The 111766-nt window shown below is 59.5% G+C and carries 108 protein-coding genes, 5 pseudogenes and 3 riboswitches (2 of these 116 only partly in view); of the genes and pseudogenes, 46 read left to right on the top strand and 67 right to left on the bottom strand.

All coding sequences use genetic code 11. The features are described from left to right. From HU725_RS11665 to HU725_RS11635, 7 genes are all read right to left on the bottom strand, one after another. On the bottom strand, nucleotides 1–3230 hold the 5' portion of the coding sequence (locus HU725_RS11665) for a transporter substrate-binding domain-containing protein (protein WP_186477387.1). It extends 58 nt beyond the left edge of the window; the window shows 3230 of its 3288 coding nt (coding positions 1–3230); the start codon lies at nucleotides 3228–3230; the stop codon falls past the left edge of the window. Between the two features lie 13 nt (nucleotides 3231–3243). Beyond that, nucleotides 3244–3858 (bottom strand): response regulator transcription factor, encoded by a 615-nt coding sequence (locus HU725_RS11660; protein WP_060477296.1) that lies wholly within the window; start codon nucleotides 3856–3858, stop codon nucleotides 3244–3246. A 218-nt stretch (nucleotides 3859–4076) separates the two neighbouring features. Further along, a complete protein-coding gene (locus tag HU725_RS11655; RefSeq protein WP_186477330.1) occupies nucleotides 4077–4319 on the bottom strand; it encodes a DUF1272 domain-containing protein in 243 nt (80 codons plus the stop codon). A 61-nt stretch (nucleotides 4320–4380) separates the two neighbouring features. After that, nucleotides 4381–5133 carry a precorrin-4 C(11)-methyltransferase gene (gene cobM / locus HU725_RS11650; RefSeq protein ID WP_186477329.1) on the bottom strand — a complete coding sequence of 251 codons (753 nt, stop codon included), beginning with the start codon at nucleotides 5131–5133 and terminating at the stop codon, nucleotides 4381–4383. Nucleotides 5134–5162: 29 nt separating this feature from the next. After that, nucleotides 5163–5555, bottom strand: a complete 393-nt coding sequence (locus HU725_RS11645) for a cobalamin biosynthesis protein (RefSeq protein ID WP_186477386.1) — start codon at nucleotides 5553–5555, stop codon at nucleotides 5163–5165. Between the two features lie 17 nt (nucleotides 5556–5572). After that, complete coding sequence (locus tag HU725_RS11640; RefSeq protein ID WP_186477328.1) at nucleotides 5573–6265, bottom strand: CbtA family protein; 693 nt, start codon at nucleotides 6263–6265, stop codon at nucleotides 5573–5575. Between the two features lie 7 nt (nucleotides 6266–6272). Beyond that, a complete protein-coding gene (locus HU725_RS11635) occupies nucleotides 6273–6458 on the bottom strand; it encodes a CbtB domain-containing protein (protein ID WP_186477327.1) in 186 nt (61 codons plus the stop codon). 102 nt (nucleotides 6459–6560) lie between these two features. Continuing rightward, nucleotides 6561–6782: riboswitch (cobalamin riboswitch) on the bottom strand. 335 nt (nucleotides 6783–7117) lie between these two features. Next, a riboswitch (cobalamin riboswitch) is annotated at nucleotides 7118–7328 on the top strand. Between the two features lie 101 nt (nucleotides 7329–7429). On the opposite strand from HU725_RS11635, the gene cobW reads away from it, so the two are divergent. Genes cobW through HU725_RS11615 form a run of 4 tightly spaced genes read left to right on the top strand, consistent with a single transcriptional unit; the run spans nucleotide 7430 to nucleotide 13939 of the window. Next, a complete protein-coding gene (gene cobW / locus HU725_RS11630) occupies nucleotides 7430–8497 on the top strand; it encodes a cobalamin biosynthesis protein CobW (RefSeq protein WP_186477326.1) in 1068 nt (355 codons plus the stop codon). Nucleotides 8498–8500: 3 nt separating this feature from the next. Further along, complete coding sequence (gene cobN / locus HU725_RS11625) at nucleotides 8501–12262, top strand: cobaltochelatase subunit CobN (RefSeq protein ID WP_186477325.1); 3762 nt, start codon at nucleotides 8501–8503, stop codon at nucleotides 12260–12262. Between the two features lies 1 nt (nucleotide 12263). Next, a complete protein-coding gene (locus HU725_RS11620) occupies nucleotides 12264–13262 on the top strand; it encodes a magnesium chelatase ATPase subunit I (RefSeq protein ID WP_186477324.1) in 999 nt (332 codons plus the stop codon). Nucleotides 13263–13297: 35 nt separating this feature from the next. Beyond that, nucleotides 13298–13939 carry a vWA domain-containing protein gene (locus tag HU725_RS11615; RefSeq protein ID WP_186477385.1) on the top strand — a complete coding sequence of 214 codons (642 nt, stop codon included), beginning with the start codon at nucleotides 13298–13300 and terminating at the stop codon, nucleotides 13937–13939. 105 nt (nucleotides 13940–14044) lie between these two features. Here HU725_RS11615 and HU725_RS11610 read toward each other — a convergent pair whose 3' ends face one another. Next, nucleotides 14045–14311, bottom strand: coding sequence for a hypothetical protein (locus tag HU725_RS11610; protein WP_060477304.1), 267 nt, complete (start codon nucleotides 14309–14311; stop codon nucleotides 14045–14047). Nucleotides 14312–14651: 340 nt separating this feature from the next. Here HU725_RS11610 and HU725_RS11605 point away from each other — a divergent pair, with 340 nt between their 5' ends. Further along, nucleotides 14652–15977: a sigma-54 dependent transcriptional regulator gene (locus HU725_RS11605; RefSeq protein WP_186477323.1), complete on the top strand. Its 1326-nt coding sequence runs from the start codon at nucleotides 14652–14654 to the stop codon at nucleotides 15975–15977. On the opposite strand, the gene HU725_RS11600 is transcribed toward HU725_RS11605, so the two are convergent. The 11 genes and pseudogenes from HU725_RS11600 to HU725_RS23135 all read right to left on the bottom strand — a co-directional run. After that, nucleotides 15978–18179 carry an LTA synthase family protein gene (locus tag HU725_RS11600; RefSeq protein ID WP_186477322.1) on the bottom strand — a complete coding sequence of 734 codons (2202 nt, stop codon included), beginning with the start codon at nucleotides 18177–18179 and terminating at the stop codon, nucleotides 15978–15980. A 121-nt stretch (nucleotides 18180–18300) separates the two neighbouring features. Continuing rightward, the gene (gene fapF, locus HU725_RS11595) at nucleotides 18301–19581 is read right to left on the bottom strand and encodes a fibril amyloid transporter FapF (protein WP_060477306.1); all 1281 of its coding nucleotides are present in this window, start codon (nucleotides 19579–19581) and stop codon (nucleotides 18301–18303) included. A 48-nt stretch (nucleotides 19582–19629) separates the two neighbouring features. Continuing rightward, on the bottom strand, nucleotides 19630–20370 hold the full coding sequence (fapE, locus tag HU725_RS11590) for a fibril amyloid subunit FapE (RefSeq protein WP_186477321.1): 741 nt from the start codon (nucleotides 20368–20370) through the stop codon (nucleotides 19630–19632). A 45-nt stretch (nucleotides 20371–20415) separates the two neighbouring features. After that, nucleotides 20416–21096: a fibril amyloid maturation endopeptidase FapD gene (gene fapD / locus HU725_RS11585; RefSeq protein ID WP_060477308.1), complete on the bottom strand. Its 681-nt coding sequence runs from the start codon at nucleotides 21094–21096 to the stop codon at nucleotides 20416–20418. A 66-nt stretch (nucleotides 21097–21162) separates the two neighbouring features. Continuing rightward, nucleotides 21163–22650 (bottom strand): amyloid-like fimbrin subunit FapC, encoded by a 1488-nt coding sequence (fapC, locus tag HU725_RS11580; RefSeq protein ID WP_186477320.1) that lies wholly within the window; start codon nucleotides 22648–22650, stop codon nucleotides 21163–21165. A 52-nt stretch (nucleotides 22651–22702) separates the two neighbouring features. Next, the gene (gene fapB, locus HU725_RS11575; RefSeq protein ID WP_060477310.1) at nucleotides 22703–23281 is read right to left on the bottom strand and encodes a fibril amyloid subunit FapB; all 579 of its coding nucleotides are present in this window, start codon (nucleotides 23279–23281) and stop codon (nucleotides 22703–22705) included. Between the two features lies 1 nt (nucleotide 23282). After that, on the bottom strand, nucleotides 23283–23714 hold the full coding sequence (gene fapA, locus HU725_RS11570; protein ID WP_186477319.1) for a functional amyloid chaperone FapA: 432 nt from the start codon (nucleotides 23712–23714) through the stop codon (nucleotides 23283–23285). A 296-nt stretch (nucleotides 23715–24010) separates the two neighbouring features. Next, nucleotides 24011–24562 carry an AAA family ATPase gene (locus tag HU725_RS11565; RefSeq protein WP_186477318.1) on the bottom strand — a complete coding sequence of 184 codons (552 nt, stop codon included), beginning with the start codon at nucleotides 24560–24562 and terminating at the stop codon, nucleotides 24011–24013. Continuing rightward, nucleotides 24559–25125: a nicotinamide riboside transporter PnuC gene (pnuC, locus tag HU725_RS11560; RefSeq protein ID WP_186477317.1), complete on the bottom strand. Its 567-nt coding sequence runs from the start codon at nucleotides 25123–25125 to the stop codon at nucleotides 24559–24561. The genes HU725_RS11565 and pnuC overlap by 4 nt, the downstream gene beginning before the upstream one ends. Nucleotides 25126–25231: 106 nt before the next feature. Continuing rightward, nucleotides 25232–25966, bottom strand: coding sequence for a methyl-accepting chemotaxis protein (locus tag HU725_RS23140; RefSeq protein ID WP_409489200.1), 735 nt, complete (start codon nucleotides 25964–25966; stop codon nucleotides 25232–25234). A gap of 138 nt (nucleotides 25967–26104) precedes the next feature. Beyond that, a pseudogene (locus tag HU725_RS23135) lies at nucleotides 26105–26776 on the bottom strand (cache domain-containing protein); the annotation flags it as partial. 384 nt (nucleotides 26777–27160) lie between these two features. Here HU725_RS23135 and HU725_RS11550 point away from each other — a divergent pair. Both HU725_RS11550 and HU725_RS11545 read left to right on the top strand, forming a co-directional pair. Continuing rightward, complete coding sequence (locus HU725_RS11550) at nucleotides 27161–27991, top strand: undecaprenyl-diphosphate phosphatase (protein WP_060477315.1); 831 nt, start codon at nucleotides 27161–27163, stop codon at nucleotides 27989–27991. A gap of 1 nt (nucleotide 27992) precedes the next feature. Next, nucleotides 27993–28421, top strand: a complete 429-nt coding sequence (locus HU725_RS11545; RefSeq protein WP_186477315.1) for a DUF1294 domain-containing protein — start codon at nucleotides 27993–27995, stop codon at nucleotides 28419–28421. On the opposite strand, the gene HU725_RS11540 is transcribed toward HU725_RS11545, so the two are convergent. Both HU725_RS11540 and HU725_RS11535 read right to left on the bottom strand, forming a co-directional pair. Then, nucleotides 28422–28781 (bottom strand): MmcQ/YjbR family DNA-binding protein, encoded by a 360-nt coding sequence (locus HU725_RS11540; protein WP_186477314.1) that lies wholly within the window; start codon nucleotides 28779–28781, stop codon nucleotides 28422–28424. It abuts the gene before it with no gap. Then, on the bottom strand, nucleotides 28774–29676 hold the full coding sequence (locus HU725_RS11535; RefSeq protein WP_186477313.1) for a LysR substrate-binding domain-containing protein: 903 nt from the start codon (nucleotides 29674–29676) through the stop codon (nucleotides 28774–28776). The genes HU725_RS11540 and HU725_RS11535 overlap by 8 nt, the downstream gene beginning before the upstream one ends. 131 nt (nucleotides 29677–29807) lie before the next feature. Between HU725_RS11535 and HU725_RS11530 the strand changes: the two genes are divergently transcribed. Further along, nucleotides 29808–30419 carry an FMN-dependent NADH-azoreductase gene (locus HU725_RS11530; protein ID WP_186477312.1) on the top strand — a complete coding sequence of 204 codons (612 nt, stop codon included), beginning with the start codon at nucleotides 29808–29810 and terminating at the stop codon, nucleotides 30417–30419. Between the two features lie 130 nt (nucleotides 30420–30549). Further along, nucleotides 30550–31584 carry an alpha/beta hydrolase family protein gene (locus HU725_RS11525; protein ID WP_186477311.1) on the top strand — a complete coding sequence of 345 codons (1035 nt, stop codon included), beginning with the start codon at nucleotides 30550–30552 and terminating at the stop codon, nucleotides 31582–31584. On the opposite strand, the gene HU725_RS11520 is transcribed toward HU725_RS11525, so the two are convergent. From HU725_RS11520 to HU725_RS22900, 4 genes are all read right to left on the bottom strand, one after another. After that, nucleotides 31555–32748, bottom strand: coding sequence for an MFS transporter (locus tag HU725_RS11520; protein WP_186477310.1), 1194 nt, complete (start codon nucleotides 32746–32748; stop codon nucleotides 31555–31557). The genes HU725_RS11525 and HU725_RS11520 overlap by 30 nt on opposite strands. Nucleotides 32749–32904: 156 nt before the next feature. Further along, nucleotides 32905–34491, bottom strand: a complete 1587-nt coding sequence (locus HU725_RS11515; RefSeq protein ID WP_060477322.1) for an ABC-F family ATPase — start codon at nucleotides 34489–34491, stop codon at nucleotides 32905–32907. 32 nt (nucleotides 34492–34523) lie between these two features. After that, entirely contained in the window at nucleotides 34524–34838 is a 315-nt protein-coding gene (locus HU725_RS22905; RefSeq protein WP_225915542.1) for a site-specific integrase, read from the bottom strand. Next, nucleotides 34754–35248 carry an Arm DNA-binding domain-containing protein gene (locus HU725_RS22900; RefSeq protein WP_225915541.1) on the bottom strand — a complete coding sequence of 165 codons (495 nt, stop codon included), beginning with the start codon at nucleotides 35246–35248 and terminating at the stop codon, nucleotides 34754–34756. Before HU725_RS22900 ends, HU725_RS22905 begins: the two co-directional genes overlap by 85 nt. Before the next feature lie 588 nt (nucleotides 35249–35836). Between HU725_RS22900 and HU725_RS11505 the strand changes: the two genes are divergently transcribed. The 3 genes and pseudogenes from HU725_RS11505 (at nucleotide 35837) to HU725_RS11495 (ending at nucleotide 37384) form a co-directional block, all read left to right on the top strand. After that, nucleotides 35837–36760 (top strand): hypothetical protein, encoded by a 924-nt coding sequence (locus HU725_RS11505; protein ID WP_186477309.1) that lies wholly within the window; start codon nucleotides 35837–35839, stop codon nucleotides 36758–36760. A 168-nt stretch (nucleotides 36761–36928) separates the two neighbouring features. Then, nucleotides 36929–37155: pseudogene (locus HU725_RS11500) on the top strand (IS66 family transposase); the annotation flags it as partial. A gap of 100 nt (nucleotides 37156–37255) precedes the next feature. Continuing rightward, the gene (locus HU725_RS11495) at nucleotides 37256–37384 is read left to right on the top strand and encodes a transposase (protein WP_186477308.1); all 129 of its coding nucleotides are present in this window, start codon (nucleotides 37256–37258) and stop codon (nucleotides 37382–37384) included. 66 nt (nucleotides 37385–37450) lie between these two features. Here HU725_RS11495 and HU725_RS11490 read toward each other — a convergent pair whose 3' ends face one another. From HU725_RS11490 to HU725_RS11475, 4 genes and pseudogenes are all read right to left on the bottom strand, one after another. Beyond that, nucleotides 37451–37753, bottom strand: coding sequence for a hypothetical protein (locus tag HU725_RS11490; RefSeq protein WP_186477307.1), 303 nt, complete (start codon nucleotides 37751–37753; stop codon nucleotides 37451–37453). A gap of 348 nt (nucleotides 37754–38101) precedes the next feature. Continuing rightward, a pseudogene (locus HU725_RS11485) lies at nucleotides 38102–38610 on the bottom strand (GrpB family protein). A gap of 83 nt (nucleotides 38611–38693) precedes the next feature. Beyond that, nucleotides 38694–39017, bottom strand: coding sequence for a YceK/YidQ family lipoprotein (locus HU725_RS11480; protein ID WP_186477306.1), 324 nt, complete (start codon nucleotides 39015–39017; stop codon nucleotides 38694–38696). A 123-nt stretch (nucleotides 39018–39140) separates the two neighbouring features. Beyond that, nucleotides 39141–39377, bottom strand: coding sequence for a hypothetical protein (locus HU725_RS11475; protein WP_186477305.1), 237 nt, complete (start codon nucleotides 39375–39377; stop codon nucleotides 39141–39143). Between the two features lie 191 nt (nucleotides 39378–39568). Between HU725_RS11475 and HU725_RS11470 the strand changes: the two genes are divergently transcribed. After that, on the top strand, nucleotides 39569–39727 hold the full coding sequence (locus HU725_RS11470; RefSeq protein ID WP_186477304.1) for a hypothetical protein: 159 nt from the start codon (nucleotides 39569–39571) through the stop codon (nucleotides 39725–39727). Between the two features lie 36 nt (nucleotides 39728–39763). Here HU725_RS11470 and HU725_RS11465 read toward each other — a convergent pair whose 3' ends face one another. Continuing rightward, nucleotides 39764–40102 (bottom strand): hypothetical protein, encoded by a 339-nt coding sequence (locus HU725_RS11465; protein WP_060477332.1) that lies wholly within the window; start codon nucleotides 40100–40102, stop codon nucleotides 39764–39766. 238 nt (nucleotides 40103–40340) lie between these two features. On the opposite strand from HU725_RS11465, the gene HU725_RS11460 reads away from it, so the two are divergent. From HU725_RS11460 to HU725_RS11450, 3 genes are all read left to right on the top strand, one after another. After that, nucleotides 40341–40709: a hypothetical protein gene (locus tag HU725_RS11460; RefSeq protein WP_186477303.1), complete on the top strand. Its 369-nt coding sequence runs from the start codon at nucleotides 40341–40343 to the stop codon at nucleotides 40707–40709. A gap of 191 nt (nucleotides 40710–40900) precedes the next feature. Further along, nucleotides 40901–41227, top strand: coding sequence for a hypothetical protein (locus HU725_RS11455; RefSeq protein ID WP_186477384.1), 327 nt, complete (start codon nucleotides 40901–40903; stop codon nucleotides 41225–41227). 24 nt (nucleotides 41228–41251) lie between these two features. Continuing rightward, nucleotides 41252–41752, top strand: a complete 501-nt coding sequence (locus HU725_RS11450) for a methylated-DNA--[protein]-cysteine S-methyltransferase (RefSeq protein WP_186477302.1) — start codon at nucleotides 41252–41254, stop codon at nucleotides 41750–41752. A gap of 13 nt (nucleotides 41753–41765) precedes the next feature. On the opposite strand, the gene HU725_RS11445 is transcribed toward HU725_RS11450, so the two are convergent. Next, the gene (locus tag HU725_RS11445) at nucleotides 41766–42500 is read right to left on the bottom strand and encodes a carbon-nitrogen hydrolase family protein (protein WP_186477301.1); all 735 of its coding nucleotides are present in this window, start codon (nucleotides 42498–42500) and stop codon (nucleotides 41766–41768) included. A gap of 245 nt (nucleotides 42501–42745) precedes the next feature. Here HU725_RS11445 and HU725_RS11440 point away from each other — a divergent pair, with 245 nt between their 5' ends. Next, nucleotides 42746–43465, top strand: a complete 720-nt coding sequence (locus HU725_RS11440; protein WP_186477300.1) for a metallophosphoesterase — start codon at nucleotides 42746–42748, stop codon at nucleotides 43463–43465. Here the strand turns inward: HU725_RS11440 and HU725_RS11435 are convergent. Together HU725_RS11435 and HU725_RS11430 are read right to left on the bottom strand one after the other, a co-directional pair. After that, entirely contained in the window at nucleotides 43419–44033 is a 615-nt protein-coding gene (locus tag HU725_RS11435) for a LysE family translocator (RefSeq protein WP_186477299.1), read from the bottom strand. The two genes, HU725_RS11440 and HU725_RS11435, sit on opposite strands and share 47 nt — an antisense overlap. A 60-nt stretch (nucleotides 44034–44093) precedes the next feature. Next, nucleotides 44094–44912 carry an AraC family transcriptional regulator gene (locus HU725_RS11430; RefSeq protein WP_186477298.1) on the bottom strand — a complete coding sequence of 273 codons (819 nt, stop codon included), beginning with the start codon at nucleotides 44910–44912 and terminating at the stop codon, nucleotides 44094–44096. 130 nt (nucleotides 44913–45042) lie between these two features. Between HU725_RS11430 and HU725_RS11425 the strand changes: the two genes are divergently transcribed. Then, on the top strand, nucleotides 45043–45666 hold the full coding sequence (locus tag HU725_RS11425) for a LysE family translocator (RefSeq protein ID WP_186477297.1): 624 nt from the start codon (nucleotides 45043–45045) through the stop codon (nucleotides 45664–45666). Here the strand turns inward: HU725_RS11425 and HU725_RS11420 are convergent. The 7 genes from HU725_RS11420 to HU725_RS11390 form a co-directional block, all read right to left on the bottom strand. After that, nucleotides 45663–48005, bottom strand: a complete 2343-nt coding sequence (locus HU725_RS11420) for an autotransporter family protein (RefSeq protein WP_186477296.1) — start codon at nucleotides 48003–48005, stop codon at nucleotides 45663–45665. The two genes, HU725_RS11425 and HU725_RS11420, sit on opposite strands and share 4 nt — an antisense overlap. Before the next feature lie 133 nt (nucleotides 48006–48138). Further along, on the bottom strand, nucleotides 48139–48414 hold the full coding sequence (locus tag HU725_RS11415) for a peptidylprolyl isomerase (RefSeq protein WP_186477295.1): 276 nt from the start codon (nucleotides 48412–48414) through the stop codon (nucleotides 48139–48141). Nucleotides 48415–48572: 158 nt separating this feature from the next. Further along, on the bottom strand, nucleotides 48573–49343 hold the full coding sequence (hbdH, locus tag HU725_RS11410) for a 3-hydroxybutyrate dehydrogenase (RefSeq protein WP_186477294.1): 771 nt from the start codon (nucleotides 49341–49343) through the stop codon (nucleotides 48573–48575). Nucleotides 49344–49439: 96 nt separating this feature from the next. Further along, nucleotides 49440–50456 (bottom strand): ABC transporter permease, encoded by a 1017-nt coding sequence (locus HU725_RS11405; RefSeq protein ID WP_186477293.1) that lies wholly within the window; start codon nucleotides 50454–50456, stop codon nucleotides 49440–49442. Beyond that, nucleotides 50456–51514, bottom strand: a complete 1059-nt coding sequence (locus tag HU725_RS11400; RefSeq protein ID WP_186477292.1) for a microcin C ABC transporter permease YejB — start codon at nucleotides 51512–51514, stop codon at nucleotides 50456–50458. The genes HU725_RS11405 and HU725_RS11400 overlap by 1 nt, the downstream gene beginning before the upstream one ends. Further along, nucleotides 51511–53439: an extracellular solute-binding protein gene (locus HU725_RS11395; RefSeq protein ID WP_225915540.1), complete on the bottom strand. Its 1929-nt coding sequence runs from the start codon at nucleotides 53437–53439 to the stop codon at nucleotides 51511–51513. The genes HU725_RS11400 and HU725_RS11395 overlap by 4 nt, the downstream gene beginning before the upstream one ends. A 7-nt stretch (nucleotides 53440–53446) precedes the next feature. Next, a complete protein-coding gene (locus tag HU725_RS11390; protein ID WP_060477345.1) occupies nucleotides 53447–53728 on the bottom strand; it encodes a peptidylprolyl isomerase in 282 nt (93 codons plus the stop codon). A 199-nt stretch (nucleotides 53729–53927) separates the two neighbouring features. Here HU725_RS11390 and HU725_RS11385 point away from each other — a divergent pair, with 199 nt between their 5' ends. Then, nucleotides 53928–56627, top strand: a complete 2700-nt coding sequence (locus HU725_RS11385) for a hypothetical protein (RefSeq protein WP_186477290.1) — start codon at nucleotides 53928–53930, stop codon at nucleotides 56625–56627. Nucleotides 56628–56737: 110 nt separating this feature from the next. On the opposite strand, the gene HU725_RS11380 is transcribed toward HU725_RS11385, so the two are convergent. Then, nucleotides 56738–57820, bottom strand: a complete 1083-nt coding sequence (locus HU725_RS11380; RefSeq protein ID WP_186477289.1) for a 3-deoxy-7-phosphoheptulonate synthase — start codon at nucleotides 57818–57820, stop codon at nucleotides 56738–56740. Nucleotides 57821–58425: 605 nt separating this feature from the next. Between HU725_RS11380 and HU725_RS11375 the strand changes: the two genes are divergently transcribed. Together HU725_RS11375 and HU725_RS11370 are read left to right on the top strand one after the other, a co-directional pair. Next, complete coding sequence (locus tag HU725_RS11375; protein WP_186477288.1) at nucleotides 58426–59511, top strand: metal-dependent hydrolase; 1086 nt, start codon at nucleotides 58426–58428, stop codon at nucleotides 59509–59511. Nucleotide 59512: 1 nt separating this feature from the next. Then, a complete protein-coding gene (locus HU725_RS11370) occupies nucleotides 59513–60208 on the top strand; it encodes a TraX family protein (protein WP_186477287.1) in 696 nt (231 codons plus the stop codon). Here the strand turns inward: HU725_RS11370 and HU725_RS11365 are convergent. Continuing rightward, complete coding sequence (locus tag HU725_RS11365; protein WP_186477286.1) at nucleotides 60205–61725, bottom strand: FAD-dependent oxidoreductase; 1521 nt, start codon at nucleotides 61723–61725, stop codon at nucleotides 60205–60207. The two genes, HU725_RS11370 and HU725_RS11365, sit on opposite strands and share 4 nt — an antisense overlap. Before the next feature lie 128 nt (nucleotides 61726–61853). Further along, complete coding sequence (locus HU725_RS11360; protein ID WP_186477285.1) at nucleotides 61854–63182, bottom strand: MFS transporter; 1329 nt, start codon at nucleotides 63180–63182, stop codon at nucleotides 61854–61856. 163 nt (nucleotides 63183–63345) lie between these two features. Between HU725_RS11360 and HU725_RS11355 the strand changes: the two genes are divergently transcribed. Beyond that, nucleotides 63346–64443, top strand: a complete 1098-nt coding sequence (locus HU725_RS11355; RefSeq protein WP_186477284.1) for a sugar diacid recognition domain-containing protein — start codon at nucleotides 63346–63348, stop codon at nucleotides 64441–64443. 112 nt (nucleotides 64444–64555) lie between these two features. Then, on the top strand, nucleotides 64556–65695 hold the full coding sequence (locus HU725_RS11350; protein WP_186477283.1) for a glycerate kinase: 1140 nt from the start codon (nucleotides 64556–64558) through the stop codon (nucleotides 65693–65695). A gap of 81 nt (nucleotides 65696–65776) precedes the next feature. On the opposite strand, the gene HU725_RS11345 is transcribed toward HU725_RS11350, so the two are convergent. Beyond that, nucleotides 65777–65956 carry a CsbD family protein gene (locus HU725_RS11345; RefSeq protein ID WP_060477354.1) on the bottom strand — a complete coding sequence of 60 codons (180 nt, stop codon included), beginning with the start codon at nucleotides 65954–65956 and terminating at the stop codon, nucleotides 65777–65779. Nucleotides 65957–66030: 74 nt separating this feature from the next. Beyond that, complete coding sequence (locus HU725_RS11340; RefSeq protein ID WP_186477282.1) at nucleotides 66031–67017, bottom strand: hypothetical protein; 987 nt, start codon at nucleotides 67015–67017, stop codon at nucleotides 66031–66033. 197 nt (nucleotides 67018–67214) lie between these two features. Between HU725_RS11340 and HU725_RS11335 the strand changes: the two genes are divergently transcribed. Then, on the top strand, nucleotides 67215–68690 hold the full coding sequence (locus tag HU725_RS11335; RefSeq protein WP_186477281.1) for a PAS domain S-box protein: 1476 nt from the start codon (nucleotides 67215–67217) through the stop codon (nucleotides 68688–68690). Nucleotides 68691–68715: 25 nt separating this feature from the next. Here the strand turns inward: HU725_RS11335 and HU725_RS11330 are convergent, their stop codons facing one another. Then, nucleotides 68716–69669, bottom strand: a complete 954-nt coding sequence (locus HU725_RS11330) for a site-specific integrase (RefSeq protein WP_186477280.1) — start codon at nucleotides 69667–69669, stop codon at nucleotides 68716–68718. A gap of 65 nt (nucleotides 69670–69734) precedes the next feature. Continuing rightward, the gene (locus tag HU725_RS11325) at nucleotides 69735–72050 is read right to left on the bottom strand and encodes a putative bifunctional diguanylate cyclase/phosphodiesterase (RefSeq protein WP_186477279.1); all 2316 of its coding nucleotides are present in this window, start codon (nucleotides 72048–72050) and stop codon (nucleotides 69735–69737) included. Between the two features lie 171 nt (nucleotides 72051–72221). Further along, nucleotides 72222–72335: riboswitch (TPP riboswitch) on the top strand. 79 nt (nucleotides 72336–72414) lie between these two features. Here HU725_RS11325 and HU725_RS11320 point away from each other — a divergent pair. From HU725_RS11320 to HU725_RS11310, 3 genes are all read left to right on the top strand, one after another. Further along, complete coding sequence (locus HU725_RS11320; RefSeq protein ID WP_186477278.1) at nucleotides 72415–73062, top strand: TenA family protein; 648 nt, start codon at nucleotides 72415–72417, stop codon at nucleotides 73060–73062. Continuing rightward, nucleotides 73059–73724: a thiaminase II gene (gene tenA, locus HU725_RS11315; protein WP_186477383.1), complete on the top strand. Its 666-nt coding sequence runs from the start codon at nucleotides 73059–73061 to the stop codon at nucleotides 73722–73724. The genes HU725_RS11320 and tenA overlap by 4 nt, the downstream gene beginning before the upstream one ends. Nucleotides 73725–74265: 541 nt before the next feature. After that, entirely contained in the window at nucleotides 74266–75249 is a 984-nt protein-coding gene (locus HU725_RS11310) for a DNA-binding protein (protein WP_186477277.1), read from the top strand. On the opposite strand, the gene HU725_RS11305 is transcribed toward HU725_RS11310, so the two are convergent. Further along, entirely contained in the window at nucleotides 75228–75755 is a 528-nt protein-coding gene (locus HU725_RS11305; RefSeq protein WP_186477276.1) for a GNAT family N-acetyltransferase, read from the bottom strand. The two genes, HU725_RS11310 and HU725_RS11305, sit on opposite strands and share 22 nt — an antisense overlap. A gap of 110 nt (nucleotides 75756–75865) precedes the next feature. On the opposite strand from HU725_RS11305, the gene dksA reads away from it, so the two are divergent. Continuing rightward, nucleotides 75866–76273: an RNA polymerase-binding protein DksA gene (dksA, locus tag HU725_RS11300; protein ID WP_186477275.1), complete on the top strand. Its 408-nt coding sequence runs from the start codon at nucleotides 75866–75868 to the stop codon at nucleotides 76271–76273. Here dksA and HU725_RS11295 read toward each other — a convergent pair. After that, on the bottom strand, nucleotides 76270–76983 hold the full coding sequence (locus tag HU725_RS11295) for an MgtC/SapB family protein (protein WP_186477274.1): 714 nt from the start codon (nucleotides 76981–76983) through the stop codon (nucleotides 76270–76272). The genes dksA and HU725_RS11295 overlap by 4 nt on opposite strands. 385 nt (nucleotides 76984–77368) lie before the next feature. Between HU725_RS11295 and HU725_RS11290 the strand changes: the two genes are divergently transcribed. Then, the gene (locus HU725_RS11290; RefSeq protein WP_186477273.1) at nucleotides 77369–77842 is read left to right on the top strand and encodes a sterol desaturase family protein; all 474 of its coding nucleotides are present in this window, start codon (nucleotides 77369–77371) and stop codon (nucleotides 77840–77842) included. Here the strand turns inward: HU725_RS11290 and HU725_RS11285 are convergent. Continuing rightward, nucleotides 77799–78686, bottom strand: a complete 888-nt coding sequence (locus tag HU725_RS11285) for a bile acid:sodium symporter family protein (RefSeq protein ID WP_186477272.1) — start codon at nucleotides 78684–78686, stop codon at nucleotides 77799–77801. The two genes, HU725_RS11290 and HU725_RS11285, sit on opposite strands and share 44 nt — an antisense overlap. A gap of 193 nt (nucleotides 78687–78879) precedes the next feature. Here HU725_RS11285 and HU725_RS11280 point away from each other — a divergent pair, with 193 nt between their 5' ends. From HU725_RS11280 to ku, 6 genes are all read left to right on the top strand, one after another. Next, nucleotides 78880–79761, top strand: coding sequence for a Dyp-type peroxidase (locus tag HU725_RS11280; protein WP_186477271.1), 882 nt, complete (start codon nucleotides 78880–78882; stop codon nucleotides 79759–79761). 88 nt (nucleotides 79762–79849) lie between these two features. Then, complete coding sequence (locus HU725_RS11275) at nucleotides 79850–80758, top strand: aldo/keto reductase (protein WP_186477270.1); 909 nt, start codon at nucleotides 79850–79852, stop codon at nucleotides 80756–80758. A 4-nt stretch (nucleotides 80759–80762) separates the two neighbouring features. Continuing rightward, nucleotides 80763–82046: an NTP/NDP exchange transporter gene (locus HU725_RS11270; protein WP_186477269.1), complete on the top strand. Its 1284-nt coding sequence runs from the start codon at nucleotides 80763–80765 to the stop codon at nucleotides 82044–82046. Nucleotides 82047–82206: 160 nt separating this feature from the next. Then, a complete protein-coding gene (locus HU725_RS11265; RefSeq protein WP_060477369.1) occupies nucleotides 82207–82377 on the top strand; it encodes a con-10 family general stress protein in 171 nt (56 codons plus the stop codon). Between the two features lie 129 nt (nucleotides 82378–82506). Beyond that, the gene (locus HU725_RS11260) at nucleotides 82507–83109 is read left to right on the top strand and encodes a phosphorylase family protein (RefSeq protein WP_186477268.1); all 603 of its coding nucleotides are present in this window, start codon (nucleotides 82507–82509) and stop codon (nucleotides 83107–83109) included. Nucleotides 83110–83176: 67 nt separating this feature from the next. Further along, nucleotides 83177–84016, top strand: coding sequence for a non-homologous end joining protein Ku (gene ku / locus HU725_RS11255; RefSeq protein WP_186477267.1), 840 nt, complete (start codon nucleotides 83177–83179; stop codon nucleotides 84014–84016). Nucleotides 84017–84033: 17 nt separating this feature from the next. Here the strand turns inward: ku and HU725_RS11250 are convergent, their stop codons facing one another. The 5 genes from HU725_RS11250 to ligD are packed head-to-tail and all read right to left on the bottom strand — an operon-like array spanning nucleotide 84034 to nucleotide 89561. Beyond that, nucleotides 84034–84681 carry a glycosyltransferase family 2 protein gene (locus tag HU725_RS11250; protein ID WP_060477372.1) on the bottom strand — a complete coding sequence of 216 codons (648 nt, stop codon included), beginning with the start codon at nucleotides 84679–84681 and terminating at the stop codon, nucleotides 84034–84036. Next, a complete protein-coding gene (locus HU725_RS11245) occupies nucleotides 84678–85277 on the bottom strand; it encodes a class I SAM-dependent methyltransferase (RefSeq protein ID WP_060477373.1) in 600 nt (199 codons plus the stop codon). Before HU725_RS11245 ends, HU725_RS11250 begins: the two co-directional genes overlap by 4 nt. 11 nt (nucleotides 85278–85288) lie before the next feature. Continuing rightward, entirely contained in the window at nucleotides 85289–86044 is a 756-nt protein-coding gene (locus HU725_RS11240; RefSeq protein WP_186477266.1) for a PIG-L deacetylase family protein, read from the bottom strand. After that, the gene (locus tag HU725_RS11235) at nucleotides 86041–87084 is read right to left on the bottom strand and encodes an acyl-CoA dehydrogenase family protein (protein WP_186477265.1); all 1044 of its coding nucleotides are present in this window, start codon (nucleotides 87082–87084) and stop codon (nucleotides 86041–86043) included. Before HU725_RS11235 ends, HU725_RS11240 begins: the two co-directional genes overlap by 4 nt. Further along, complete coding sequence (gene ligD, locus HU725_RS11230; RefSeq protein ID WP_186477264.1) at nucleotides 87081–89561, bottom strand: DNA ligase D; 2481 nt, start codon at nucleotides 89559–89561, stop codon at nucleotides 87081–87083. Before ligD ends, HU725_RS11235 begins: the two co-directional genes overlap by 4 nt. A gap of 124 nt (nucleotides 89562–89685) precedes the next feature. Here ligD and HU725_RS11225 point away from each other — a divergent pair, with 124 nt between their 5' ends. Then, on the top strand, nucleotides 89686–90153 hold the full coding sequence (locus tag HU725_RS11225) for a phosphotransferase system, HPr-related protein (RefSeq protein ID WP_186477263.1): 468 nt from the start codon (nucleotides 89686–89688) through the stop codon (nucleotides 90151–90153). 59 nt (nucleotides 90154–90212) lie between these two features. Here the strand turns inward: HU725_RS11225 and HU725_RS11220 are convergent, their stop codons facing one another. From HU725_RS11220 to HU725_RS11205, 4 genes are read right to left on the bottom strand one after another with little or no spacing between them, the layout of a single operon-like run. Continuing rightward, nucleotides 90213–91157 carry a lysylphosphatidylglycerol synthase domain-containing protein gene (locus HU725_RS11220; protein ID WP_186477262.1) on the bottom strand — a complete coding sequence of 315 codons (945 nt, stop codon included), beginning with the start codon at nucleotides 91155–91157 and terminating at the stop codon, nucleotides 90213–90215. Next, nucleotides 91157–92359, bottom strand: coding sequence for a cardiolipin synthase ClsB (clsB, locus tag HU725_RS11215; protein ID WP_186477261.1), 1203 nt, complete (start codon nucleotides 92357–92359; stop codon nucleotides 91157–91159). Before clsB ends, HU725_RS11220 begins: the two co-directional genes overlap by 1 nt. After that, entirely contained in the window at nucleotides 92356–93141 is a 786-nt protein-coding gene (locus HU725_RS11210) for an endonuclease/exonuclease/phosphatase family protein (RefSeq protein WP_186477260.1), read from the bottom strand. The genes clsB and HU725_RS11210 overlap by 4 nt, the downstream gene beginning before the upstream one ends. Then, nucleotides 93138–94055, bottom strand: coding sequence for a DUF72 domain-containing protein (locus HU725_RS11205; RefSeq protein WP_225915533.1), 918 nt, complete (start codon nucleotides 94053–94055; stop codon nucleotides 93138–93140). Before HU725_RS11205 ends, HU725_RS11210 begins: the two co-directional genes overlap by 4 nt. Nucleotides 94056–94266: 211 nt before the next feature. Here HU725_RS11205 and HU725_RS11200 point away from each other — a divergent pair, with 211 nt between their 5' ends. After that, nucleotides 94267–94818 (top strand): ATP-dependent Clp protease proteolytic subunit, encoded by a 552-nt coding sequence (locus tag HU725_RS11200; protein ID WP_186477258.1) that lies wholly within the window; start codon nucleotides 94267–94269, stop codon nucleotides 94816–94818. 12 nt (nucleotides 94819–94830) lie between these two features. On the opposite strand, the gene HU725_RS11195 is transcribed toward HU725_RS11200, so the two are convergent. Both HU725_RS11195 and HU725_RS11190 read right to left on the bottom strand, forming a co-directional pair. After that, nucleotides 94831–95229: an NUDIX hydrolase gene (locus tag HU725_RS11195; RefSeq protein ID WP_186477257.1), complete on the bottom strand. Its 399-nt coding sequence runs from the start codon at nucleotides 95227–95229 to the stop codon at nucleotides 94831–94833. 81 nt (nucleotides 95230–95310) lie between these two features. Next, nucleotides 95311–99075, bottom strand: coding sequence for a CheR family methyltransferase (locus HU725_RS11190; protein ID WP_186477256.1), 3765 nt, complete (start codon nucleotides 99073–99075; stop codon nucleotides 95311–95313). 357 nt (nucleotides 99076–99432) lie between these two features. On the opposite strand from HU725_RS11190, the pseudogene HU725_RS11185 reads away from it, so the two are divergent. Further along, nucleotides 99433–99593, top strand: a pseudogene (locus tag HU725_RS11185) (con-10 family general stress protein); the annotation flags it as partial. A 166-nt stretch (nucleotides 99594–99759) separates the two neighbouring features. Further along, nucleotides 99760–100029 (top strand): DUF6555 family protein, encoded by a 270-nt coding sequence (locus tag HU725_RS11180; RefSeq protein ID WP_186477255.1) that lies wholly within the window; start codon nucleotides 99760–99762, stop codon nucleotides 100027–100029. Between the two features lie 3 nt (nucleotides 100030–100032). Here the strand turns inward: HU725_RS11180 and HU725_RS11175 are convergent, their stop codons facing one another. Both HU725_RS11175 and HU725_RS11170 read right to left on the bottom strand, forming a co-directional pair. Then, nucleotides 100033–100203 (bottom strand): hypothetical protein, encoded by a 171-nt coding sequence (locus HU725_RS11175; RefSeq protein WP_186477388.1) that lies wholly within the window; start codon nucleotides 100201–100203, stop codon nucleotides 100033–100035. Between the two features lie 304 nt (nucleotides 100204–100507). Then, nucleotides 100508–101119: a class I SAM-dependent methyltransferase gene (locus HU725_RS11170; protein WP_186477254.1), complete on the bottom strand. Its 612-nt coding sequence runs from the start codon at nucleotides 101117–101119 to the stop codon at nucleotides 100508–100510. Between the two features lie 465 nt (nucleotides 101120–101584). Here HU725_RS11170 and HU725_RS11165 point away from each other — a divergent pair, with 465 nt between their 5' ends. The 3 genes and pseudogenes from HU725_RS11165 (at nucleotide 101585) to HU725_RS11155 (ending at nucleotide 104538) form a co-directional block, all read left to right on the top strand. Beyond that, a complete protein-coding gene (locus tag HU725_RS11165) occupies nucleotides 101585–101911 on the top strand; it encodes a helix-turn-helix domain-containing protein (protein ID WP_437180334.1) in 327 nt (108 codons plus the stop codon). Next, nucleotides 101850–102182, top strand: a pseudogene (locus tag HU725_RS11160) (SDR family NAD(P)-dependent oxidoreductase); the annotation flags it as partial. The gene HU725_RS11165 and the pseudogene HU725_RS11160, both read left to right, overlap by 62 nt. Nucleotides 102183–102444: 262 nt before the next feature. Continuing rightward, on the top strand, nucleotides 102445–104538 hold the full coding sequence (locus tag HU725_RS11155) for an acyltransferase family protein (RefSeq protein WP_186477252.1): 2094 nt from the start codon (nucleotides 102445–102447) through the stop codon (nucleotides 104536–104538). Nucleotides 104539–104622: 84 nt separating this feature from the next. Here the strand turns inward: HU725_RS11155 and HU725_RS11150 are convergent, their stop codons facing one another. Continuing rightward, nucleotides 104623–105552, bottom strand: a complete 930-nt coding sequence (locus HU725_RS11150; RefSeq protein WP_186477251.1) for a LysR family transcriptional regulator — start codon at nucleotides 105550–105552, stop codon at nucleotides 104623–104625. Nucleotides 105553–105674: 122 nt separating this feature from the next. On the opposite strand from HU725_RS11150, the gene HU725_RS11145 reads away from it, so the two are divergent. Further along, nucleotides 105675–106100 carry a DMT family transporter gene (locus HU725_RS11145; protein WP_186477250.1) on the top strand — a complete coding sequence of 142 codons (426 nt, stop codon included), beginning with the start codon at nucleotides 105675–105677 and terminating at the stop codon, nucleotides 106098–106100. Between the two features lie 11 nt (nucleotides 106101–106111). Further along, nucleotides 106112–106594, top strand: a complete 483-nt coding sequence (locus HU725_RS11140; protein WP_186477249.1) for a DMT family transporter — start codon at nucleotides 106112–106114, stop codon at nucleotides 106592–106594. 25 nt (nucleotides 106595–106619) lie between these two features. On the opposite strand, the gene HU725_RS11135 is transcribed toward HU725_RS11140, so the two are convergent. Together HU725_RS11135 and HU725_RS11130 are read right to left on the bottom strand one after the other, a co-directional pair. Then, entirely contained in the window at nucleotides 106620–107075 is a 456-nt protein-coding gene (locus HU725_RS11135) for a DUF3429 domain-containing protein (RefSeq protein ID WP_186477248.1), read from the bottom strand. A gap of 56 nt (nucleotides 107076–107131) precedes the next feature. Then, a complete protein-coding gene (locus HU725_RS11130) occupies nucleotides 107132–107545 on the bottom strand; it encodes a thiol-disulfide oxidoreductase DCC family protein (RefSeq protein ID WP_186477382.1) in 414 nt (137 codons plus the stop codon). A 305-nt stretch (nucleotides 107546–107850) separates the two neighbouring features. Between HU725_RS11130 and HU725_RS11125 the strand changes: the two genes are divergently transcribed. Further along, nucleotides 107851–108858: a zinc-binding alcohol dehydrogenase family protein gene (locus HU725_RS11125; RefSeq protein ID WP_186477247.1), complete on the top strand. Its 1008-nt coding sequence runs from the start codon at nucleotides 107851–107853 to the stop codon at nucleotides 108856–108858. Here the strand turns inward: HU725_RS11125 and HU725_RS11120 are convergent, their stop codons facing one another. Beyond that, the gene (locus tag HU725_RS11120; protein ID WP_186477246.1) at nucleotides 108859–109491 is read right to left on the bottom strand and encodes a dTMP kinase; all 633 of its coding nucleotides are present in this window, start codon (nucleotides 109489–109491) and stop codon (nucleotides 108859–108861) included. It abuts the gene before it with no gap. Between the two features lie 209 nt (nucleotides 109492–109700). Here HU725_RS11120 and HU725_RS11115 point away from each other — a divergent pair, with 209 nt between their 5' ends. After that, a protein-coding gene (locus tag HU725_RS11115; protein ID WP_186477245.1) for an HWE histidine kinase domain-containing protein crosses the window boundary here: on the top strand, nucleotides 109701–111766 show its 5' portion. The gene runs 475 nt beyond the window's last position; the window shows 2066 of its 2541 coding nt (coding positions 1–2066); its start codon is at nucleotides 109701–109703; the stop codon falls past the right edge of the window.

Raw genomic sequence — 111766 nt, 5'->3', positions numbered from 1 at the left:
AGGCTTAGTTCGAGCTGCCGCCCCAACGCTTGGGTCGGCAGCCCGTGATTGTGCGCTTGCTCGATTGCCTCGCACGCCATGACCACCCCGCGTACCCGCAGCATTTTGGCGCCCCCTTTTATCCGGTGGGCGAGGGCGCGCAACGCATGGCCGTCGCCCTCGCCCTCGCCGTCGCAAGCAAGCGCCTGAAGGGCTGCAAGGTCTTGCTGGGCGCTGTGGGTCAGTTGCTCGAGCAGGCGCTTGGTCAGCTGCTGGTCACCTTGGGTCAGATGGCGCAGTTCGTCGAGGTTGAAGCCGCTTGTCGGGGCTGGAACGCCTGCTTCGCCAGGGCGCAGGTGCGCCAAACGAGCCTTCAGGGTCTGCAGCCCGATGGGCTTGAACAGGCAGTCATCCATGCCGCTGTCCAGGCAGCGCTGCCGCTCCTCGGCCTGGGCATTGGCGGTCACCCCGAGAATGCTGCAGGCAGGCTGCCCACTTACTTGCTCCAGTTGGCGTACCTTTCGAGTGAATTCATGGCCGTCCATCACCGGCATGCTGCAATCAGTGATGACCAGATCAAATGTATGCGCTTGCCACAACGCCAGCCCTGTTTCGCCGTTTTCTGCGAGCGTCACCTGATGACCGAGGCTATTGAGCTGCTTTTCCAACAGCATCAGGTTGGCCGGGTAATCATCGACCACAAGCACGTTCAATGGCCCCCCTTGGTACTGCTCGGTGGCCTGGTCCTGTTCGGTTGGCACAGGTGGTGCAATGAGCGCGAGCGGCAACTGGACCTCCACACGGGTGCCCACGCTTTCCACGCTTTGCAGCTGCAAACTGCCGCCCATCAGCTCGGCCAAGGTGCGGCTGATCACCAAGCCCAAGCCTGCCCCCTGGCTTGCCCGCGGCCCCGAAGCTTGAGTGAACGTGTTGAACAACCGCGCCTGATCCTGGGCAGCTATACCGATGCCGGTGTCGCTCACCATTAGCGCTACCTGCGCGGTGTCGCCATCTGTCGGCACGCTGAAGGTCAGACGGGCCAGTACATCACCACGGTCGGTGAACTTGATGGCATTGCTCAGCAGGTTGGAGAGGATCTGTTTTATCCGTAAAGGGTCCGCCAGCACCCACAGCGGCGCAGCTGGCAGTTCGCTTTGCAAGTGCAAGCCTTTCATTCGCGCATTGCCTTCGAACACCCGCACGGTGCTGCGCACCAGGTCGGCCAGATCGGTTGCCACTGGCTGCAGGGTCATGTGCCCGGTTTCGATGCGTGAAATGTCCAGAATGTCGCCGATCAGCGCGAGCAAGCCAACGGCAGAGTCATGGGCCGTCTTGAGGATCTGGGGATCGCAGTGCCCTGAGCGGTTGTCTTCCAGCGCAAGTTCCAGCAGCCCGATTACCGCATTCATGGGGGTGCGAATTTCGTGGCTCATGGTGGCCACGAATGCACTTTTGGTTCGGCTAGCCTGTTCGGCGGCGTCCTTGGCTTGGCGTAGTTGCTCCAGCAGGCCGCTGCTAAAGGCCAATTGAGTCTGCAAAGCGCGTTGCGCCTCGGTACGCTGGTTGATCAGTTTGCGCAGATAGCTGTTCCAGAACACCACACCGGCCAGCAACAGGGCGGAGAGCACCAATACCTGCAGCGCCAGTGTCCGGTAGTTGCGCCACGGGCTATCGCTGACCAGCGTGCCGGTTCGCCAGCGGTTGATCAGTTGATCCAGCTCCTCGGGCGGAATGCTCAACAGCGCCTTGTCGAGAATGGCCTGAAGTTGCGGTTGGTCAGGGGCTACGGCGAAGGCAGCGACGGCGGGCTCGTCGCTTACCACTCCAGCGATGCGCAACTGGTCCTTGAAGACATGGCTGATGTAGTACGAGGCGTTGATATTACTGCTGTAGGCAACATCTGCATCGCCTTTGGCCACCGCTTCCATCAGGCTCAATGAATTATCGACCATGACCAATTTTGCTTTGGGAAAGCGCTGCATCACCTCGCTGCGCAGATGCGAGCCATGCAACAGAGCGATGCGCCTGCCGTCGAGGTTGTTGGCCGGCGGTTTAGCAGGCGACGAATTGCGCGTTACCAGTACGCGAGGGCTCACCAGGTAGGGGCGGGTGTAGCGCAGCTGTGTCGCGCGCTCTGCGCCGTAACCCAAAGCGCCTATCATCTGCGCCTTGCCCGTTGCCACTTCTTCGACCATTTGCTGCACTGTGCTGCGCTCATGGAATTGGAACTGCAAGCCGGTTCGCAATGAGATCTGCTTGAGTAGGTCGACGGTAATGCCGTTTACCTTTTGCCCAGCATCGTTGAAGGTCAAAGGGGCAAGGGCGGTGTCGACCAGTACACTAACGGTCGGATGACCCGCTATCCAGGCCAGTTCTTCTTCCGTCAGTGCTGAAATGCGACGCTCCAGCAATAAGCTGGTGTTGCCGCTGCTCCAGCGGTGCAGAATGTTCAGTCGTTCGCTCTCGGTGATCCTGGCCATGGCGCTGTCGACCAATCGGCGCAAACGCAGGTTTTCGTTAGCGAACGCGAAGGCGAAGGTACCCGGCGGTACCTGGGGAAAGTGATCGATCTTCACCAGGCCCTGGTAACTCTTGCCAATCAGGTAGTCGGTACTGATGGCATCGCCCAGGTAGGCGTCTGCCTCACCGAGTTCGACTGCTGCCAGGCCGGCCAGGGTCGAGCGGTAGAGGCTCAACTGCGCTTTTGGATACAACTGGCGAACCTTCTGCGCCGGAAGGTAGTGATCGACCATCGCCAAGCGCAGGCCTGCCAGGTCCTTGTCGTGCATCATGGGCGCTTCATGGCGCGTTACGATTACCGGCAGATCATCGGCATAGGGCAGGCTGAGCCCAAGCTTTGCATCTGCCGCCTCGAACTCGTTGGAACTACCAAGCAGATCAATCTTACCTTCGCGTAACGCGGCGATAGCTTCGTGGCGGCTGGCGTAGCGCGTGACCCGCACGGATACGCCGAGTTGTTCGGCGATCAGCCCGGCGTAGTCTGCGCTCAAGCCTTCATAGTCATTCAGGCTGACATTGATTTCGAAGGGCGGGTAATCCGGCCGTGAACTCCCCAGCAACAGCTCGCCGCGCTCCTGCAACCACTGGCGGTCGGCTGCATCGAGCTGTAGGGGAGGTGCGGCGCTGGTGGCGCGTGCCAGCAGGTGGCGTGATTCGCCTTCGGCGAGTGTCAAAAGTGGGCAGCAGGCCAAGGTGATGACGAGGGCCAGGTGGCCCAAAGCCCGTTTCATGCTGCCCGGGTAGTCAGCTGACATGATTGCGTTTGGCCAGATCAACCATTTCTACCAATGACTCGGTCTTGAGTTTTTCCATGATCCGGCCACGGTAAGTGCTGATGGTCTTGGCGCTAAGGTTCATGCTGGCGCCGATGTTCTTGTTGTTTTCACCACGGCTCAGACGCCGCAGCACTTCCATTTCACGGTTGGACAGGCTGCTCAGCCGCTCGGGTTCACTTTCAAGGGTGTTACTGTTGACCGCCATCTGCGGGAAGGTCGAGTAACCCTTTATCAACGCCTTCAGGGCGAAGACTACAGCCTCTAGGTCTTCGCCTTTAGTGACGAATGCGCCAATGCCGGCATCCAGGCAACGGCGCACATAAAGGTCGGTGGCTTGCCCGGTCAGTACCATGATTTTCGGTGCCGGCTCCTGTTGTTGCAGGCGCTTGATCACTTCCATGCCATCCAGGCCAGGCAAGCCGATGTCCAGTACCACGACGTCCGGCCGCAACTCGCGTACCTTTTGCGCGACCTCACTGCCATTGTCGACCTCACCCACGATACGAAAGCGCTCCCGTTCGAGCAGTATGCGCAACGAAAAACGGACGATGGCATGATCATCAACGATGAGCACGGTAGTCATATCACTAACTCCTGTCGGAATATGGTCGGCTGCCTGAAGCAATCAGGAAGTCTTCTGCAGGCTTTTTCTGCTGCGCAGCACGATACGACCATTCCGGATCGCTGGTAATGGCGAGTATAGATGTGTTGAGCAAGCGGGCCGGTATTGTGGAAAATTCCTACAAAGAGACCGTCCCAGGCACCACCAGCAGCGGTGATGCCTGAGATGACAGGGGCAGATCAGACGCAGTTTGGGTGGGGCTTCAGAACACGCTGTGTCGAGGCGGGGTTATTGTTCAGTGCAGCCCCAACCCTGGTCGGGCGGGGCAGCAACTGGCCGCCGCAGTTCGGGCAGCGTCCCTGCAAACGATGGGTTGCGCAGGGGAGGCAGAACGTACATTCGAACGAGCAGATCAGCGCGTCGGGGCTATCGCCTGGCAGATCGGCATCACAGCACTCGCAGTTGGGGCGTAGCTCCAGCATGGTTATCCTCCGGGTGGGGTGCACCAGGCAGTCTGCGCCGACCGACTTTGCCCTTGCAACGCTATTCGCCAGCTCTGTACAGGTGGGCGTGGCTGGCACGGTATAGCGCCGATTCGCTAAATGGCGCGTCTCCCAGTACGTGGCCGACGAGGATCAGTGCAGTGCGACGGAATCCTTTTCTGGCGACCTGTTCTGCAATGTCCGTCAGGGTGCCCTGTACCCAGTCCTGGTCAGGCCAGGTGGCTCGATGGACCACTGCCACAGGGCAGTCAGGCCCGTAGTGGGGCAGCAGTTCATCGACGATGCGTGGCAGGTTCTTGACCCCAAGGTGGATGACCAGGGTGCTGCCGTGTCTAGCCAGGTCTGCTAGTTGTTCGCCTTCGGGCATGGGCGAGCTGTCGCCGTAACGGGTCAGGATGACCGTCTGCGAAACCTCAGGCAGGGTAAGTTCACAGCCAAGCAGCGCTGCGCTTGCCGCGGTGGCCGTGACGCCCGGTATGATCTGGTAGTCGATGCCCAGCTCGCGTAGGCGGCGGATCTGTTCGCCGATGGCTCCATACAAGCTGGGGTCGCCACTGTGCACACGGGCTACATCCAGGCCTTTGGCATGGGCGGCACGGATGACATCGATGATCTGCTCCAAATGCAGTTCGGCACTATTGATGACTGTTTCAGCCTGGTGGCCCTGCAGCACGGCGGCAGGCACCAACGAGCCGGCGTAGATGATTACCGGGCATTGACGAATCAGACGCTGGCCTTTGACCGTGATCAGTTCCGGGTCGCCGGGGCCAGCACCAATGAAGTAGACCGTCATGGCAAATCCTTGATGGGTGAAAGATACAATTATTCCCCGCAGGCCAGCGCCAGGGTAGCTGGGCCAAGTACCTGGCGGGTAACACGCAGGTTCGCGTGTGCGTGCCCGAGGCTAGCCAAGGCCAGCGCGGCACTTTCGGCCACGCCCCAGCAACCTGTTTGGGCGAAGGCGACCGCAGACCGGTGACTGAGTTGTGCTTGAAATGCGTGCAGCTGGTCGGCCTCGAAAAGTACCAGTGGCAGGTGGTAACGCGTGGCGAGTTGTTGCAGGCCAGGCTCGTCGGCTTTACTGGCGATGCTGGCAATGCCGCGCAGCGCTTTGGGCTGCAGCCCATGAAGGGCTAGCACTTCATGCAACAGTTGATCGAGCGCTTGCACTGGGCAGCCTCGGCGGCAACCAATGCCGGCATAAAGTGCCGGCATTAGTAAGTGCGTGCTCATCAAGCGTGGCTGGCGCGGCGATAGAGCCAGGCACTGAGTAAACCCAGCGCTATCCAGAACGCTGCGTTGGTCAGCCAGGAGGCGATCTTGAACTGGGTTTCCAGGGCTTGCGGCGCCAGGCTCTCGTGAACGTCGGGCTGTGGCGCCCCGATCACATGGGGCACTACCAGCAAGACGGCACCTAGCGCCTTGAGCAGGCCATGGCGGGCGAATACCAGCAGTGCCAGGCCGGTGGCGGTGGCGGCGGCCGTGCCGATCCACCAGCTCTGGCGCTGACCCAGATCCGCAGCGGCGGTGCCGGGTAATTCTGGCGGCAAGCCCAGGGTGGGGGCCAGGCAGAACACGGCAAAACCGGCCAACCCCCAGAGCGCCCCAGTGCTGGTGCGGCCTGGTTCGCGCAGGCTGTAAAGGGCGGCGAGGATCAGTGCGAAGCCGACCGCAACCACCAGGTTGCCGCCCGTCGTGGAGAGGATGCGCTGCCAACCATCTTCTGGCGACCAGGCTTCTTCACTGTGGCTGTGCCCGGCGTTCGCCTCTGCGTCATGGCTATGGTGCTCGGCGCTAGGGGCGGCAGTTTCATAGGTTTCCGCTTGGAGGATCAGTGGTGCGACCCAGAAGCTTTGCAGCACTGTCAGCAGCAAGGCTGCGAGCAGGCCGCTGAACCCGGCGGTGCTGGCGATACGCTTGATCATGATGGCCTCAGTGGCAAGGGAAGGCGGCGCTGTGGCGGGTGTCGTGTGCGGCGTTGTGCACGGCCTCTATGTGCGAGAAGCCGGCAAAATACACTAGGCACAGACCTAGAAGGCTGGCGCCTATAGCGATGGCCATGCGTTGGCTGAGGGAAACCTGTGTAGCGATGCTGTGATTGGCGCTGGTGACTGGCATGATGCGATCCTCTGCTTTGCTTTTGTCAGTGCAATGGGCACGAGCGCGGCAGCCCCGGTTGCCAGACAACCAGGGGGATGCGACAGCGCCCGCCCACCGCGGGGTGTTCATGAGCGCCAGGCCGGTCTCCGGGCTTGCGAGGAGGAGCATGGCTCCTTGAAAAGCATCACCTTCCCATGCACTACGCACTGGCACAGTGGTCTTGATGCTTCGCTCGCTTACCGTTGCGGGGGCAGCATCGGGTTTGCCTGGCCCTGGCGAGGGCCTGAGACGCACCGATTTCCCGTTTCACCCCAAGGGGGCACCTGACGCAAGGCATAAGGAGAGCACGGGGCGGTGGTGGCGTCAAATCCAATAAACCGGCTCGCGCTTGCGCTCGCTTCAACACCTGCAATTCTTGCTCTTGCTCTTGCTCTTGCTCTTGCTCTTGCTCTTGCTCTTGGCTTTTGCTTCTAAGCGCACGGTAGTTCAGGCGACACAGATTGCGACTTCAGGAGGCCGGAGTGAGGCCTCCTGAAGTCGCATTCGGCGCTTGCTGAACTACCGCGCGCTTAAAAGCAAAAGCAGAGGAGGGCAAAAGCAATGCAACAGCAGGGCAAAACAAGGCCAAATGCCTATGCAGGAGCGTGGACGATAGTTGACCACCTGCCACCCCCCGCGTAGCCTTGCTGCTTCGAGGTTCTTCGGCCAGGCCGAAGCTAAGACGGGAACGCGGTTGAAGCCGCGGCTGCCCCCGCAACTGTAGGCACCGACAATGGATCGACACAGCCACTGCGCCAACGCGCGGGAAGGCGTCCATCCGCCACTAAGCCGTTCGCACGGCAATGGTACGGTGCAAGCCAGGAGACCTGCCTCGTTCACGATTTCGACTTTCAACCGGGCGGGGTGATCCGGTGGCGAACGAGCCCGGCCAGCTTGGCCTGCGGCTATCGTCCCGTGTGCCCGCGCTAACCTGCCAAGGGCAACACGACATGAAAACATTGGCCAAGCTCCCCGTCACTATCGTTACAGGCTTCCTCGGCTCAGGCAAAACCACGCTGCTGCGCCACATGCTCGATAACGCCCAAGGCCGCCGCATCGCGGTCATCGTCAACGAGTTCGGTGAGCTGGGCATCGACGGCGAAATCCTCAAACAGTGCAGTATCGGTTGCACCGAAGAAGAAGCCAGCGGCCGCGTTTATGAGCTTGCCAACGGCTGCCTGTGCTGCACGGTCCAAGAAGAATTCTTCCCCGTCATGCGTGAACTCGTGGCGCGTCGCGGCGACCTTGATCACATCCTCATCGAAACCAGCGGCCTGGCCCTGCCAAAGCCGTTGGTACAAGCCTTCCAGTGGCCAGAAATTCGCAATGCCTGCACCGTCGACGCGGTCATCACTGTGGTCGATAGCCCAGCCGTGGCCGCTGGCACCTTCGCTGCCTACCCAGAACAAGTCGATGCGCAACGCAAGCTCGACCCCAACCTCGATCATGAGTCGCCCCTGCACGAATTGTTCGCCGACCAGCTGGCCAGCGCTGATCTGGTGGTGCTCAACAAAGCCGACCTGATCGATGCCCAAGGCCTGGCCAAGGTCCGTGCCGAAGTGGCCGAGGAGCTGCCGCCAGCGGTCAAGGTCATCGAGGCCAGCAGCGGCCGCCTGCCGCTGGACGTGTTGCTGGGCATCGGTGCGCAGTCAGAAGTGCATATCGATGGCCGCCGCACGCATCACGATTCGCACCATGACGGCGACGACCATGATAACCACGATCACGACGCTTTCGATTCGATCTCCATCGACCTGCCCGAGGCGGACGAAAGCTTGCTTCTCGATGCCTTGACCCAACTGGTGGTCGAGTTCGGCATCCTGCGTGCCAAAGGCTTCGCGGCCATCCCTGGCAAGCCAATGCGCCTGCTGGTGCAAGGGGTCGGTACACGCTTCGACAAACATTTCGACCGTGCCTGGCGCGCCGACGAGCCCCGCATCACGCGTTTGGTATTGATCGGTCAGGACCTGGACCCTGGGCAGCTTGAAGCTCGCCTGCGCAAGGCGCTGGGCGCCTGACCCATGCACCTGCTGCGGACCCAGCCCGGTGGTTTCGTACCGGACGACAGCATAGCCGATCTCGGCCAGACGCCCGCTGAGCTGGTGATTCTCTGTAGCGGTGATTCGCACTTGGCATTGCTTGCCGAAACCGCTGAGCAGCTCCCTGACGATTTCCCCAGCATGCGTCTGGCCAATCCGATGCAGGTGCAGAACCATGCTTCGGTCGACCTGTATGTGGATCGGGTGCTGCGCCATGCCAAGCTGATTCTGGTATCGCTGCACGGAGGCGTCGGTTACTGGCGCTATGGTGTAGAGCAGTTGGTGGAACTTGCCTCGCGCGGCGTGCAATTGATTCTGGTGCCTGGCGATGATCGCCCGGACCCAGAGTTGACTGGCCTGGGTACGGTCACCGGCGAGGCGGCAGAGCGCCTGTGGCACTACTTGCGTCAAGGCGGCAAAAGCAATGCGGTGAACTTGTTCCACTGCTTGGCCAGCCAGTGGCTGGGGCGCGATTATTCATGGGACGAACCCCAGCCTTTGCCGCGCACTTCGGTGTATCACCCAGGCAAACCAAATGCCCGGCTGGAAGACTGGTACAGCCACTGGGCCACGGACTACCCGGTGGCCCCATTGTTGTTCTATCGCTCGCACCTGCAAGCAGCCAATACCGCATTCATCGACGTGTTCTGCGAACGTTTGCAGGCGGCAGGCCTGAATCCGTTGCCCATCGCGGTGGCCAGCCTGAAGGACAGTGCCTGCCTGGAGCAGGTCGAAGCCTGGCTGGACGAAGTGGGCGCCGAGGTGTTGATCAACACCACAGGTTTTGCGCTGTCCAGCCCGGAGCACCCCAACTTGCGCCCGTTACGTCGAGATATTCCGGTGCTGCAAGCCATCTGCGCCCAGGACAACCAGCCTGGCTGGGAAGCCAGCGAGCAAGGGCTGGGTGCCCGCGACCTGGCCATGCACATTGCTTTGCCGGAACTGGACGGGCGCATCATCACGCGCCCTGTGAGTTTCAAGGACATGGCCTGGCGCAGTGAGCGCAGTCAATCCGATGTGGTCTGTTACCGTGCCCACCCCGAGCGCATGGACTTCGTTGCCGAACTGGCGCGCCGCTGGGTAGAACTGGCGCGCTTGCCCAACGGGCAGAAGCGGGTGGCCCTGGTGTTGGCCAATTACCCTACACGTGATGGCCGCATTGGCAACGGCGTCGGCCTGGACACCCCGGCAGCCGCCCTGAACATCCTTAAAGCACTGCAAGCCGAGGGTTACCCTGTCGCAGCGCTGCCCGACAGCGGTACGCAACTGATTCATCAGTTGCTCGGCGGGGTAACCAATGATCTCGAGCATATCGACCAGCGCCCGTGCGCCCAGAGCCTGAGCCTGGCGGACTACCAGGCGGCGTTCGCGCGCCTGCCCGAGGCCAACCGCCAAGCAGTGCTGCAGCGTTGGGGAACACCCGAGCAGGACCCCATGTACCGTGGCGGACGCCTGATGGTGGCCGGCTTGCGCTTCGGGCTGACGTTCGTGGGCATTCAGCCTGCTCGCGGCTACCAGGTCGACCCCAGCGCCGTTTACCACGACCCGGACCTGGTGCCACCGCACGGTTACCTGGCGTTTCACTTCTGGTTGCGCCATGCCTTCGCCGCCGATGCGGTCATCCATGTCGGCAAGCATGGCAACCTGGAATGGCTACCAGGCAAGGGCGTCGGCCTGTCCGCCCAATGTTGGCCAGACGCCTTGCTCGGGCCGCTGCCGAACATTTATCCGTTCATCGTCAACGATCCGGGCGAGGGTGCGCAGGCCAAGCGTCGAACGCAGGCGGTGATCATCGATCACCTGATGCCGCCGCTGACCCGTGCTGAAACCTATGGCCCACTTCGGCATCTGGAACAGCTCGCGGACGAGTTCTACGAAGCGCAATTGCTTGACCCGCGTCGGGCGCGTGAACTGCAGCGGGACATTCTTGAATTGGTCAAAGCCAACCATATTGACCGCGAGTTGCAGCTCGAAGGCCAATTGGATGATGCCGCGCTGTGGCTACCGCGCCTGGATACCTACCTGTGCGACCTGAAGGAGTCGCAGATTCGCGATGGCCTGCATATCTTCGGGCAGTCGCCCCAGGCGCGTCTGCGCATCGATACCTTGCTGGCCCTGTTGCGCGTCGAGCGTGGCGATGGCCGGGGCGGCAATGCCAGTCTGTTACGTGCGCTAGCCAAAGCTTTTGAGTTGGGCTTCGACCCTCTGGACAGCGACCTGGGTCAAGCCTGGTCCGGCCCACGCCCGGCATCGCTGCAGGCTTTGCTCCAGGGCGTGTGGCGCACCTGCGGCGACACCCGTGAGCGCCTTGAGCTGTTCGCCCTGCAGATCATCGAGCAGGCACTGCACGGCAGCGTTGCACTGCCCGCTGGGGACCAGTGGCAGAGCGTGAAGCAGGTGATTGCAACCCTGCAGGCGCAGGTCGCACCGCAACTCGATGGGTGTGGCGCGGCCGAGATGAACGGCCTGCTGGCTGCACTTAGCGGGCGCTTTGTCCCTGCAGGCCCCAGCGGCGCGCCAAGCCGCGGCCGCTTGGACGTGTTGCCCACCGGCCGCAATTTTTACACGGTCGACGTGCGCAACCTGCCAACCGCGACAGCTTGGCGCCTGGGGTTCGCCTCGGCCAATCTGATCCTGGAGCGGCACCTGCAGGACCATGGCGATCATCTGCGCCAGTTGGGGTTATCGGTGTGGGGTACGGCGACCATGCGAACAGGCGGTGACGACATTGCCCAGGCCATGGCCTTGATGGGCGTGCGCCCGGTCTGGGCGTCGGGCAGTCAACGCGTGGACGACTTCGAAATTTTGCCGATAAGCCTACTGGACCGGCCACGAGTGGACGTTACCCTGCGGGTTTCAGGCTTTTTCCGCGATGCCTTTGGCAACCTCATACGGCTCTTCGATGCAGCAGTGCAAGCAGTGGCGGCATTGGACGAACCCGATGATCTGAACCCGTTGGCCGCCCGCGTACGTCTCGAGCGCGCCAGCTTGCAGGCCCAGGGGCTAGATGCCGAGCAGGCAGCGCGCCAGGCGGGTTGGCGCGTGTTCGGGGCCAAACCAGGCGCCTATGGTGCCGGTGTACAGAACGCCATCGATGGCCGCCTGTGGCACGGCCGTGAGGACCTCGCCGAGGTTTACCTCAATCACGGTGGCTACGCATACGGGGGCAGTGACGAGGGCACACCGGCGCGTGCCGAGTTCGCCCGTCGCCTGAGCCAGGTTCAGGCGGTATTGCAGAACCAGGACAACCACGAACACGATCTGCTTGACTCCAACGATTACTATCAATTCCAAGGTGGCATGCTGGCTGCTTCGGAAACCCTCGCTGGGTCAACAGTCGCAAGCTACCACGGTGATCACAGCCAGGTTGATCGCCCTCGCATTCGCACCCTCAAGGAAGAACTCAACCGCGTGATCCGTGCCCGTGCACTGAACCCGAAATGGATCGACGGGGCCAAACGTCATGGTTACAAAGGGGCATTCGAAATGGCCGCGACCGTTGACAATCTGTTCGCCTTCGATGCCACCACCCACCTGATCGACGACCATCATTACCAGTCGCTGGCCGATGCTTACGTGCTGGACCCAGCGACCCGCGATTTCATGCGTGAGCACAACCCTGAGGCGCTGCGCGACCTCACCGAGCGTTTGCTCGAAGCCCAGCAGCGCGGGCTTTGGCAAGACCCAGGTGAGTATCGCGAGACCCTTGAGGAGCAATTGCTCGACGGCGAGGAACAAGCTTGAAATGAGTGACCCCCAACAATTTCCATTGGCAGCCGTAGTTGGTGCCGACGCGCTCAAGCTGGCCCTGTGCCTGACTGCTATCGACCCCAAGATTGGCGGCGTGCTTATCGAGGGGCCGCGCGGTATGGCCAAAAGCACGCTTGCCCGCGGCCTGGCCGACCTGCTGGATGAAGGGCCGTTTGTCACCTTGCCCCTTGGGGCGACGGAAGAACGTCTGGTCGGTACCCTGGACCTCAACGCTGCGCTTGGCCAAGGCCAGGCGCAGTTCTCGCCCGGCGTGCTGGCACATGCCGATGGTGGTGTGCTGTATGTCGATGAGGTCAACCTACTGCCCGATAACCTGGTGGACCTGTTGCTGGATGTGGCTGCCAGTGGCACCAACCGCGTCGAGCGCGACGGGATCTCTCACCGGCACAGTGCCCGTTTCGTGCTGATCGGGACCATGAACCCAGAGGAAGGGGAGTTGCGCCCGCAATTGCTCGATCGCTTCGGGCTGAATGTGGCGCTGCAAGGCCTGCCAGCGCCGCAAGAGCGTCAACAGATCATTCGTCGGCGGCTGGCCTTCGACAATGACCCGCAGGCGTTTTGCGAGCAATGGGCTAGCGCCCAAGGTCAATTGCGCAGTCGCTGCCAGGTGGCGCGCCAGGCCCTGGCAGCGATCGCATTGGATGATCAGGCATTGGCCTGGATCACCGAGCGCTGCTTTGCAGCTGGCGTGGATGGCCTGCGTGCCGACCTGGTCTGGCTGCGTGCAGCCCGAGCCCATTGCGCCTGGCGCGGTGGGCAGGTGATCGAGCAAGCCGATATTGACGCTGTGGCCGAGTTCGCTCTGCGTCATCGGCGCCGCACGCCGCCTGATGCGCCGGCGGCCTCAGGCGCGGCGCAGCCGGGCGGTGACAGTGCCGGCGAGGGTGGTCAAGGGGACTGGGGGGCGATGCCTGCGCAACCTGTGAGCAGTGGAGCGCGGCGAGAGGTACCTAATTGGGCAAAAAAGCCCTAAGCATCCGCCAACCTGCTGTGGCAGTGGCGGATGCCATGCCAGGCACCGGTAAACTTTCAGGCGCTAGAGGCGAACGAACGCGACAGGCCGTGTCAGGTCGGGTGGCTTGGTTACCAACATTGCTTAGGGGGCGCCCCACCTCACGCCAGGACATTGTCTGGCAACAGCGCCTGGGCCGCACCAATGAGTTGTGGTTAGTGATCGTCGACGCCTCGGCATCGACCCGGCGTCATCAGGCCCTGGCGCAGGGCAAAGGCCTACTGGCCGAACTGTTCGACCAGGCTTACCGTCAACGTGCCCGTCTGGCTCTACTGACTGTCAGTGGGGGGGCTGCGCAATGGCAGCGTCACGGCCTCAAGGCGTCAGCGAGCCTGCAGCCATGGTTGCAGGCCCTCGGCGCCGGAGGCGGCACGCCTTTGATCGCAGCCTTGGAGACAGGTCGGCTCTGGCTGCAGGCCCGGCAAAAAGCCCATAGCCATGAACTGCAGCGTTGCATCATCCTTACCGATGGCCGGCTCAAGCGCTGGAATACCTTGCAACCCATGCCGTGCGCGACTGTGTTGGTGGACATGGAATTGGCGCCTGTGCGGGTGGGCCGCGGGCGGCAGATGGCCACGGAGCTTCACGCCGACTATCAGCACATCGAGCAATTCAAGGTGCTGGTAAGTGTTAAGTGATCGACGCGTGTGTGGCACTTTGTCGCAATAAGGAAGTTGCCAGAACGGCAGTTGGGAAGTTAGACAAGTGCGTGCAGGGCACACACTTGTGCTCAAACCGCGAAATTACTTCGGCATCGACCAAGGCTGCAGGTCGTAACCTTTTTGTGACAGCTCTGCACGCACTTCCTCAATCAAGCTGGCCCATTGTGCAGGGTCAGAATAGATACGCGATGGAACTTGCTTACTGCCAATTCGGGTGCTGGTGCGGTCGATGACCGCCAAGCTCAGCTCACCGGTTCCGTTGGGCGCATCCCAGGCTACACAGTGGAAGGGCTCGAAAGCATGGTCGGCAATCAGCAGTGCTTCGTTGACACGGAGCGGGGCATTCATGGTTCGGTCTCTCTATGGTCCCAAACATCTAAATAGGGCCGCGTGACTGCTACGTCGCTACCGGTTTATCGCGATCCGCAGTGCGGGGTTATTTGTACTGATGCTCCAAGTTGGGGGTGGAGTCACACAGGGGGTGTAAATTTTTTTGAGTCTTGCGCAATTTCTTGCCTGCGCCGCCTGTGACGCTGATGAATTTGAAAAATTCCCGAACGCACCCGGTGTGGTGCAAATCTGCAGACAGACGGTCGTTGGCACTGTCAGGTTCGTTGCTACTGTTAAATCGGCGCCGCAACTTGCTGTTTTCACATATAAAACCAACAATTGGCGCCAAGGAACGGTCATGCACGAGACTGCCGCTCTTCGTCGCCTGCTCATCGTCGACCCCTGTGACGACTGCCACCGTTTGCTACCAGCCCTGGAAAGTGCCGGTTGGGTAGTGCACACCTGCAGCCTGGACCAGGCGCTCGAGCACCGATGCGATATCGGCCTGCTGCGCCTTCAGGGCTCGCACCTGCAGCATCCGGACGCAGTCAAGGACATGATCAAACGCAGCAACACCGAGTGGATCGCCGTGCTCGATGCCCAGCAGCTGCGCATGCCAAACGTTGGGGATTTCGTCTGCGAATGGTTCTTCGATTTTCATACTTTGCCTTTTGACTTCTCCCGCGTGCTGGTAACGCTCGGCCGGGCGTTCGGCATGGCGCGTCTGCGCGGCCAAGGCACTTCAAGGGTGGATGCGTTGGAGCATGAACTGCTCGGTGACAGCCGCCCGATTCTGGAATTGCGCAAGTTGCTCGGCAAACTGGCACCAACCGAATCGCCGGTGCTTATCCGTGGCGAGAGCGGCACAGGCAAAGAATTGGTTGCGCGGACACTGCACCGGCAATCCCAGCGTAGCGAAAAGCCGTTCATCGCCATCAACTGCGGCGCGATCCCTGAGCATTTGATCCAGTCCGAGCTGTTCGGGCATGAAAAAGGTGCTTTCACAGGTGCACACCAGCGCAAGGTGGGGCGTATCGAGGCGGCGCACGGGGGTACGTTGTTCCTCGACGAAATTGGCGACCTTCCCTTGGAATTACAGGCCAATTTGCTGCGTTTTCTCCAGGAAAAGAACATTGAGCGTGTGGGCGGCAGTCAGCCAATACCGGTCGATGTTCGCGTGTTGGCAGCAACCCATGTGGACCTGGAAAAGGCCATTGAGCAGGGGCGTTTTCGTGAAGACCTCTATTACCGGCTCAATGTCTTGCAGGTGGTGACTGCTCCGTTGCGTGATCGGCATGGTGACTTGCCCATGCTGGCCAACCATTTCTCGCATTTCTACAGTTTGGAAACAGGCCGCAGGCCACGGACGTTCAGCGATCACGCCCTGGCAGCGATGGGGCGGCACACCTGGCCGGGGAACGTTCGCGAGCTCGCCAACCGGGTCAGGCGCGGGCTGGTGCTGGCTGAAGGGCGCCAGATAGAGGCTCAGGACCTGGGGCTGGAGGGCCTGACGCATGACGACCAGCCTCTGGGTACCTTGGAGGATTACAAGCACCGGGCCGAGCGCCAGGCGCTGTGCGACGTCTTGGACCGGCACAGCAACAACATGAGCATCGCTGCCAAGGTGCTTGGAGTATCAAGGCCAACGTTCTATCGGCTGCTGCACAAGCACCAGATTCGGTGATCAGCTCGATTGCGCAACCTGCCCGTCGTTCAGTTCCTCCAGGGCTGCTTCCTCACCAGGTAACGCGGTGATCACGCTGAAATCACTCACCTCGACTTTGCCGTCACCATAACCCAGCAAATGGAAGGAAAACGCGTTGCGTTTGATTGGGTTGTCAAAGCCAAATTCGATCTCCAGCGGCTTGTCGGCCGTGACCTCGATTGCCTCAGGCAAACCCAGCTGCACATCCCGTTCCCGTTCCTTGGCTTTGAGTTGGATGTACGCCGCGTGCTGCCGGTCCAATGCGCGTACCTTGACCTTTACTCGGGTATGCGAGCCCTCGGGCATTTCCAGGTATTGAGCGCCGATCAGGTTATCTGCCCAGTCGTTGGGAATGTGCGCCTGTAGTTGGATGGCAGTGGGGCTACCGAATTGATAGCTAAGGTTCTGCGGCGTCTGCAACAACGAGTGGTCGAGCACGTCGGCCAGCGCACTTACCTGTGCACCGAGGGCGCTGTCGCCGAGCCCAAGGTATTTGGCCTGATCAGCGATGAAGCCCGAGCTTTGGTAACGACGGCAGCGCTGCTGAAAATCGCACTCGGTCAACACACCCTTGCCATCGTGATAGCGCAGCATGGCATTGGTGTAGGCAATCATCTCTCGACCGCTGTCGTAGTCGCGGAACAACGAGCGCCCGCCAAGGGCGACGGGGATTGGCAGAGCAAAATAATCGAGCAATGAAGTGGCCAAGTCGATGTGGCCATAGGTCCCGCGCTTGATAGGTGGCAAGAGCGACTGCTCTGGGGCCAGGGTCAGGTTGAAGCCCCACGAAGAAGCCAGGCGCACGCCATCGATCCCATGGGATTCATCTGAGGTCACTACCACCAGCGTGTCCTTGAGTACGCCCTGCTGCTCGAGCTTGTCGAGAAAGGCCCCCACCGCGTCATCCAGGTAAGCGACAGCAGCTTGTTTAGGGTCAGGGTAGCGCTGCAGGTAGTGATCAGGGGCTGAATAGGGCTGGTGAGTACCCACCGTCAGCAGGGTGAGCATCCAGGGGCGGGCCTGTTGACGCAGCTGGCCCACATAATCCAGGGCGCCTTCGAAGAAGGCTCGGTCATCCTTGCCCCAGAGGAATTTCAGGTAATTCTTGTTGCTGAACCACTCCACCCCATGCACCGCATCGAAGCCGATATGCGGCATGATGCGGTCCTTGGCCATGAAGCGCAGGCCTGCGCCCTGCAAGTAGTGGGTAGTGAAACCGGCCTGACGCAGCTGCGCAGGCAGGCAGGCCTGGTTGCGCTGATGCAGGGTAAGCAGCTCGACACCTTTGGGTGTGCCATTGGCCAGTTTGTCGTAGTCGCCGCATAACATTGCATACAGGCCGCGAATGGTCTGGTGCGAGTGCAGCACGTAATCTGGGGTGTTCATGCCGCGTTCGGCCCACTGGCTGAGCTTGGGCATCAAGTCGTGGTCGAACCGACTGTGCAGCGCCTGGCGGTTGGGACGCACATACGCGCCGGGGATGCCTTCGAGCGTGATGACTAAAAGGTTGCGGGCCTGCCCAGGCGTTGCCAGCAGTTTCTGCCCACTCAAGTCGTGTTCGGTTAGCCCGGCGCTGGGTAGCGGTGTAACGCTTGGGGCGTTGCCTGCCCAGCGCTCGGCATGTCGCTGCAGGTTGCCGGCGGCGGCCGATAGCAGTTGATGAGGCAGGTTGTATTGGCGCCACTGGTCGGCATCGCTGGGCACCATGCGTTCGCCAGCCCAATGAATGGCGAACAGCAGTGCAGGGATGGCCCAAGCCCGTCGCGGCAGGTTGCTGCTCGGTTGCCCACGGCTGTGCCAGACACTCGCCAGCCAGAGCAGCAGGCCACCGGCCAGTAACACGGCAACCCAGGAATGGGCCAGACCGCTACCCGTGGAGTTTTCCATGAACTGCGGATCGAACAGATAACCCAAGTCAGCAGTGGTCGGCAGCCTGCCAACAGCGCTGACCAGCTCGGAAGAAGCCACCCACAGTGCGCACCATGCCAACAGAACCGGCAGCGCTAGCCACCATCGGCGGCGATGCAATAGCAACACCAGCGCACTGCCCAGGGCCAAGTCCGAGAGGAAGCCATACACGCTCGACCAGCCCAGCAGAGCGCGTATCAGCAATGGGATCACCAGCACCAGTGTGGCCAGGGCGACGAGCCGAGTGCGTGGTGGGCCTTGCAGGTTTTTCACGAAAACTTTCCTTATTGACATGAAATCGTCACGTATTTGTGCGTGATGATAACAGGCCGATAACGGCAAAGCCGTGGGCTACAAGGTTGGTAACCATTTGGGGCGCGATGCGCCCCAGTTCTCAGAAGTAATACGGGAATTTCAGGCTGAAGGAAAAGTCCGGGGCGTCATCGGTCAGGCCAATCGACAAGTTCGGCACGATCGTGAGGTTATTGGACGCAGCAAAGGTCAGGCCGACGTTGAAGTTGGCCGCGTTGTAGTCGCTGTTGGTGATCGATTGCCAGTCCCCACCATCGGGTTTGATCTTGCTCTTGCGGGCGAATTGATCGGTCACCGAGAACGACATGCTCATCTTCTCGTTGAGGGCAAAGGCGATACCGCCGCCGATTTGCCATGAATCGCCCAGTTTCACATCACCTGGCACCTTGGTATTGACCTGTGGGCTTATATCGCTGAACGAGTCCTGCATGTTGTAGGTGTACGAAAGGCTACCGAAAAGCACGGCCGGATCGAACGTCTTGATCAGCGAGATACCCGGGGTAATGGCCCACACACCGTTACCGGTAGGCAGGTCATCAGGTACCGACAAGTTGTCGTTGCCCGGCACCGGCTTGAGTTTGATGCCATAAGGGTCTTTGCCGGTTGGCGCCTTCACCCGCAACGTGGCAACGGCGTCTGGCCAGCTCTCAGACTCGTCGATGAATTTGTAGGCGATACCAAAGTTCACATCGCCGATGGTCGGATCACGCGTGACCGAAGCATCGGACGTAACTCCGGCCGCCCCACCCGCGCCACCGGAGGAGTAAGTGGAGTCGCGGTAGACGACCGGCACGTTTATATCGAACTGCCAGCGCTGGTCGACGTTGTACCGCGCGGTCAGGTCCAGGGTCCAGTTGTCAGCCTTGATGCGGTCGATGTTGATATTGCCGAGAAAAATGGAATCCAGTGCCAAGAAGCCGTTGAGCACCAGCGCGCGGGTGTCGTAATGGGTGTAGGTGAGCCCGGTTTCGACACTGAACTTTCCACCGCCGAAGAAGCCACTGGCCTCGTCATACAGGTTGGACACGCTTTGAGCCGGTTCGGAATTGTCTTGCAGCGACTGCCCATAGGAGCTCCCGCTGTTGCCAGGGGTGCCGGTGGCCACGGTCTGGCCGCCCTTGACGCCCTCGGCAGGAGACTTGGTCAGGCGCCTAGGTGCTGGCTGGGCGGGAGCTTCTTCGACCTGTTTGAGCCGCTGCTCCAGCACCATCAGTGCATTCTGCTGCGCTTCGTAGCGCTGTTTGAGCGCGATGAGTTCCTGTTTGAGTGCTTCGACCTGAGGGTCGGTTGCCGCCTGTAGCAGAGTGGCCGGAGCCAATGTTGTCAAACAAACGATAACTCTGAACTTCGACATGCGGTGCATGGATTAGCCGTCCCTTATGACTACATAACGATGAGACTTGAGCGTAGTTCAGTATCCGAGATTGCGAAGGCCTTTGAGTTGATCCAAGTTGGTATTTATCGAACCTGCCACTGGCGCATTGTCACGTAACACGACGTTGAGTGAAGTCAAGTTGCTGACACGGTTGCTCACGCCCAGCAGCGTGGTGTTCTGCATCAACCCCCCTTGGCCAAGGCTTTGCATAGAGCTGCCTTGGTTGCCGTTGGCAACGATGTTCATCTGCACGCCAGAGCCGCTGGACGACACGCTCAATGAGCCGGCGCCGTTGCTGCCTGTCAGTGTCGAACCCGCTGTCAGCGCTTGGCCCTGGGGCTGCACGGCGGGCGCTTCATTGCCTTTGGTGACGTTGATATCGACATTATTGCTGGCTGCGTTGAAATCACCTGCAGCGCGCACCACCTGGGTCACCCCTTGGGTCGTACTCAGGCCGTTACCACCCGTTACGGTGCCGGTGCCGATGCTCGAGGCGTTGCCGTTGCCTTTTTCATCGATCATCGAGACATAGAACTGCGGTTTTATGGTCGTCTGCTGAATTTGCATCGCCGACGTCGCCCCAATCACCTCGCCATTGGCGTTCTGCCAGGTGCTGGTCATGACGATGCCAAAACTCACGATTCGCCCTGGCATCACGTAACGGCCACGCAGGCTGGCCAGTTCCTGGTCTTTCAATTCGACTGGCTTGAACGTTTCGCCATGGGTAGGCAGGCTGGCGGCCAGGCAAACCATTGCCAGCCACAGTGAAGTCTTCATGAGGTTCTCCCGGAGCATGCGCCCTGTTGAGGTGCAACAAGGTCATTAGAAGAAGTCGCTTTGAATGAAACCGAAGTCCATCAATTCTGCGTCCTGAACCGGGGTGAAGTTGCTGATGCGGTGTTTCGCGCTCAGCGGCAGTGGCGGGTCGAGCAGAATATTGTTCTTGTCATAACCTTGGCCAATCACCGCGAAGATGATGCCATTCCAACCTTTTACGAAGTCGTCGATCCTGAAGCGTTTATGGCCCAGCACCGGGTCACCGATGTATACCCAGCCTCTGTCGACCTTCTGCATGACCACGAAATGCTTGTAGCCGCGGATGTCCATCAACACGACCACTGGAATGCGGATGCTGTTGAGGGTTTCGGGCGCCACTTTGTAACCACGGGCACGCATGCCCAGGCTCTCCACGTATTTTTTCATGTCGAGCATGGAGAACCCTTGGGTACGAACCAGGTCTTCGTTGGCATGGGCGAGCATGCCCTCGATCACCTGATGCTCATCCACGTCCAGCCAATAGGCCTGACGCAGGATGGTAGCCAAGGATGCCGCGCCACAACTGAAGTCGGTTTTCTGCGGTACCAGGTCGGCGAATTTACGTTCGCGCACGCTCTGGATCGGTTTGTAGACCACTGCACCACCTGGCAGTACGGATAACGGCATCTGCGAAGCTTCGCTGACACTGGCGATGCACAGCAGAAATGCCAAGGCGATAATGCGCATGTTCGACGCCCCCTGCCTTTTTCTTGTTAGAGGGAGGCCCCCGCAGGGGCCTCCTGAGCACAGTTGTCACATCGAGGTGTTGGAGATGGCCAGCGAGTTGCTTTGCTGGTTGCCCACACCCGCTGCCACGTTCACGCCCAAGTTGCCGCTGCCACCGTTCACCGAGCCACTGAGGGTAGCGGTGTTGGTCACAGGGTTGGCCCAACCGGTCGGAGTCAGCACTTGGAACGACACGGTGTTGCTCAGGGCATACTCGCTAGACTCGCTGAAGCTCTTCGAAATGCTGTCCGAAGACTGCGAGGCTTTTTCGCCAGCTTTTTCGTAGGCCGAAGCACTGGCTTTTTCCCAGGCCGATTGGTTGGCCTTCTCATAAGACGTATCGCGAGACTTGTCATAAGACGAGTCATGGCTGCGGTCATAGGAGGAGTCATAGGCTCTGTCGAATGAGCTGCTGAGCGACTTGTCGAACGACGAGTTGCTAGCCGACTCATGGGACTTGTCAACCGATGCGTCCAGCGAGGCGCTGAGCGATGCGTCGAAGTCCGAGCTGCGCGAACGCGTGAAGTTGCCGAAGGTTTGCGACGACGATGCGCTGCCATTGGCGCTGGCATCGAGCGAGGCGCTTACCGTGGTGTTGGACGACGAACTATGATTGTTGCTGGCACTGCCATTGGCAGCGTAGTTGTTCGACCCGCTGGCGCTCATGCTGTTGCTGCCACTGGCGCTGCTGCTGTTGGAGCCGCTGGCGGTCATGCTGGTCGAACCGCTGGAGCTGTTGCTATGGCTGCCGCTGGCACTGGCGCTTTGGCTGCCCGAGGCGCTGTAGCTGGAGCTGGAGCTCTTGTCGACGCTGGCATCGAACGAACCACTACGCGAAGCCGAACCACTCGAAGACGTGGTGAGGGTCAGCGTATCTACCCGATAAGTGCGATCGGCAGCGTTGTTCACCTGCAGGCCAGGGCCGTATTGGTTGGCGGTGGCAGTGGCAGAGGAGTTGCCGATAGGTGCCGAGTTGTTGGCGATCGCCATGCTGTTTTTCTGCTGGTTGAGATCGCCGCCGGCCACGTTGATGCCGATATTGCCACTGCTGCCTTCAGCCGAGCCGCTCATGACGGCGGAGCTTTGAGTCGACCAGTTGTTCACCGTGTTGTTGTTGCTGCGCTGGGTGATCTCGGCAGTAGCGGTTGAGGTGCCAAAGACGAAGCTGTTGTCGATCGCCGCATTGTCCGACGAGGTGTTGGCGATAGCCGACGCGTTGGCCTGCTGGTTGCCGTTACCGGCCGCCACGTTGACACCGACGTTGCCACTGGCGCCAGCACCGGAGCTGCTCATCTCGGCTTCGTTGATGGTGCCTTGGTTGTTGATGGTGTTACCGTTGCTTCTCTGACCGTCATTGGCGTTGGCAGTCGCATCGGTCAGCACGGCACGTGCAGGTGGGGTGTAGTTGTTGTGGTTGTTGTAACCACGGCGATTGTTCTGATCCGCTTGTGCAGCAACAGCCATGACCGCAGCAATTGCGAAAACCAGAGGCTTGATTGCCATCGAAGGTTTCATGGTGTTTCTCCGTCTTTAGGTTAAGTGTTGTTCTTACCTGTTTCCCTTTGGGTCAATTCGCGACCCTTACGCTCAGGGTGTTAGCCGTCTGGTTGCCCACCCCGGCGCTCTGATTCAGCTGGATGACCCCGCGGCTGCCGGTGAATGCCTGGTCACCAGTGGTGACTTGGCGATAGCCAGGTGAGGTATCAGATGGATCGGAGCTGTTGATCAGCGCCACGTTTTGTTGCAGCAGGACGCTGTCATCGATGCTTTGCGGTTGTGTACTGATGCTGATGCGCAGGGCATTGGCCTGCTGGGTCGCGGCGCCAGCGCTTTGGTTTACCCCCAGTGCGCCACTGCCATGACTGAACGCGTTGCCCTGGATACTGGCGCTGGCGCCCATGTTTGGGTCGACGATGGAGAGCTGGCGTTGGCGAATTTGCGTGGTCGCCGTGGCTTGGTGACCTGTGGCGATGGCTCTGGCGTTGGCTTGTTGCTGGCCATCACCTGCGGCTTGGTTGACGCCGAAGTTGCCTTGGTACTGAGCCCCGGAACTGTCGATATTGGCGTCGTTGAGCACGGGCACCGGCGATTGCGCCAGCGCCGATGCGCTAGCGGCAAAAGCCAAGATGAACAGGGTCTGCCTCATTTCATTTGCCTCCAGTGAGGATCTGCAAGGGCGCAAGACCGCGCTGGACGCTCGAATTGACCATGTTGGATATGCCGTTGCCCGAGCCTGTACCACGGCCGGCAGCCTGGTTTGCCAGTTGGGTCTGGTTGCCTATAGGGCCGCCGAGGTTGTCGGTTTGTTGGGTGACCAGCGAGGAGATTCCCGTGCCGCTTGTGATGCTGGCAAAATCCCCATCACTGAGCTCATTGGTCTGCCTAAGCACGTAAGCAGAGGGGTTGGCATTGGCAGTGGTGGGGTAGGGGTCAGGTGCCAGAGGCGCGCGGGTGGCGATGCGCGGTTGCACGTCGCGGGTGATGACGATGATCCCGTTGTCGGCTTGTGCAGGCAACGCCGAAGCCATTGCACAAGTAATCAGCAGCAGGTCATAAACGCGTCTATCCAGTTTCCCCATGACGGCTACTCCTTCTTCGAACGCTGGTCTTGTTCAGCGATGCGAGGGAGGAGAGCGAAAGCCGTGCCGCTTTTTGCTAACGCTTATGAATCAAATACTTGAGTGAATAGCCTGAAGCACTCATCGATGTTGTGTATCACCCTTGAGACAGACATTGAGGGTAAACGCCTGGGCGCGTAGATCAGATCTGTTCAGGCACCGCACCGGCGGAATGTCTCATAACCTTGACACTGCCCAGGCTCAAGGCTGGCAGCCTACAGATACAGCGACTTGCGTGACTTGAGTGTGTCATGGGCTTAACACTCAGTGGGGCAGGTTGGCATTTTATCTTCGAGCAGACGCTCAACCGCCCGCAAGGCATTGGCGCTGCGCTGCGGCCAGTCGCCGTCGATAATTTCCAAGGTTTGCCTATGGTGCAGCAGCCAGCGGTGGCTGTCCTCGAAAAAAACCTGTCGGTCGGCAAGGTCTGGCTGACTGCGCTGACCATCAGCGACCCAGCTCACCCCTTGAGGACTGAGCAGCAGATGCAAATCGTAATGCCTGTCTAGCAAGGCATGTTCCAACCAAGGCGGGCATGCGCCGAACAGCGCGCGGCTCCAGAGCATGTTGCTGAGCAGGTGGGTATCGAGAATCAGCAGCTCAGGCGCCAGCATTCGGGCCCGGTCTTCCCAGTCCAGTTGACCGCGGGCAATGGTCGGCACGTCGGCATAGCAGGTGTCCCGGCACTGCTGGTCGATGAAGTGACGGACGTATTCGGCTACCACAACGCCGCCGAAATGCGCTTGGATCTCGCCGCTCAGCCAGCTCTTACCGGTCGATTCGGGGCCGCACAGGACCAGGACTTTCATGCCGGCACCAATGCTGGATCGCGGCGCCATTGCAGCCAACCGCGTACTGCGATCAAGGTCAGCACGCTGAAGAACCCGGCCGTGAAATACAGCTGTTGCTGCAGATACAGGCCTACGTAAACGATATCGACCACGATCCATAGCGGCCAGCACTGCACGCGTTTGTGTGCCATCCACAATTGCGCGACCAGGCTGAAACCGGTCAGTGTCGCATCCAACCAGGGGGCGGCAGCATCGGTCCAGCCAGCCATTGCAGCGCCCAGTACGCAGCTCAGTCCCAGGCCAGCCATCAGGCCCCACAACAGCTTGCGCAGCGGCAGGTGCGAGACCCGCCGGGCCTGCTCGACCCGGTCGGGGCGTTTCCACTGCCACCAGCCGTAAAGCTGAAGTACAGCGTAGGCCAACTGAAGTAGCATGCCTGAATAGAGTTTGACCTCGTAGAACAGCCAGCCGTAGATCAGCACCATGATCAGGCCGATTGGCCAGCACCAAGCGTTCTGCTTGACGGTGAGCCACACGGCGGTAACGCCGAGCACGGCGGCGATGAGTTCGAGGCCGGACATCGGCGATCCTTGGTTGGCAAAGGGCGGCGATTGTAGCCTGTGGCGTGCGTGAGTTGTAGCGTGTAACGAGCACCGGCCGTGTCACCGGCTGGTGCCCAAGTGTGGTTCAGAGGCGGAACTGACGCAGCAGTTGCTGCAGCTGCTCGCTCAACTGCCCCAGGGCGACACCCGCGTCGCTGGACTGACGCGCCGCCTCGGCAGTCTGTTGGGATAAGCCTGCGGTATCCAGCACATTGCGGTTGATTTCCTCGACCACGTGGGATTGCTGCAAAGTGGCGCTGGCAATCGAGGCGTTGAGGGCAGTGAGGCTGTGCAGCGCCTGGCTGATCGCGTCCAGGCTGGTGCCGGCCTGCTGAGCTTGTTGCACGGTCTGGCGCGAGGCCTCGCTACTGGTGTCGATGGCTTTGACCGCCGCGTCTGACTGGCTTTGCAGGTGCTCGATCATGGTGTTGATTTCGGCGGTCGACTGCGCCGTGCGTTGGGCAAGCAGGCGCACTTCGTCAGCGACCACGGCAAAACCCCGGCCCTGCTCGCCAGCCCGAGCGGCTTCGATCGCAGCGTTGAGCGCGAGAAGGTTCGTTTGCTCGGCAATGGCGCGGATAACCTCCAGTACACCGCCGATTTTAGTGCTGTGCGAAGCCAGGTCGCGAATAACCTGCACCGCCTGGTCGATGGTCGCCGACAGGCGCTCGATCTGCTGCAAGCTGCCGTGAATGGCCTGCTGGCCATGTTCCACTTGCTGCTGGGCCGCGCGCATCTCCCCAGCGGCCTGCTCGGCAGTCTTGGCCACGTCTTGCACGGCGTAAGTCACCTCATTGACCGCTGTAGCCACTTGATCCATCTGCATCGACTGCTGAGCGCTATGGTGTTGCGCAGCACCAGCACTGTCGCCGACGTGCCCGGCGGACTGTGCCAAAGCCTGTGCGGCGCCCTGAAGCTGACCGACTACCCCCTGCAGCTTGCCGTTGAATTGGTTGAAGTGCTGGCCCAGGTAAGTGATTTCATCCCGGCCATGGGTGTCCAGGCGCCGAGTCAGGTCGCTTTCGCCGCTGGCGATGTTGCCCATGGCCTGCACGGCTTCTTGCAGCGGGCGAGCGATGCTGCGGGCGATCATCAATACCACCAGTGCCATGAGCACTGCGATGGCCAGCCCGAGCAACGAAGCGTCGCGTAACTGGCGGGCGAATTCGGCCTGAACGTCGTCGACATACACGCCAGAGCCGATGATCCAGCCCCACGGTTCGAACAACTGTATATAGGAGGTCTTGGCCACCGGCTCGCTGGCACCCGGCTTGGGCCAACGGTAGTCGACCGGGCCGGCACCGTGACTGCGGGCCAGCGCCACCATTTCATTGAAGACGGCAAAACCGTCCGGGTCGCGGATCGCGGAGAGGTCTTGGCCATCGAGCTTGGGGTTAGCCGGATGCATGATCATCTTTGGCGACAGATCATTAATCCAGAAATAGTCGTTGTGGTCGTACCGCAGTGCCTTGACCACTTGCAGCGCCTGCTGCTGAGCCGCCTCGCGGGTCAGCGTGCCAGTCGTTTCGAGGGCTTGGTAATAGGCCAGCACCCCAGCGGCAGTCTGCACCACGTGACGTGTCTTCTCCGCCTTGGCCTGGTACAGATCGCCGTGGATCTGGCGCAGCATCAACAGGCCGAGCAACACCAGCATGCCGACTGCAACCACCAAGATCAGCCACAAACGGCTGCTGATCGACATCGATCGCAATGCCTTCATCGAACCCACTCCTGTTGTTCTTGTTATTCAGGTGCATCCAAACATGCTTTCCAGGTGACAGGCACCCGACTAATGGCTAAGTGCTAGTTATTGACTACTCTGCCACAGGCTCACGCGAGTTTGTCATGCCCCTTAGCTAGGATTTCGGCCCGGCGAGATGAAACCTTTAATTCTGTAGAACTTTTCCGCTGGCGTTTGTCCCACATGTGCCTGTAAAAAGGCCGCGCCGCGTGCGGTGACAAGCAAATCAAGAAAAAACAGGCCTGCTGCCAGCAGTGCCTCATCGGGGGATCGATGGATTTTTGGACTGCCTTTCAGGCAATCATTCTAGGTGTGGTCGAGGGGCTGACAGAGTTCCTGCCGATTTCAAGTACAGGTCACCAAATCATCGTCGCCGACCTGATAGGTTTTGGCGGGGAACGAGCCATGGCATTCAATATCATCATCCAGCTGGCGGCGATCCTGGCAGTGATGTGGGAGTTGCGCCGCAAGATCCTGGATGTGGTGATCGGCCTTGGCAATCAGCCGAAGGCGCGCCGCTTCACGGCAAACTTGATGTTGGCATTTTTCCCTGCTGTGGTGCTGGGAGTATTGTTCGCCGACCTGATCCACGAGTACCTGTTTAACCCAATCACTGTTGCCGCGGCATTGGTGATCGGAGGCGTAATCATGCTTTGGGCCGAACGCCGTCAGCACAGCGTGGCGGTCGATCATGTCGATGACATGCGCTGGACGCATGCACTGAAAATTGGCTTCGTGCAGTGCCTGGCGATGATACCTGGCACCTCGCGCTCCGGTTCGACCATCATCGGTGGCCTGCTGTTTGGCCTGTCGCGCAAGGCCGCCACAGAGTTCTCGTTTTTTCTGGCCATGCCAACCATGGTTGGTGCGGCGGTGTACTCAGGCTACAAATACCGTCACCTGTTCGAACCCAGTGATCTGCCGGTGTTTGCCCTTGGCTTCGTGACCTCGTTCATTTTTGCCATGATTGCTGTGCGGGCGTTGCTGAAATTCATCGCCAACCACAGCTACGCGGTATTCGCCTGGTATCGGATTGTCTTCGGGTTGCTAATTCTGGCCACGTGGCAGTTCGGCTGGGTCGACTGGTCAACGGTGCATAGCTGACATGGCGCGGGTTCAGAACACCGCACCACGCCGTGGTGAGCAGGCAACGGGCGTGAGCCATGCTCGGCTGAAATGGTTGCTTTGGGGCTTACTGTGCCTGTTACCCGGCCTTGGCGCGGCCTCGATGGCCTTCGATGGCCATGGCTGGGTGCCCTTGGCGTTGTATCCACTGGTCAGCCTGATCAGCCTGCTGCTTTACTGGCATGACAAACGTCAGGCCCGAGGCAATGCTTGGCGCACGCCGGAAAAAGTGTTGCATGCCAGCGAGCTGCTGGGGGGGTGGCCTGGTGCACTGATAGCTCAACAGTTGTTGCGCCACAAAACGCGTAAAGTGTCTTACCAACTGGTGTTCTGGATCATCGTGCTGCTTCATCAAGTATTCTGGCTGGACTATCTGTTCCTTGGCAGCCGTTTCCTGCCCTTTAACTAGTCAACCTAGCAGGGCCGCCTGCTGACGCTTGGGCAGCCGGCGTACCACCAGCTGGTGCGAGCGCTGCAGCAAGTCGCACAGCTCCTCACAGCCCATGGGGTAGGGCGGTTGCATGCTGATCCACCTGGCGCGTGCGAGGTAAGGGGCTGGGCGCACGCCAGGGCGGTCGCAATAGCCCAGAAACAACTCGTCGGCCACCTTGAACGACAACCCTGCTCCGGCCAGGTCGAGCACTGCGAACATCTTGTTGCCGGCCACGGAAAACACCCGGATGCCGCCCCATTTGTAGTCCTCTCGAGCACCTGGCAGGCCCAGGCAGAAGGCTGCCACCTGTTGCGGGCTCATTTGCGGCTTAGACATAACGCTCCCCGCAGGCTTCGAAGGATAAAGCCAAGTGGTCGATCCATGCCCGTACGGCAGGTAACAGTCCACGACGATGAGGGTAGACTGCCTGCAGATAGCCGCCAGGTAGGGACCAGTCAGGTAACAGCCTCACTAGCTCACCGCGTTCCAGTTCCGCTTCGCAGAACATGCTGGGCAGTGCCGTGAAACCTAGCCCGGCGCGCACTGCGGCATTGCGCACGACAAAGTCATCGATGGCCAGCCGCGGCTCCAGCGCGATGTCCTGACGCTGACCGTTTGGCCCAAGTAACTGCATGTGCACCAAGCGATCAGCTTCGGCTGCACCAAGCACAGGCAAACTGGCAAGGTCGGCGGGGTGGCGTACGTGATCGGCGAAGCCCGGCGCTGCCACCAGCTGCATCTGTGCCTGGCGCAGGCGACGGGTGACCAGTGCTGGGTCTTCGTCGCCAAGGTCGCGTACACGCAAGGCGACGTCGATACCTTCGGATATCAGATCGACACGCCTGTTCAGTAGCACCATGTCCAGTTGCACCTGCGGGTAAAGCTTCAGAAACCCCGCGATCACATCCGGCAGAAACGCGTGGGCCAGTGCCACTGGGCACGACACGCGCAAACGCCCACGCGGCTCGCTGCTCATGCTCGCGACCACTTCGTCGGCGGCTTGGGCCTCCAACAGCATGGCTTGGCAATGACGCAGATAGCGCTCACCTACAGAGGTAAGCTTGAGCTGGCGGGTTGTGCGCTGTAGCAACCGGATGCCCAGGCGTTCTTCCAGTTCTGCGATACGCCGTGACAGGCGCGACTTGGGTATACCCAGCTGGCGCCCGGCGGCAGCGAAACCGCCGGCTTCGACTACCTGGGTAAAATAGAAGAGGTCGTTAAGGTCTTGCATGGCCGATCCACTGTTCCATTGATGGGACAAACTAGCGTATTTTTCGCTACTTTTCAGCCATTGAACCTCCCGGTAGGATTCTCCTCATCGTGATCGCCCACTGCTGCGGTCTTCAATCACAGGAGAGTCCCATGAAACTGTTGCATATCGATTCGAGCATCCTGGGCGACAATTCCGCCTCTCGCCAACTGAGCCGTGAAGTGGTGCAGGCTTGGAAAGCCACCGACCCAACCATCGAAGTGGTGTACCGGGACCTGGCAGCCGATGCCATTGCTCACTTCTCTTCCGCCACACTGATGGCTGCCGGCACCCCCGAAGAAGCCCGTGATGCGGCGCAGGCCTTCGAAGCCAAGCTCAGCGCCGAGACGCTGGAAGAATTTCTCGCCGCCGACGCCGTGGTGATTGGCGCACCCATGTACAACTTCAGCGTACCGACCCAGCTCAAAGCATGGATCGACCGCGTTGCCGTGGCCGGCAAAACGTTCCGCTACACCGAAGCAGGCCCCGAAGGCCTGTGCGGTAACAAAAAAGTCGTGCTTGTTTCCACCGCTGGTGGCTTGCATGCCGGCCAACCTACCGGGGTTGGGCATGAGGACTTCCTCAAGGTGTTCCTCGGCTTCATCGGCATCACCGACGTTGAAGTGGTCCGTGCACACGGCCTGGCCTATGGCCCGGAGCAGCGTACCCAGGCTATCGATGCCGCGCAAACGCAGATCGCCTCCGAGCTGTTTGCTGCGGCCTGATCATCCTGTGACAAGAGCCGGCAGGCGCGACTTGCGCCTGCCGGTTTTTTTCATTCATGTTTCATCTGCCAGCCGCCTGGCTGATCCTATGCTCAAGCTATCCTGATGCCTGTTGCGCGATAGCTGACCGATGAACACTTCTCGTTACTTGCTGGCATTTCTGCTCAGTGGCTTATTGGGCCATGCCAACGCTGCGTCTTGGGTTGCCGGCCTGCACCATATGACGCTGGACGACCCGGTCGACGCAAGGCCCATGCAGGCGCTGGCGTTCTATCCCTCCAATGGCACGCCCCGCGCTATTCGCATCGATGGTTACCCGATCGAGGTTGCCGAAGAAGCGCCGGTAGCGCTCGGCCAGTTTCCGTTGCTGGTGTTGTCCCATGGCAATGCTGGCAGCCCGCTGGCCCTGCATTACTTGGCTACCGCCTTGGCCCGGCGGGGCTTTGTCGTGGTGGCTGTGGTGCACCCTGGCGACAATGCTCGAGACCACAGCCGCCTTGGGACCCTGAGCAACCTTTACGGCCGCCCTCTACAGGTCAGCGAGGCGATCACCGCCACCCGCGAAGATACCTTGCTCGGCCCTTATCTGAATGACGGCAAGGTCGGTGTGATTGGTTATTCGGCCGGTGGCGAAACCGCGTTGATCCTGTCTGGGGCTCAACCAGACCTCGAACGGCTGCGCCGCTATTGCCTGGAGCGCCCAACTGACGCCGACGCCTGCAAGACGCATGGGGTGCTCATTGCCGACCGCAGCGAGCTGCAACCTAAGGCTGATGCGAGGGTAGGTGCGGTGATGCTGATGGCGCCGCTAAGCCTGATGTTCGGCCGCCACGCCCTGGCAGGGGTGAAGGTGCCAGCGCTGATCTATAGCGGCGACAGCGACCAGCTGGTGGCTGTGGACCGTAATGCCGAGCAATTGGCGCAAAAGTTACCGATTGCACCGGACTACCGTTTGCTGGCAGGTGCCGGGCACTTCGTGTTCATGGCCCGTTGTGACCAACAGCAGTGGCTACGCATGCCAGCGTTGTGCAAGGACGCCGAGGGCGTAGATCGGCGGCACATTCACCACTCCCTGCAGCGCGATACCGCAAACTTCTTTACCCAGGCCCTGGGCGCTCCAGAGCCCGCCGAGCGTTCAGCTGCGACGGCTGCGGCGCGCCAGTAACATCGTCAGGCTAACTCCAGCCAAGGCCAGCAGGGCAGCCACGCAGAAGATCGAGGCATAGCCAAGGTGCACAGCTACAGCGCCCATCACTGGGCCGGCTATGGCCAGTGCCATGTCGAAGAACACCGCGTAAGCGCCTAGTCCGGCGCCGCGGCTGCTGCTCGGTACCTGTTTTATCGCTTCGACCCCAAGGGCCGGATATACCAGCGACAGACCAAAGCCGGTCAGCCCGGCACCGACCAGCGCCCAGGCCGGTGAGGGCGCCAACCACAGCAGGCTCAGGCCCAGCACCTCCGTGGCCATGCAGGCCATGGCCACGTTGAAGCCGCCAAAGCGGTTGACCGCATTGACGAACAGTAGGCGCGAAATGATGAAGCACAGCCCGAAAGCGCTAAGGCACCAGGCTGCGCCAACCCAGCCACGTTCCAAGTAGTAGAGCGTCACAAACGTAGTCAGGGTGCCGTAGCCGATCGACGCCAGCGTAAGGCCGAGCCCACAGGGGGCAACGCGCAGGAATGCCGACCAGAACGCCAGCCGCTCCCCCCGTGAAACCACTGCGTCCGGGCGTGTGCGTAGCACTAGCAAAGCCAGCAATGCCAGCATCAGCAGAGCCGGGCCCAGCACGCTGAAATTCAAATCGGCCACCGCCAGCACGCCCAGAGGCGCGCCGATGGCTATCGCCCCGTAGGAAGCGATACCGTTCCACGAGATTACCCGCGCCGTGTGCTCGGGGCCAACCTGGCTGATACCCCAGCTCAGGGTGGCAACCCCGATGAGCCCTTGCGCCAGCCCAAGCAAAACGCGGCCACCGAGCAGCAGCCCCAGGCTCAGCAGCGGTAGCTGAAGCGACCAAGCCGAAAGCAGTGTCAACACACCACAAGCGCCGATGGAGAGCAGGCCATAGCGAATCGCCCGTTTACCACCCAAGGTATCGGCCACCCGCCCCGCAAATGGGCGGCTGAGCAAGGTGGTCAGGTATTGTAGGCCAATGGTCACCCCGGCAATGATCGCGCCAAAGCCCAGTTGGTCATGCACATAGCTGGGCAGTACCGCAATCGGCAGGCCGATGCACAGGAAGGCAATGAAGGTGTAGAACACGATCGACAGAATCTGCACAGTGACGGTGAACGTGCTACTGGCGGGGGCGGGCTGTTGCGCGGTCATGGGTTCATTCGCGGACGGGCGGGCGTGGGCTAATCATGGCCGTTGGGCGAAGGAAATGAAAGCAGGCTAACTAATTAATCGACCGGATGTTCGATCCTAGGCCGTTCGGCCCTGAGAGGAACGGCCGGGGTGGTTGCCCCGGCCGGCCCAGGTGACTTAGACCACCACGCCCTGGCTGCGCAGGTAGTCGTCGTAGGTCCCGCTGAAGTCCACCACACCGTCGGCGCTCAGTTCGATGATACGGGTCGCCAGTGAGGAAACGAACTCGCGGTCGTGGCTGACGAACAGCAGAGTACCGGGGTAGTTCTCCAGCGCCAAGTTCAGGGCTTCGATCGACTCCATGTCCAAGTGGTTGGTCGGCTCGTCCATCACCAGCACATTCGGCTTTTGCAGAATGAGCTTGCCGAACAGCATACGGCCTTGCTCACCACCGGAAATCACCTTCACTGACTTGAGAATCTCGTCGTTGGAGAACAGCATGCGCCCAAGGGTGCCCCGGATCACTTGTTCGCCGCTGGTCCACTGGCCCATCCAGTCGAACAAGGTCATGTCGTCTTCGAAGTCATGGGCATGGTCCTGGGCGTAGTAGCCTACCTCGGCGCTGTCGGTCCACTTCACTTCGCCTTTGTCCGGGGTCATTTCACCGACCAGCGTGCGCAGCAGGGTCGTTTTGCCGATGCCGTTGGGGCCAATGATCGCCACGCGCTCGCCGGCTTCGATGGTGAAGCCCAGGTCTTTGAACAACACCTTGTCGTCAAAGGCTTTGGCCATCTTCTCGACGGTGACTGCCTGGCGGTGCAGCTTCTTAGTCTGTTCGAAGCGGATGAATGGGCTCACCCGGCTCGACGGCTTGACTTCGGCCAATTGGATCTTGTCGATCTGCTTGGCGCGCGAGGTTGCCTGCTTGGCCTTCGAGGCGTTGGCCGAGAAGCGGCTGACGAAGGTCTGCAGCTCGGCGATCTGGGCTTTCTTCTTGGCGTTGTCCGACAGCAGTTGCTCCCGCGCCTGGGTAGCAGCGGTCATGTATTCGTCGTAGTTGCCTGGGAATACCCGCAGCTCGCCGTAGTCCAAATCGGCCATGTGCGTGCACACGCTGTTGAGGAAGTGCCGGTCGTGGGAAATGATCACCATGGTGCTGTTGCGCGCGGTGAGAATGCTTTCCAGCCAGCGGATAGTGTTGATGTCCAGGTGGTTGGTGGGTTCGTCCAGCAACAGTACATCCGGGTCAGAGAACAGCGCCTGGGCCAGCAGCACACGCAGCTTCCAGCCAGGCGCCACTTCGCTCATCGGGCCAAAGTGCTGCTCCAGGGGGATTCCCAAGCCCAGCAAAAGCTCACCGGCACGGGATTCGGCGGTATAGCCGTCCATTTCGGCGAACTCGGTTTCCAGCTCGGCGACGGCCATGCCGTCTTCTTCGGTCATTTCTGGCAGCGAATAGATACGATCACGCTCAGCCTTGACCTTCCACAACTGACCATGGCCCATGATCACGGTATCGATCACAGTGAAATCTTCGTAGGCGAACTGGTCCTGGCGCAGCTTACCCAGGCGGGTGTTCGGCTCGAGCATGACCTGGCCTGCGGACGGCTCAAGATCGCCGCCGAGGATCTTCATGAAGGTCGACTTGCCGCAACCGTTGGCGCCGATCAGGCCATAGCGGTTGCCGTTGTTGAATTTGACTGAAACGTTTTCGAACAGTGGCTTGGAGCCGAACTGCATGGTGATGTTGGCGGTAGAGATCAAGTGCTTGTCCTGCGGGGGTTCCAGAGGTGTATTTAGGCCCTCTCGTCATTTTTGGGCCAATTTTGGGCCAATTCGACTCGGAGCGGCAGCTTCTCCAGCTCCCTCCAATCCGAGGAGGAGCTGATCCATTTCGCGTAGGTAGAAAGCAACATCTCGACGCAATGGCCAAGCTGGTTCGCGATGAACGCAGGGTTCATCCCAGGCATGAGGCGCATGGTTGCGTAGGTGTGGCGGGTGTCGTACTGACGGCGTTCACGGATGTTCAGCGCCTTGAGCGCCGATTTAAAGTGGCCGATTGTAACACTTGGCTCGTTGATCCACAGCCCACCTTTGCTCGGTTGGAACACAAAAGGGCTAATTGGGTGGGCTGATTTGGATGCCATGGGTCGAAGAGTCGCCATCTGCTGGGCCTGGGTGTTGGTGTTGAGCGCGCGCTCGTGAGCAGCATCTCTAGCCGGCGCAGCTCAACGTATGGCATCCAGTAAATGTTGAAGATGCTCTTGTAATTATTCCGGCTACCTTGAACGATGTCCCGCCTATCCAACCACATCTGGGTGTAGGCGCCTAGGCTGGGAATGGCGTCTGCAGCTTGCCGCGCCGCCTCCGAGCCCGGGAAGAGCTCGGCATACTTCTCGTCATCGAGCAGGTTGTGGTTGGCTATTTGATCATGTAAACGGCCTGCAGCTTTGATGCCCTGCTCTGTCGGGGGATGTGCGACGGCTTCCCCGCGACGCTCACCGTTGCGAGTGAAACGAATCGAAGCGAGTCTCCACGGATTTCAATACCAAGGGCAGACCAACAGGCTTTCGAGCTATTGCAACCAGCATTGATGTGAACGGCTGCGCCGCGAGCAAGCGAATGGTGGTTCGGGACGCGATGGTGGTCTTGGTTGGTGAAAACCCAAGTACTCATCCCGGTACATCATGGACTGGGACTAGTTCGAGCTGTGGGGCGTGGTTACGCACAGAATTCAAGATCATGATCGTTGAGCGAGAGTAACTAGATAAAGTAAACCTATAAGGCGGCAGAAAGCAGGGGCGGTTCAGCTTTAAGAATCATCTTATTCTAGAATCGCAGGAGAACCACTATGCTATCTTTAGAAGAGATGGGTGCACTTAGCTCTGCGTTTTTGGATTAGGCGGCGGGCATTTATTATGCCTTCAAAGCGCACTTCGAAGTCGTCAATTAATTGTCGGTCGTTTGTTATGATTGACCTGACTGCTAGTAAATGTTAGCACTCATCATAGTGTCGGTGCGGTTCTCGGTTGGCCCGAGCTTGGCTTGATTTGAAGTTGTAACATTAATTCGTGGATTTTACTTCAATTGCTAGTTTAAGGCTATTAGTATGCGTAATTTATTTCGAATGGCCGTAGCGCTTGCGCGTTATTCTCTGCGCGCGGGCACTCTGGCGGCTTTGATATATTCGAGTTTCGGTGTGTCTTATGGGGCAATTGATAAAAACGTATCCTGCTCATCTGTTTCTGCTACCTACGTGGATTTGGGAACAGTGGCGCCAGGTGAGAAATTTGTCGTCGATAGTAGCGTTAGCTGTAAGATGCTTAGGCGTTTTTCGGGTGGGGCAGGTATTAGCTTTACAGATCGTTACTCAACAGGGGCTGTCACCGGGGTTTCATACCTGCAGAGAGGTACCAATATGATTGTTCCCCGTGGTGGGGTTAGTACAGCAAGCTATACATGTGTGTTCGGGCAGTGTGTAGACATGCCTGTAGGCACGAACTTTCTCATCAATTTAACAGGGCAGGGCGCGGCTAACAATGTGCCTGGAACATATTGGTATATGGTGAATTTTTTCATCACCTCTTTGGCTAATGCTAATTATTCAGAAGTTTATATGTCTTTGTTGTACACATATAAGGTAGCGCTACCGGCTTGTAAGGTCACATCCGCGGCTGCCATGAATCTGTATTTTGGCAATCTTTCCAGGGATGAGCTTTCGACGGCAGGCCAGATTGCCAATATAAGTCTCTCCTGTCAGTCGGCTTTGACTGCAAAAGTCACACTCGCGCCTGCTCAATCCATCATCAATGGTGCGTCAGGGATTTCAGCAACAACCTTAACAGGGTTGTCAATGATCAGCAGTTGGGCGGATAGCGGCGCGCGCGTGTCGCTCGGAGTTCCTCGTGATGTGTATTTGCACTCAGGCAGTAATAGTCTGAACCTGAAATTTGAGCCTCGGTTGGCCGATGCCGGTAATGTGCCTAGTGGTAATTTTTCCAGTCAATATACCCTCAACATTGTCTACCCGTAGGCGAGCACATGCATGTGCAGGATTTGGTTGCGATCGAGACAACCTTGTACCTCAAGTCAGTAAGGATCCAGAAAAACGCGTCAGCGCCCCGTGCCTTTTCAGGTCCTACCGGATACGCTCGATCACCTCGCCCATGTCTTGGTTCGACATGATCGTCACCCCAAGTTGAAAGTGCCGCTAAAAGATAAAACCGGGCGTGCAGACATCGCCCTGAATTCGATCACCAAGCTTCATGGCATTGCGCGCGACCTTAGCGACGGCAATGATGAAGGTCGCAAGGCTGCCCGCCTAGAGCGCAGCCTGCCACTGCTGGCTCAGCTGAAAGCAGGGTAGAGAAAACACAACCTCAGGTCATGAGGCAGAATGCATTGGGCAAGGCCATCTGCTACTTGGCTGTAAGTGTCCGGCGAAGTCACCTATCGAGCTCCAGCATTAAGGGCGGTGGTGTCCGCGTTGTTTGAAGCGAACGCGATCGCCCTTATCACAAGGATTTGCATGCACCAAAGAAGCTCTTACCCGACACTATTCAAAGTCCAGATCGTACAGGAATGCCTACAACCCGAAGCGACAATCTCCAGCGTAGCCATCCCTTACGGCATCAGTGCCAACCTGATCCGCAAGTGACCACCAACTTGCCGGGACCAATCGCTTGCAACCTTGCCGGCTTTCGTTTCGGATGGCTGATCGTTATCACCCAGGGAATTGATTGACATCTATTCCAAGGCGGTTTGCTTCCATTTTCAAAATAATTTTCCCGATATCTTTATCGCCGTTGTGCAGGCGATCAAAAAGTTTGGCAAAAACAAACAGCATCAAGTATTGGGCATTGGCTGGCGAGTGCTCTTCGAAAGATATACTTTCCGCTTTGAATTTTTTGTTTGCGGTTGCCTCTGCGTCGTTGATGAGGGACAAGACCTTGAGAATCAGGTCCCGCTCTACGCAGCGAAGCGTTTGAACAATGACTTTTCTACTTTTCCTGGAGATGTGCGACACGTTCAGCTCCTCTAAGGTTGGAAATGATTTGGGTGAACGCATTGCAATGCAGATGGCTATTGATGAATCGGCCGGATGATCTTGCGCTGGCGTGCCACCCAAAATCGCTAAATTCACCTGTTCGATAACTACAATCTGAACGTTAGGGGCGCGGCTACGTTTGACACAATAAGATACATCTTAAACGTACTGCAAGGGTTGGGAGCTTGTGCCTCAGCCTATGAGGCATTAAGCATAATTTATATCCGGACGCACTTAGGGGCGGCTAGAAATCGGCCTTTGCGAAATACTGCACTCGACCATGGCGGACATCGAATGTCGGATGAGCCCTCGCGGGCCAACGATCATTCAAGGATGCATACCGGCGTCAATCAGCGCGGCGGTAATGAATGGTCCTTTTTTCTCCAAATATTCAGCCATACCACCAGTATTGCTCGACTCCAACTCAAGCTTAAGCGCTTCATACCGCCGGCGGATCGTGGCATCGCGCCTGAGCAAATCTCTGAACCCAATCATCTGTGTGATCGCAATATGTCCCCGGACACAAGCATGGAGCTTGTGCGTGCGAATCTCGCCCACGTTGCGTCGGTAGAAACAATCCCGTCAGACAGGTCACTTCCTCGAACGTATCCCAAATCTCTCAACACCTCGTCTCGCGCCGAGGCATTGCAATGATCGCAGACCTCGATGAGCACATCGATTTCCGGTTTCGCCGCGAGACCTGGAACAGAGGTGCTTCCAACGTGGTGTATCGAAATCAGCGCCTCGCCAAAGGCTGAAGCGATAAGTGTCTTGTCTGCCAGAAATCGAAGCGGCCATGCAGGGTCATAGGGAGTAATCTTGCTGGTCAGTACCATGTCCGTTCCTTGGCGGGAAATACTCGAAGTCGAGAACTATCTTAGAGCTTGCCCTATTCAGCATGACTGATGAGCACCTTCGATCAATACTCCAGACGACGGATCGGCACGCTACCGCGTTTGTACTGCTGGTAGGCGGTGAACGGCAAGATAATCGTATCGGCAACTCCAGAGGCTGCCATGTCAATCAGGATAGGAAACGGCGCCCAGTGTGCTCCCGTTCGTTGCGGCCCATTTAAGTTGCAATACTGATAAGCGACGCCACTGTATGCTCGACTAAGGGTATGACAATTGGTCTGCCATTTCGCCAAGTCGTCTACGGCTTTTGATTCGTCCGATACCGTGTGCACCGTGGCACAGCCACTCAGCAATATCGTTAGCGCCACGCCACTCCATAGCTTGCTCATTCGAAAACTCCATTTGAGGTAGCCAGATCATAGCACCTCGATGTCCGACGGTGCTCGCGGTGCCGCTCGTTCCCCAACGCGAAAAATAGCTACAGAAGCCGAGAGCCGGGCGCGTTACCTGAGTTAGCCTTCTGGGGCAGTAACGCCACAGATAAATTCATCGGACCCAAGCCGGTGCGACCCAAACTCGACGACATAGTCGGTACCACGTCGCTGTGCCTCGGCCCTGGCGGTTTGCTGGTCGGCATAGATGTCGACGAAATGCCAAGGATGAGTCGCTCGTAGCACACCCCATCCGAGGACCCAGCCTGGATTATCAGGATCAGCAGGAAGGTTTTTTGCAAGGCTTCGGATACTCATGCCTTTCTCCTTCAAAACTATCACCGCTACTGATGGTCGGTACCCGTTGGCTTTTGCGGGCATGCATGGGCTTAACAACTGTAAAGAAATGGCAAAATTTGCCCAGGCTTGCTGTTTGGAAATTACGCTCTGCGGCACAGCCCTGCCGTGCACTAACCGGGGCTGTGATTCGTAACTTTTGCAGTCGTGTAATGAGGTTCAAGCATGTCGTGCGTGCGATCATGGCCGTAGCAGTGGTATCGATCCTTACAGGTTGCTGGATGTTCATGCCGCCAGGCGGCGGTGGGCACGGTGGCGGTCATGGGGGGCCGGGTATGATGGGCGAGGGGCCTGGCGGCGGCCACCGCTGATCCTCAAATGTTCAATTGACTCATCAGTGATCAAGCTTATGGCGATTCGCTGGTCTGGCAATCAGCATCATCAAGCAGCCTTTCTGGATTGAAGAAGAACGATGCAATGATCACCGCGCTGACAACGCCCATTGCATCGGCGAGCAGCAGCAGAAATTCGCGCCCCTCTCCCAAAATCATTGTATGACTGAGCGCCAGGCTCGCGCCATGCGGGAAGGCGGCAATGCTGAGCAAGGCGACCGCCAACGCGGTTGACAATAGCCGCGTGTAGGTCCTGCCGAATGCTGACATGTAAGCCCAGAATATAAAGATGCTGCACACCGCCAAGGCGGTAGATGTCAAGAACTGGGTGAGTATTTCCAGCCACCACACCATGGCGTTCTCCTGAGGTCATGCGGGGTTCTTATGCATGAGAATCATGGAGCGAAACAAACGTTCCGCTGGCGGAAAAAATTACCTCAAGCCCGTGCACAGGCCTGAACACGCTCGCTGGCGTTATAGCCAAAAAACCTATAGCGCCCGCTTCTTTGCGCAGTAACATAGGCCGATAAGAGCTCAAAAAAGGGTTGTGGCTTGGCAACGCATTCTTGAGGGGGTAATTGGAGCGTGTCGCGTGAAAAGCTCAAGCGTATTTGCAGGCGCAATACTGTCGACCACCCTCACTGCGTTGTCCTTGGTTGGATGCGCCCAGAACCCTGATGTACGGGCAGGGCATGATTTCACCTCTGGTTACACGCAGCGAAGCCCACAGGCCTATCTGGGGTGCGTCAAAGGTGAACTCCCGAGTAACGTGAAAACTTACCAAGTCGCTACCGGCGATTCGCTCAAGCTTTATGTTCAAAGCATTGACCCCGATAAGGCCGACGGCTTGATCGAACTTCGAGAAACAGGGAACCAGCACGCGTTTACTGCCTACCAGCGTGACGCCTGGTATGACCATGGCCGGCTACTCGATGCAGCCTTGATGTGCAAAAGAGTCTGAGGCAGCACCTGCATACACCAAAAGCCCGCATCAGTAAGCGGGCTGTTTGCATTCAGACTGCTTCAGCCCCGGCTGGGTCTAAAGTAGACTTCGGATTCTGCGTGAGATTGTGCAGCCCGCGACTTTAGTGGATTACGTCGCAGCACCTATCCCGGATACAATGACCCACGTTCAAGACGGGTTAAATGAAAATGCCAATTTTTCGCATCTTTGTTCTTTCGGCTCTCACAGCTGGCCTTGCTGCCTGTGCCAATCCTGGCAAGCCCACCGCAAGCAAACTCACGGCAAAATCTCCGCAAGATTACGCTGCTTGTGTCCTGCCGAAGTGGCAAGCCGTCTCTGCGCAAACTACGCAGAAGTCGATCAGCCACGGTTATCGACTGACGGCGCCCAGCGCCGTAGCCTCGGACGAGGTGTTGGAAGTAGTGGAAAGCCGTGAAGGCAGCCGAGCAACTTTCTACAAAGGGAGCTTCCTGTCCACTGACAAGCTGCGCTTGGCTGCCAGAGAGTGCTTGTAGTAACCGGCTGCATGGGAAATGCCGATGTCCAACGCCTTCACGTTCATGTCGTCGCCAGTCGGCACCCTTACGTTGGTGGCACGGGGTGAGCGGCTTGGCGCCGTGCTTTGGGAGGCCGAGCGGGAGAACCGCGTCAGGCTGGGCCAACTGCACCGCGATGACCAACACCCCATGCTCAGGGAAGCGGCCCGGCAGTTAGACGAGTACTTCGCCGGCATGCGCCAGCGCTTCGACCTGGCACTGGAGTTCGCCGGTACCGATTTCCAGCGTCGAGTGTGGACGGCTTTGCTTACCATTCCTTTCGGCCAGACGCGCAGCTACAGTGACATCGCCCGGCAGATCGGCGCTCCCCAGGCAGTGCGCGCGGTGGGGGCGGCCAACGGGCGTAATCCGATCTCGATCATCGCCCCTTGTCACAGGGTGATCGGTGCGTCCGGTAACCTGACCGGGTTCGCCGGAGGGTTGCCGGCCAAACAGTACCTCTTGGCATTGGAAGGGCGACAGACCTTTGCGCTGGATCTGTAGTGCACAGTTTTACCTAGATTCCCAGCGGCACCGCGCGTGCTGTATTACTTGCGACGTCCAGCAGGATCATGCCCTCTGCTTTGTCAGTCAGTGCCGCCAGCAAATTGCCGTGGCGGTCCCATGCCGCAGAGCCTCCCGCACCGACGAATGAGTCGCAGGGGCCAACACAGTTGGCCATCAAAACCGGCATGCTAAAGGCTCGGGCCACTTGCGGATAATGCTCGTGGCCCTCGCGGATTCCTTTTGCGGTCTTGGCAGCACTGACCAAGTACAGCTCGGCGCCCAAGCGATGGGCGTGGGCAGCATGGTCGATGAACATCGACTCGTAACAGATCGCCGGGGCAATGGTCAGTGGCCCCGCATCGAACACCAGGGGATGATCCCCCGGCGCGAAAAACGGCCGCTCATCCTCGTGCAGGCGCTGCTTGACGTAGGCCAGGGCGGGCATGCCTGGGCGCAGGATCGGCATGCCGATGCGGATACCCTCTGCGCTGGGCAACGGTAGCCCCACCGCGGCACTGATTGCCAGCTTGTCACACAGTGCCTGCAAGGGTTCCAGGCTGGCGCAAGTCAGCGGCAGTGCGACCTGGCGCGCCAGGGTCGGCTCGTAGCCGGTCAATGACAACTCTGGGAAAACCACAAGCTCGATGCCAAGTGACGCCGCTTGCTCTATACAACGCATATGGCGGAGCAGATTGCTCGCCAGGTCGCCCTTGCGCGACGCCAGTTGTACGGCGCAGAGTTTCATGGTGCGTGCCTTCCAGGGTGCCAGAATGGCCGAGCATACCCCCCGCGGGCTGAGCTGCACCAGTAGAGCCTCGCGCCAGTGGTCGTACCCAATCGTAGCTGCCGTGGCCAGTGCCATGAGCATGCAGGCCGAGCATCGAATCGCACCTGGACCTGCGCAGGCAAGCGAGCCTGTGCCATGCTGTTGGCAAATGCGCGCGTGCCGATGGCCACGCCGGACAACCCAGGCAGTAGAGGAGCAGGGCGATGAGCCGGTTTCGGCGGGTAGCCGCCAACAGTGCAGGACGGGATTTGGCCGTGGGCGATATCCATGGGCATTTCCCAAGGCTTGAGCAGTGCCTGCAGGCCGTGGGCTTTGACATCAAAGTGGACCGCCTATTCAGCGTCGGCGACCTGGTCGACCGTGGACCGGACAGCGAAGCGTGCCTCTGGTGGCTGTCTCAGCCTTGGTTTCACGCGGTTCAGGGGAACCATGAGGCACTGGCGATCAGTTACCTGCACGGTGGGCGCCTGGACCTGGACATGTACCGTGCAGCGGGTGGGGGTTGGTTCATGGATATGCCTACCGAGCAGCAGGCGGTGTTCGTTGAACGTTTCATGCAACTGCCGCTCGCGATGGAAGTCCAGACCGAAAGCGGCCTGATCGGCTTGTTGCATGCAGACACCCCGTTCAATCAGTGGCAAGCGCTACGCGATAGCCTGCTATTCGACGACGACCCGACGGTTCGCCAAGTGTGTCAGTGGTCGCGTCAGCGCCTCAAAGATGGCAGCGATGAGGTCGTACACGGGGTGCGGGCTTTGTTGGTGGGCCATACACCCGTGCTGCAAGCCAAGCAACTTGGCAACGTCTGGCACTTGGATACCGGCGGTTGGGCAACCGGGCATTTCAGCCTGATGGACTTGGCCAGCCTGCAGCTGATCAGCGCCACAGCAGATGAATCAAAAGCCCCAGGGCCAGCAGGATGAGCACGCACCCGGCCACTCGCTCCAGCCATGGCAGAGCACCGGCGAAGCGCTTGAGCAGCCGCTGGTTGCCAATGGCGCCGGCCACCAGCAGGTCCCACAACAGCACGATAGCGAACATCCACGCGCCGTAAAGCCACTTCCAACCTGTGCTGGTGCTCGCGACCATGCCCGCCAGGCTGGCGTAGAACAGCGCGTTCTTTGGGTTGAGTGCGCCACAGACGAAGCCCATGCCCAGCGCGCGTCCCCAACCAGGGATTGCCCCCTGAGTAGTCACGGCTGTCAGCTCGCTGCTGCCCGCATGGCGCAAAAACAGCAGACCGATATAGAGCAGGTAGCCGGCCCCGGCCAGTTGTACGGCGGCGAACAGCGCACTGCCTTCGCGCAGGATTGCCAGCCCGGCAAACGCCATGGCGATGAACAACCCATTGGCCAATGCAATACCGAGGCAGGTGCCACTGGCCACCCGCCAACCTGCCGATATCGAAGTGCGCGCCACTAGGAAAAAGTCAGGCCCCGGTGACAGGAGGGCGAGGAAGTGGGCGAGGGCGACTATCAAGAACTGTTCCATCAGAGCTTACTCATGGCTAAAGCCGTAGTCTGAGTGGTAGCCCTGAAGCGGTATTGAAGATTATTGCGCTTGACGATATTGCCCCGGCGTCACACCAACGTGGTGTTTGAACACGCGCTGGAAATGGCTCTGATCGGCAAAACCCAAACGGTAGGCAACCTCCGCCAACCCCAGCCCTTCACGCAGCAATAACCGGCCATGGTTGATCCGCGCGTTCAGCAGATAAGCGTGGGGCGTCAAGCCGGTCGCTGCCCGGAACGCGCGAATCAATTGATAGCGGCCCATGCCCACTTGGTTGGCCAGATGCTCAAGGCTAAGTTGCGCCAGATCCTGCACTTCGATGTACTTGATCAGGCCGTGTACGGCGGGCTTCGTCAACTCAGGAACCGGCGCCGCCGGGCACGCTGGCTGCGCGGCAAAATCGTGATCGCCCAGGAATGCCACCAGCGCCGCCCCTTTCTCGGCAACGCTGGCTGCAGAGAACAGCAGCGCATTGAGTTCGCAAAAGTCACGATACAGCGCAGGCTTGCGGCTTACCCGTGCTGGGGCGCCGGGCTGCGCGGCTGCCAAACCTGACTCCAGGCGCATCTGCGCCAGCCAGGTAGCGTCGATGTGAAGCATCTGGTAGCTCCAGGCTTGGCCCGGTTGCGGGTTGCAGGCATGGACCCGCTGTGCCGGCACCAGGACCAGAGTCCCAGGGCTCAGGCGCTCTTCCCCCTCGCCAGCGCCAGTGAAGCAACTGCTGCCGGCATCCACCGCGCCAATGGAGAAAGTCGGGTGGCTATGGGCTTTGTAACAGGCGCGGCTATGGCAGGCACGCCGGGCTTCTACCCACGGCAATGCCGGGTCGCGCCATAGCACAGAGCGGGCAGCGGGCATGGCAAGCTCCTTGATCGGCAGCGCAGCTTAGCAGCGCAGAGCCTTTGGCCGTACAGTTTTTGTCGGTGGCTGTACCTTGACCCAACACCACCGTGCATCGACAGTAACGGCGCCTTGTCTGGAGAACAAAATGGACCTGCCAAGCCTGTTGCTATTCATCCCGGCCTGTTTTGCCCTGAACATGGCGCCGGGGCCGAACAACCTGCTGTCACTGCACAATGCCAGCCGCTTTGGCCTGCGCACCGCTTGTGTGGCCGGGGCCGGGCGCATCATCGCTTTCAGCGGCATGATCGCGTTAGCGGCAATGGGCCTTGCCGCGGTGCTGCACACCAGCGAATACCTGTTTCTGGCAATCAAAGTAGTGGGCGCGGCCTATCTGTTCTATATCGCCTGGCAACTCTGGCGCGCCCCAATTGGCGAGGCTGTTACGCCCGGCGATCAACCGCGTGGTACGTGGCGCCTTGCGCGTCAGGAATTCTGGGTAGCGGCGGGCAACCCGAAGGCCATTCTGATTTTCACCGCCTTCCTGCCGCAGTTCGTCTCGGTCGGCAGCGCCACTTCGGTGAGTGAACAGTTCCTTTGGCTCGGCGTGCTGTTTCTGCTGCTGGAATGGGCGGCGATTGCCATCTACTCGGGGCTCGGTGCCTACCTGCAGCGCTGGTTTTGCCAGCCGAGCTCACGCCGGCTGTTCAACCGGGTAAGCGCTTCGCTGCTCGGCTGTGCCGGCCTCGGTTTGCTGGCGGCGCGTCGCTAGAACTCCCAACGCACCCCCAGGTTCACGCCGCTGGCCTGCTGCTGGCGGCTGTCGAGGTTGCTTGCATAGTGCACCCCCGCGTGCATGCTCAGCGCACTGCTTATCTGCGCTACGAGCCCGCTTTCAACGCGCAGCGAGCTGGACCGATAGTCGGTCTTGATGCTGTCGACGTTATCGAAGGTGAGGGCGTCGCGCCCACCGTCGCTTTGCCACACGTCAAACTGCACATAGGGTTGCAACAAGCGCCCATTCGCTGTGTGATAGGCCCCTTCTAGGCGCACGCCAAGCCGACCGGTGATCTCCACCTGGGCGTCGTGGCTGACCCGCGAGACACTGTCGCTGGCACTGTCGAGCAAGACTTTCTGACCGATCAGTTGGGCTTGAGGCTCCAGCGTCCAGCGTTCAGATACGCTAAGCGGGTAACCGGCTTCCACAGACGCGCTCCAGGCGTGGCCGTCGATGTTCAAACGGTCGCCTCGGTTGGAACGGGCGCGGCCTTCGAGGTGGGTATACTGCAGCACCGCATCGATGTAAGCCCCGCGTGGGTCGATGAGCGTCCAGTAGGCGCCGACACTGTCCCCGGTCAGGCGCAAGTCGCCGACACTGCGGCCATCCTCGGCCAGGGCGAAACCTTTGACATCGGCATCCAGCCGGCTGTGACCGACGTAAAGCCCCAGATGCTGGCGATAACCACTGTCGCTGGCCTTGCCATAAAGGTCCTGGCCCACCTTGAAACCATACAGGTCCCCATCCAGGCTCGGGCTCACCGTGCCGCTCCACCCTTGACGTAACCCTTGAGCGTAGGCTTGACCCCAGCTGGCAGGCAGCGCGCCCTGACCGTTCATAAGCCGCTGGTCACCTTGACGCTGATGGAAGGTGCCAAGTGCCTGGCGGGCGATGACCGCCGCTCCCCGTGGTGCAGCGGCATACACCGGCACCTCGGGGCGATACAGGGGCAGGCTGGTACTGGCAATGGCAGCGGGCAGTTCAGCCTGGCCAGGCGCAGGGGCAGCCACTGGAGGTGTTACTGCTGGCTCGACCTCGGGCTCGGTAGGAAAGGAAGGCTCCGAGGGCTCAGAGGGCTGTGAAGGCTCGACAGGGTCCTGAGCCGGCACTGTGACCAAGGTCGAACGCAGGTACCAGCTGTTTTCGCTGCCTGCGGTCACGCCGCCTTTGAACAGCCTGTAGTCATAGGCGCCCGCTGACAACGTTTGGGTCTGGACAAAGGCCGTCGCGCTGCTGGTGGCGCCGTCACGGGCCTCGACGACCAGTATGCCGTTTTGCTGGGTAGCGGCACCTGTACCAGCCAGGTTATTGACCTGCAGTAGGGTACTCCCTGTGATGCTGCCACGGCTGACCACCAAGCGGTCGGACGCTGCGTCGTCGCCAGCGAGCACACTGTTGACCCGCAACAGGCCATTTTCACCTTGATAATTGCCGATGATATTCAACCGCCCTTGTGCATCCTGGCCTGCGCTCAAATCGATGGTGCCTGCATTGCGGACATTGGCCTGCTGTTCGGAGATCAAAGGCGCGACGGTGCCCAGGCGCGAAACCAGCGCACTCGTGTCATCGACTACCAGGGTGCCAGTGCCGCTGTCCGCGTCGCCCAGAACCAGGGTGTCATCCAGCGTCAGACGGCTGCCCTGCTGCAGCTCGATCGCTTCGAAGTTGAGGTAGCGTGCGCCACCTTCGAAGGTGCTGTTGATGAAGTCCAGCCGGTCGTTGCCAGCATTGCCATCGAGCGTGATGTTCAAGGTTTGCGAAGTCAGGTTGCTGATGCTTACCTGATCGTCGCCCAGGCCCATGTCGACACGCCCGCCGATGGTGCCGCCTGACCAATTGAGTGTGTCGTTGCCCGCGCTGGCGAGCACGTTGCCATTGAGCATGCCCCCACTGATGGTGATGCTATCTCGCCCGCCACTGGTGCTGATGTTGCCGCCGATGGTGCCACCACGCAGAATGATGGTGTCGTTACCGAACCCGCTGACCAAGTTGCCATCAATCAGGGTTTCGACCCCTGCATCCTGAGACATCTCGAAGTAGTTGTCGGCTAGCTTTAGGTCGACCCTGCCAATCCGCCCGCCTGCAAAGATGGCGTAATCGCCATCTTCGAATGCGCCAACGATTCGCCCTCCGGACATGTAAAACGTGTCGTAACCTTCCCCTTGATTGAGCGACTGCACGGTACCGCCGAGCATCTTGAAATCATCGATCGCGGCGCTTTGGGCGATAGCGCCTAAGTTGTCCCCTGGCCCGACCTCCAGCGATTGAGCAGCTACCGCAAGAGGCAAGGTGAGCAGGCTAAAGGCGACAGGCAGCAGGTCATGGCAACGCATCGGCAGGTCTCCTTAGTCTGCGAAGAAGCCACTACCTGAAGCGGCACTTTTGTACCGTTTCGGCCCTGCCTGTGTTTTTAGGTAAAAGGTCGTAACAAGACAACTGGCAAAAATGTCAGGGGGCACATAGCCATCAGTCGCGGTAGAAGGTTTGAACCAGGTGGTAACCAAACTTGCTTTTGATCGGCCCGTGGACCACCCGCAGCGCCTTTTTGAAGATGACCTGGTCGATCGAGCCAACCAACTGACCAGGTCGCACTTCGCCCAAGTCGCCGCCGCGCTTGCCTGAAGGGCAGATGGAAAACTTCTTCGCCAGCACGTCGAACGCCTCACCGTTGGCAATGCGCTGCTTGAGCTTCTCAGCTTCTTCAGCAGTCTTGACCAAGATGTGACGGGCTTGAGCTTTCATGGGGCACCTGTGCTTGCGGGGCAAAAAGGGCGACATTATGCCTGATCGAGCAGCGCCGTGCGGTCACGCAAGCGCCCCAACGCTTGCGGGTTGGTCAGGGCATCGGGGTTTTCGCAGCGATTGCCCGTTAACGGCGTTACGGATGGCCAGTTTGCCTTTCACTGGGCCAACCAGCCTCCATCGACGTTCCAGGCGGCACCGCGTACTTGGCTACCGGCCTCGCTGCATAGGAACAGTACCAGCTCACCAAGGTGCTCGGGTGTGACGAAGGCGAGCGAGGGCTGCTTCTCAGCCAGCAGGTCGTGCTGGGCTTGCTGCGGGTCCACGCCATCGGCGGCGCGGTCGTCGATCTGCTTTTGCACCAGCGGCGTCAGCACCCAGCCTGGGCAGATGGCGTTACAGGTGACGTTGCTGGTAGCGGTTTCCAACCCCACCACCTTGGTCAGGCCGACAACGCCGTGCTTGGCGGCGACATACGCTGCCTTACCCGCAGAGCCAACCAGCCCATGCACCGAGGCAATGTTGATGATCCGTCCCCAGTTACGGGCGCGCATACCTGGCAGCGCAAGGCGAATACCATGAAAGACTGCCGAAAGGTTCAGGGCGATGATCTTGTCCCAGCTTGCCACTGGGAACTGCTCCACCGCAGCCACATGCTGTATGCCAGCATTGTTGACCAGGATATCGACCCCGCCAAACTCACGCTCGGCCTGGTCGAACAGCGCCTCTATCTGTTCAACTTGCGAAAGATCCGCAGGATGGTGGATGACTTTAACGCCGTGGGGGGCGATCTGAGCCGTGGCCCAAGCAGGGTCGCCAAAGCCGTTGAGCACGATATTGGCGCCGGCGCGGGCCAGCACTTGGGCGATGCCAAGGCCGATACCACTGGTGGAACCTGTGACCAGTGCAGTCTTGCCTTTCAAACTCATGGAGAAACTCCTCAGACGATACCGGTGGCGTAGAAAATGGCGATGACGATGATGACCGCCAGCGTCCTGATCAGGGTAATACCGAAATGTCCTTAACTAGCTACGGGGGTCGAACGCTTCGCGCAGGGCATCGCCAATGAAAACCAGTAGCGAAAGCATCACCGCCAACGCAAAGAACGCGGTAAAGCCCAGCCAGGGCGCCTCCAGGTGCTGTTTGCCTTGGGTAACCAACTCACCCAAAGAGGCGCTGCCGGCGGGCATGCCAAAGCCAAGAAAGTCCAGCGCCGTCAAGGTTGTGATAGCCCCGGTAAGCATGAACGGCACGTAGGTCAGCGTTGCGTTCATCGCGTTGGGCAGCACGTGCCGCAACATCACCTGGGTATCCGGCAACCCCAAAGCGCGAGCCGCCTTTACGTACTCAAGGTTACGCCCCCGCAAGAATTCAGCGCGTACCACGTCGACCAAGGTCAACCAGGAGAAGAGCGCCATGATCCCCAGCAGCCACCAAAAGTCCGGCTCTACGAAACCACTGAGGATGATCAACAGGTACAACACAGGCAGCCCCGACCACACCTCCAGCAAGCGCTGCCCGAACAGGTCTACCCAGCCGCCGTAATAGCCTTGCAGAGCACCGGCGCCCACCCCGATCAGCACGCTGATCGCTGTCAGGGCAAAGGCGAACAGCAGTGAAGTACGCGTGCCGTACAGTACCCTTGCCAGCACGTCGCGGCCCTGATCGTCGGTGCCTAGCCAGTTGCTCGGGCTAGGTGGGCTGGGCGTGGGCACTTGCAGGTCGTAATTGGGTGTATCGGCGCTGAACGGGATAGGCGCGAACAACATCCAGCCGCCCTGACCCTCGATCAGGTGGCGCACATAGGCGCTGCGGTAGTCTGGCTGAAACGGCAATTGGCCGCCGAACTGCTGCTCGCTATAGCGTTTGAGTGCCGGTACATACAGCTGGCCCTGGTAACTGAGCAACAGCGGTTTGTCGTTGGCCACAAGTTCCGCGCACAGGCTCAGCAGCATCAGGCCGGCAAACAGCCAAAGCGAGACCCAACCCAAGCGGTTGCGGCGAAAGCGTTGCAGGCGACGACGCGAAACCGGCGAGAGCATCAGTGCGCCCTCGAGTCGAAGTCGATGCGCGGGTCGAGCACCGTGAAGGCCAGGTCGCCTATCAGCCGAAACAGCAGCCCGGCGAGGGTGAAGATGAACAGCGTGCCAAACACCACCGGGTAGTCCCGTGACACGGCGGCTTCGTAACTCATTCGGCCCAGGCCATCGAGTGAGAAGATCACTTCGATCAGCAAAGAGCCTGCGAAGAATACGGTAATCAGCGCCTGCGGCAGCCCGGCCAGTACCAGCAGCATGGCATTGCGCAACACATGCCCGTATAGCACCCGGCGCTCGCTCAGGCCCTTGGCGCGAGCGGTGGTCACGTATTGGCGGGAAATTTCGTCGAGAAACGCGTTTTTGGTCAGCAGTGTGAGCGTGGCGAAGCCGCCGATTACCAGCGCACCCACCGGCAACACCAAGTGCCAGAAATAATCGGCCAGCTTGCCTAACAGGCTCAGTTGGTCGAAGTCTTCCGAGACCAGCCCACGTACCGGGAACCAATTGAGCGAAGTGCCGCCGGCGAAGAGTACGATCAGCAGTAATGCGAACAGGAAGGAGGGCAGGGCATAGCCGACCACGATCAGCGCACTGCTCCAGGCATCGAAGCGGCTGCCATGGCGTAGCGCTTTGCGGATACCCAGGGGAATGGACACCCAATATGTGATCAGTGTGGCCCACAACCCTAGTGACAGCGTCACTGGCATCTTATCGAGGATCAGGTCTGTGACCTTGGCTCCGCGAAAGAAGCTTTGGCCAAAGTCCAGTCTGGCGTACTGGCCAAGCATCAGCCATAGGCGCTCGGGAGCGGTCTTGTCGAACCCGTACTGACGCTTGATTTCTTCGATCAGCTTCGGGTCCAGGCCGCGGGTGGCTCGGGAGTCTCCGTGCACGACTTCGGCCCGAGTGCCGGGCGCGCCGCCACCCAGCCCTTGAAGGCGTGCCACTGCCTGCTCGACCGGGCCACCGGGCGCAGCCTGAACGATGGCGAAATTGACCAGCAGGATCGCCAGCAGGGTCGGGATGATCAGCAGCAGACGCCGCAGGATGTAGCTGGTCATGGCTGCGCCTTGCGCCGTTTGGCCATCTCTTCGTTGGTCAGCGCGGTTGGGCTGATTTCCCACCAGCTGTCCAGTCCTTCGTCATAGGCAGGCTGAATGTTCGGTATGCCGAAGCGGTTCCACCACACGGTCGAACTCCCTGGCGGGTAGTAGTTAGGGATCCAGTAATAGTTCCATTGCAGCACCCGATCCAGAGCATGGGCATGGCGCAACATGTCGGCCTGAGTATCGGCGCGCACCAGCCCATCGATCAACTGGTCAACTACGGGGTCCTTGAGCACCATCAGGTTGTTGGAACCCGGATCATTGGCAGCTGCTGAACCGAAGTAATTGTAGAGTTCTGTGCCCGGCGACAATGTCACGCTGTAGCCAGTGACGACCATGTCGTAGTCGCGAGCCATCAATCGATTCACATATTGCGCCGAATCGACGTTACGGATATTCAGCGTGATACCAATCTGTGCCAGGTTGCGCTTCCACGGCAGCAGCAACCGCTCCATGCCCGACTGCCCGTTGAGGAAGGTAAACGTCAGTGGCTCGCCTTGGGCATTGACCAGGCGATCGCCTTCAGGGTGCCAGCCGGCTTGTTGCAGCAACGCCAGCGCTTGCAGCTGCTGGGGCCGAACGATCCCCGAACCGTCGGTTACCGGTGCGCTGAACACGCGGTTGAACACTTCGTCCGGCACCCGCCCACGCAGGGGTTCGAGCAGCTTGAGTTCGGCGGCGTCCGGCAGTGCCCTGGCAGCCAGCGGGGTATTGGAAAATACGCTTTGCTGACGGATGTACAGGTTACGCATCATCTGCCGGTTGCTCCACTCGAAGTCCCACAGCATGGCGAGCGCCTGGCGTACCCGGCGGTCCTTGAACTGCGGCCTGTCGAGGTTGAACACGAACCCCTGGGCCGGCTGCGGCTTGGCCGGGCCCAAGTGCGCGCGCTGCAGGCGGCCATCATCCAGTTGGGCCCCGTTGTAGCCCAAGGTGTAGGCAGTGGCGGAAAATTCGCGGTTGTAATCGTAGCCCGCGCCTTTGAGCACCTGGCGCGCCACTTCGGTGTCGCCGAAGTACTCGATGCGAATGCGCTCGAAATTGTAGCGCCCGCGGTTGACCGGAAGGTCTCTGGCCCACCAGTTCGGATCACGCTCGAAAGTGATACTGCGCCCATTATCGATACGAGCGATACGGTATGGGCCACTGCCAACCGGTTTGTCGAAACCTGCACCGTTGGCGAAGTCGCGGTTGGCCCAGTCGTGGGCGGGCATTACCGGCAAGCTGGCCAAATCCAGGGCCAGGGTGCGGCTGTGGGGCCGCTTGAAATCGAAGCGCACCTGCTGTGGGCCCTCGATTGTGACCTGGGCCACATCGGCGAATTGAGTACGGTACTTGAGGCTGCCCTCGGCCATCAGCTTGTCGAAGCTGAACCGCACGTCTTCGGCACGCACCGGCTTGCCATCGGCGAAGGTCGCTCGCGTGTCGATCTCAAAGCGCAGCCAGGCATCATCCGGGCCACGCTCCATGCGTCGGGCGATCAGACCATAAACGGTGTAGGGTTCATCGAACGAACGCTGCGCCAAAGGCGCGTACAACCAGCCATCGACCTCGCTGACACCGATGCCTTTGTCGATGTAGGGCAGTATGTGGTCGAACTGGCCGATCTCGATGGCCGAGCGGCGCATCAGCCCACCCTTGGGCGCGCTGGCGTTGACATAGTCGAAGTGGCAAAAACCCTCGCTGTAGCGCGGCGCGTCACCATAGACGGTGAGGGCGTGTGTCGGCGCTGCCTGGGCTATCGAGCCCAGATACCAAGACAACGCCCCAACGATGACGCGTAGGAGCGGGTTTACCCGCGATAAGGCCGAGCCAGGCACTTGTAAGGGCTGCCTGAAGCTTTTCGCCGGTAAGCCCGCCGCCACACAGGGCATGATGATCAGCAGATCAGTCCTGGCGGCTAGTGACTTCCAGCAGGTGGTAGCCGAACTGGGTTTTCACCGGGCCCTGGACGGTGTTGACTGGGGCGCTGAACACCACGGTGTCGAACTCCTTGACCATCTGGCCTGGACCGAACGAGCCCAGGTCACCGCCCTGGCGGCTGGACGGGCAGGTGGAGTTGGCCTTGGCGATTTCAGCGAAGTCGGCACCGTTTTCAATCTGGGTTTTGAGTTCGTTGCACTTCTCTTCAGTGCTGACGAGGATGTGACGTGCGGTAGCGCGTGCCATGGGTACTACTCCTTGAGGGGTAAAAACGGCAAGCCTAGCGCACTTGGCCAGTGAATGTCTCGTTGCGCTCGGGGGCAGCATTCTTGCGACAGACTCGCACACCGCATAACTGATATTTCTGCCAGTTGTTGGTGTAGCTGCCGGTTCCTAACCTGAGGCGGCACTTCCATCAATGCGCCAATGCGCAAGGGGCACCTCCATGGTTACCGCAGAGAGTCTCAAAGACCCGGTTTTCAGTGCAGCTGACGTCGTGCAGGATGATTCTGATGGCACGACGAGCGTTAAAGCCTCGCTCGATGTTTTTGCCAAGGCGATGAAGGCCAAGTACCCAAACGATCCGGCCGGCAAGGCTCCACGCCCCATGGTTTACGACGCGCTCAACGGGGTTTCTACTGCGGATCAGGGGATCAGCGTTGCCTTGCTTGAAGACGATGACGCTGGCTTGTTGGTCATTGTCCCAGCTTATCCGGGCATGAAGGATGGCCATAGCTTACGTTTGGCTTGGGGGCTGGCCATCGTTGGGAGCGCCAAGGTGACCGAGGCCGATGTGGGGTCTTATGTGAGTATCCGCGTGCCCCCTGAAAAAGTCCCCAAGGGCCAAAGCCGTTTACGCTATTACGTCACCACGGGTCTGAAAGTGTTCACGACCTCTCTGGAGACCATCACCTTGTTGCGTATGGGCCAGCCAGGCGTGCTTGGCGCTCAGGGCGTAGATGAGGAATTGGCTGCTCCTGTTGTCGAGTTGCCGGCATCCAAGGTGGTGGGGCCTGCGCAAGCCAAAGCCAAGGTCAAAGTGCACATCCCGGCTTACCTCAACAAACAGAATCTTGACCGGATTACCCTGTTCTGGGGCGACCAGACGATCGCACACGTGGTGACGGTGAAGAGCAAAGCCGATGAAAGTACGCCGGTGATCATCGAGGTGGATGAGAGCGTGATCAAGGCGGCGGGCGATAGCGAATTCTTGCCGGTTTACTACTTTGTGACCGACGAAGTTGGCAACGAGTCCGAATGGTCAGCCGATGCGCTAGTCAACGTGAAGGTGCAGCCAGTCGAGTTGGCAGCCGCCCCTGTATTGCTGGACCGAAATGGTAGCGTGAATACTTCTGGTCTGGTGGACTTGGGCGATTTGGGCGCGGACCACCTTGCGGTGCAGGCTAAGGGTGACTTCAAAGCCGGTGACAGCATTGCGCTGAACTGGACGGGTTTGAGCGACGCCGGCCAATCGCTAGCGAAGGTTTACGGCCCTCAGGCATTGGCCAAAGACAGCACTGCGCTGACTTTCAAGGTGCCAATCGATGTACTTGCCGCCCTGACCGGCGGCAGTGCGCGGGTAACTTACACACTCACCCGTAATGGCGTTAGCAGCACGTCAAAAGTCGCTGTGGTCGATATTCAGGGTGAACCGATCGGGCTACCGGCACCTGTCCTGAACAAAGACAAGAACCTGGATCACTGGATCGAGGCCGATCATGCCTTTGTTCATGTGTTGATTCCTATTGAAGCTGCGCTGCTGGAAGAGGACGAGGTGACTGTGCATGTAGTGGGTACCGCCTCCGATGCCAGCGTCAAGGCCTTGAGCAGCAAAATGTTCCGTATGACCGCTAAACGGGTAGGAAAAGTGCTGCCCATCAATTTAAAGGGTGCAACGTTCATCAAGCCTTTCGACGGTGGCTGGGTGGATGTGTCGTATGCAGTCAAACGGGGCACCCTCGTGCTGCGCTCTGAAGTGGTCAGGTATTACCTGGGCGAACCTGCCAGCACGCTGGCTGCACCGACGACGGACCCGCTACTGGCCAAAGGCCTGGTTGACCCAACGCTGCCAGAATATGAATACGACATGCAGATCGTCATCCCTGCCGACCAGGTAACACCGACTCCCTGTACAGTAACCTTGTACTGGGAAACCTCCGATGGTGAATACTACGAGGACGAACAGGTGCTCGGAGCAGGTGATGAAGTGAGCCCGTTCATGGTGCCTGCCGAACACCTCACTTACAAAGGCGATAAACCGAACAAAGTGTGGGTCTACTACGTTGTCGATTGGGAAGACAAGCCCAGCGAGGCTTCAGAAGACTTCGAGTTCAGTATCGGCACCCAACAGGCCGTGGCGAAATTGCCACCAGCGCTGAGCCTTCCCGGAGTCAAAGGCGGCAACCTGGACCTTGGCAAGGTCGCTACAGGTGGGTTGGTGGTAGAGATACCGCAGTATGAAGGCATGGCGGTCGGCGACAAGATACGCATCAAATTTGATAATTTGACCGTCAAGGAGCACACGGTTGCAAGTATAGGTAAACAGACCATCAACCTGACCTCAGCTGACCTTACGCCGGTAAGCGGTCTGAAAAACGCGGTGATGACCTACGAGGTGGAGCACTATCCCTCGGGTGCAAAAACAACATCCCAACCATTGCCCGTGGGGATTTCCGGACAGCTGAAAATCCCCAGCTACAACCGCACTGAAACGTTCGGAACTGGAACCGGGCAGTATGCAATGGTCCGGGGTAAAGAATATAAATACCCTGCTGCTGATGTACGACTTGACAGTGGTTTGGGCTGGATCATGTCTACGCGCGAGGCGATACACTTACCCGTAAGCGGATGCGTGATAGCCGGGCATTTCGGTAGTACAGTGAGTTTCTTCCTCAAAAACCCCGTCACCTCATTCTCTTTTGATTTCACCACGGTTTCAGGGAGTGAGGTGAAAATTATCGACGACTCTGGGAAGGTCATCGATACGCTGCCGATGCCTACACCATCCGCGTCTCCGCCCAAAGGCTATACAGTCTATACGGCTCGCTTTAGCTACTCGACCACAGGGGCTGCGGTCTCGCATTTTCAGGTCGTGAATATGAGTAAAACCAGAAATACGATTTATATAGACAACCTGCGCTATTGACCTGAGCGTTGGCTTGGGGGCTGTGCAGTCGCGTATGTAACTGTCTCGTTGCAGTCTGCTTTGCAACGAGACAGTTATTCCAACTACCGCCGGACCTTTAGCGAGGATCGTTATCGCTTGGCCGACCCAGTCTCCAGCTGGCAGTTGGCATGCATCAGCAGGTGTTCAGTCGCAGCCCAACCCAAACAGCCGTCGGTGATTGAAACACCATACTCGAGCGCCTCTTTTTCCAACGCCTGACAGCCATCGAACAGATGCCCTTCAAGCATCACACCGACTATGCAACGGTCACCTGCCAGACGCTGAGCCAGAACGTCCTCGAACACAGCTGGCTGGCGGGCAGGGTCTTTGCCGCTGTTGGCGTGGCTGCAATCGACCACGATTCTTGGCTGCAAGCCGGCCTTCACCAGACCCTGGCGTGCCTGGGCAATGCTGTTGGCATCGTAGTTCGGGCCCTTGTGGCCGCCACGCAGCACCAGATGCGTATCCGGGTTGCCCAACGTCTCGATGATTGCCGGGTAGCCTTGGGCATCCATGCCGAAATGGCGGTGCGGTGCGGCGGCGCTGCGCATGGCATCGCATGCGATGCCGATGCCGCCGTCGGTGCCATTTTTGAAGCCCACCGGCAGTTCCAGCCCGCTGACCATTTCACGATGGATCTGCGACTCGGTCGTACGTGCGCCAATTGCCGCCCAGGCCAGCAGGTCGTCGAAATAGCCGGCGGCCATCGGTTGCAGCAATTCCGTGGCGATCGGCAGGCCACGTTCGAGCATGCTCAGCATCAAGCCGCGGGACAGGGCGATGCCGGCATGCATGTCGTCACTGCCGTCCAGGTGCGGGTCGTAGGCCAGGCCTTTCCAGCCCACCGTAGTGCGAGGTTTCTCCACGTAGGCGCGCATTACCAGCAGCATGTGTTCATCGACCTTACGGCTCAATGCGGCCAACCGATCGGCATATTCCAAGGCCGAGCGCGGGTCGTGGATAGAGCAGGGGCCAACGATCACCAACAGGCGCTCATCGTGGCCCTCGAGGATGGCGCGGATGGCCTGGCGTTGATTGTGGACTTGCTGGGCGAGTTCAGTTTGCAGCGGCATCTGCTGTTTGAGCAGGTGCGGGCTGGGCAGGCGCCGACTGACAGTGGTATTGGCAGCTTGTGGCTGGGACAGGTTCAGTGCGAGGTTGGAGGCTTGCATGGCTTGTGTTCCCTGGGCGGACGGCGGGTTCTGGCCCGCGCTGTCGGCCCTATCGAGGTGTTCGACTATTCGTTGAATGATGCGCTGCAGCGTTGCCACCGATGAGCGACCGATCGGAGGCGGCAGGCTGGCCCGAACGGGATTGGCTAAATCGCCAGGCAGCGGTGCTTGGGTAGTGATAAGTGACGTAGTTCATGAATCTGTCCTCTGTTCGAATCGGTGAAAATACAATGGCCTTGAAAGCAAAAACCCCCGGTCGGGAAGCCGACCGGGGGTTTGAGTATTCTCATGTTCGGCGGCCCCTCGAAGGTGGGCGCCGGATGGGTGTCGGCGCCTAGTGGCTAAACCAATACCCGAAATAAAAACTGGCAGCAGCCTGGCAACCAGCCACGGCCAACACAGGGCGCAGGTTGCGACCGGTGAGGTTAGCGTGGTTGTGGGTGAGTGGCGGCATGTTGCTCTCCAGTGAATGGCATCGAGCTTACTTCAAGCCCTACGCAGTGTTCAATGCATAAATGCTATTGCGCCGATAACCAAGTGGCACTGATTGCGTACGGGTCTGTCCGAAAGGTAGGTTTGGTCAATTGCCTACCAGGAAGTATCCTTTGGACTCCATCACTCAAGCCGTACTCGGCGCAGCTCTGCAAGGCGCGGTGCTTGGCCGTATCCAAGGCCGTCGTGCGCTGGTTTACGGCGCCGTACTGGCAACTGTGCCCGACCTCGACGTGGTCATTCGCTACGCCGATCCGGTGTCGCAGATGACCTATCATCGCGGCTTCTCTCACTCGATCTTCGTGCTCACAGGGCTGGCCTTGCTACTGGCCTGGATGGTGAGTGCAGCCGCCCGACGGCGCTGGCCCGATAAGGGTTACAGTCTGACAAGGCTGTTTCTGGCATTCTGGCTGGTGCTGGTGACGCACCCTATCCTGGATGCTTTCACCGTCTATGGAACGCAGCTGTTCTGGCCGCTGCACCTCACGCCGCAAAGCTGGGCGGCGGTATTCATCATCGATCCGCTGTATACCGTGCCGCTGCTGTTAGCGGTGCTCTACGCCGCTTTCAAAGGGTTGGAGGGTCGAGCTGTACGGGTATTGAGCCTGGCTCTGGCGATCAGCACCGCTTACCTCGGGTTCGGCCTTGCTTCGCGCATGGCGGCCGAACAGCGCTTGCAACTGGCGCTGGAAGAAAAGGGAATCCAACCCAGTGAGGTGCGTGCCGTGCCGATCGCTTTCAACAGCCTGATCTGGCGCGTACTGGCCAAGACACCAGACGGTTACTACTACGAAGGCATCAGCAGTATCTTCGACCGCCAATCGCCGGAGATGCAGCGCCTGCCACTGAATCAAGCCTTGGGTGAGGCACTCCACAATGCGCCGTTGCTCGAACGCTTACGCTGGTTTACAGGGGGCTGGCTACGCTTTGATGTTATCGGCAACGACCTGGTGGTCAGCGACCTGCGCATGGGCCTACCTGGCAACTATACGTTCCGCTTCAACATGGCCCACCGCGATGGTCAGGGCCAGTGGGTGAGCGACACACCCACTCGTTGGGTCGGGCCTGGTGTCGGCGCGATGATTGCCAACGGCGAGCTGACACTGATCTGGCGACGCATATTTGATCAGCAACCGCCCTTGCCATTGGCCGCCTGGACTGGCAGCTATCAAGGTCAGGCCAGCGAGCAAGAGCCCTAGGGTGCGCTCGGCGGGGCTGGACCTGGTCAAGTGGGTGGCGATCATCACAATGGTTGTCGACCACCTACGGTATATATGGCCAGAAGCTCAGGCCTTGTTCATCGTAGGCAGGTTTGCCTTTCCCTTGTTCTGCCTGGCCGTGGCCACCAATGTGGCGCGCGGTGGCACGATCAACCTGCGCTACCTTGGCTGGCTGCTGGTGTTTTCAGTGCTGTCCGAGGGGCCCTATCGTTGGGTAGAGCCGGACTCGCAAACCCTCAACATCATTCCAACGCTGACCCTGGGGTTATTGATCGCTTGGGGTGTGCAGCACCGGCAGATCGGCGTGCAGTTGGTAGGGCTGGCAGCCTCGATGGTAGGGGCCGTCTTTAGCGGACACTTGATGTACGGCCTCCCGGGGGCGCTGCTGCCCGCGGGCTGGTTGGTAGCGCGCCGCCTAGGGGGGCTTTCCTGGTTGCTGCCAGGCGCGCTCGCTGTGGCGGGCAATTTGACCAACAGCTGGCTGCGTGAGCATCTCGGCGCATCGATAACCTGGATGACCATGGCCTCTGCGGCGCTGGCCATACCCCTCGGTTGGCGGCTTTTACAGGTTGAGCACTGGCCAGTGCCTGCAGTGCGGCGATGGGGCTATCTGTTCTATCCAGTGCATCTATTGCTGATACAGCTGTGGATCCAGGCCCACGGCTTGCGCCTTTAGCCGATCAACTTCAGGGCATCATCAAGGCTCAGAGGCTGTTTCATCCTTTGTGACAGCATTGCCATGGCATCCGAATAACCATTGGCGATCACGGCTTGCACCCGTTCACCGGTGCATTGCAGCGCCAGAAACTCTCCCGTTTCTGGCGCCCCGACGAACTCGATGCGGTCCCAATCCTGAGCATGCCCGAGCATCTCGTAAGTGCGCCCGTGATGGTACGTCCAAAAGAATGGCACATCATCGTAGCGGCGATGCTCACCCAGCATGTTCATGGCGGCTATGACCCCGTGCTGCTGCGCCAGACGCCAGTGTTCGATACGCACGGGCGTCCCTGCGCAGGGGAAGGTCACCAGATCGCCAGCGCCCCAAAGCCCGTGCGCGACCCTAAGCTCGGCGTCTACCTGTAATGAATGGTCTTCGCTCAGTTGGACACCTTGCACACAACCAGTGGCCGGCCTGACACCCGTGCCAAGTACTACAACCGAAGCTGCGAGCCGTTCGCCGTTGGCTAATTGCACGGCCTCGACGCTCCCGTCACCGAGAAAACGCTCGACCTCGGTTGGGGCATGGAACGTGACGCCTTTGCGTTCATGCAGCATACGAATGCTGTGGCCAATTCGATCACCGAGTTGATTGGCCAAAGGAACTTCGTGCCGGGCGACCACATGTACCTTCGCGCCATATTTTTGCAGCGCCGAAGCCGCCTCCAGGCCGATGAAACCATCACCTACCACCACCACAGGTTTGCCCGGTTCGGCGGCATCGAGCAGGCGGGCGGCGTCTTCGCGTGAGCGCAAAGTCATGATGCCTTGCAGGTCGATACCTGGCAGGTTTGGGCGTAGAGGTATAGCGCCAGTGGCTAGCAAGGCAGCGTCATAATCGATGTGATGGCCGTCGGCGAGGGTGATGCGTTGCTTTTTCGCATCCAAGCTACGTACTTTGCCGATACGCCGGTCCAGTTGGCCCCTGCGCAATTGCTCAGGCTCCAACAGTGAAGGGACCTCGTCCGGCGACAGCTCGCCGGAAATGACGAATTTGCTGAGGGCGGTGCGGTCGTAGGCGGGGTGGCGCTCCTGGTCCAGCCATATCAGACGCCCGCCAAAGCCATGATCGAGCAGCGTTGCTACGGCTGCAGAGCCTGCGGCACCTGCACCGACCACCACGAAAGTGCGCGCATCACTACGTCTGGGCGGCTCGCTTCTGGGTAGCGGCTGGTCATCAACCCATACTTCACCGTCTTCGACCCACGCCCGATATCTGCGCAGGCCAGCCAGCGCCGGCGGTTCGCACACCGAACCGTCTTTGATCGCGAAGGCGGCCTTGTGCCAAGGGCAAACCAAAACACCTGCGCAGATCAGGCCCTCTTCCAACGGCGCGCCCGCGTGTGGACAGTTGCCTTGGAAGGCATGGATTTCGTTGCCCTGGCGTACGAGAATCACTTCCTCGCTGCCGGCCTGTACGCGCATAGGGCGCTTGGCGTCGAGTTGATCGAAACGGGCCACGGCATGCTGGGTCATAGAGCTGCTCCACAGAGGGCTTTGGAGCTTTGACGCCTGGGGTGTGCACCGGATGCATTGACCTGACGATCGGTGCCGCAGGCTTAAGCTGTTGCGGCGGCTCGGTACCCGCAGCCGCCGCATGGGGCTCAGTGAGCCCGAACCATGCCCCTTGCGCCAGCCCGCGTGACCCGCAAGGCCACAAGACTGCCCAAGACGATCAGCGCTGCCAGGGAGTACAGGGCAGCGTCGGTCGAACCGGTCTGGTCCTTGATGAAGCCCACCAGGTACGGGCTCAAAAAGCCCGCCATCTGCCCAACCGAGTTGATGATCGCCAAACCTGCGACCGCTGCGCTTGCGCTCAGCAGCGCCGTGGGCATCGGCCAGAACATCGGTAGCCCGGTCAGTGCGCCCATGGTAGCGATCGACAATCCCAGGATGGCAATGGTTGGGTTGCCGGCAAAATTGACTGCGATAAGCAGGCCCACAGCGCCCATCAACATCGGCACCACCAGGTGCCAACGGCGCTCATTGCGCAGGTCCGCCGAGCGGCCGCACAGAATCATGAACACACCGGCCAGCAGATAGGGAATGGCGCTAAGCCAGCCGATCAGCAGGGGGTTGTCGAAGCCCATGTTCTTGATGATTGAAGGCAGCCAGAAGTTGATTGCATACACACCGCTCTGGATGCAGAAATACACGAACCCGAAGGTCCAGATCAGCGGGTTGCGCAGTACCGCCAGGACGCTGTCGCCGGCAGTGCTTGGTTTGCAGGCGGCATCGGCTGCGAGGTCAGCTTCGATCAACTGGCGCTCGGCTGGGCTCAGCCAAGCGGCTTTCTGATAACCATCGCTGAGCAGCTTGATGGCCAACAAGCCAAGCGCAACGGTTGGCAGGCCTTGGATCAGGAACATCCATTGCCAACCGGCAAGCCCGTGCTGGCCAGCGGCGAAATGCTCGAGAATCCAGCCAGAGAAAGGTCCGCCCAGCAGCCCAGACACAGGGATGGCCGACATGAACAGGGCCATGATTCGGCCGCGGCGGTCGGTGGGGAACCAGCGCGAAAGGTAAAGCACCACGCCAGGGAAGAAGCCCGCTTCCGCGGCCCCGGTGAGCAGGCGCAGGGTATAGAACTCGGTGGGGGTGGTGACGAACAGCAGGCAAGTCGACAGGCTTCCCCAGGCGATCATCATGGCAGCAATCCAGCGCCGCGGGCCGAAGCGGTTGAGCGCAAGATTGCTCGGCAGGCCGCAGAGCACATAGCCGATGAAGAAAATGCCGGCACCAAGGCCGTACACGGTTTCACTGAATTTGAGTGCATCAAGCATCTGTAGCTTGGCAAAGCCAACGTTGACGCGGTCCAGGTAATTGAACAGGTAGCAGATGAAAATGAACGGGATCAGTCGCAGGGTGATGCGCCGGTACAGCGCGTTGCGGGTGATATCGTTGCCTTGGTCAGAGGCTGGGCTGTGTGCCATGATCGGATTCTCTGTTGTTATGATTGTCGCCGCGTCGCCTGTGCCGGCGCTCGCCCTGTCGAGTCTCGGGGAGTGTGGCGCGGCTGTCTTTGTGCGTTTGCACAGCGTATCGTGCCCGGCGCTGTGCCATATCACAAAAGCTGACACGATTAAGGACCGCTGAATGTTCGAACTGGACCATGACCTGGCACAAGATATCGTCGATCGAGCGATGGCCATCTTGCCGTGCAATGTCAATGTCATGGACAGCCAAGGTCTGATCCTGGGCAGTGGTGAGCCTGAGCGTATCAATACCCGCCATGAAGGCGCGCAACTGGTCCTCGCCAATGGGCGGGTAGTCGAGCTAGACACAGACGCCGCCAGGTGCCTCAAGGGCGTCCAGCCTGGGGTCAACCTGCCGCTGATGCTGGACGGCCGCTTGATTGGCGTACTGGGCCTGACTGGCGAGCCGCAGCAGTTGCGAACCTACGGCGAACTAGTGCGCATGACCGCAGAAATGCTCTTGGCTCAGCGGCACCTGCAGGTCGAGCAGCAGTGGCGGCGTCAGCGGTGCGACGATTTGCTGGCGTTGTTGCTCGGCGCCAATGGCGATTCGCCAAGGCTGTTGGACGAGGCCCAGCAATTGGGCCTCAAACCCCACCTGCCGCGGGTGCCATGCCTGTTCGAGCTGCACCTTGGCGCACCGGCTGAAACCCTGTCCGCCTGGTTGATGAGCCGATACCCGGACAGCTGGTGCGTCAGCCCGTCACGCCAGTCGCTGCTCTGGTGCCGGCCAGCGGCACAGGTGCTGGACGAAACACGCCTGATCGAGCGCCTGCAACGCCATGGCTGGGATGTCGAGCGTGTGGCGCTTGGCAACCCGGCGCAAAGCCTTGAGCAACTGCGGCGAGGTTACCGGCGCGTGCGGGACTTGCTGGCCTACGGCCGCGAGGTGTTGCCCCATGTTCGTCTGCTCAGCCTGGCTCGCTATCGTCTGCCAGCCCTGCTGTGGCGCCATCGCAACGAAGATGCCCTGGACGAGTTGCTTGAACCGCTCCAGCGCATCCGCGCACGTGATGCCAGTGGTCAGTTGCTGATCACATTGCGGGCCTGGTGCGCGCACGATGGGCAGAGCCAAGCCTGCGCCGATGCATTGGGTATCCACCGCAATAGCCTGCGCTACCGCCTTGAACGTATCGCTGAACTGGGCGAAGTGGACCCACTGCGCCTGGAAGGCATGCTAAGCCTGTACCTGGGTCTGCAGCTGCTGCCGGTCGAGTGAGCGCTGGCGCAGGCATTTGCCCAAACAACGGTAGCCGCCAATTGTGCATCCGACTGAGGCCGGCGCGCTGCTCAACTGTCAGCATGCCAGGCATCAGGACAGGAGAATCCCCATGAAAGTCGTCATCGCCCCGGACTCGTTCAAGGACAGCCTCGACGCTGCTGGCGTCGCCGACGCCATCGCCAAAGGCCTCGGCGAAGTGTGGCCCGCTGCCGAATTGGTCAAATGCCCAATGGCTGATGGTGGCGAAGGCACCATGGAAGCGATCCTCGCCGCCAGTGAAGGTGAGCTGCGTCGCCAGAGCGTACGTGGGCCGCTGGGGCAAACCGTGCTGGCCGGCTGGGGCTGGCTGCCGCAAAGCCGAACGGCAGTGATTGAAATGGCTCAGGCCAGCGGCATCCAGCTAGTTCCAAGCGACCAGCGAGATGCCTGTCGCAGCAGCACCTGGGGTACCGGCGAGCTGATTGGCGCCGCGCTGGCGGCCGGAGCCCAGCGTATCGTACTGGCCATAGGCGGCAGCGCCACCAATGACGGCGGCAGCGGAATGCTACGGGCCCTTGGCATGCGTTTGCTTGATGCTCATGGGCACGCACTGGAGGAGGGTGGCTTGGATCTGGCGCGTCTTGCCCGTATCGACGCCAGTGGCCTGGATCCCCGCCTGGCCGAGGTGCAGGTCGAGGTAGCAGCCGATGTCGATAACCCGTTATGTGGCGCCAATGGTGCCTCGGCTATTTTCGGCCCGCAAAAGGGCGCCAATCCCGAGCAAGTGCAGGCCTTGGATCAGGCTCTCGGCCATTTCGCCGACCACTGCGCGCAGCTTTTGGGTGAGGACGTGCGTGAATACCCTGGGTGCGGCGCGGCAGGGGGGATGGGTTTTGCCGCCAAGGCATTCATGGGTGCGCGGTTTCGCCCAGGTGTCGAGGTAGTTGCCGAACTGGCTGGGCTTGATGCCTTGATGCGCGACGCCGACCTGGTCATCACCGGTGAAGGGCGCTTCGATGCCCAGACCCTTCGCGGCAAAACGCCAATGGGCGTTGCACGGGTAGCCAAGCGTCATGCAGTGCCAGTGGTGGTGCTGGCTGGAACCTTGGGCGACGGTTACCAGCAGCTTTATGCTCACGGCATCGATGCAGCTTTTGCCTTGGCCAGCGGGCCGATGACTTTGCAACAGGCTTGCGCGAACGCCGCACAGCTGTTGCAGCATCGCGCCGCTGACATTGCCCGCCTCTGGCAATCGGCTTCACGCAAATAACCACGCTCGCGCCCTAGCCCCTGCTTGAAAAAAACGAACGGCCGCCCGAGGGCGACCGTTCGTTTTCAACCAGCGATTGCGTCAGTCTTTGCTGACGGCATCTTTAACGTCACCCACCACTTGCTGGGCTTCACCCTTTTTCTCCTGCAACTTGCCCTTGACTTCAAGCTCTGTATTGCCAGTGGCCTTGCCGACAGCTTGCTTGATCTTGCCGACGGCTTCGTTGGCCATGCCTTTAACTTTGTCCGAAGTGCTGCTCATGGAGATTCTCCTTCAATGATCATCAGTTAACATCGGGTGGTTCAGATAGGCGTAGTTGGGTCTGGACTGCTCTATCACTCAACAATCACCTGGGGCTGCCGTGACGACAGTGCGAAGCGACCGACGGCAAAGCTCAGGGCGGCACCGATCAACAAGGTCACCAGGGTGCCCCAGGCCGCTTTCGAGACGTTGCTGGCGGCAACTTCGGCAGCCTCACGTGCCTGCTGCTCTGCCTGCTCCTTCAGCGCTTTGACCTGTTCGGCAGCTTGCGCATACGCCTGGGCATAGTTGTCCACCACCTGCTCAGCCTCCTGCTGGTTTTTGCCGGTGCGGGCCGCGACGATATTGACCAAGGCTTGTTTGTCTGCAGCGCTCAGGGCAGGCTCACCCGCTTTGCGCACGCGCTCGAACCATTGCTTGAGCTGGTCGATCGCCAAGGTAGGGTTTTCAGCTGCCACTTGACCTGCCGACTCACCTTGGGCCTGTGCCTGATCGGCCTTGTTCTGCAGCGTCGAAGGGTTCAGCTCGGGTTTGCCGGTCTGTTCCAGGGTCTTGTTCAACTCCGCTTCCAGGCTATCCCAGTCCAGCGAGATGCCACGTTTGTCGAGCTGATCTTTGATGCCTTGGCCAACCCCCGGCGCTGCGGCGGCCACACCGTCGGCAGCGAGCGATAGGCCTTTGCCGGCGATATTGCCAGCGGTGCCAACCACGCTACCGGCCAGCGACGCCAACAGCCAGGTAGCCATCAACGTGGTGATTGTCCAGCTCAACAGGCCATGCAGGCCACCACGGGTCGGTGCGGTACGCCCAGCCACCCAGGCACCGGCTGCTACCGACACCAGCGTGCTGACGAACAACCAAACCCCTGCGCCCGTACCGAAGCCTCGCAAGGGGTTACCTTCGGCCGTGGGGTCTACGGCGCCTGCACCAATTGCTGTGCCCAGCACACTCAGCACCAGGTAGCTGGCCAAGGCGATGGCGCCGCCTGCGAACACGGCGCTCCAGGATACCCGCAGCGAGCTGACAGCGTTGGCTGGGGCGGTCACATACGATTGAGTCATCTATGCATCCTCGAGATGAAGAGTGGAAGTACCAGCAACTGCTAGCGCTAGTGCAACGTCAGGGTCAGTTTGCCGGTCTCATGCAAGGCTGTGATGGCGCATCTGCACCGGATCGATTAGTGCATTGGCACCACCCTAGGCCTGATTGCAGCGTTATATGCTCCAGTCACTACCCAAACATGCTTTGGAGAACTGCCATGAGCGATGCCGTGCTCTCCCGGGAAACCAATCGCCGTCAGCTCCAGCAAATCATCGCCGGGCTGTCCGACGGTGTGATCCTGCTGGAAGTCGACCAATCGATAATCTGGGCCAACGAGGCCGCGCTGCGTATGCATGGGGTCGACAGCCTGGAGCAACTAGGAGGCAACGCCGAGGCTTACCGCGCGCGCTTCGCCCTGCGTTACCGCAACAACCACCCGCTGGAGCCCGAGCAGTACCCAATGGCGCGGGTGGCTGCAGGCGAGGTGTTCAGCGACGTAGTTGTGGAGGTGGCGCGGGTCGATGATGAGGAGCAGCGCAGCCGGGTTCACCGCGTGCGCAGCATGGTGCTGACCGACAGCCGAGGTGAAGCTGAATCTCTGGTGCTGATCATTGCCGATGCCACCGAGTGGGCCAGCGCCGAGCAGCGTTTCGAAAAAACCTTCAATGCCAACCCGGCGCCTGCGGTCATCTGCAGGCTCAGCGATTTGCGTTTCATCAAAGTCAATCAGGGCTTTTTGGAGATGACCGGGCACGTGCGAGAAAACGTGATCGGTAGGTCTGTTTACGAGGTGGACGTACTAGAGAACGCAGAGCGCAAAGAGCTGGCGATCGAGCGGCTGATCGAGGGCGCGACCATTCCCCAGATGCAGGCCGAACTGCGCTTACCCGATGGCGGCACGAAGCTGGTCATCGTGGCTGGACAGCCGTTGGACATGCATGAGGAAGATTGCATGTTGTTCTCGTTCACCGACCTTGAGCCACGGCGCAAGGCGGAAAATGCCCTGCGTCAGAGCGAGGAGCGTTTTGCCAAGGCGTTTCGCCTGAGCCCCGTGCCAACGCTGTTGTGCAGCGCAGATCGGCAGCAGCTGATCGATGCCAATGATGCGTTTCTTCAAACGCTCGGTTACACCGCCCAGGAGTCGATCGGCAGGACCGTGGCTGAAATGGATTTTTTCGAAGATAAACGCGCTACCTCTCAGATCTTCGATATGTTGGAGAAGACCGGGCGCATAGAGTCGTTAGACCTGAACCTGCGAAAAAAAACCGATGAGCGCCTGGACTGTGTCCTGCAGGCCGACAGCGTTAGCCTGCAGGACACCCCCTGCTACCTGTTGGTTCTGATGGACATCACCGAACGCAAGCGCTCAGAGTTGGAACTCGTCGAGGCGATCGAGGCGGTCATGAAAGATGCGTCGTGGTTCAGCCAGACCTTGATAGAGAAGCTGGCCAATGCCAAACGCATCAACACCGGCCGTTTACCTGACGCTTCGTTCACCGACCTGACACGCAGAGAGCGTGAGGTCTTGGCGCTGATCTGCGAAGGCCTTGCCGACAAAGAGATAGCCTCGCGATTGAACCTGGCCCTCAACACAGTGCGCAACCATGTGTCCACGGTGTACTCCAAGCTCGATGTGCACAGCCGCAGTGAAGCGATGGTCTGGGCTAGGGAGCGCAGGCTGTTCGTAGGTTGAGCTCCACTCTCGACAGCTACTGCGTTCAAGGCGTGAGCGCTTTGATCGGGGCGCTTTGCGGCAACACGGCCAGCTCGCCAAAGCCCTGTGCAGCATCGATGTAGCGCAAGGCCGACTTGGCATCCTTCCAGCCAACGTAGCTCATCAGCGCCTTGAGCTCCCAGCCGTTGGCGGTCGCCCAGGTGGCAAAGCCGCGGCGCAGGGAATGGCTGGTGTACAGCGTGCCCGGCACGCCTGCGCGCTGCAGCATACGCTGCAGCATGCCGACCAGGCTGTTGCTGTGCAGCGGCAGGTCGCCAAGGTTGCCCCAGCGGTCGAGCTTGCGAAAAACCGGGCCATGGGCGATGCCCGCCACCTCCAGCCACTGCAGATAGGCCGTGACTGGGCAGAGTGTTTTCAATGCCGGGGTTCGGTGTTGCACGCCAAGAGCCTCGCGGTCACCCTTGCTGCGAGGCAGGTACAGCGTTATGCCAACACCAGCCTCGGCGCGAATGTGCTGCACCTGCAGGCGTGCCAGTTCATCCCCGCGAAAGCCGCGCCAGAAGCCGAGTAACAATAAGGCGGTGTCCCGGCGAGCTCGGCGCAGGGTTGCCAGGTCATGGCAGTCACGGGCCTGCCTGGCCTCTGCCTCGAAGCAGTCGACGGCCGTTTGCAGGTGTTGCAGCAGTAAGGGTGCGGCCTGCCTGGGTGGCGTTGGGTGCAGGGTGCGGATGCCGCGCAGTACCTTGCGCACCAATGGCGCTTTGGTCGGGTCGGGGAAGCCTTGGCTGATGTGCCATTGGCTCAGCGCGGCAAGGCGTTGGCGCAGGGTGCTGACCGCGTGCTGCTCGGCATGGTCGGCCAGATAGCGGGCGATGCTCTCGGCCGTGGCGGGCAAGAAACCACCCCAGTGGACCTCGAAATGTTCGATGGCGGCCCGGTAGCTGCGCCGAGTGTTGTCACGGGTAGCGGCGCGGACGTAACGCTCGATGTCGGTCATGGGAGTGTGGCCAGCTTCGTATTGCCGACACCATACCGCCTAACGCGTTGCCTGTCCGGTCTGGCTCACGCCAGGCAAGGTTTTTCCTCGCAGCCGTTGAACGGTGGATATTCGCGCAACTGCGCTGCCGACAGGGGGCGGCTGAAGTGATAGCCCTGGGCGATATCGCAGCCAGCTAGCTTCAGGCACACCACTTGCTCACGGGTCTCGACGCCTTCGGCCACCACTTCCAGGCCCAGCCGTTTGGCCAGGATGATGGTCGATGACACGATTGGACTGTCGTCGTAACTGTTGGATAAGGGGGCGATCAGCGAGCGGTCGATCTTCAGTTTGCTCAGTGGCAGCGATTGCAGGTGCGCGAAGCCCGCATAGCCGCGGCCGAAGTCATCCAGGCTGATGCCCAGGCCGGCAGCGCGCAGGCGATGCAGGTGATCGATTGCGGTGCCTTGCGAGTCAAGAATGGTGGTTTCGGTAATTTCCAGCTCCAGGCGATGGGGCATGATGCCGTGATACTCCAGCTTGGCCAGCAAGCGGGTACTGAAGTCGGCCTGACGCAACTGCATGGCTGAGACATTGACGGCCAGCCGGGCCTCATGGCCCTTTGCCTGCCAGCGTTCGAGGTCTTCGCACGCCAAACGCAACACCTCCCAGCCAAGCTCAATGATGAAGCCGCTGCGCTCGGCAAGATCGATAAATCTGTCCGGATAAAGCAGCCCGAAATCGGGGTGGTCCCACCTTACCAAAGCTTCATAGCCGAGCACACGATGGTTATCCAGGCGGACTTGAGGCTGGTAGTGCAGCACGAACTGCCGCCCGCTCAAGGCGCTGCCGAAGGCCTGTTCGAGTGCAAAGGCCTGAATATCGGAGCGGTTCAGCGACGGGTCGAAAAACCGATACTGCGCACGGCCAGCCTGCTTGGCGCAGTACATGGCAGCGTCGGCAAAGCGTATCAAACTGTCGATGTCCTGGCCGTCGCGCGGGCAGATGCTGACCCCGACACTCGGGCTGGTATTGACCTCTTGGCCATCGAGGGCATAGGTGGCCGAAAGTTTTTTTACCAGTGTGTGCACCCAGACGGTGATCTGTTCCTCACTGCGTTCGCCGGCCAGCAGCACCACGAATTCGTCACCGCCAAAGCGTGACGCCTCATCCCCAGGCTCAAGCAGCCGGCGTATGCGCCCGGCCACCGCCTGCAGCAGCAGGTCGCCAATTTTGTGCCCCAGAGAGTCGTTGATCGATTTGAAGCGGTCCATGTCGATGAACAGGATAGCCATCAAACAGCGCTTGCCCCGCTGTCGGGTCAGCGCTTGCTCGGCCATTTCGACGAACTGGCGGCGGTTGTGTAGGCCGCTCAGGTGGTCGGTCGCAGCCGCGTGGCTGCTGCGCCGGTGCTCGGCCTCGAGCCGGCCGATCAACTGCTGGTTGACCTGCTGAGCGTGCTCGAGGTCGCAAAACGCCTCTTGACGCTTGCGCAGTAGGCGCAAGGCCCAGGCCAAACCGGTGAGAATCACCAGTGTCATGCCTAGGTTGAACCATAACTGGCGTGTGTAAGCTTTTGCCCAAGGGGCCAGCATTTGGTCATACCGCTGGCTGACCACTACGCTGAAAGCGTGCTCAGGCACGCTGCGATACAGGCTCTGATAGGGAACGCCGTCAACGAACTGTGTCATTTGCCGAGAGCGCTGGCCGGTATCCGCCATGCCCGGTGCGAAGCTGTCGCCTGCCACCGGCATTGCGTGGGTATCGATGCGCAGGCGTTCCTGGCCATTGCTCTGGAGCAGCCGTACCAAGCGGCTCTCGCCCAGATCGATAGGCTGCAACAATGCTCCTAGGTAACTCAGGTCGAGCTGCATAACAACAAGCGTGTTTGGCTCATCACCATTGAGGCCCGGCAGCGGCAGCATGAAGAACTGATGCCAGTCGAGCGGGGCTGGCAGGGGGGGCGGGAGCAGGAAGGGCGTGAATCCGAATTGCCTGGCGTGCAGGTTCAGTTGATCCAGCCACCTGGGCGGTAGGAGGGCTGGTTGGCCCTCGACGCTAGCGACTAGTAACTGGCCCTGGCGGTTATAGAGCCCTATGCCCTTGAAGAGCGGGTCGTCGGTGAACAGCCTGGGCAGGTTAGGGTTGCCGGCATTCAGGGATTTACCCTCGCTCAGGGTTATCTGGAGCATACGCTGGGTGCGGTCGACCAGTTGGCACAGGCTCTGTGCAACGACACTGGCAAGGTTCAGCTGCTGCGCTGCCTTGGCGGCCAGCACATCCCTGCGCGCAGCGGCCTTCTGAGTGAAGTACAGCCCCCACAGGAAGATCAGGGTTGCTGCGCAGAGCGTCAGGATCAACAAGCGTAGAACGCCTGTAGAAGAGTGAGAGCGACGGATCACTGCTGGTAGTCCTGACCCTGGGTGATCAGATGAAAATACGACAAGCAGATGACAGCCTGATGACTAGTGGCTAAATGCCTTACCTGTTTGCCTCGATGCGCGGCAAAGTAAAGGCCCAGGCCACGTGCACCAGGCCAATGATGACAAGCGGAGTCTGGCGCTGTATATCTGTCGCCTACCAAGGGGAGCCCTGCAACGGGCTGAGAAACCGCTGGCATAGCAGCGCGGTGACCCTTCGAACCTGATCCGGATCATGCCGGCGAAGGGATGGGACTGCCGACCTGCCTTTTAGCCGGCCTCACTGCGAGGCCACACCATGCCAAGCCACAAAGGTCTCGCTGTCATTCCCAAGGGGGAGAGCAGCATGGCTGAACGCTTCAGCGATACTTTGCAACGTCAGAACCAATCGACCTGGTCAGCGGCGATTGAACACCGATTCGTCACCGAGCTTTGCACGGCCAGCGTGCCGGATCAGGTCATGATCCGTTACCTGATCCAGGATCACCGCTTTCTCGACAGCTTCGTGACCCTGCTTGGCGCTGCCATCGCCAGCGCGGACACTTATGAAGCTCGTCTGCGCTTTGGCCGCTTCGCGGGCATGATCTGCAGCGATGAAAACACCTACTTCCTACGCGCCTTCCAGGCGTTGGGCGTCAGTGAGGCGCAACGTATGCAACCTGCCGATACCGCGCCCACCGCAGGTTTCAAGGCGATCATGCGCGAGGCTGCTGATACTCGCTCTTATGCAGCTGCTCTGGCGGTGCTCAATGTGGCGGAGGGCCTTTACCTGGACTGGGCGCTCAAGGCACCCAAGCCACTGCCTGACAACTTCGTCTACGCCGAGTGGATCACACTGCATGACAACCCAGCGTTCTGTGACTTCGTAGGGTTTCTCAAAGCCGAACTGGACCGGGTAGGGCCAAAAGAGGCGGCGGTGGCCAGCGATTTCTTCGCACGGACGGTGGCGTTGGAACTGTCTTTCTTCGATGCCGTTTACCACGAGCAGGCCTGAGCATGGATATTTTCGAACGTTTGAAGTCCGCTGGCAGCACGCAGTGGAATAGTTATGTCGATCACGATTTCGTCCGGCAGATGGGCGAGGGCACTTTGCCCGAAGAGGCCTTTCGGACTTATCTGATCCAGGATTATCTGTTTCTCATTCAATTCGCCCGTGCCTGGGCACTGGCGGCTTACAAAAGCCGCCTGCCCGCGGACATTCGTGCGGCCCAGTCCGGCCTTGCAGCAATACTTGACGAGACCGAACTGCACCTTAGGTTGTGCGCGCGGTGGGGCTTGTCGCAAGCCGACATCCAGGCAGCACCGGAGCATCAGGCGACTGTGGCATACACCCGCTACGTTCTGGATTGCGGCGCAGCAGGTGATTTGCTCGAACTGCATGTGGCGCTGGCACCCTGTGTAATCGGTTACGCCGAAATCGGCCGCACACTCGCGCAGCGTATTGGCGACTTGAGCCAGCACCCGTACCGAGAATGGATCAGCGAGTATGCCGGCGAGGCTTACCAAGGCGTGGCAGCGGCGGCGCGCAAGCACTTGGATGAGCTGGCAGCGCGAAGCATGACTGAACAGCGGTTCATCGAGCTGGCGCAGATTTTCGGTCAGGCATCGCGGCTAGAGGCAGACTTCTGGCAGATGGGGCTCGATGCACAACCTTGACCCGAGCAGCGGTCATCCCCGTCAGTGCGCATGTAGACGTAAAGCGCCCCGCACCATACCTACGCATATAAGGGCGCCAGCCCTTTCCTAGTGCCCAGCGCATTGTCCGACTCGACTGGCAGCAGCCACGCTGCTGCTAGTTGTTAGATTCCGGTCGCAGTTACCTGAATTGCCCTTCCAATCTCACTTGAGCTACTGACTGATGGTGCGCAGCTAGGAAAGTGCGCGGCTCAAGGTCCATCTCGGCGCGCTGCTTGACTCTGGACCTTCCCAAAGGCACCCCGAAGCCCTGCCCACTCGGCGCCAGGAGTCATCGCTGATTGGCAGCGATTTCATGAAGCGGCCGAGCATAACCAGCCCTCTCGACCCTTGTGCCGACTTAAGCGTGCATACAGCACCGTACTGCTTGGCTTGCCTGCACTTACATGTGATAAGCCGTGATTATTCCATCTGAGAAAGATCTTGAAATCCGTTCTTGAAAGAGCAAAAATCACATGTAAATACATGGTACGTACCATGCTACGAAATAGTAGGAGCAACCATGGCCCGGGGTGGTATCAACAAAGCAGTAGTGCAGCAGGCTCGGCAAGTCCTGATCGCCCGGGGCGAATACCCCAGCATCGATGCAGTACGTATCGAACTGGGTAATACCGGCTCAAAGACCACCATCCACCGCTACTTGAAGGAGTTGGAGGCCTCCAAACCTGCCGGCCTGCAGGGCCAGGCGGCGCTTAGTGATGCGCTCACCAAGCTGGTTTCGCAACTGGCTGCTCAGGTGGAGGAAGAGGGTAACGCCCGTATCGACCAGGCCGAGGCTGCGTTTCTTGAGCAGCGGGAGCAGCTGGAGAATCTGTTACAACAGACGCAGCAAGCGTTGGCAGCTGCTGTGCAGCAACAGCAGGTGCAAGCCTCCGCCCTGGCGGCAGAGTCCGAACGTCTGATAACCGTCCAGAACTCCCTGCAGGCCGAGCAATTGCGCAACGCCAGCCTCAACCAGTCGTTAGGTGAGCTGCAGGTGCGTCTGGCAGACAAGGATGAACAAATCCGCTCGTTGGAGGACAAGCACCGCCATGCGCGCGAGGCACTAGAGCACTACCGCAACGCCAGTCGTGAACAGCGTGAGCAAGACCAGCGCAGACAAGAGGCGCAGGTTCAACAACTGCAGGTGGAACTGCGTCAATTGCAGCAGGGCATGATCGTCAAACAGGACGAACTGACTCGTTTGCATCGCGACAACGAACGTATGCTCGGTGAGCATCGCCAGGCGGCCAGTGAATGCAAGGTCAAAGACGAGCTACTTGAACAACGCGATGCGCAGATCCAGGGGCTGCGAACGATCTTGGCCCAGGCTCAAGGCGCCAGCGATGAGATGCGCCGTCAATTACAGGCGCAGGCACAGAGCCTAGAAAACAGTCGTGCTATTTCCATCGAGCAGGCCAGGCAACTGCAACTGCTCAAGGATGAACTGCAAAAACGCGATGCAGTCGGCGACGCCAGCACCGCTCAACCGCCCTCTGCATCCTGAGTGCTTAGTAACAGGCCCATCGCGCAGCGCCTGGGCAAACCCTGAGCGCGCTCAGTTGCAAGAATAGCTTGCAACCTGGCCCCAAGGCGTTGCTCTTCGAGTACCTCGAAACCGTATTTTGCATAAAAAGGCCCATTCCAAGGCACATGGGCAAATGTGGTCAGGGTCACCATGGGCAGATCACTCAGGCGTGCTAGGGCACGCACCTTGTCCAGTAAGCACCTGCCGATTCCTTTGCCCTGCGACTGCAGCCTCACCGATAGCTCGTGGATATGCAGCGCCTGCTCCTCAATGGTCAAGCACACGAAACCCACGGCCTGGCCTTGATCATTTTCGGCCAGCCAACTGCCACTGGCCGCGATGAAGGCTGTGTGCGCATCCCTATCAAGCCCCTCGGCCCCTGCCAACCACGCCAGCTCCGGAAACTGCCGAAAAGCTTGGGCCGCAGAGTGTTCAATCTCGATCAATCGACTGATATCAGAAGGCAGGGTGGGGCGGATGTGCATGCTGATGATCCTTTGATGGGCTGGCGGGCCAAAGTGATGGTAGCGCGAAGCTTGCACTTAAATCGTTATAACGTAACACTTTGGCTTTTCGGTTAAGCGAGAGTGCCTAGATGACAGAAGATGAACTGCTCAGCCAAGCGCCTGCAGCCTACATGAACGAAGTCCAACAGCAATTTTTCCGTAGACTTCTGCTGGATCAACGCGCTGATCTGCAAGCTCGGATCGAGGAAGAATTTCAGGCCTTGCGCGAACAAGAGGTGCTTAGCGACCCGGCTGATATCGGCAGTGCAGAGGAGGAACGACAGTGGAGGCTGCGTTCCCTGGAGCGGGAGAAGAAGCTCCTCGACAAGATTGACCAGGCACTGGAGCGCCTGGCCCGTGGTGAGTACGGCTGGTGCGAGGAAACCGGGGAGCCAATCGGCCTGCGACGGCTACTCCTGCGCCCAACCGCAACCCTATGCATTGAGGCCAAGGAGCGTCAGGAGCAGAAAGAGCGGCACCTGCGCGATGAGCGCTAGTCAGCCGCCATTACTTGAGGCTGCAACTGCCAGCGCACCGAGCTCACGCCTTTTTCAAGGCTAACCCGGCTGACTAGCCGTTCCAGTTGCGCCGGGGCTTGCGGGTTGCCGAGCAGTTCTGCGCGCACTTCCAGGCGAGCAGGGTTAGTCAGATCCTCGCTGTGCAATGACTGCAGGCGCAATTGCGGGTCGCCGAGGCTATGCAGCATCAGGCTGCGTACCTGTATCTCATCCTCGGCGCGGCAAATGATGCGCACTTCATAATGCTGTTCCACTTCGCTAGCCGGTAGCACTTCCTGGCGGTCAAGCCGTTGGGCGATGTCGCGCAGCAGGATGTTGGCACACAGCACCATCAGGCTGCCCAACACTGCCTCCAGCAGCAGGCCCAGGCTACACAACACGCCGACAGCTGCGGTGCACCAGAGCGTAGCGGCGGTGTTCAGGCCACGCACATTGAAGCCATCGCGCATGATCACGCCACCACCTAAGAAACCGATACCCGACACAACATAGGCGGCCACTCGCGACGCGTCTGCCGGGGCCATGCCCGGCACCGCCTGGGTCATCAGCACGAACAGGCAGGCGCCCGTGCTGACCAGGGCATTGGTACGCAGCCCGGTCAGGCGTTGGCGCAGTTGGCGTTCGGCACCGATCAGAGCGCCCAGCAGCAGGGCGACGCCAACACGCAGAAGAAAGACTTTCCAATCCATAGCAAACCTCTTTCACGGGCGTACGCCCGCACGGTTAAAAAAACCAGAAATAAGCGCAGGACCACGAAAGAGAAGGGGAAGTAATGCCTAATAGGCTCAGAGGTTCCACTGTCTGACTTTTGGCGAGACAGTGGCAGGAAACTGCCGGACTAGCTCGCCTTGTGGGCCTGTCGCAAGCGACTGGGACTACTGTCCAAAGCAGGGCTCCTGTTCGGGGGGGCGAAATTGCGTTGCGGACCTTACGCCGCCAAGCTCCGAGGGTCAAGGGTTGAAACATGACAAGGGCTTCATCAGGAAATCCCCTACAACCTGCGCCACCGGCATGGCAAAAAACCGGGGCACTGGTTACCCTTGCGCCATTCTCCGCCATTGCCCGGATCGTTACATGCTGTTCAATCTCGCTGTGCTGCTCAGCACCTTGGTGGCCATGGAAGGTGTCGGTACGCTGGCCCACAAGTACGTCATGCATGGCTGGGGCTGGTGGCTGCACCGCTCGCACCATGAGCCGCAGTTGGGCATGCTGGAAACCAACGACCTGTACCTACTTGCGCTGGCGCTGATCGCCGCCGCGCTCATCGCCTTGGGCAAAGCTGGCCATGCTCCGCTGCAATGGGTGGGCGCAGGGGTGGCAGGGTATGGGGTACTGTACGTACTTGCCCACGACGGTCTCTTCCACCGGCATTGGCCGCGCGCGCCACGCCCGGTCAACCGTTACTTCAAACGTCTGCACCGCGCTCATCAACTGCACCATGCCGTGAAGGGGCGCACCGGCTGTGTGTCCTTCGGCTTCTTCTATGCGCCACCGCTGAAGGTGCTCAAGCGCCAGTTGCAGGCGCGCTGGCCACGCGGCCGCGGCTGACCCACCAGCCGAACCCTGCGGCGGTGAAGAACATGATCAGGCTGTACAGGGCCGCTGGAACTGCCATCGTCGCGTTATTGAGCAGCGATGGGCTGAGCGCGAGGGCGATGGCCAGCGTGCCGTTGTGGATGCCGATTTCCATGCCGATAGCGATGGCCTGGCGCTTGGGAATATTGAGCAAGCGAGGTACGCAGTAGCCAACAGCAAGGCTGATCAAGTTGAACAACAGGGCCGCCAAACCCACCACCGGGGCATATTCCACTACGGTCTGCCAGTCCTTGGCCAAGGCCAGAACGATGGTGAAGGCCAGAAACAGCGCTGCCACAAGCTTCATGGGCTTTTCCATCCGCGCAGCGAAGCGCGGTGCCCAGTGACGGATCAGCATGCCCAGCGCCACCGGCAGTAGCACGATAGCGAATACCTGCAGCACCTTGGCGAACTGCAGTGGGATGGCTTGGTCCGACGCCATGAAATAGCTCAACGACAGGTTGACCAGCAGCGGCATGCTCAGGATAGCGATCAACGAGTTCACCGCCGTCAGGGTGATATTCAGCGCCACATCGCCGTGGGCCAGGTGGCTGAACAGATTGGCGGTGGTGCCCCCTGGTGACGCTGCAAGCAACATCAGGCCGACCGCCAGCGCCGCTTCAAGGCCAAACCCATTCGCAATGAGGAAGCACACCAATGGCAGTAGGAGGATTTGGCAAAACAGGCCGATCATCACCGGCTTTGGGTATTTCAGCACGCGAGCGAAATCGGCCATGGTCAAAGACAATCCTAGGCCGAGCATGATGATGCCAAGCGCCAAAGGGAGAAATGCGGTCAGCAACGGGGATGCGGTCATGGGCGGGCACTCGGGTGAGGGATGCAAGCAGTCTAGGTGGGCTCTAGGCGTTGTATGATTGCACTGAGCCAGCACTTGTTTACCAGTTGTTACCGAACACTCGCTAAACTGCGGCACAGAGCGTCGCCATATCGCGTTGCGATAGGGCTCTTGGCGCAGTAGCATTCGCTTTTTTGCCGAGGATTCGCCTGTAATGCCTTTCCAACAAGGTCTGCTTGCTACGCCCGTGCCGGTGCACGCTCGTCACCTGTTCTTCGCCCTGCAGTCGCTCGAGGCGTTGCCCGCGGTACTGGATACCCTGTTGCCACACGTAGACGGCCGTAGCCTGATCCTTGGTATCGGCGCACCCTTGGTCAAAGCCCTAGGCCGCGACATCCCAGGCTTGCGTGCGTTCCCACAGCTTGACGCCGCCGTGGAAAACCCAAGTACTCAGCACGCGCTTTGGTTGTGGCTACGCAGCGATGAACGCGGTGATCTGGTTTTGCAAGCCCAGGCACTTGAACAGATGCTGGCACCCGCGTTGCGCCTGGCCGATAGCGTCGATGGTTTCCTGCATCGCGGTGGCCTTGACCTGACCGGTTACGAAGATGGCACTGAAAACCCCTCCGACGACGATGCTGTGCACGCCGCCATTCTGGCTGGCGGTCAGCCGGGTATGGACGGTTCGAGCTTTGCCGCCTTCCAGCTCTGGAAACATGACCTGTCGTATTTCAAGGCGCTGCCTCAAGCCGATCAGGACAATATCATCGGCCGCCGCCTGAGCGACAACGAAGAGCTTGATGACGCCCCAGCGTCTGCCCATGTCAAGCGTACGGCGCAGGAAAGCTATGCGCCAGAAGCTTTCATGGTCCGCCGCTCGGTATCTTGGGCCGATAATCGCGGTGCTGGCTTGGCATTCGTCGCCCTCGGCCGCAGCTTTGAGGCTTTCGAAGCCCAGTTGCGGCGTATGAGCGGCCTTGAAGATGGCGTCACTGATGCTTTATACCGTTTTAGCCGGCCATTGACCGGCGGCTACTACTGGTGCCCCCCCATGGGCGAGGGCGGCCTGGACTTGCGGGCGCTGTTGCAGGCTTAGTCATTTTACATCCGGATACAGAATCGCCGATCAGTTCAGGCCTCAACGGCTAGCCTTGAAAGTTTCCCTCCGGGGCGGGAGCTTTCCTATGCTTAAACGTCGCGATGTCCTACGCGCTGGCGCGACTCTATCCGTAGCAGCCGCCACGCCCTGGTTGTATGCAGGCAGCACGGGCGGCTTGCTGACCCGCATTATTCCAGCCACGGGCGAGGCTCTGCCAATCATCGGTGCCGGCACTTCCGGCAGCTTCGAGGTAGCAGCCAACTCCCCGGAGTACCAGCAACTCAAGCAGGTTCTCCAAGCCTTCTTCCAGGGGGGTGGCAAAGTCATCGATACCTCGCCCAATTATGGTGGTGCTGACAGCATTCTGGGCCAGTTGCTGGAAGAGGGCGGCTGGCATCAGCAATGTTTCATCGCCACAAAAATCGCTGCCGACAACCCCGCCGATGCCCAGGCGCAATGGTTGGGAACACTCAAGAGCCTGCGCACGGACAACGTCGATCTGTTGCAAGTCCACAATCTGCGCGACTGGCAGACGCAGTTGCCCTATGCCCGGGAGCTACAGCAGCAGGGCAAAACGCGTTACGTCGGCGTCACCCATTATTTGAATAGCGGCCACGAGTCCTTGGCGCGAATTGTGCGCAGCCAGAGGCTTGATTTCATTCAGATCAATTACTCGGTCACTGCCCCCCAAGCTGCGCACGAGCTCTTACCGTTATGTCAGGACAAAGGTGTCGCTGTACTGGTCAATCGTGCATTCGATGACGGTCGCCTATTTGCCAGGGTCAAAGGCCAGCCCCTACCGGCGTGGGCTGCCGAGGCCGGCATCGGCAGCTGGGCGCAGCTGTTTCTCAAGTTCGCCATAAGCCACCCGGCAGTCACTACGGTGATCCCCGCGACCAGCCGCCCGGATCGCCAGATCGACCAGCTTAAAGCCGGTTATGAACCACTGCTGAGCCAGGCGCAACGGCAAGCGCTGATCAAGCAGTTCGCCTGAGATCATGAGCAGTTGGCTCGGAGGGCTTAAGCGGGGGCTGAATATCCGTCCCGGCGAAGGCCCAGCGGTGGTAGCAGCCTGGCTGCTGTTCTATTTGCTGTTCACGGGCTATTTCATGCTGCGCCCGGTGCGCGAGACCATGGGCATAGCCGGCGGGGTCGAAAACCTTCAATGGCTCTTCACCGGCACTTTCCTCGCCACATTGGTTTGCCTGCCACTTTACGGCTGGCTGGCTAGCAAGGTGCAACGCCGTCACATCTTGCCTTGGACCTACGGCTTGTTCGCCTGCCAGTTATCGCTGTTCGCGTGGCTTTTTGCCTTTGATGAAGAGTCGATATGGGGGGCTCGGGCTTTTTACATTTGGTTGTCTGTGTTCAACCTACTCAGCATTTCCCTGGCCTGGAGCGTACTTGCCGACCTGTTTTCGACCAGCCAAGGCAAACGCCTGTTCGGCCTGCTGGCAGCCGGTGCAAGTATGGGCGGCCTGAGTGGGCCTGTTCTAGGTACGCTGCTGGTGGCGCCATTGGGACATGCAGGGCTGCTGTTGCTGGCGGCTTTACTATTGGTAGGCAGCGTAGCTGCCTGTTCCTACGTGCAGCACTGGCGAGATGGTTACCGGGAAGCCGTCATGGGCGGGGCCGCTTCATCCCGGCCCCTGGGCGGCAACCCTTTTGCAGGGGCTACGGCGGTTGCTCGTTCTCCCTTTTTGCTGGCGATCGGCGTGTTCGTCGTGTTACTTGCCAGCGTCAGTACTTTTCTCTACTTCGAACAGGCGCGCATCGTCAGTGAGACTTTTACCGACCGCACCCGCCAGACCCAGGTGTTCGGGCTTATCGATGCCGTAGTGCAGGCACTGGCTATCGTGACCCAGCTGTTTCTTACCGGGCGCCTGGCCAGACGCCTGGGGGTCGGGGTGTTACTGGTGGCCGTTCCGTTAGTGATCGCCGCCGGGTTCGTTTGGCTGGCCTTTGCCCCCGTGTTCGCGGTATTTGTGGTTGTGATGGTGGTGAGGCGCGCCGGTGAGTACGCCTTGGTCAGGCCGGGCCGCGAGATGCTGTTCACCGTGCTGCCGGCCGAGGATAAATACAAGGCCAAGAACTTCATCGACACGGTGGTCTATCGCGGCGGTGATGCGCTTGGCGGCTGGGTCAAGCGAGGGCTTGATGCGTTAGCTGACCATCCTCAGGTAACGCTTATGATCGCAGCGTTGATCGCATTGGGCTGGGGCGTCGTCGGGCACTGGCTGGGCCGCCAACATCAGCTCAAGGAAGCGTCGAAGTCGGCGTAGCCATGAAGCGGCTATTCGCGCACCAAATACACCCTGAACGGTTTATTAGGGCCACCGGTCTGACGGCTTGGCGATAAAGCGAATCTTGCGCGGGGGCTGGACTCGGAATTTATGTACGGCACAACGCCGTCCATTCTCAAGCCAAATGAGGTTCCACACCATGGCCAACAAAGACAACAGCCGCAGCGGCAGCCAGGGCGGCAACAAGAATCCAGGCAACTTTGCAAACGACAAGCAAAAGGCATCCGAAGCGGGCCGTAAAGGTGGCCAAGCCTCAGGAGGCGCAGCGCACCAGGATCACGAATCAGGCCGCAAGGGCGGGCGTTCGTAACTGATGGTATGCAGTGCCGGGCCGCCCTGGCACTGCAGACACAGGCTGTGGCAAATGGGAGGGTTGCAATCGGCAATCGATTGCACAGAATGCATGCATCAACCGCATGCCATTTGGAATCCCAGCTCCATGATGCTGACCCAGCAGTTTCCCACTATCTCTCCCTCCGACATTTTGTTCGTATTTGCCTTGGAAGCCGAAGCAGGGGATGTGTTTACCGGTATGAACACATTGTTTACCGGTATCGGCAAAGTCAATGCCGCGGTTGCTCTGACCAAGGCGATAGCGCAGCAACGCCCCAAACTGATCGTGAACCTCGGCTCGGCCGGTAGCCAGCGCCATGGCAAAGGTGAGGTTGTGTGTTGCACGCGTTTTGTGCAGCGCGACATGGACGTGACCCCGCTAGGTTTCGCCCGCTACCAGACGCCACTCTCCCATACCCCTGTGATTTTGGAGCATGGTCATGCAATTGATGGCCTGCCGCTGGAAACCTGCGGCAGCGGCGACAGCTTCGAGATCACCCACGGTGATGCCCCCTACGATGTCGTCGACATGGAAGCCTATGTGTTTGCGCTGATCGCGCGCAACGAAGGCATACCTTTCGTTTGCCTGAAGTACGTTTCAGATGACGCTGGCAGCGATGCTGCCGATGATTGGGCAGTGCAGGTGCACCTGGCCGCCGAGGCCTTCAAACGGGTGCTGTTCAGTCAGCCGACTGCGCGTCTGGAGTAAACCTTCGCCGCCAGCGGTAGTCATTTCAGGTATCAGTCCTACTAACGGAATCGGGAGGGTACCTGTAATGGCCAGGGCTATCTGGAAAGGCGCCATCAGTTTTGGCTTGGTGCATATACCGGTTTCGCTCAATACCGCTGTGCGTACCGAGCGCGTCGATTTTGACTGGCTCGATGAGCGCAGTATGGAGCCAGTAGGCTATAAGCGCATCAACAAGGTCACCGGCAAGGAAATTGACAAGGATAATATCGTCAAAGGCGTTGAATACGAGAAGGGCCGGTACGTGGTTATCAGCGAAGACGAGATTCGCAAGGCCCGCCCCGAAGCTACGCAGACCATCGATATTTTCTCGTTTGTCGATGCGGCAGAAATCCCGCTCCAGCATTTCGACACGCCCTATTACCTGAGCCCCGACAAGCGAGGTGGCAAGGTCTATGCGTTGCTGCGTGAAACATTGGCCAGTACCGGTAAGGTGGCGCTGGCAACGGTAGTGCTGCATACCCGCCAGCACTTAGCTTTGCTACGCCCGCTGGACGATGCCGTCGTGATGATCACTTTGCGCTGGCCCGAGGAAGTGCGTGGGTTGGATAGCCTCGAGCTGGACAAGACGGTTACCGAAAGCAAGCCAGACAAGCGTGAGTTGGCCATGGCCAAGCGGCTGGTTGAGGACATGAGCGGGCCCTGGGCGCCCGACGAGTATCACGATGCGTTTCGTCAGACGATCATGGACCTTGTTGAAGAAAAGGCCAGTAAAGGCAAGATCGCCGTGGTGGAAAAAGGCGAGGGCGACGCAGCCGAGAAAGGCGCCGATATCATCGACCTCACCGAGTTGTTGAAGCGCAGCTTAGGTGGCAAGAAACCTGCGGCCACGAAGAAAACCACCAAACGCTCGCGAAAAGCGTCGTGACTCGAGCGCTTGGTGGATCAAAGGCTTGCCAGGTAGTCGCCAAACCCCTCACGGGCCCGGCTGTTGGTTCGGCTACTTGTGGCAACGCTGTGCTTGGCCGTCCACACTATCTGCGCGCCATCGGCCTCCAGGTCCCTCACAAGCTGCACATCTTCATGGGCGGCAAGTGGTTGAAACCCGCCGACACGTTCATAGGCTCGGGCACTCACGCCCAGATTGGCACCATGGATGTGGCGATGGCCTTCCCGCGCTTCATAGCGGCTCAAATAGAGCTTACGTAGCGCCGCCCGCTGCCAAGGCTGCCAGCGGGCAACGTGCACCGTTCCACACACCGCATCTGCCGTGCAGGCCAGCTGTGACAACAACCAATGCGACGGCACCTGGCTGTCGGCGTCGGTGCAGGCCAACCAGGTCGCATGGCGGTCCAACATCCACTCGGCGCCTAAGCGGCGAGCCATTCCAACGCTACCGGCCTCGACTGCAAGCACGTCGACATCATACCTGGCGGCCACCTTGGCACTGCCGTCCACGCAGCGATCGAGAACGACCAATACCTGTACCCCATGACCTGCTTCTCGCGCTGCCAAGACGGCCGTAGCCATCGCGCTCAGGCAGCGCCCTAGGCGCCGGGCTTCATTGTGCGCGGGGATCACTACGCCGATCATATGCACGTCTCGTCCAAGTCCACCACGCTGGGTTGGCAGGACCAGTATTCGAGCATGAAGTCGGCCTCGTCATGACGAAGGAGCGGAAATAGCGGCAGGTGTTTGGCCAGCATTTGATGCACCTCACGGCCATCTTGCGGGCAGCCGGCAATGGGGTGCTTCCAGTGACAGGCAAGCAGGGCACCGTCGTAGGTAAGGCTCGCAAGGCATTGCTCAATGACCTGCAGCCAATCGGTGGGGTCCAGGTAGTATCCCACCTCACTCAGCACGATCAGATCGAATTGGCCTGCGGGCCAGTCACCAGGCAAGCGAGCCAATTCGACTGAAGCGTTCGGCACATCGGTCAGGCGCTCGCGGGCAAGGTTCACGGCAGTGGGATCCAAGTCCTGGCACAGAAGTTCAGCACTTCGCTCTGCCAGTAAGGCACTGAGCTCTCCATTGGCACAGGCAGGCTCGAACACCCGCTGATAGCACTGACGCGGCAGACTGGCCATCAGCACATCGCGTTTGCGTTTTTCGTACCAGCGTGTGCGAAAAGCCCATGGATCTTCATTGGTAGCATACAGTTCAGCGAAGTACTGGGGATCGAGGCTCATGGCAACTCCGTTTACAGGAACATCAGTTCAAAGGGTTGCAGCAGGCAGTCCAGCAGGCTGGCTGGCAGTACGGGCGGGCGGGGATCGTCCGGTGTCAACTGGCTGACGTGTGCAGCTAGGGCCTTACGCTTGCGTGCGAGGGCGCTTTCGTCCAACTCGATGCGGTGCGCGCGTGGCCACGGCAGCCGTGGATCATCCGGCTGGGCCCAGTGCCAGGCCCATACGGGCACTTCGACCAGTTGCGCCTTGCGCGCCTGCGCTGCCTGGGCTGCGGCCCGGCCAACGGCCTCGTGATCGCAGTGGCCGTCGCCCCGCCAAGTGGCCATCACTACATCGTCCGGGCGCAGCGCCTGAGTCAGGTGGTTGACCAGGAAAGCTTCCTCGCGCGGCAAATTCCCGTCCTTCAGATTAAGCCTGCGCCACTCCAGATGGTTGACGTTCAAGTCAAGCTGCATCAGTGCCTGGCGGCTCTCCAGCGGTCGCTGGCGCCGCAGCCGATGTTCGGTCCAGTGCTCGGAGCCCGCGTGGCTGCCTTCACCATCGGTGGCCGAAATCAACAGAAGGTCCTCTTCACGCCCGCGAAAGTGGGTCAGCAATCCGCCCGCCATGAGAATTTCATCGTCGGGGTGCGGTGCGACCAGCACCAGGCGGCGCCCGGGGGGGCACAGCTGCGCAGGACTGATCCATGTGGCCCTTGCCAGATGGGCGGCATGTTGCCAGTCAGCCCAAGGCGTGCCACTGCTAGCTTGAATCAAGTTTTGGCTCATAGCTTCCAGGCTCCTGCAGGCATCTGTGTCAATTGTTCACCCAGCGCCGCCAGATCGCGCTCGGCATGGCTTTGGCGCATGTACACTGGCAAGTCTGCGCTGAGCCTGGCGAAATGGCTGTTACGGCAAAACGGTGTGGCACCCAGCGCGCGGCCCACGTGGCGGATCACCTGTTCGACGGCCTGCTCGACTTGAGCGCGAGTGCGGCAAACTTCCAAGCCTGCGTCAGCGTCAGGTTGCAGGTCGATCCACTGAGCACATTCACGCAACGCAGCGCGGGCGCCGTACAAGGCAGCGTCCACCGCGCCGAGGTGGGCATGGGCATGTGCGTCGGCATGGGGTTTGCGGCAATGCGCCCGCAGGTAATCGGCCAAGGCCTCGGCCGCGCCGTACCAACAAGCTGCGATGCCTGCGCCCCCGTGCCAGAAGCCGGGGCGCGACAAATACTGGCCGGGGCGGCCAACGGCGATGGCGGGCGTATTGCTGAACTGAAGTTCGATACTCGCCGTGGTGGCCATCCCCACTGCTTGCCAATGGTCGATCACCACACTCTGGTCAGATTGCCCCACCTCGATCGCTACCAACTGCGGCTGCTTATCGTCGCCCCAGGCAGTCAATAACGCTTTGTCTATCTGCAGGGCCCCCGAACACCATGCCTTGCGACCGCCCAGCTGCACCTGATCACCGTCACGCGCGACAATCCGTGCCCGAGCGTCCGGCGGTTCAGCAGCCCAGACGCCCCATATATCGTCGCCAACCAGGTGCGCCGCACCACATTCGGCCAGAATGGCCAGCGCATCGGTGTGCCCCTCATAGAGTTTGGCCAGTGCCAGGTCGCAACCGGCAACCCGCGCCAAGGTCTGCCAGCGGCGCAAGGTGTTGCCTTGCCCCGGCAGTGGCAGTAGGTCGAGCTGATCGGCTTTGAGTGCGTGCATCAACTCTGGTAGCTGCGTGTCCAGGTTGAGAGGTTGGGGTCGCTCGCCGAAGGTGCGTAACAATCGGTCGAGGTTGGTGAGGTCGAAATCCTGAATGATGCTCATGCCATTCCCATTTGCTTGCGCATACGTGCAGTGATCGATTGACGAACGTTGCTCATCCCGGCCCAAGGGTCGTCCAGATCGACCATGCGTTCGTGCAGGTTACCGATATGCCATTGATCGGCGCCTTTGAGCCCTGCCAACTCTTCGCGCCAGATCGGCACAGACACCGGCAGCCCCTCGCGGGCTCGCAGCGAGTAGGCGCATACCGTGGTGGCGCCTTTGCCGTTGCGTAGGTAATCGATGAATATTTTACCGATACGGTTTTTAGGGCCGGAAACCGCACTCAAGCGGTCGGGGAACAGCTTGGCCAGGTAATTGACAATCGCCTGGCTGAAATCCTTGACCTCATCCCAATTCGCACGCCGGGTAATAGGTACGACCAAGTGGATGCCTTTGCCGCCACTGGTTTTGATGAACACCTGCAAACCCAGCTCGTCGAGCAGGGTAAGGACCAGTTGAGTTGCCTCTAACATGGCTTTCCAGGGCAGCGCAGGGTCTGGGTCGAGGTCTAGGACGAAGCGATCGGGCTTGTCGAAGTCTTTGTCGGTCGCATTCCAGGTATGCAGTTCGAGCATGTTCATCTGCACCGCCCCCATCAAGGTATCGGCGCGGTTGATGACCATTGCCGCTTGGCCTGCGTCGGCTTTGCTGTAATTGACCAGGTGCGGGATATGCAACTGCCCCGCATTCTTTTGAAAGAACAACTCACCTGTCAGGCCCTCCGGTGCCCGGACCAATGCAACCGGCCGACTTTTGAGGTGTGGCAACAACCACTGGCTGACTTGCGCGTAATACTGCGCAATTTGCCGCTTCGTGGCACCCACGGTGGCATCGATCAGCCGGTCAGGGTGGGTCAGGCGCAGGTCGGCGAGCTGATCTGGCTGCTTGCCCTGCTTGGGTTTTGAGCCTGGCTTGGCGGGCATTGCGCGCTCCACGTTGATTGCGGTGGCTGGTTTGTCCTCGCGTAGCCCATGGAACACTGCGTGGCGTACCAAGCCCTCACGGGTCATCTGGGCGTAGGCGACTTCTGCCAGCAGATGCGGCTTGAGCCAATGCACCCCGCGGGCTTCTGCGCCCGTTGGCCCTTTATGGACAGTGGGCTTGGCGACCTGTAGGGGTTTGAGCCGCTCATGAATGTTTTCAAGCGTTGCCCCGGTGAAGCCGGTGCCTACTTTACCCGCGTACTGCAGCTGGCCGCTTTGCTTGTCGTGCAAAGCCAGCAACAGCGCGCCGAAGCCCGCTCTGCTGCCTTTGGGATCAGTAAAGCCAACGATCACGAACTCCTGCCGTTGCTGGCACTTGAGCTTTACCCAGTCGGGGCTGCGCCGACTCATGTAGTGGCTGCCGACTCGTTTACCGATCAGGCCCTCAAGGCCCAAGCGGCAAGCGCTGTCGAGCAGGGCATCGACAGGCTGGTCGAAGCTCTCGGAAAACTTGAGCTTGTCCGACTCATTGTGCTCAAGCAATTGCCGTAACGCATGGCGACGATCTTCAAGTGGACGCTGACGCAAGTCCTGGCCACCCAAGAACGGCAGGTCGAAGATGTAATACCCGATCTGCTCGTCATCCTCGGTGTCGAAGGCGTTCTGCAAAGCCTGGAAGTCGGTCTTCCCGTCTTCGTCGCTGATCACCATTTCGCCATCGAGCCACGCCGAGTCGATGCCCAGCGCCCGCAACGCCGCGACTTGGGCGGGCATTTTGGCGCTCCAGTCATGACCGTTGCGGGTGAATAACCGGACATCGTCACCTTCGATGCGCGCAAGTATCCGATAGCCATCGAATTTGACCTCATAACGCCAGTCGCCAGCCGGTGGCGAGTCGACCAAGGTAGCCAGCTGGGGCTTGAGCTGTTGTGCAAGCTCGGCGTTAGCGGCTTTGCGCCGCACGGGTGTGCGCTTGGCATTTGCCGTGCGCCGCGGCAGCAGCCCACGGTCGCTTAGCACGCTGTCCGGCTGAGCCTCGACGATACTGTACTCAGCTTCACTGCGTGCCTCACCGTCCTGGGACTTGACCAGCATCCACTGCTCCTTCTTGCCGGCAAATTGCGTACGGAATAGGTTCCAGACACCGCTCAGCTTTTCACCCTGCAAGCGAAAACGCAGCTTGCCTTTGGCATAGCCCTGGCGCGGATCGCATTCGGGTTCCCAGACACCCCGGTCCCAGACGATGACGTCACCGGCGCCGTAGTGGCCCTGCGGTATGTGCCCTTCGAAGTTGGCATAGTCCAACGGGTGGTCTTCTACATGCACCGCCAGGCGCCGCACTTTTGGGTCCAGCGAAGGGCCTTTGGGGATCGCCCAACTTTTCAGCGTCCCATCGAGTTCCAAACGGAAGTCGTAATGCAGGTGACTGGCGTCGTGTTTCTGAATGCAGAACTGCAAGGCATGCGCGCGGTTGCCGCGCCTGCGCTGACCACTAGGTTCAGGCGTCGCGTCGAAATCGCGCTTGCGCGCGTATTCTGCAAGAGGCTTTGCCATGGTCGGCTCCGTGAAGGCATCTGTAGGTTGGGAGGGAGCCGGGCGCAGGGTAGTTCAAAAAAACTCTGAATCATCGCAGGGCTGCAGCAGTCGACAATCTGTATGTCACTGATGGAGAACCGCAATGAGCCGATCTGATGATCTGAAACCCTACACACCCACTGAAATCGATGACACCGAAGACCGTATGGGCAGTGTGCGCGAACTGGATTTCAGTGATCGCCACGACCATCGTGAGGGGCGAGTCGGCGACGAACGACCCGCTTCGGAAATCGAACACGAGTTCCCGGACCAACGGGTTGCCGAAAGCGGCATGACTGGCGGTGAGGCACTAAGCGATAGCCTGCACGAAGACAACGTCACCTATGATGATCTGAGCCCTGATACCTTGCTGGATGAAACCGGCGCTCGCGACCCCTTTGAGCCAGGCGATGGCAATGGCCCGGCTGACATGGACCTGCGCGAGGTAGACGCGCAGGAAATAGGCGGTGGGTTTGGGCTCGACGAGGCCGAGTTGGCGCGTTCAGCCCCCCTGGATGGCAAGCCTTGGACCGATGATGTGGTCGAAGACGAAGAGGGCGATGCACGTTGAGTGAATGCGTGAAGAGACGGCACCTGACCGTCTCTTCACGAACCCATGCCGGCACGGCCTCAGGCCGGATGTTCACGCTGGCGCATGGCTTTGGCGCGTTTCTCAAGCAATAAATAGGTCATCAAGGCAACGACCAGAGGAATCAGGTAATACAGTGTCCGGTAGCCCAGCAGCGCTGCGATTAACGAGCCCTGGCCTTGACCATGCAGCAAAGCAAGGAATACCGTCTCGAGCACACCCAAACCTGCAGGAATGTGAGCGACCACCCCCGCCACGCAACTGATCAGCAATATACCGAGGATCGAGGGGAAGAAGTGCTCCCCTGGCAGTAGCCAATAAATCAGTAACGCCATCACCGCCCAGTTGCTAGCGCCCAGCGCTACTTGGCACAGCGCCAAGCGCAGCGAGGGCAGGGTGACTTCATGTTCCCTCCAGCGCCATGTGCGCTTCTTCGCAAGGCCACACGCCAGCAGATAACCGATGGCGATGGCCAGCAAAAGCACGCCTATCAGCCTCAGCCCCCCGGTACCCACTGCCCAGTTGCCGGGAAGCTCGACAAGGCCAAGCGCGAATATGCCACCGGCTAGCAGCATGTAACCCATCCAGTTGGTCAACAGGCCTAATGTGAGGATGCGCGTGATGGTGGGTGTATCCAGCCCTAGGCGGCTGTACAGCCGGTAGCGCAAGGCAACGCCTCCCACCCAGGTGGTGAAATTGAGGTTGAAGGCGTAGCAGACGAACGCCACTGGCAGCACCTGCCGCGCCGGAAGGTCATGGCCGGTATACGCCTTTGCCAGCAGATCGTAACTGGCGAAAATCAGGTAGCTGCATACCGCCATTGCAAGCCCGATGGCCAGCGTGCTCGGCTTGTACGCAAGCAGGGATTGGCGCACCTCGTTCCAGTCCAGGTTTCGCGCGAGCATGTACAGCAGCACCGGTATCAGGATCATGAACGCTAGGGTGAATAATCGCTTGCCCCAGACCTGCCAGGATTTTTTCGCCATCACGTATTACCCTCATGAAGTTCGCCTTGGGCCTGAATTTCCGGTTGCAGCGACTTCAAGCGCTGACGATGCGCGGGGAACCAGCCGGCGATGCGCGGAAAGTGCCGGACGATGTGAAAACAAGCGAAGATCAAAGGCGCTCGCCACCAGTAGCCGCGTACCATACGTTCAAGGGTAACGGGCTTGCAGTGTTCCTGAGCCAGGCTGTGCAAATGCTCGTACAACGCCTGGTTGAAAGCCGGATCGCGGATGAACAAGTTGGCTTCCAGGTTGAAGGACAGGCTCAGGGGGTCGAGATTGCTCGAGCCGACGGTAGCCCACTGGTCGTCGACCAGTGCCACCTTGCCGTGCAATGGACGCTGGCAGTACTCACGAATGCTTACGCCACCTTGTAGCAGGTAGTTGTACAGCAGCCTGGACAGGGCCCGGACCCAGCGCATGTCGGGCTGGCCTTGTAGAATCAAGGTTACCTCAACGCCACGCCGCGCGGCATTGCGCAGCTCGCGCAACAGCCGGTAGCCTGGGAAGAAGTAAGCATTTGCCACGACCACGCGCTTCTGGGCCGAGCGTATGGCCTGCAGGTAGTGGGTTTCAATATCGGTGCTGCGCATACGGTTATCGCGCTCTATCAGCACCGCCGTGCTTTGGCCGGTTGGTTGCGTCACTGGGCGCACGTCGCTTGGCGGCTCCAGCACCGGAGCCATCAGCCTGCGGCTGGCAGCATGAACCTGAGCCACCACGGGCCCTGTGACCTCCACGGCGTAGTCCTGCTTGGCCATGGGGCCAAAATCCCCCAGATGGTCGGCGCTGTAATTGATGCCACCGATAAAGGCCAGCTCGCCATCGATCACCACGATCTTGCGGTGCAGGCGATGAAAGAGGTTGGTGCGCATGCCCGCCAGCTTGGGTTGCGGGTCGAAGGCGTGGAAGCTCACGCCCGCCTCGGTCAACGCGGCAATGTAGGTGTCCGGGAGGTCCCCAGTACCGTAGCCATCTACCACGACTTCCACCCTGACTCCACGGCTAGCAGCGTCGATGAGCGCTTTCTGCAATTGCTGGCCAACCTTGTCATCAAAGATGATGAAAGTTTCCAGCAAGATCTCTTCCCGGGCCTGGGCCATTGCCTCGAACACGCGCGGGTAATATTGCTCACCATTGATCAACAGTTGGACATGGTTACCGTCCACCCAAGGTCTGTTCACAGGTCGATCTCCGCAGCAAGAGGGGCATGGTCGGACAAATGCGACCAGGGATACATGGACAACACCTGAGCACTGGCCGGCATGGCGTTGCGCAGGTAAATGCGATCCAGGCGCAGCAGCGGCAGGCGCGCAGGAAAGCTGCGAGCCGGGCTGCCAAAATGTTCGCCAAAAGCTTCGACCAGATGCTGCGAGAGCACGGCATCAGCTTTAAGCCGCCAGTCATTGAAATCACCAGCGATAATCACCGGCGCTTGTGCCGGCAAGCTGTCCAGCCGCTGCAGCAGCAGCTTGATCTGGCTTTGCCGATGAGCCTCACGCAGGCCCAGGTGTACGCAGATGGCATGTACCTGCTCGTGGCCTGGCACCTGCAAGCAGCAGTGCAACAGCCCGCGCTGCTCGTTCCCTTGAATCGAAACGTCAAGGTTTTCGTAGTAGGTGATCGGGAATTTCGACAGCAGCGCATTGCCGTGATCCCCGTAGGGATAAACAGCGTTACGGCCATAGGCGAATTGCGGCCACATGCTGTCAGCGAGAAACTCGTACTGTGGGGCCTGCGGCCAGTCTGGATGGCGCTCGGCGTGTTGCTGGTGACTACCGTGAACCTCTTGGAGAAACACCAGGTCAGCGTTGGTGGCGCGCACGGCCTCGCGCAACTCGGGCAGGATGAATCGGCGGTTGAATTGGGTGAAGCCCTTGTGGACATTGATCGTCAGCACATTCAAACGGTGCACGGCGGTATCGCCGTCCAGAGCCGGGCTGGGTGATAACTGATTGTTGTTCAAAGCTGCACCTCAGGCGTCACACCCGGTTCGGTGATCAGGTCGTAATCGAGCTTGAGCTTTTCCAGCAAGCGACGGGCGTCAAAGGGCGCATGCACTTTCTGGTCATTGTCGAAATAGCAGTAAATATCCCGCGAGGCCCGCTTGGGCGGAGCCCCCGCCACGATCAAATGCGCGTCGTCCGCTTGGCTGCCTCGCGCCCATGCCTGGATGCGTTGCTTCCAGCGTCGAAGTGCCCGTGCGGTATACCCGCTGCTGTAGAGTTCGATGTCCCCGTGCAAGCGCATGTAGATGAAGTCAGCCGTTACATCCTCGACATAAGGCCATTTACCTGCGCTGTCAGCCACAACCAGGGCCACACGGTGTTTGCGCAACAGCTTGATGAAACCTTCGCACAGAAAACTCTCGTGGCGGATTTCCACAGCATGGCGTAGCCGTGCGTTACCTTTGATTGCAGTTGCTGCAGGGTCCCTGTGGCGTTCTTCGCAGCCTAGGGCACACTCGCGGGCGGCTTTTCGGTCCTTGGGCAGCAACTGCAGAAAGTGGCTGAACCGTTGCTCGTCGAACTTCATGTTCGGCGGAAACTGCCAAAGAAACGGACCCAGCTTGTCACCCAGCAGTAGCGGGCCAGACGCGAAAAAATTGGCCAGCGCCGTCTCTACCTGTTTTAGCCTGAGTACATGCGTGATGTAGCGAGGGCCCTTCACTGAAAACACAAAGCCGTCGGGCGCTTGATCACGCCAATTCGTGTAGCGCTGCGCAGTCTGCAGGCTGTAGAACGAGCCGTTGATCTCGATGCTGTTGACCGCCCTTGAAGCAAATGCCAGTTCGCTATCCTGGCGCAGGCCCTTTGGGTAGAAGTCCTTGCGCCAGGGGCCATAGCGCCATCCGGAAATACCGATGCGGATATCGCTCACGCTCATGTCCTCATAGCCTGATTCGTCGAGTACCGTTCAAATGGTGCGACCGACTCAGAGGGGCGAGGGTTCAGCGAAGGTGATCGAAAGACATGGGCATTGTGCAGAATTGAACTTTGGCGGTTTGGGCGATTCCACCGCACAGTGCAGTTGCCGCACCGCAACACCTTGGCGGGCGCTCAGGGGTAACCTCCCTACACTGGAGACAAACATGGCCAGACACATCATTCACTACACCGGGCCGATCAATTCATCCACCTGTGGCAACCTGATCAACACCTGCTCGCGTGCCATTGGGCAAGGTGCGCAGGTGCTGCAACTCAATATCGCCACCATGGGAGGAGAGTGCAGTTATGGCTTTACCCTCTACAACTTCCTGCGGTCGCTGCCAATCAGTGTGCACACCCACAACCTGGGCACTGTTGAGTCGATGGGCAACATCCTTTTCCTGGCCGGCGAGCACCGCACGGCCTGCAGGCACAGCAAGTTCCTGTTTCACCCATTCCACTGGACGCTGCACGGCTCGGTAGATCATGCCCGAATGGCGGAATACGCCATGAGCCTTGACTATGACTTGCGTTTATACGCGCAAATTGTCGCCGAACGCACTGAGGGTGCCAGCGAAGTACTGGATGTGCCACGCTATCTGATGGCGGCTCCGCGGATCTTGGGGCCTGACGAGGCATTGGCAAGCGGTATGATCCACGCCATCGATGAACTACCGATAGAAGCTCAGGCCACTCAGTGGAGTGTGCATGCCTGAGGCATTGCTCGTTCAGCGAATGGAGTCGGCGAGCGTCCGGTCGCAGGCCAGAAGTGATTTGATCAACGCCTTGATCTCGGCGTTGAGCGACGACATGCGTTCCGGATGCCCAAAACTGCACTCGGCGATTTCGTTATTAGCTGAAGGCTTTGGCGCTTGGGCGAAGTCCGCCTCGAACACATAGTGCATGCGCGCCTCACCTTCGTAGCGCATTAAAAAGGTCAATGTATCGGCCTGCAGCCCCGTTTCTTCCTGTAATTCCCGTATCGCCGCCTGGGGTGGCGTCTCTCCGGCTTCAATTTTGCCGCCTGGCAATGTCCAAGGTGCTTTGGGCTTTCTAACCCAAAGCCATTTCTGCGACTGCTTGCCATGGCGACAAATGATGCTAACGCGGTGCTTGACTGGCTTCACTCAGCCTCCTGCGGCAATTCCCAACTCATGTGGGTTAGTCCGCGCGCAGGCACTAAACGTTCTATTGCAACTGCAATTGCCTCAGTAGGTTACTGAGCCACTGAGGGACTCGATAGCCTGGACCAACTCGTCATAACCGACGGGCTTGTTCAAGTGGCGATCGAAGCCCGATTGTCGCGACCTGTGCTGGTCAGCGCTCGCACCATAGCCGGTGAGGGCGATCGCGGGTGTGTGCTGCAGATGAGCAAGGCCGCGCAGGGCCTTGATCAGCGCATGGCCGTCCATGCCAGGCATGCCGATGTCGGAGATAATCACGTCATACTGCGCGTTGGCGGCCGCTTCCAGCGCCTTCACCGGGTCGCTGTAGGCGATCACCTCGGCGCCCTCCATCTCCAGCAACTGCTGCATGACTTCAAGGACTTCTGGCGAATCCTCGACCAGCAACACCGTTACCCCTTGCAGCCGCCCTTCGTTGACGGGCTCAGGCGTATCGATACGCTGTTGCGGGCCATAATCACACAATGGCAGGCGGACAATGAACGTACAGCCTTTGCCAAGCCCCGCTGAGGTTGCCTCGACGGTGCCGCCATGGGCCTCTGCAAGCTGGCGCACCAGGGACAAGCCAATACCGAGGCCTTCGCGACCATGCAAGGATGACTGCGGCGAGGCCTGGCTGAACAGGTCGAAAATATGCTCGAGGTCATCGCAGCTCAAACCCACGCCCTGATCGATCACCAGCAGACGCGCGTGACTGCCATGGCGCTCGAGTACAAGGCTGATTTCCTGGCCTGGCGGGCTGAATTTCAGCGCATTGTTCAGCAGGTTCCAGATGATCTGCTCCAGGCGTGTAACATCGCCTTCAATCATCAGTGAGGAGTCGTCAGCAGGTAATTCGAGACGCACCGGGCAAGGGTGTTTTTCGTTCATGACCACTGCATGTATGCCTTGAACCACCGCGCCAAGGTCCACTGGCTCGGTTTTGAGCTTGAGCTTACCGGTGCGGATACGTGCGACATCGAGCAGGTCGTCGATAATGCGCGCCTGACTGGTGACGGCCTCACAAATGGTCGCAACGGCTTTGCTCGCAGCGCCCATATTCCTGATAGTAGGAAGCCGGCGCAGGATTTCGGCATTGAGCTGTATCAGGTTCAGCGGGTGTTTGAGCTCATGGGACATCACCGCGAAGAACTCGTCTTTCATGTGGCTGGAGCTTTGCGATTCAGCCAACTGCTTGCTAAGCCGTTCTTCACCCAGGCGCACGCGCTCTTCTGCGGCGTGGTTCTTGCTGATGTCGATGAAGGTAAGCACTGTGCCATCGATCTTCTGTTCGCTAGAGCGATAGGGCAGCAAACGGGCTAGATACCAATGGTTATCCTGGGCGCCGATCTCTCGCTCGATGGTGGTTTCGCCTTTTGCTACGGCGTGGGCGTCATCAGCCAGGGCGGGGTAGTCGAGGCGGTGGGTGATATCCAGTAGCGAGCGCCCGGTATCCACGGGCAGCATGTTAAAAAGATCGGTGGCTCGCGGCGTGAACCAGCGAATGTGCAGGTTGCGGTCGACGAACACCGTGGCGATGTCGGTAGAGGCAATCAGATTGCTCAAGTAGTCATTGACCTTATCGGTTTCTTCGACTTTGTTCTTGAGTTCGTAATTGACAGTCAGCAACTCTTCGTTGATCGACTGCAGTTCTTCTTTGCTGGTTTCCAGCTCTTCACTGGCCGAACGCAACTCTTCGTTGATCGCCTGCATTTCTTCGTTGGAGGCGGTCAACTCCTCGCTCGATACTTCCGACTGCTCGATGGTTTCTTGCAGTTGCAGGCGGGTTCGCAGCAGTTCACGCTCCAGGTTGTGCAGAACCATGCTGTCGGTTTGGCGGATCACACCGGGCAACGGCAGCGTGGGGTCGGGCGTACGCACCTCGAAAACCACCAGCAGGCATTCGCCTGTGCTGAACTCATCCTTGTAAGGCTGCACGGTAATTTCCACTTGCTGGCGTTCTTCACCTTCGCCAAGGTCGACAGGCCTTGAGGTAACGGCTTCTGTGCCTTGGCGGGCCTGAAACAACGTGGTGCGCAACGCCAGGCGCAGGCTAGGCAGTACCAGTGAGAGCAAATTGCGGCTCGGCTCGCCAGCGGCCAGTTGCAAGTAGCGCCCGATGCCTTCGCTCATATGCAGAATGTTGCCGTCGCCGTCGATGATCAGGCTCGGCGGGGTGCGTCTGGCCAGTGCGCGGTGGTGCATCTCCGCGTACGACGGCTTGCGTTCAGGCTTGGCTTTGGTTTGTTGCTCCTGAACCACACCTTTGAAATTCGTTCTGGGCAGCTGCCGGCTGCTGCTGCGAGTAGCCGCGCTGACGTCACGGGCGCGGAAAATGCGGTTGCGCTTGTCCACCGGGGTGAACAGATCGCCCACCACATCTGCTGATTCAGAAGTTCCAAGGAACAGGTAACCACCGCTGCGCAATGCGTAGTGGAACATTTGCAGGATGTCGTGCTGGATCTCGCGGTCCAGATAGATCAGCAAGTTGCGGCAGACGATCAAGTCGATCTGCGAGAAAGGTGGGTCGGATAACAAATTATGGCGGGCGAACAGCACCTTCTCGCGGACTTCCTTGCGCACGCGGTAGTGCTGATCCTCCTTGACGAAGAACTGCCGAAGACGAGTAGGGGGCACATCAGTGACGATAGCCTCGGGGTAGGAGGCTGCACGGGCGGTGCTGATCGCCCGCGCATCAAGGTCGGTGGCGAACACCTGAACCTTGCTGTCACGCTTTTCCAGCGTCAGTTGCTCACACACCAGCATCGCCAGGCTATAGGCTTCTTCACCCGTGGAGCAGCCAGCCGACCACACACGAATTTCACGATTGTCCCCGCGTTCGCTGACCAACTGCGGCAGTACATGCCGCTCCAGCGACTCGAATGCCTCACGATCGCGGAAGAAGTTGGTTACACCAATCAGCATATCGCCCAGCAACGCCTCGGCTTCGCTGCTGTTTTGCTCCAAATAGCGCAGATAACCCTGCAGATCGGTCTGCCCGGTCACATGAAGACGGCGCTCGATACGCCTCAACACGGTGGCGCGTTTGTAATGCTGAAAGTCATGACCGGTGACATTGCGTAGCTGTAGCAGGATCTCGTCGAGCAGTGGTTCTGCGGCTCGAGGATCACCGGCCCGAGTACCTAGGGCAGGTGGCAGGGTATCGTCTTCGATCTCGGGCAGTTTCACTTGGCGAGCAGTACGCCACAGCTCCATCAGTTTTTGCGGCATTTCGGCGGCCGGCAAGACCAGGTCGACCAAGCCGGTTTCGATCGCTGCCCTAGGCATGCTGTCGTATTGCGCGTCATCAGGGGTTTGCACCAGGGTCACACCGCCCTGTTCCTTGATTCTGGAAAGCCCCACAGCACCATCGGCGCCTGTGCCTGACAAAACTACGCAGAAAGCGTGATCTTTGTGAACATCGGCCAAATCACGGAAGAACAGGTCAATGGCAACGTGGTCGCCACGCCGACGGTTGGCAGGGGTGACCCGCAGGTAGCCGTCGTTGGTGGAAAGGCGGTTGGCCGGCGAAATCACATAGACGTGGTTGCGTTCGATCGGCACCGGTTCGGTGACCTGGCGCACCGGCATCGGGGTCGTTTCCTGAATGATCCGATCTGCCACGCTCTGATGGTCGGGCGATAAATGCAGCACGACCACGAACGCCATGCCGCAATCGCCTGGCATCTGCTGGAAAAAGGTGCGAATGGCCTCCAGGCCACCCGCCGAGGCGCCAATGCCGACCACCGGAAAGTCCAAGTGGCTGGGGCTCAAGGCGGGGTTTTGCGGCGATGCGGGTTGATCAGTCATGGAAATGCCTTGTGCGCATCAAAAATTTGGCCCGAGGACATGGCTGCGGGCGCCTGGGTCCATTATATGCCGGCCCTCGGCGGCTTCGCGAGGCACCGGGACACAGGCAGCCCGAGGGTCACAGCAGGGCAACGAAGAGCATATAGAAGCCAGACGTTTGGCACACGATCCTTTTTGAGACGAACGTTTGGCGCCTCCGGTCAGTCGACCGCAGTCAGATTGAGCAGATACGTCATGAGCTTGTTCGGACCTAGGGTAGGCCTAACACTCAGTGAGCCGCACTAGTGACGGTAGGAGAAGCACATGGTTGACGCAAAACGACCGACAGGAAAACGAGGTGGTACCAAGGAGACCAACTCAGGTAACTTCGCAAATGATCCTGAACGGGCCGCGCGGGCTGGCCACAAAGGGGGCAAATTGTCGGGTGGGAACTTCGCAATGATCGACAGAGGGCTGCGCAGGCGGGGCGCAAAGGCGGGCAGAGCCGTCAGGTAAGACCGCGCCAGCCCCAAGAGTAGCGACCCTCGCTCTGCCTTACCGGGCAATGGGGGCCATCGATTATCCCAGCCCCGAACGTCGCGGCGATCAACGCTTCCCGTTGAATTGCCCCACAATTTTTTGAATCTTTCTCCAACGACATGACTCAATGCTTTTGTCATCCATGGAGAAGAGGAGGGCTGCGCAATGCCGAGTCCCCAGCTGTACATTATCGATTACCTGCTGCACGGCGCCCCCCGTAGCTTCATCATCCGGCTCGAGAAAATCGATAACGCCGAGGCTTGGCACTGGGCAAGTTGCGATGCAGGCATCGGCATCATCCCGAAGTTTGGCCGTGAGAAAATCAGGAAGGTGAGCCGACCTATGGCGGAGCGGTACGGAATAACCGACGTGAGTTGGCGGCTATCCGGAAGCAAGCCCAGCCAGACGATCGGCGATACGAGTGTAACCGGTTAAGCTTTACGCACCCGATTCAGGATCGCTGGCAGGCGGCCCGGGCGGGATACGTTCATCACTTTCCGGGTTTTGGTCAGCGTTTGATTTATCAGTCCGATCTTCGTTCTTGTCAGGATCCAGTTCTGGCCAGTCATCGTGGACATTGCCGCCGCCCATTCGCATTGTCATGTTCATATTGTGCCCTCGCTCTTTTTAAACAGCCCGCCGTCGGCGTGGCTTGTAAGGGGTGAGGGTAAGCCGATCACTTCACCCCATATCAGTTGAGAGCCTCGTAAGCTAAGCGTGATCATTTGCACGAACGTGAGCTCCGACCGGCGGTATGCGAAGCGTTGGATAGGCAAACGTTGCAACACGGATTTTGAATTATGCCTGCACAGGGTCTTAGTTCACGGCGAGCGCGAGGGACGCAAATTGAGCATTTTATATATAACTACACTAAATAGTCATTTAGTGTAGTTATTTCTTCACGAAATATAGGTTAGGGCAGGTGCCGTACTAGCCATACGGTTTGGCCGCCACATTCTGCATCCTCGGCGATGTGATCCAAAATTTCAAAGCCGTGATGATGAAGTTGCTCGCTGTATTCCTGCGGGTCAAGGCTAGCGTGGTACAGCGTTTCACCCTCGAATACGCCCAAGGCTTCCCCATGTGAAGGGCCACTGGTAAACATTAATAAAGCACCTGGTGCCGCATGCCGGTGGAATACCGGGAACATCCGACGCTGATCCTGCGGTTTGAGGTGAAAAAAGCTGTTCCAGGCCAGGATTGCATCAAACTGCCGATCCAGCGCCAGGGTGCGCATGTCTGCGTGGATCCATTCGTGCGCAGGAAATTTTGCACTGCACAGAGCAAGCATTTGGTTAGAGGAATCCACACCAACCACATAAGCTCCAGTTTCAATCAGAAAACCCGCGATGGGCTGGCCAGAACCACAGCCCAGATCAAGGACGGTTGCTGATGGCGATAGTAATGAGCGAAAGCGCTCAATCCATTTGCGATCGATAAAGTGATCGGTGCGAAGATTGTTCCAAGTTGCTGCGTGGCGATCATAGAGATCGACGATCTGATCTGCGGATGGATGATAAGGCATGAACTGGGCAACCTTGGGTGCCTGGTGGCAGAACGTTCTTGAAGGAGTTCCAGAGGATGAACTGTACCCTAAGTGGGCATCAGCTGGAAAATACCAGGATACGCATAATGCATATTATGTTAAATTGCATAGAGCGTGGTTTGGGGAGCGGTCATCAAGGCAATCAACCTTCGTTGTTTTGCTTGCCGTATGGATCTCGCCCCTCGACGCAATAACTGACACGGTTGCGGGCGATCAAGGCACTGCTCACGCTATGTGTGGCGCAAGCAACATACCTAGAGTACCGAGCAGAACAGCAGCAACCGGGTCACAGTGAAGCCTGAATCCAGGTCAGCCCAGATTCGGAGGACTGGGTTGCGTCCGTCTAGTCCGTCCAGACGATTACCACCCTGCACCCCGTCTTTAAGCTCAGACAACTTGCGCGTAATTCACGCGGGTCTGACCAAAGGGACCAATCAATGGCCTATGAAACACTCCTACTTGAGATGCACGGTCACGGTTTCTACCGTTATGCGTGAAAGTCGCGCAAACGCCCGCGCCGCTGCCCTGCCCTGCGCAACTTCGCGGGCCCTGTTGGTCCGCGAGAAGGCGGTGGAGTTGTTCGCAGCGCAAGGCTTTGGCCAGGTCAGCATGCGCGACTTGGCCAGCCATAGCGGGATTCAGGCCGGGTCCATTTATCACCATTTCGAAAGCAAGGAGAGCCTGCTCTTCGAAATAGCCGAGACGCTCCGGCGGCAGCAAGGCCTATGTCACCGCTTTTACTCAGGCTCTGCACAAAGAGCTGGCGGATAAGGGCATTCAGGTACAAGCGGTGCTGCCCGGTGCAACTGCGACAGACTTCTGGCAGATAGGCGGCTTGCCCGTCGAGAACCTTGACCCAGGTATCGTGATGTCGGCTCAGGATCTGGTGGAAGGTGCGCTGCAGGACTTCGACAACTCAGTGCTCATTTCCATCCCCTCGCTGCACGATCTGCAGTCACTCGAACGCTACGAAACCAGCCGGCAGGCTTTGTTCAGCCAGCTTTCCAGCAATCAGCTCGCTGCGCGTTACAAGCCCAATTGATCACATGGTGGATAGGGTCGTGCCGCTGCGTGCCAAGCAAAAGGCGAACGAGCACGACCTCATTCACCCGTTCAACCTGTCGCTGGTTGTAAAACCGTTTCCCATTTATGAACCCGGTATATCGAGAAACTGACGAGAGGCTGTCCTGGATGACGCCAAGAGAATCGATGACGCTTCGTAGTGCACATTTGCTAGACTCGCAACCTTTTGTTCGCGTGCGCTGCCGCGTCAAAGAGCCCTCAATGCAATAGGATGTGGCACCGTGTCGACCGATCAGAATCTGATACTCAAAACCCCGGCCCCCTCGGGCGAACAGGCTGATAAACCCCACGCCAATCCAGACACGGTCAAATCCGCCCGGCAGCCAACGTCTTACCGCGCGGATATCGACGGGCTGCGCGGCGTCGCTGTGTTGCTCGTGCTGATTTATCACGGTGGCCTGTCCCTGTTTCCCTCCGGGTTCATCGGCGTCGACATTTTCTTCGTGATCTCGGGGTATCTCACCACAACGATCATCCTCAACGCGGCAAGCCGGGGTGAATTCAGCCTCAAGCAGTTCTACGTCAGACGCTTATGGCGGCTGCAGCCGGCCATATTGACGCTTTTGATCGTCACCCTCGGCGTCGCCAGCCTGCTATACCTGCCCAAGGACTTTGTCGACTTTCTGAAAAGCGAGAAGTACACCAGCCTGCTGCTGTCCAACCAATTCTTCTCGAAAGCTACCGACGGTTATGCCACCCCAGAAGCGGCCACGCTACCCTTGCTGCACACCTGGTCGCTGGCGGTGGAATGGCAGTGGTACATCGTGCTGCCGCTCGGGCTGATGGCGCTGACGCGTTATCTGGCGCCGCACCGATTGAAGATCGCGGTCGTGATACTCACCATCAGCTCGATCGCCATGGCCTTGTTGATCGCCAAGGCCACGCCCGACAAAAGCTACTACGCGTTCCTGGCGCGCATTTTTGAGCTGCTGATCGGCTCATGCGCCGCGGTGTTCGCCAACGACCGGCAACGGCTCAGCCGCTTCAGCGCGTCGGCCCTTGGCCTGCTAGCGTTGGGCGTAGTGATCTACGCCGCCACCCAGTCCATACCGACGACAGCTTACCCAGGCATCTACGCCATCGTGATCTGCGTGGCGACAGCGCTTTTGGTCTGTGCGCAGGTTGGCCAAAGCGGCATCAGCTCCAACTTGTTGAGCTGGCCTGCGTTGGTGTTCGTCGGGACCATTTCGTACTCGTTGTACTTATGGCATTGGCCAGTGATCGCGATCATCACCTACCTGGGCTTGGAAAAGACCCCGGCGGTGCTCGCCGGCTACTTCAGCGCATCGCTCGCATTAGGTATCGCCTCCTATTACCTGATCGAAAAACCGTTACGCCGGGTACGCCTAGGGTTTGGCAAGACTCTGATCCTTCTGCTCGTCATCCCTGCCATTGCGTTCTCAGCGCTGCACTCGGCAGGCGACCGCGCCGATGGGTGGATAAAGCGTTTTGGCAGCGCTGCGACGGACATCCTGCCGCGCCTCAAGGCAAGTGAAATCCCCCAGCGCGAACCTTGCCTGGGCGGCGCTACCGACGGCTCCGACAGCAGTTGTGTACTGGGCCTGCCAGGTGCCGGCAAGCGCGCGCTGCTGATGGGCGACTCTTATTCCAACCATTTCTGGGGCTTGGTGGACACGCTCAGCAAGGACGCCGGCATCTCCGTCACCGCTCAAGGTTACCCAGGCTGCCTGGCCCTGCCCGATGTCTACCTCTATGACTGGTGGAAATACAAGCATGCGCTTTACAAGAAATGCCACGCGGCTGCGACCGCTTATCACCAGCAGATTGCTCAAAACCACTATGACTACGTGATTATCGGCCTGACGTGGGACACATATGCCGACAGCAGCGCGGTGGTGTGGTCGATTGACGATCCGCGCTCTGAGGCCCTCTCGCGCGAACGGATGAAGGCCGCTTTGCTCAAGAGCCTGGAAATCATCGCGCAGTCCGGCGCCACGCCCGTGCTACTCAAGAGCAATATCGTCATGCCCGAAGGCGCCAATGATTGCCTGTACCGCACGATCAAACTCAGAAGTACGATCAAGGAACAACACTGCGCCACCAGCGTTGCGCAACCTGAAGAAAACCCTTGGCTTGCGCAACTGTTCATGGACGCCAAACAAGCACACCCGAACTTGCTGGTAATTGACCCCAAGGATGTTCAATGCACAGATGGCCAGTGCAAGCTGTTGATCGATGGCCTGCCGATCTACCGAGACATTGGCCACATCACCGACTTCGCCTCCAAGGCGATGGGCAGGCTGTACTTGCAGGCAAAAGGCAATCCCTTCAAAAGCGCGTCGATAAGCGATTGAGGATCGATCTGGTCGTCGGGCTGCTGAGTCATGCACGCAGCCCGTCAGATCAGCACGCGTCCAATCAGCGTAGTGGCCGCTGGCCTATACCGTAATGTCATCCCAGTAGGGCGGCGACCCTATGGCATCGAGCAAGAACTGCGATACGGCTCTGACTTTTTTCGAACGAAGTCGGTTTTCAGGTGAAATCAGATGAATCTGGCTCGTCACCGGCTCGATGGAGCCCGTCCACTCAGGCAGCAATTGCACCAAGCGCCCTTCGCTGAAGTACGCTCTGCTGAATAACCACGTCGGAAATAACACGATGCCCATTCCACCGAGTGCAGCCTCGACGAGCGCATCAGCATTATTGCTGCGCAGGGGGCCTTGCACATCGATCACCTCAAGCTGGTGATCGGGTTGTCGTCTGAAGTGCCAGCGCTGCATCCCTGCCTGCCCTTTGTATACCAGGCAGCTGTGGGCTCTCAGCTCTTGCGGGGTGTGAGGCGCGCCGTGCTTGGCAAGATACGCTGCACTTGCACACAGCACGTAGCGCTGATCGCAGATTTTGCGGCCTATGAGTGCCGAGTTCTCCAGATGCCCGACCCTGATGGTGATATCGACACCCTCCAGAACCGGGTCGATGTACAGATCCGAAAGCATCAGTTCGACAATCAGCTCGGGGTATTGTGCATGTAGCCTTTCGACCAAATGGGCTAGATGCAGCCGCCCCAGCGCCACCGGGGCATTGAGTTTAACCAGCCCGCGAATGTCACCCCCCTTCCCTGCAGCATCTTCGTTGGCTGCGTCCAGTAACTCCAACACTTCGCGAACTTGCAGAAAATACCGCTCGCCGGCATCGGTGAGGCTGACCGCACGGGTATTGCGGTACAGCAGTTGTTGCCCGAGTTCTTTTTCAAGGGCAGCTATGAATCGTGAAACGGACGATGCGGGTACCTGAAAGTGCCGCGCAGTGGCCGCAAAACTGCCTGTTGCAGCCACCATGGCGAAGTACCGATGGGCTTTGAGGTGCATACGGGTCGATCGCCTCTATAGCATTGCTGGAATCGCAATTATGTCTTGCTCTATTGCTCAATTGTGGCAATTACAGCAAGAAAATATCATCTGCCAATTCTACCCACGAGATGGCTTTGATAATGCGCTTTTGGATCATTCCGTTAGTTGTTCTGGCAGGCATGGGGCTCTCAGTCGAGGCCGGCCTGCTGGGCCCATTAGGTTCGCAGGTCGGTCACCTTTGGGCCACGTTGGGGATCTTTGCGATTGGCTCACTACTGCTGACTTTCGGGCTGATTTTTGGCCGCCCGCGCTTGAGCACATTGTTCGCACAGCCGCGCTGGATGCTCAGTGGCGGCGTACTAGGGCCGATATACGTCGGCGCATTGACCATCGCCACCCCTCACATTGGTGTTGGGTTGACCATGGTGGGGATTCTGTTCGGTCAACTTGGCTCGAGCCTGATCATCGACCATTGGGGTTTGCTCGGTAGCGCCAAGCGCCATGTCGACCGATATCGGGTAGGCGCCTTGGTCGCCATCCTTGCCGCGCTGTGGCTCATTCACTGAGGAGAACCGTAATGGTTGTTGTGATGCTGTTGGTTGTTGTACTCGGTGGTGCCGTGCTCTGCGCGCAATCGGCTGTCAATGGTCGCCTTGGCGCAGATGTCGGGGTGCTGGAAAGTGCCTGGTTGACCTTTGTCATGGGCACCATGGTTAGTTTCTTGCTGGCATTCTTTCTGGAACCGCCACACGCCTGGAATTTGTTCACCGTTGCGCGTTGGCAGGTCACTGGCGCGTTTTTCGGAGTGATCTACATGCTGGCTATCGTCTTTGCTATCCCACGTGTGGGTACTGCGGTGGCAACGGTATCGGTCATCAGTGGCCAACTGCTGATGAGTTTGCTGATCGATCACTTTGGTTGGTTTGGCAATCCGGTCATTCCACTTGGGACCCACCGGCTTGCGGCCTTGGTGCTGCTTGCCATCGCTCTGGTGCTTATCTATCGCAGTAATGCCGTTCGCGAGACCGATCGACAGATGCAGGCATCACTCGCAGAGTGAGTGGGAGCAGCCTTGTACACGTCTGTCAGGAGTACGTGAGTGCAAGCGCGGACAGTGACAGACACAGGGCTGCCACCGCCGTCAAACGCAGGCGCATTGGCCGGTACCAGGCGGGTAGATTCTGCGGCAGGCTGCGATCTTGCCAAAGATGAGCCACGAACCCGCAGGCCAGAGCAAAACAAGCCAGCGCCGCAGGCATCAGTGTGCAAGCCCAACCGAGCAATGCCGGGATTACACTCCACAGCAACCGCTTTTGACGCTCCTTGGCCTCCAGGCCTGGGAGCAGCATGGCAAACCCCCAGTGAAGGGCGCCGATGAAGCTTAGTATCACAGCGCCATAGCTCACGATTGCTACTGCTGCCAAGGCCTGGAATGAAGCCTTGCTTATGATCAGTACCGTCAAAGCAATGAACGGTAGCAGCCCACCGTAGCCCAGCACGGTAAATTGACCTGACGGCAGGGGTGAAGAAAGTTCGTTCATGGGCACCTCTCTAGTTGCGGCAAAACCGATACAGGGTACTGAAAAATCGTGCACTGCTAACGAGTGTCACACTTGGAAGCTCCGCTGCTGCATCGGCTTGCACCGTCGGGGTGCGGTAGCCAGTGCAAGCTCGGACGCAAACGGCAGAACAACCGGTAACAAACTTCGAGCAAGGGACGTAATGGTCGCCATGCCAATGGCGCGACCCATACGGCTGCGTTTGCTGCGCGCCATGCCCAGAGCGTGGCATCCAGGCCCGTGACCCACTGCCCGCTGGCGAACCTTGCATGCAAGCACGAGGTTAATTGCGCCACCGTCAAACCCAGAGGCGTTGGGTCGAAATCGGGGCTGCGGATGTCCACCAAGCACAGCCTCGCCTCAGTGGACCGTTTGCGTAGAAAGGCAATCTCCCTTGCGCACAAAGGGCAGGCGCCATCGTAATACAGTGTCAAGGGCCACTTATAAAACATGTACAAACACTCATTCTTGTACAGAAATCTGTACAAGTTAGCTGAAGCAGAAAAAATCGCAATAGCTGATCTCACCCCCGATCCGACAGGAGCCCTTCGCAACTGGGGGTCGAATAAACCGACAAAGGTCAAAGGTGAAGTGATGATGAAGCTCAGCACAGGCGGGCTTTGTCTCATCAGTCTGAAACCGTGAGGATGACAGCCGAATTTTCACTACAGGAGTGAAAGTATTACTGCGTTCGAGCGGTTTTTTCAGCCAATTCAAACGAATAGCCTTGTTCGCTATCCACCAAGAGGTCCAGCCCATGAAGGCCATCGTCTACACCCAGCCCGGTTTACCCATTGAAGACCCACAGTCGCTGTACGACGCCGAGTTATCCGTACCCAAGCCTGGAGCCCACGATCTGCTGGTGGAAATCAAGGCGATTGCCGTCAACCCGGTAGATACCAAAATCCGTGCAAGCCGGGGCGCAGACCAACCCCAAGTGCTTGGCTGGGACGCGGTTGGGGTGGTACGCGAAATAGGCGCCGAAGTGACATTGTTTCAGCCGGGCGATGAAGTGTTCTATGCCGGTGCCATCGACCGGCCTGGCACGTACAGTGAGTATCACCTGGTAGACGAACGCATTGTGGGCCGTAAGCCCCGTACCCTGGATAACGCTAGCGCCGCCGCCCTGCCCCTGACCTCCATCACAGCCTGGGAACTGTTGTTCGACCGTTTAGGCATTGAAGCTGACGGCGGCCAGGGCAAACGTCTTCTGGTCATTGGTGCTGGTGGGGGTGTTGGCTCGATCTTGATTCAACTTGCCAGCAAGCTTACGCAACTGACAGTCATCGCCAGCGCCTCCCGGCCGCAGACGCAACAATGGGTCAAGGCGCTGGGCGCGCATCACGTGGTCGATCATTCGCAAGCGCTGCAACCGCAGTTAGCAGCGCTGGAACTCGATCCAGTTGATTATGTGATCAGCCTGACGCACACCGACACCTACCTGGCTCAATTGGTCGAGGTGCTCCGGCCTCAGGGCAAGCTCGCATTGATCGACGACCCCGCACAGCTCGATGTGGTGCCGCTCAAGCGCAAATCGCTGTCCTTGCACTGGGAGCTGATGTTCACGCGCTCGCTCTACCAGACCCAAGACATGGTCAACCAGCACCATCTGCTGCAGCGCGTTTCGCAACTGGTCGATGAAGGGGTACTCAAGACCACCATGGGCGAACACTTCGGTACCATCAACGCCGCTAATCTCAAGCGGGCTCATGCGCTCATCGAGAGCGGCAAGGCCAAAGGTAAAATCGTTCTTGAGGGATTTTGATCAGGGATAACGACCGAGGGATGCCTCGATGACATGCTCGATCGCTGTGACCACTTGGCGCGTGGCCTCGGCGATGGTGCCCTCGTTGCGGCATAGCATCCAGCCCTGATCCGCAACCGCCCGCTCGAAGGCTTCGGTACAGGCGACCTGCTCTTGCAGCCTGTACATCACTGTACTGCCCAACCCGCGGTTGCGTGCCGCAGCCCTCGCCCACGAGGTATCGGGCGAAGTGACCACGCCAACGTGCAAGTCCGGCACTTGCACATTGCGTTCGCGGTTCATTCGCAGTATTTGCGAAAAGGGTACCGACCGGCGAAAAGCGGCATCGGAGGGGTACCAACGGTCGATGAGAATGATGCTGTCGCCAGGCTGCTTGGGCAGCACATTCCTGGTAATCCACGCGCGACTCTCGGCCAGGCGCTCGCATACCTGCAACTCCAGGGCCTGGCTGGGGTTTCTGGCCAACTGATTCACCAACGTCATGGTCGGCCCCCTGAAGGGGTCGCTTTTCTTTTCGCACAGCCTGACCACCTTGTGGTTGGCGGCCCTCAATGCCTGGGTGACCGCCTCCAGCAACGTAGTTTTGCCGGTGCCCTTGGGGCCATCCAGCGCAATGAATAAAGGACGGGGCATGTTTGGCAAGGTTTGGTTAGTTGCTGAAGAGAGGGTGAGTATGATGCATCGAAACACTCAAGGTATTGCATTTGAGCAGCCGCAAGGCCAAGAGCACATTTGTACTCCTTCAGTGTTTTCCAGCTTTTTTTGAATTTTTACGCGGCGTTTGAGCGAAGCGATGCTGTACTGTAGGGGAAATACTCACCTCACCTAACGGCACAGGACCGATGCCCTTCGACCCCCAGATCAATCTGACCAACTGTGATCGAGAGCCAATCCAAATCCCTGGCAGCATTCAGCCCCACGGCTGTTTGCTGGCCTGCGATGCCTCAGCGACCGTGGTACTGCGCCATTCGGTAAATCTGCCGACAATGCTCGGCTTGACCTGTGCAATCAATGGTCAGCAACTGAGCGCCCTGCTCGGCCACGAGGTGGCACACACCCTGCGTAATTCGCTCGCCCGCACCCGTGAGGGCGCACGCCCCTCGCAGACCTTCAGCGTGGTGCTGCCGTCGGGCCGCACGTTCGATGTCTCGACCCATTTATTCAAGGGCAGCGCAATCATCGAGTTCGAGCCCGCTGGCGCCGGCATCGCCGAGCCCATCGAAATGGCACGTACGCTCATTGCTCAATTGCGTGAGGTTGACCAGCCACTGAAACTGTTCCGAGATGCCGCCCGGTTCGTGCGTGCGGTGCTCGGTTATGACCGGGTGATGATTTACCAGCTGGGAAGTGACGGTGCCGGCAAGGTTGTGGCCGAAGCCAAGCGCGGCGACCTGGAAAGCTTCCTCGGCCAGTACTTCCCCGGGTCCGATATTCCCCAACAGGCCCGCGCCCTTTACCTGCGCAACCCGATCCGGGTCATTTCCGACGTCGCTTACCAGCGCGTTGCGATCGACCCGGTGTTGGATCCATCCGGCGAACCCTTAGACCTTTCCTACGCTCACTTGCGGAGCGTGTCACCGGTGCACTGTGAATACCTGACCAACATGGGCGTCGGCGCATCCATGTCGATTTCGGTGATCGTCGATGGCGCACTATGGGGGCTGATCGCCTGCCACCATTACTCACCCCGTTCGCTGAGCATGGGGCAACGGGTAGCGGCCGAAATGTTCGGTGAGTTCTTCTCGCTGCACATACAGACGCTGCGTACCCGTGAACACCTGAGCGCGGCGGTCAACGTCCACAAGGCGCTGGATGCGTTGCTCAGCGATGCCAACCGTACTGCGAACATCGAGACCTTCTTCCAGTCGCGGCTCGGTGAATTCCAGTCGCTGATACCCTGCGACGGCATCGGCATGTCGATCCAAGGGCGCTGGGTGTCGAACGGGCTGACGCCGCCCCACGCTGCCATCGCCGACCTGCTGGCCCTTGCACAGAGCATTGCCGCGGGCAAGACCTGGGCATCCAACCGGCTTTCGATGACGCACCCTGCAGCCCAACAATACGCCACGCAAGCCTCCGGTGTGCTGATCATCCCGATGTCGCAAACGCCAAGGGACTACCTCATGCTGTTTCGCAAGGAGGTCGTGGAAACCTTGGATTGGGCCGGCGACCCGAACAAAACATACGAGACAGGTGCACTCGGCGACCGCTTGACGCCACGCAAGAGCTTCGCGATCTGGAAAGAAACCGTGCATCAGCAGTCGGTGCCCTGGAGCGAACAGGATCGGCAATTTGGCGAGGCAATTCGCAAAGCGATCGTCGAAGTGGTGCTGCACAACACTGAACTGCTCGCCAATGAGCGCTCGAAGGCTGATATCCGCCAGCGCATGCTCAATGAAGAGCTCAACCATAGGGTCAAGAACATTCTGTCACTGATCGGTGCGCTGGTCGCTCACCCCGTGTCCGAGCAGCAGAGCATCAAGGACTATGTGGCAAACCTCAAAGGCCGCATCCACGCGCTTTCCCTGGCCCACGACCAGGTCGTGCGCGGTGATGGTGGTGGGCGCCTGGCAACCTTGCTCGACGCTGAACTGTCGCCTTACCGTACGTCAGCCGGCGCGATTGAGCTTATTGGGCCCAACGTGATTCTCGACGCGCGGGCGTATTCGGTCATGGCCTTGGTGCTGCACGAGCTCGCCACCAATGCGGCCAAGTACGGGGCACTGTCCAGAGCCGGTGGCAAGCTCAGTGTCACGTGGGAACTCGACGCCGGGCAGGCCTGCGACATCACCTGGCGTGAGTACCATGGGCCAACGGTTCTTGCGCCCAGGCGCACAGGCTTTGGCACAGTGCTGATCGACCGCAGCATCCCATTCGACCTGGGTGGCACCAGCAGAGTCGAATACCT

It is taken from the genome of Pseudomonas promysalinigenes, from assembly GCF_014269025.2.
In the GTDB taxonomy this organism is placed as follows: domain Bacteria; phylum Pseudomonadota; class Gammaproteobacteria; order Pseudomonadales; family Pseudomonadaceae; genus Aquipseudomonas; species Aquipseudomonas promysalinigenes.
Note: the sequence above shows the minus strand (reverse complement) of the source record. Positions and strands in the feature narration are given on the sequence as shown.

Bases quoted from the DNA above. Each gene is read 5' to 3' on its own strand.
- HU725_RS11660 (WP_060477296.1), bottom strand. From the start codon at position 3,858: ATGACTACCGTGCTCATCGTTGATGATCATGCCATCGTCCGTTTTTCG.
- HU725_RS11655 (WP_186477330.1), bottom strand. From the start codon at position 4,319: ATGCTGGAGCTACGCCCCAACTGCGAGTGCTGTGATGCCGATCTGCCA.
- cobM (WP_186477329.1), bottom strand. From the start codon at position 5,133: ATGACGGTCTACTTCATTGGTGCTGGCCCCGGCGACCCGGAACTGATC.
- HU725_RS11645 (WP_186477386.1), bottom strand. From the start codon at position 5,555: ATGCCGGCACTTTATGCCGGCATTGGTTGCCGCCGAGGCTGCCCAGTG.
- HU725_RS11640 (WP_186477328.1), bottom strand. From the start codon at position 6,265: ATGATCAAGCGTATCGCCAGCACCGCCGGGTTCAGCGGCCTGCTCGCA.
- HU725_RS11635 (WP_186477327.1), bottom strand. From the start codon at position 6,458: ATGCCAGTCACCAGCGCCAATCACAGCATCGCTACACAGGTTTCCCTC.
- cobW (WP_186477326.1), top strand. From the start codon at position 7,430: ATGAAAACATTGGCCAAGCTCCCCGTCACTATCGTTACAGGCTTCCTC.
- cobN (WP_186477325.1), top strand. From the start codon at position 8,501: ATGCACCTGCTGCGGACCCAGCCCGGTGGTTTCGTACCGGACGACAGC.
- HU725_RS11620 (WP_186477324.1), top strand. From the start codon at position 12,264: ATGAGTGACCCCCAACAATTTCCATTGGCAGCCGTAGTTGGTGCCGAC.
- HU725_RS11615 (WP_186477385.1), top strand. From the start codon at position 13,298: ATGCCAGGCACCGGTAAACTTTCAGGCGCTAGAGGCGAACGAACGCGA.
- HU725_RS11610 (WP_060477304.1), bottom strand. From the start codon at position 14,311: ATGAATGCCCCGCTCCGTGTCAACGAAGCACTGCTGATTGCCGACCAT.
- HU725_RS11605 (WP_186477323.1), top strand. From the start codon at position 14,652: ATGCACGAGACTGCCGCTCTTCGTCGCCTGCTCATCGTCGACCCCTGT.
- fapF (WP_060477306.1), bottom strand. From the start codon at position 19,581: ATGCACCGCATGTCGAAGTTCAGAGTTATCGTTTGTTTGACAACATTG.
- fapE (WP_186477321.1), bottom strand. From the start codon at position 20,370: ATGAAGACTTCACTGTGGCTGGCAATGGTTTGCCTGGCCGCCAGCCTG.
- fapD (WP_060477308.1), bottom strand. From the start codon at position 21,096: ATGCGCATTATCGCCTTGGCATTTCTGCTGTGCATCGCCAGTGTCAGC.
- fapC (WP_186477320.1), bottom strand. From the start codon at position 22,650: ATGAAACCTTCGATGGCAATCAAGCCTCTGGTTTTCGCAATTGCTGCG.
- fapB (WP_060477310.1), bottom strand. From the start codon at position 23,281: ATGAGGCAGACCCTGTTCATCTTGGCTTTTGCCGCTAGCGCATCGGCG.
- fapA (WP_186477319.1), bottom strand. From the start codon at position 23,714: ATGGGGAAACTGGATAGACGCGTTTATGACCTGCTGCTGATTACTTGT.
- HU725_RS11565 (WP_186477318.1), bottom strand. From the start codon at position 24,562: ATGAAAGTCCTGGTCCTGTGCGGCCCCGAATCGACCGGTAAGAGCTGG.
- pnuC (WP_186477317.1), bottom strand. From the start codon at position 25,125: ATGTCCGGCCTCGAACTCATCGCCGCCGTGCTCGGCGTTACCGCCGTG.
- HU725_RS23140 (WP_409489200.1), bottom strand. From the start codon at position 25,966: ATGGATCAAGTGGCTACAGCGGTCAATGAGGTGACTTACGCCGTGCAA.
- HU725_RS11550 (WP_060477315.1), top strand. From the start codon at position 27,161: ATGGATTTTTGGACTGCCTTTCAGGCAATCATTCTAGGTGTGGTCGAG.
- HU725_RS11545 (WP_186477315.1), top strand. From the start codon at position 27,993: ATGGCGCGGGTTCAGAACACCGCACCACGCCGTGGTGAGCAGGCAACG.
- HU725_RS11540 (WP_186477314.1), bottom strand. From the start codon at position 28,781: ATGTCTAAGCCGCAAATGAGCCCGCAACAGGTGGCAGCCTTCTGCCTG.
- HU725_RS11535 (WP_186477313.1), bottom strand. From the start codon at position 29,676: ATGCAAGACCTTAACGACCTCTTCTATTTTACCCAGGTAGTCGAAGCC.
- HU725_RS11530 (WP_186477312.1), top strand. From the start codon at position 29,808: ATGAAACTGTTGCATATCGATTCGAGCATCCTGGGCGACAATTCCGCC.
- HU725_RS11525 (WP_186477311.1), top strand. From the start codon at position 30,550: ATGAACACTTCTCGTTACTTGCTGGCATTTCTGCTCAGTGGCTTATTG.
- HU725_RS11520 (WP_186477310.1), bottom strand. From the start codon at position 32,748: ATGACCGCGCAACAGCCCGCCCCCGCCAGTAGCACGTTCACCGTCACT.
- HU725_RS11505 (WP_186477309.1), top strand. From the start codon at position 35,837: ATGCGTAATTTATTTCGAATGGCCGTAGCGCTTGCGCGTTATTCTCTG.
- HU725_RS11495 (WP_186477308.1), top strand. From the start codon at position 37,256: ATGCACCAAAGAAGCTCTTACCCGACACTATTCAAAGTCCAGATCGTA.
- HU725_RS11480 (WP_186477306.1), bottom strand. From the start codon at position 39,017: ATGAGCAAGCTATGGAGTGGCGTGGCGCTAACGATATTGCTGAGTGGC.
- HU725_RS11475 (WP_186477305.1), bottom strand. From the start codon at position 39,377: ATGAGTATCCGAAGCCTTGCAAAAAACCTTCCTGCTGATCCTGATAAT.
- HU725_RS11470 (WP_186477304.1), top strand. From the start codon at position 39,569: ATGAGGTTCAAGCATGTCGTGCGTGCGATCATGGCCGTAGCAGTGGTA.
- HU725_RS11465 (WP_060477332.1), bottom strand. From the start codon at position 40,102: ATGGTGTGGTGGCTGGAAATACTCACCCAGTTCTTGACATCTACCGCC.
- HU725_RS11455 (WP_186477384.1), top strand. From the start codon at position 40,901: ATGCCAATTTTTCGCATCTTTGTTCTTTCGGCTCTCACAGCTGGCCTT.
- HU725_RS11450 (WP_186477302.1), top strand. From the start codon at position 41,252: ATGTCCAACGCCTTCACGTTCATGTCGTCGCCAGTCGGCACCCTTACG.
- HU725_RS11445 (WP_186477301.1), bottom strand. From the start codon at position 42,500: ATGAAACTCTGCGCCGTACAACTGGCGTCGCGCAAGGGCGACCTGGCG.
- HU725_RS11440 (WP_186477300.1), top strand. From the start codon at position 42,746: ATGAGCCGGTTTCGGCGGGTAGCCGCCAACAGTGCAGGACGGGATTTG.
- HU725_RS11435 (WP_186477299.1), bottom strand. From the start codon at position 44,033: ATGGAACAGTTCTTGATAGTCGCCCTCGCCCACTTCCTCGCCCTCCTG.
- HU725_RS11430 (WP_186477298.1), bottom strand. From the start codon at position 44,912: ATGCCCGCTGCCCGCTCTGTGCTATGGCGCGACCCGGCATTGCCGTGG.
- HU725_RS11425 (WP_186477297.1), top strand. From the start codon at position 45,043: ATGGACCTGCCAAGCCTGTTGCTATTCATCCCGGCCTGTTTTGCCCTG.
- HU725_RS11420 (WP_186477296.1), bottom strand. From the start codon at position 48,005: ATGCGTTGCCATGACCTGCTGCCTGTCGCCTTTAGCCTGCTCACCTTG.
- HU725_RS11415 (WP_186477295.1), bottom strand. From the start codon at position 48,414: ATGAAAGCTCAAGCCCGTCACATCTTGGTCAAGACTGCTGAAGAAGCT.
- hbdH (WP_186477294.1), bottom strand. From the start codon at position 49,343: ATGAGTTTGAAAGGCAAGACTGCACTGGTCACAGGTTCCACCAGTGGT.
- HU725_RS11405 (WP_186477293.1), bottom strand. From the start codon at position 50,456: ATGCTCTCGCCGGTTTCGCGTCGTCGCCTGCAACGCTTTCGCCGCAAC.
- HU725_RS11400 (WP_186477292.1), bottom strand. From the start codon at position 51,514: ATGACCAGCTACATCCTGCGGCGTCTGCTGCTGATCATCCCGACCCTG.
- HU725_RS11390 (WP_060477345.1), bottom strand. From the start codon at position 53,728: ATGGCACGCGCTACCGCACGTCACATCCTCGTCAGCACTGAAGAGAAG.
- HU725_RS11385 (WP_186477290.1), top strand. From the start codon at position 53,928: ATGGTTACCGCAGAGAGTCTCAAAGACCCGGTTTTCAGTGCAGCTGAC.
- HU725_RS11380 (WP_186477289.1), bottom strand. From the start codon at position 57,820: ATGCAAGCCTCCAACCTCGCACTGAACCTGTCCCAGCCACAAGCTGCC.
- HU725_RS11365 (WP_186477286.1), bottom strand. From the start codon at position 61,725: ATGACCCAGCATGCCGTGGCCCGTTTCGATCAACTCGACGCCAAGCGC.
- HU725_RS11360 (WP_186477285.1), bottom strand. From the start codon at position 63,182: ATGGCACACAGCCCAGCCTCTGACCAAGGCAACGATATCACCCGCAAC.
- HU725_RS11355 (WP_186477284.1), top strand. From the start codon at position 63,346: ATGTTCGAACTGGACCATGACCTGGCACAAGATATCGTCGATCGAGCG.
- HU725_RS11350 (WP_186477283.1), top strand. From the start codon at position 64,556: ATGAAAGTCGTCATCGCCCCGGACTCGTTCAAGGACAGCCTCGACGCT.
- HU725_RS11345 (WP_060477354.1), bottom strand. From the start codon at position 65,956: ATGAGCAGCACTTCGGACAAAGTTAAAGGCATGGCCAACGAAGCCGTC.
- HU725_RS11340 (WP_186477282.1), bottom strand. From the start codon at position 67,017: ATGACTCAATCGTATGTGACCGCCCCAGCCAACGCTGTCAGCTCGCTG.
- HU725_RS11335 (WP_186477281.1), top strand. From the start codon at position 67,215: ATGAGCGATGCCGTGCTCTCCCGGGAAACCAATCGCCGTCAGCTCCAG.
- HU725_RS11330 (WP_186477280.1), bottom strand. From the start codon at position 69,669: ATGACCGACATCGAGCGTTACGTCCGCGCCGCTACCCGTGACAACACT.
- HU725_RS11320 (WP_186477278.1), top strand. From the start codon at position 72,415: ATGGCTGAACGCTTCAGCGATACTTTGCAACGTCAGAACCAATCGACC.
- HU725_RS11310 (WP_186477277.1), top strand. From the start codon at position 74,266: ATGGCCCGGGGTGGTATCAACAAAGCAGTAGTGCAGCAGGCTCGGCAA.
- HU725_RS11305 (WP_186477276.1), bottom strand. From the start codon at position 75,755: ATGCACATCCGCCCCACCCTGCCTTCTGATATCAGTCGATTGATCGAG.
- dksA (WP_186477275.1), top strand. From the start codon at position 75,866: ATGACAGAAGATGAACTGCTCAGCCAAGCGCCTGCAGCCTACATGAAC.
- HU725_RS11295 (WP_186477274.1), bottom strand. From the start codon at position 76,983: ATGGATTGGAAAGTCTTTCTTCTGCGTGTTGGCGTCGCCCTGCTGCTG.
- HU725_RS11290 (WP_186477273.1), top strand. From the start codon at position 77,369: ATGCTGTTCAATCTCGCTGTGCTGCTCAGCACCTTGGTGGCCATGGAA.
- HU725_RS11285 (WP_186477272.1), bottom strand. From the start codon at position 78,686: ATGACCGCATCCCCGTTGCTGACCGCATTTCTCCCTTTGGCGCTTGGC.
- HU725_RS11280 (WP_186477271.1), top strand. From the start codon at position 78,880: ATGCCTTTCCAACAAGGTCTGCTTGCTACGCCCGTGCCGGTGCACGCT.
- HU725_RS11275 (WP_186477270.1), top strand. From the start codon at position 79,850: ATGCTTAAACGTCGCGATGTCCTACGCGCTGGCGCGACTCTATCCGTA.
- HU725_RS11270 (WP_186477269.1), top strand. From the start codon at position 80,763: ATGAGCAGTTGGCTCGGAGGGCTTAAGCGGGGGCTGAATATCCGTCCC.
- HU725_RS11265 (WP_060477369.1), top strand. From the start codon at position 82,207: ATGGCCAACAAAGACAACAGCCGCAGCGGCAGCCAGGGCGGCAACAAG.
- HU725_RS11260 (WP_186477268.1), top strand. From the start codon at position 82,507: ATGATGCTGACCCAGCAGTTTCCCACTATCTCTCCCTCCGACATTTTG.
- ku (WP_186477267.1), top strand. From the start codon at position 83,177: ATGGCCAGGGCTATCTGGAAAGGCGCCATCAGTTTTGGCTTGGTGCAT.
- HU725_RS11250 (WP_060477372.1), bottom strand. From the start codon at position 84,681: ATGATCGGCGTAGTGATCCCCGCGCACAATGAAGCCCGGCGCCTAGGG.
- HU725_RS11245 (WP_060477373.1), bottom strand. From the start codon at position 85,277: ATGAGCCTCGATCCCCAGTACTTCGCTGAACTGTATGCTACCAATGAA.
- HU725_RS11240 (WP_186477266.1), bottom strand. From the start codon at position 86,044: ATGAGCCAAAACTTGATTCAAGCTAGCAGTGGCACGCCTTGGGCTGAC.
- HU725_RS11235 (WP_186477265.1), bottom strand. From the start codon at position 87,084: ATGAGCATCATTCAGGATTTCGACCTCACCAACCTCGACCGATTGTTA.
- ligD (WP_186477264.1), bottom strand. From the start codon at position 89,561: ATGGCAAAGCCTCTTGCAGAATACGCGCGCAAGCGCGATTTCGACGCG.
- HU725_RS11225 (WP_186477263.1), top strand. From the start codon at position 89,686: ATGAGCCGATCTGATGATCTGAAACCCTACACACCCACTGAAATCGAT.
- HU725_RS11220 (WP_186477262.1), bottom strand. From the start codon at position 91,157: ATGGCGAAAAAATCCTGGCAGGTCTGGGGCAAGCGATTATTCACCCTA.
- HU725_RS11200 (WP_186477258.1), top strand. From the start codon at position 94,267: ATGGCCAGACACATCATTCACTACACCGGGCCGATCAATTCATCCACC.
- HU725_RS11190 (WP_186477256.1), bottom strand. From the start codon at position 99,075: ATGACTGATCAACCCGCATCGCCGCAAAACCCCGCCTTGAGCCCCAGC.
- HU725_RS11180 (WP_186477255.1), top strand. From the start codon at position 99,760: ATGCCGAGTCCCCAGCTGTACATTATCGATTACCTGCTGCACGGCGCC.
- HU725_RS11175 (WP_186477388.1), bottom strand. From the start codon at position 100,203: ATGAACATGACAATGCGAATGGGCGGCGGCAATGTCCACGATGACTGG.
- HU725_RS11170 (WP_186477254.1), bottom strand. From the start codon at position 101,119: ATGCCTTATCATCCATCCGCAGATCAGATCGTCGATCTCTATGATCGC.
- HU725_RS11165 (WP_437180334.1), top strand. From the start codon at position 101,585: ATGAAACACTCCTACTTGAGATGCACGGTCACGGTTTCTACCGTTATG.
- HU725_RS11150 (WP_186477251.1), bottom strand. From the start codon at position 105,552: ATGCACCTCAAAGCCCATCGGTACTTCGCCATGGTGGCTGCAACAGGC.
- HU725_RS11145 (WP_186477250.1), top strand. From the start codon at position 105,675: ATGCGCTTTTGGATCATTCCGTTAGTTGTTCTGGCAGGCATGGGGCTC.
- HU725_RS11140 (WP_186477249.1), top strand. From the start codon at position 106,112: ATGGTTGTTGTGATGCTGTTGGTTGTTGTACTCGGTGGTGCCGTGCTC.
- HU725_RS11135 (WP_186477248.1), bottom strand. From the start codon at position 107,075: ATGAACGAACTTTCTTCACCCCTGCCGTCAGGTCAATTTACCGTGCTG.
- HU725_RS11130 (WP_186477382.1), bottom strand. From the start codon at position 107,545: ATGTTTTATAAGTGGCCCTTGACACTGTATTACGATGGCGCCTGCCCT.
- HU725_RS11125 (WP_186477247.1), top strand. From the start codon at position 107,851: ATGAAGGCCATCGTCTACACCCAGCCCGGTTTACCCATTGAAGACCCA.
- HU725_RS11120 (WP_186477246.1), bottom strand. From the start codon at position 109,491: ATGCCCCGTCCTTTATTCATTGCGCTGGATGGCCCCAAGGGCACCGGC.